The organism is Streptomyces sp. NPDC041814 (assembly GCF_055590565.1).
In genome coordinates this window covers 57,045-165,797 of record NZ_JBVJAM010000006.1, presented here as the reverse complement: position 1 = coordinate 165,797, position 108,753 = coordinate 57,045, and the positions used below count along the sequence as shown (strand labels likewise).

General features: G+C 70.3%; 121 protein-coding genes, 4 tRNA genes and 1 pseudogene (2 of these 126 running past the window's edge). 35 read left to right on the top strand and 91 right to left on the bottom strand.

Annotated elements, in window-relative coordinates:
* Nucleotides 1-186 carry the 5' portion of a 50S ribosomal protein L13 gene (gene rplM / locus ACZ6C6_RS17475; RefSeq protein WP_469203608.1) on the bottom strand. It extends 258 nt beyond the left edge of the window, so the window shows 186 of its 444 coding nt (coding positions 1-186); it begins with the start codon at nt 184-186; the stop codon falls past the left edge of the window.
* Nucleotides 187-409: 223 nt separating this feature from the next.
* Nucleotides 410-2,038: an ABC-F family ATP-binding cassette domain-containing protein gene (locus ACZ6C6_RS17470; RefSeq protein ID WP_469204008.1), complete on the bottom strand. Its 1,629-nt coding sequence runs from the start codon at nt 2,036-2,038 to the stop codon at nt 410-412.
* Nucleotides 2,039-2,096: 58 nt separating this feature from the next.
* On the opposite strand from ACZ6C6_RS17470, the gene ACZ6C6_RS17465 reads away from it, so the two are divergent.
* Entirely contained in the window at nt 2,097-2,957 is an 861-nt protein-coding gene (locus ACZ6C6_RS17465) for a hypothetical protein (protein ID WP_469203606.1), read from the top strand.
* 53 nt (nt 2,958-3,010) lie between these two features.
* Here ACZ6C6_RS17465 and truA read toward each other — a convergent pair whose 3' ends face one another.
* The 31 genes from truA to rpsJ form a co-directional block, all read right to left on the bottom strand.
* Nucleotides 3,011-3,865 carry a tRNA pseudouridine(38-40) synthase TruA gene (gene truA / locus ACZ6C6_RS17460; protein ID WP_469203604.1) on the bottom strand — a complete coding sequence of 285 codons (855 nt, stop codon included), beginning with the start codon at nt 3,863-3,865 and terminating at the stop codon, nt 3,011-3,013.
* Nucleotides 3,866-3,953: 88 nt separating this feature from the next.
* Complete coding sequence (gene rplQ / locus ACZ6C6_RS17455; RefSeq protein WP_365678549.1) at nt 3,954-4,430, bottom strand: 50S ribosomal protein L17; 477 nt, start codon at nt 4,428-4,430, stop codon at nt 3,954-3,956.
* A gap of 201 nt (nt 4,431-4,631) precedes the next feature.
* On the bottom strand, nt 4,632-5,654 hold the full coding sequence (locus ACZ6C6_RS17450; RefSeq protein ID WP_003966937.1) for a DNA-directed RNA polymerase subunit alpha: 1,023 nt from the start codon (nt 5,652-5,654) through the stop codon (nt 4,632-4,634).
* A gap of 137 nt (nt 5,655-5,791) precedes the next feature.
* Nucleotides 5,792-6,196: a 30S ribosomal protein S11 gene (gene rpsK / locus ACZ6C6_RS17445; protein ID WP_003948617.1), complete on the bottom strand. Its 405-nt coding sequence runs from the start codon at nt 6,194-6,196 to the stop codon at nt 5,792-5,794.
* Between the two features lie 105 nt (nt 6,197-6,301).
* A complete protein-coding gene (gene rpsM, locus ACZ6C6_RS17440) occupies nt 6,302-6,682 on the bottom strand; it encodes a 30S ribosomal protein S13 (protein ID WP_018101211.1) in 381 nt (126 codons plus the stop codon).
* A 191-nt stretch (nt 6,683-6,873) separates the two neighbouring features.
* Nucleotides 6,874-6,987 (bottom strand): 50S ribosomal protein L36, encoded by a 114-nt coding sequence (gene rpmJ / locus ACZ6C6_RS17435; protein ID WP_003956441.1) that lies wholly within the window; start codon nt 6,985-6,987, stop codon nt 6,874-6,876.
* A 60-nt stretch (nt 6,988-7,047) separates the two neighbouring features.
* The gene (gene infA, locus ACZ6C6_RS17430; protein WP_003956442.1) at nt 7,048-7,269 is read right to left on the bottom strand and encodes a translation initiation factor IF-1; all 222 of its coding nucleotides are present in this window, start codon (nt 7,267-7,269) and stop codon (nt 7,048-7,050) included.
* 164 nt (nt 7,270-7,433) lie between these two features.
* A complete protein-coding gene (gene map, locus ACZ6C6_RS17425) occupies nt 7,434-8,270 on the bottom strand; it encodes a type I methionyl aminopeptidase (RefSeq protein ID WP_469203601.1) in 837 nt (278 codons plus the stop codon).
* A 130-nt stretch (nt 8,271-8,400) separates the two neighbouring features.
* Nucleotides 8,401-9,060, bottom strand: coding sequence for an adenylate kinase (locus ACZ6C6_RS17420; protein ID WP_365678554.1), 660 nt, complete (start codon nt 9,058-9,060; stop codon nt 8,401-8,403).
* Nucleotides 9,060-10,379, bottom strand: a complete 1,320-nt coding sequence (gene secY, locus ACZ6C6_RS17415; protein WP_469203598.1) for a preprotein translocase subunit SecY — start codon at nt 10,377-10,379, stop codon at nt 9,060-9,062. The genes ACZ6C6_RS17420 and secY overlap by 1 nt, the downstream gene beginning before the upstream one ends.
* A gap of 224 nt (nt 10,380-10,603) precedes the next feature.
* On the bottom strand, nt 10,604-11,059 hold the full coding sequence (rplO, locus tag ACZ6C6_RS17410) for a 50S ribosomal protein L15 (protein WP_018519290.1): 456 nt from the start codon (nt 11,057-11,059) through the stop codon (nt 10,604-10,606).
* Nucleotide 11,060: 1 nt separating this feature from the next.
* Nucleotides 11,061-11,243, bottom strand: a complete 183-nt coding sequence (gene rpmD / locus ACZ6C6_RS17405; protein ID WP_018550611.1) for a 50S ribosomal protein L30 — start codon at nt 11,241-11,243, stop codon at nt 11,061-11,063.
* Complete coding sequence (rpsE, locus tag ACZ6C6_RS17400; RefSeq protein WP_018101216.1) at nt 11,243-11,848, bottom strand: 30S ribosomal protein S5; 606 nt, start codon at nt 11,846-11,848, stop codon at nt 11,243-11,245. Before rpsE ends, rpmD begins: the two co-directional genes overlap by 1 nt.
* Before the next feature lie 46 nt (nt 11,849-11,894).
* Nucleotides 11,895-12,278: a 50S ribosomal protein L18 gene (gene rplR, locus ACZ6C6_RS17395; RefSeq protein ID WP_111337428.1), complete on the bottom strand. Its 384-nt coding sequence runs from the start codon at nt 12,276-12,278 to the stop codon at nt 11,895-11,897.
* Between the two features lie 2 nt (nt 12,279-12,280).
* Complete coding sequence (gene rplF, locus ACZ6C6_RS17390; RefSeq protein WP_143621230.1) at nt 12,281-12,820, bottom strand: 50S ribosomal protein L6; 540 nt, start codon at nt 12,818-12,820, stop codon at nt 12,281-12,283.
* Between the two features lie 21 nt (nt 12,821-12,841).
* A complete protein-coding gene (gene rpsH / locus ACZ6C6_RS17385) occupies nt 12,842-13,240 on the bottom strand; it encodes a 30S ribosomal protein S8 (RefSeq protein WP_018101219.1) in 399 nt (132 codons plus the stop codon).
* 224 nt (nt 13,241-13,464) lie between these two features.
* The gene (locus ACZ6C6_RS17380; RefSeq protein WP_003948630.1) at nt 13,465-13,650 is read right to left on the bottom strand and encodes a type Z 30S ribosomal protein S14; all 186 of its coding nucleotides are present in this window, start codon (nt 13,648-13,650) and stop codon (nt 13,465-13,467) included.
* Between the two features lie 2 nt (nt 13,651-13,652).
* Nucleotides 13,653-14,210: a 50S ribosomal protein L5 gene (gene rplE, locus ACZ6C6_RS17375; protein ID WP_018101220.1), complete on the bottom strand. Its 558-nt coding sequence runs from the start codon at nt 14,208-14,210 to the stop codon at nt 13,653-13,655.
* The gene (rplX, locus tag ACZ6C6_RS17370) at nt 14,210-14,533 is read right to left on the bottom strand and encodes a 50S ribosomal protein L24 (RefSeq protein WP_003966949.1); all 324 of its coding nucleotides are present in this window, start codon (nt 14,531-14,533) and stop codon (nt 14,210-14,212) included. The genes rplE and rplX overlap by 1 nt, the downstream gene beginning before the upstream one ends.
* Before the next feature lie 2 nt (nt 14,534-14,535).
* Nucleotides 14,536-14,904, bottom strand: a complete 369-nt coding sequence (gene rplN, locus ACZ6C6_RS17365; protein WP_003966950.1) for a 50S ribosomal protein L14 — start codon at nt 14,902-14,904, stop codon at nt 14,536-14,538.
* A 101-nt stretch (nt 14,905-15,005) separates the two neighbouring features.
* On the bottom strand, nt 15,006-15,290 hold the full coding sequence (gene rpsQ / locus ACZ6C6_RS17360) for a 30S ribosomal protein S17 (protein WP_136317111.1): 285 nt from the start codon (nt 15,288-15,290) through the stop codon (nt 15,006-15,008).
* Nucleotides 15,290-15,514 (bottom strand): 50S ribosomal protein L29, encoded by a 225-nt coding sequence (rpmC, locus tag ACZ6C6_RS17355; protein ID WP_014047786.1) that lies wholly within the window; start codon nt 15,512-15,514, stop codon nt 15,290-15,292. Before rpmC ends, rpsQ begins: the two co-directional genes overlap by 1 nt.
* Nucleotides 15,514-15,933, bottom strand: a complete 420-nt coding sequence (gene rplP, locus ACZ6C6_RS17350) for a 50S ribosomal protein L16 (protein WP_018101222.1) — start codon at nt 15,931-15,933, stop codon at nt 15,514-15,516. The genes rpmC and rplP overlap by 1 nt, the downstream gene beginning before the upstream one ends.
* 5 nt (nt 15,934-15,938) lie before the next feature.
* Complete coding sequence (rpsC, locus tag ACZ6C6_RS17345; protein ID WP_018101223.1) at nt 15,939-16,775, bottom strand: 30S ribosomal protein S3; 837 nt, start codon at nt 16,773-16,775, stop codon at nt 15,939-15,941.
* Nucleotides 16,775-17,122, bottom strand: a complete 348-nt coding sequence (rplV, locus tag ACZ6C6_RS17340; RefSeq protein ID WP_004571827.1) for a 50S ribosomal protein L22 — start codon at nt 17,120-17,122, stop codon at nt 16,775-16,777. Before rplV ends, rpsC begins: the two co-directional genes overlap by 1 nt.
* A gap of 40 nt (nt 17,123-17,162) precedes the next feature.
* Complete coding sequence (gene rpsS / locus ACZ6C6_RS17335; RefSeq protein WP_018101224.1) at nt 17,163-17,444, bottom strand: 30S ribosomal protein S19; 282 nt, start codon at nt 17,442-17,444, stop codon at nt 17,163-17,165.
* A gap of 12 nt (nt 17,445-17,456) precedes the next feature.
* Entirely contained in the window at nt 17,457-18,293 is an 837-nt protein-coding gene (gene rplB / locus ACZ6C6_RS17330; RefSeq protein WP_073964434.1) for a 50S ribosomal protein L2, read from the bottom strand.
* Between the two features lie 38 nt (nt 18,294-18,331).
* Nucleotides 18,332-18,655, bottom strand: coding sequence for a 50S ribosomal protein L23 (gene rplW / locus ACZ6C6_RS17325; protein WP_003966958.1), 324 nt, complete (start codon nt 18,653-18,655; stop codon nt 18,332-18,334).
* Nucleotides 18,655-19,305, bottom strand: coding sequence for a 50S ribosomal protein L4 (gene rplD / locus ACZ6C6_RS17320; protein WP_111337409.1), 651 nt, complete (start codon nt 19,303-19,305; stop codon nt 18,655-18,657). Before rplD ends, rplW begins: the two co-directional genes overlap by 1 nt.
* A gap of 4 nt (nt 19,306-19,309) precedes the next feature.
* Entirely contained in the window at nt 19,310-19,954 is a 645-nt protein-coding gene (gene rplC / locus ACZ6C6_RS17315; protein ID WP_018101228.1) for a 50S ribosomal protein L3, read from the bottom strand.
* A gap of 13 nt (nt 19,955-19,967) precedes the next feature.
* The gene (gene rpsJ, locus ACZ6C6_RS17310; RefSeq protein WP_003948644.1) at nt 19,968-20,276 is read right to left on the bottom strand and encodes a 30S ribosomal protein S10; all 309 of its coding nucleotides are present in this window, start codon (nt 20,274-20,276) and stop codon (nt 19,968-19,970) included.
* Nucleotides 20,277-20,786: 510 nt separating this feature from the next.
* Between rpsJ and ACZ6C6_RS17305 the strand changes: the two genes are divergently transcribed.
* Together ACZ6C6_RS17305 and ACZ6C6_RS17300 are read left to right on the top strand one after the other, a co-directional pair.
* A complete protein-coding gene (locus ACZ6C6_RS17305; protein WP_469203587.1) occupies nt 20,787-22,451 on the top strand; it encodes an RNA ligase family protein in 1,665 nt (554 codons plus the stop codon).
* Nucleotides 22,451-24,562, top strand: coding sequence for an RNA repair domain-containing protein (locus ACZ6C6_RS17300; protein ID WP_469203585.1), 2,112 nt, complete (start codon nt 22,451-22,453; stop codon nt 24,560-24,562). The genes ACZ6C6_RS17305 and ACZ6C6_RS17300 overlap by 1 nt, the downstream gene beginning before the upstream one ends.
* A gap of 9 nt (nt 24,563-24,571) precedes the next feature.
* Here ACZ6C6_RS17300 and ACZ6C6_RS17295 read toward each other — a convergent pair whose 3' ends face one another.
* Entirely contained in the window at nt 24,572-25,834 is a 1,263-nt protein-coding gene (locus ACZ6C6_RS17295; RefSeq protein WP_469203583.1) for an alpha/beta hydrolase family protein, read from the bottom strand.
* Nucleotides 25,835-25,870: 36 nt separating this feature from the next.
* Here ACZ6C6_RS17295 and ACZ6C6_RS17290 point away from each other — a divergent pair, with 36 nt between their 5' ends.
* Entirely contained in the window at nt 25,871-26,419 is a 549-nt protein-coding gene (locus ACZ6C6_RS17290) for a helix-turn-helix domain-containing protein (protein WP_469203581.1), read from the top strand.
* 15 nt (nt 26,420-26,434) lie between these two features.
* On the opposite strand, the gene ACZ6C6_RS17285 is transcribed toward ACZ6C6_RS17290, so the two are convergent.
* Nucleotides 26,435-26,803 carry a peptidoglycan-binding domain-containing protein gene (locus ACZ6C6_RS17285; protein ID WP_469203579.1) on the bottom strand — a complete coding sequence of 123 codons (369 nt, stop codon included), beginning with the start codon at nt 26,801-26,803 and terminating at the stop codon, nt 26,435-26,437.
* A gap of 285 nt (nt 26,804-27,088) precedes the next feature.
* Between ACZ6C6_RS17285 and ACZ6C6_RS17280 the strand changes: the two genes are divergently transcribed.
* Complete coding sequence (locus tag ACZ6C6_RS17280; protein ID WP_469203577.1) at nt 27,089-27,568, top strand: hypothetical protein; 480 nt, start codon at nt 27,089-27,091, stop codon at nt 27,566-27,568.
* Nucleotides 27,569-27,584: 16 nt separating this feature from the next.
* Here the strand turns inward: ACZ6C6_RS17280 and ACZ6C6_RS17275 are convergent, their stop codons facing one another.
* Genes ACZ6C6_RS17275 through ACZ6C6_RS17265 form a run of 3 tightly spaced genes read right to left on the bottom strand, consistent with a single transcriptional unit; the run spans nt 27,585 to nt 28,882 of the window.
* A complete protein-coding gene (locus tag ACZ6C6_RS17275; protein ID WP_469203575.1) occupies nt 27,585-27,770 on the bottom strand; it encodes a DUF397 domain-containing protein in 186 nt (61 codons plus the stop codon).
* A 24-nt stretch (nt 27,771-27,794) separates the two neighbouring features.
* A complete protein-coding gene (locus ACZ6C6_RS17270) occupies nt 27,795-28,004 on the bottom strand; it encodes a DUF397 domain-containing protein (RefSeq protein WP_469203573.1) in 210 nt (69 codons plus the stop codon).
* A complete protein-coding gene (locus ACZ6C6_RS17265; protein WP_469203571.1) occupies nt 28,001-28,882 on the bottom strand; it encodes a helix-turn-helix domain-containing protein in 882 nt (293 codons plus the stop codon). Before ACZ6C6_RS17265 ends, ACZ6C6_RS17270 begins: the two co-directional genes overlap by 4 nt.
* Nucleotides 28,883-29,044: 162 nt before the next feature.
* Between ACZ6C6_RS17265 and ACZ6C6_RS17260 the strand changes: the two genes are divergently transcribed.
* Both ACZ6C6_RS17260 and ACZ6C6_RS17255 read left to right on the top strand, forming a co-directional pair.
* A complete protein-coding gene (locus tag ACZ6C6_RS17260; protein WP_469203569.1) occupies nt 29,045-29,470 on the top strand; it encodes an ATP-binding protein in 426 nt (141 codons plus the stop codon).
* 283 nt (nt 29,471-29,753) lie between these two features.
* Entirely contained in the window at nt 29,754-30,539 is a 786-nt protein-coding gene (locus ACZ6C6_RS17255) for a helix-turn-helix domain-containing protein (protein WP_469203567.1), read from the top strand.
* A gap of 12 nt (nt 30,540-30,551) precedes the next feature.
* Here ACZ6C6_RS17255 and ACZ6C6_RS17250 read toward each other — a convergent pair whose 3' ends face one another.
* Nucleotides 30,552-31,592, bottom strand: a complete 1,041-nt coding sequence (locus tag ACZ6C6_RS17250; RefSeq protein ID WP_469203564.1) for an SGNH/GDSL hydrolase family protein — start codon at nt 31,590-31,592, stop codon at nt 30,552-30,554.
* Between the two features lie 212 nt (nt 31,593-31,804).
* On the opposite strand from ACZ6C6_RS17250, the gene ACZ6C6_RS17245 reads away from it, so the two are divergent.
* Nucleotides 31,805-32,155 (top strand): hypothetical protein, encoded by a 351-nt coding sequence (locus ACZ6C6_RS17245; protein WP_469203562.1) that lies wholly within the window; start codon nt 31,805-31,807, stop codon nt 32,153-32,155.
* 4 nt (nt 32,156-32,159) lie between these two features.
* On the opposite strand, the gene ACZ6C6_RS17240 is transcribed toward ACZ6C6_RS17245, so the two are convergent.
* Genes ACZ6C6_RS17240 through ACZ6C6_RS17225 form a run of 4 tightly spaced genes read right to left on the bottom strand, consistent with a single transcriptional unit; the run spans nt 32,160 to nt 35,864 of the window.
* The gene (locus tag ACZ6C6_RS17240) at nt 32,160-32,612 is read right to left on the bottom strand and encodes a hemerythrin domain-containing protein (RefSeq protein ID WP_469203560.1); all 453 of its coding nucleotides are present in this window, start codon (nt 32,610-32,612) and stop codon (nt 32,160-32,162) included.
* Between the two features lie 29 nt (nt 32,613-32,641).
* Nucleotides 32,642-33,415 carry an ABC transporter permease gene (locus ACZ6C6_RS17235; protein ID WP_469203558.1) on the bottom strand — a complete coding sequence of 258 codons (774 nt, stop codon included), beginning with the start codon at nt 33,413-33,415 and terminating at the stop codon, nt 32,642-32,644.
* Nucleotides 33,412-34,920: a DUF1349 domain-containing protein gene (locus tag ACZ6C6_RS17230; RefSeq protein WP_469203556.1), complete on the bottom strand. Its 1,509-nt coding sequence runs from the start codon at nt 34,918-34,920 to the stop codon at nt 33,412-33,414. The genes ACZ6C6_RS17235 and ACZ6C6_RS17230 overlap by 4 nt, the downstream gene beginning before the upstream one ends.
* The gene (locus ACZ6C6_RS17225; RefSeq protein ID WP_469203554.1) at nt 34,917-35,864 is read right to left on the bottom strand and encodes an ABC transporter ATP-binding protein; all 948 of its coding nucleotides are present in this window, start codon (nt 35,862-35,864) and stop codon (nt 34,917-34,919) included. Before ACZ6C6_RS17225 ends, ACZ6C6_RS17230 begins: the two co-directional genes overlap by 4 nt.
* 115 nt (nt 35,865-35,979) lie before the next feature.
* Here ACZ6C6_RS17225 and ACZ6C6_RS17220 point away from each other — a divergent pair, with 115 nt between their 5' ends.
* Genes ACZ6C6_RS17220 through ACZ6C6_RS17210 form a run of 3 tightly spaced genes read left to right on the top strand, consistent with a single transcriptional unit; the run spans nt 35,980 to nt 38,300 of the window.
* Nucleotides 35,980-37,167, top strand: a complete 1,188-nt coding sequence (locus ACZ6C6_RS17220; protein ID WP_469203552.1) for a sensor histidine kinase — start codon at nt 35,980-35,982, stop codon at nt 37,165-37,167.
* On the top strand, nt 37,164-37,835 hold the full coding sequence (locus ACZ6C6_RS17215; protein WP_469203550.1) for a response regulator transcription factor: 672 nt from the start codon (nt 37,164-37,166) through the stop codon (nt 37,833-37,835). The genes ACZ6C6_RS17220 and ACZ6C6_RS17215 overlap by 4 nt, the downstream gene beginning before the upstream one ends.
* 12 nt (nt 37,836-37,847) lie before the next feature.
* On the top strand, nt 37,848-38,300 hold the full coding sequence (locus ACZ6C6_RS17210) for a GNAT family N-acetyltransferase (protein ID WP_469203548.1): 453 nt from the start codon (nt 37,848-37,850) through the stop codon (nt 38,298-38,300).
* Nucleotides 38,301-38,401: 101 nt separating this feature from the next.
* On the opposite strand, the gene tuf is transcribed toward ACZ6C6_RS17210, so the two are convergent.
* The 14 genes from tuf to ACZ6C6_RS17140 form a co-directional block, all read right to left on the bottom strand.
* Entirely contained in the window at nt 38,402-39,595 is a 1,194-nt protein-coding gene (gene tuf, locus ACZ6C6_RS17205; protein ID WP_093707149.1) for an elongation factor Tu, read from the bottom strand.
* 160 nt (nt 39,596-39,755) lie between these two features.
* Nucleotides 39,756-41,885: an elongation factor G gene (gene fusA, locus ACZ6C6_RS17200; RefSeq protein ID WP_164398913.1), complete on the bottom strand. Its 2,130-nt coding sequence runs from the start codon at nt 41,883-41,885 to the stop codon at nt 39,756-39,758.
* Nucleotides 41,886-41,923: 38 nt separating this feature from the next.
* Nucleotides 41,924-42,394, bottom strand: a complete 471-nt coding sequence (rpsG, locus tag ACZ6C6_RS17195) for a 30S ribosomal protein S7 (RefSeq protein ID WP_073964452.1) — start codon at nt 42,392-42,394, stop codon at nt 41,924-41,926.
* A 2-nt stretch (nt 42,395-42,396) separates the two neighbouring features.
* The gene (gene rpsL / locus ACZ6C6_RS17190; RefSeq protein WP_003948652.1) at nt 42,397-42,768 is read right to left on the bottom strand and encodes a 30S ribosomal protein S12; all 372 of its coding nucleotides are present in this window, start codon (nt 42,766-42,768) and stop codon (nt 42,397-42,399) included.
* A 444-nt stretch (nt 42,769-43,212) separates the two neighbouring features.
* Nucleotides 43,213-47,112, bottom strand: coding sequence for a DNA-directed RNA polymerase subunit beta' (locus ACZ6C6_RS17185; protein WP_073964459.1), 3,900 nt, complete (start codon nt 47,110-47,112; stop codon nt 43,213-43,215).
* A gap of 129 nt (nt 47,113-47,241) precedes the next feature.
* A complete protein-coding gene (gene rpoB / locus ACZ6C6_RS17180) occupies nt 47,242-50,727 on the bottom strand; it encodes a DNA-directed RNA polymerase subunit beta (RefSeq protein ID WP_425816255.1) in 3,486 nt (1,161 codons plus the stop codon).
* A gap of 561 nt (nt 50,728-51,288) precedes the next feature.
* The gene (rplL, locus tag ACZ6C6_RS17175) at nt 51,289-51,672 is read right to left on the bottom strand and encodes a 50S ribosomal protein L7/L12 (protein ID WP_164640338.1); all 384 of its coding nucleotides are present in this window, start codon (nt 51,670-51,672) and stop codon (nt 51,289-51,291) included.
* 84 nt (nt 51,673-51,756) lie between these two features.
* Nucleotides 51,757-52,314 (bottom strand): 50S ribosomal protein L10, encoded by a 558-nt coding sequence (gene rplJ / locus ACZ6C6_RS17170; RefSeq protein ID WP_018101258.1) that lies wholly within the window; start codon nt 52,312-52,314, stop codon nt 51,757-51,759.
* Nucleotides 52,315-52,608: 294 nt separating this feature from the next.
* Complete coding sequence (locus ACZ6C6_RS17165) at nt 52,609-53,535, bottom strand: SCO4651 family lipoprotein (RefSeq protein ID WP_469203543.1); 927 nt, start codon at nt 53,533-53,535, stop codon at nt 52,609-52,611.
* Between the two features lie 158 nt (nt 53,536-53,693).
* The gene (gene rplA / locus ACZ6C6_RS17160; RefSeq protein ID WP_469203541.1) at nt 53,694-54,416 is read right to left on the bottom strand and encodes a 50S ribosomal protein L1; all 723 of its coding nucleotides are present in this window, start codon (nt 54,414-54,416) and stop codon (nt 53,694-53,696) included.
* 80 nt (nt 54,417-54,496) lie between these two features.
* Nucleotides 54,497-54,931 (bottom strand): 50S ribosomal protein L11, encoded by a 435-nt coding sequence (gene rplK / locus ACZ6C6_RS17155; protein WP_018101261.1) that lies wholly within the window; start codon nt 54,929-54,931, stop codon nt 54,497-54,499.
* A gap of 175 nt (nt 54,932-55,106) precedes the next feature.
* Nucleotides 55,107-55,940: a transcription termination/antitermination protein NusG gene (nusG, locus tag ACZ6C6_RS17150; RefSeq protein WP_469203539.1), complete on the bottom strand. Its 834-nt coding sequence runs from the start codon at nt 55,938-55,940 to the stop codon at nt 55,107-55,109.
* Between the two features lie 71 nt (nt 55,941-56,011).
* Nucleotides 56,012-56,299, bottom strand: a complete 288-nt coding sequence (gene secE, locus ACZ6C6_RS17145) for a preprotein translocase subunit SecE (protein WP_361023506.1) — start codon at nt 56,297-56,299, stop codon at nt 56,012-56,014.
* A 106-nt stretch (nt 56,300-56,405) separates the two neighbouring features.
* Nucleotides 56,406-56,478, bottom strand: a tRNA-Trp gene (locus ACZ6C6_RS17140).
* 225 nt (nt 56,479-56,703) lie between these two features.
* Between ACZ6C6_RS17140 and ACZ6C6_RS17135 the strand changes: the two genes are divergently transcribed.
* Nucleotides 56,704-57,930: a pyridoxal phosphate-dependent aminotransferase gene (locus ACZ6C6_RS17135; RefSeq protein ID WP_469203537.1), complete on the top strand. Its 1,227-nt coding sequence runs from the start codon at nt 56,704-56,706 to the stop codon at nt 57,928-57,930.
* A gap of 124 nt (nt 57,931-58,054) precedes the next feature.
* On the top strand, nt 58,055-59,077 hold the full coding sequence (locus ACZ6C6_RS17130; protein WP_469203535.1) for an adenosine deaminase: 1,023 nt from the start codon (nt 58,055-58,057) through the stop codon (nt 59,075-59,077).
* A 3-nt stretch (nt 59,078-59,080) separates the two neighbouring features.
* Here ACZ6C6_RS17130 and ACZ6C6_RS17125 read toward each other — a convergent pair whose 3' ends face one another.
* Nucleotides 59,081-59,680 (bottom strand): TetR/AcrR family transcriptional regulator, encoded by a 600-nt coding sequence (locus tag ACZ6C6_RS17125; protein ID WP_469203533.1) that lies wholly within the window; start codon nt 59,678-59,680, stop codon nt 59,081-59,083.
* Nucleotides 59,681-59,767: 87 nt separating this feature from the next.
* On the opposite strand from ACZ6C6_RS17125, the gene ACZ6C6_RS17120 reads away from it, so the two are divergent.
* Nucleotides 59,768-60,403, top strand: a complete 636-nt coding sequence (locus ACZ6C6_RS17120; protein WP_469203531.1) for an NAD(P)-dependent oxidoreductase — start codon at nt 59,768-59,770, stop codon at nt 60,401-60,403.
* A 31-nt stretch (nt 60,404-60,434) separates the two neighbouring features.
* Here the strand turns inward: ACZ6C6_RS17120 and ACZ6C6_RS17115 are convergent, their stop codons facing one another.
* From ACZ6C6_RS17115 to ACZ6C6_RS17080, 8 genes are all read right to left on the bottom strand, one after another.
* A complete protein-coding gene (locus ACZ6C6_RS17115; protein WP_469203530.1) occupies nt 60,435-61,490 on the bottom strand; it encodes a UDP-N-acetylmuramate dehydrogenase in 1,056 nt (351 codons plus the stop codon).
* Nucleotides 61,491-61,560: 70 nt separating this feature from the next.
* On the bottom strand, nt 61,561-63,009 hold the full coding sequence (locus ACZ6C6_RS17110) for an MFS transporter (RefSeq protein WP_469203528.1): 1,449 nt from the start codon (nt 63,007-63,009) through the stop codon (nt 61,561-61,563).
* A gap of 76 nt (nt 63,010-63,085) precedes the next feature.
* Nucleotides 63,086-63,634: a TetR/AcrR family transcriptional regulator gene (locus ACZ6C6_RS17105; RefSeq protein ID WP_469204006.1), complete on the bottom strand. Its 549-nt coding sequence runs from the start codon at nt 63,632-63,634 to the stop codon at nt 63,086-63,088.
* A 127-nt stretch (nt 63,635-63,761) separates the two neighbouring features.
* A complete protein-coding gene (locus ACZ6C6_RS17100; RefSeq protein ID WP_469203526.1) occupies nt 63,762-64,190 on the bottom strand; it encodes a MaoC family dehydratase in 429 nt (142 codons plus the stop codon).
* Entirely contained in the window at nt 64,190-64,642 is a 453-nt protein-coding gene (locus ACZ6C6_RS17095) for a MaoC family dehydratase N-terminal domain-containing protein (protein ID WP_018101272.1), read from the bottom strand. The genes ACZ6C6_RS17100 and ACZ6C6_RS17095 overlap by 1 nt, the downstream gene beginning before the upstream one ends.
* Nucleotides 64,643-64,775: 133 nt before the next feature.
* Complete coding sequence (gene rpmG, locus ACZ6C6_RS17090) at nt 64,776-64,940, bottom strand: 50S ribosomal protein L33 (RefSeq protein WP_003956487.1); 165 nt, start codon at nt 64,938-64,940, stop codon at nt 64,776-64,778.
* An 88-nt stretch (nt 64,941-65,028) separates the two neighbouring features.
* Nucleotides 65,029-65,101: transfer RNA gene (locus ACZ6C6_RS17085), tRNA-Met, on the bottom strand.
* A gap of 44 nt (nt 65,102-65,145) precedes the next feature.
* Nucleotides 65,146-65,218: transfer RNA gene (locus ACZ6C6_RS17080), tRNA-Thr, on the bottom strand.
* Nucleotides 65,219-65,432: 214 nt separating this feature from the next.
* Here ACZ6C6_RS17080 and ACZ6C6_RS17075 point away from each other — a divergent pair.
* Together ACZ6C6_RS17075 and ACZ6C6_RS17070 are read left to right on the top strand one after the other, a co-directional pair.
* Nucleotides 65,433-66,692: an amidohydrolase family protein gene (locus ACZ6C6_RS17075; protein WP_469203524.1), complete on the top strand. Its 1,260-nt coding sequence runs from the start codon at nt 65,433-65,435 to the stop codon at nt 66,690-66,692.
* 34 nt (nt 66,693-66,726) lie between these two features.
* Nucleotides 66,727-67,383: an SDR family oxidoreductase gene (locus ACZ6C6_RS17070; protein WP_469203522.1), complete on the top strand. Its 657-nt coding sequence runs from the start codon at nt 66,727-66,729 to the stop codon at nt 67,381-67,383.
* A gap of 49 nt (nt 67,384-67,432) precedes the next feature.
* On the opposite strand, the gene ACZ6C6_RS17065 is transcribed toward ACZ6C6_RS17070, so the two are convergent.
* Nucleotides 67,433-67,514, bottom strand: a tRNA-Tyr gene (locus ACZ6C6_RS17065).
* Between the two features lie 191 nt (nt 67,515-67,705).
* Between ACZ6C6_RS17065 and ACZ6C6_RS17060 the strand changes: the two genes are divergently transcribed.
* The 3 genes from ACZ6C6_RS17060 to ACZ6C6_RS17050 all read left to right on the top strand — a co-directional run bounded on the left by ACZ6C6_RS17060 (nt 67,706) and on the right by ACZ6C6_RS17050 (nt 69,521).
* Nucleotides 67,706-68,194 carry a YajQ family cyclic di-GMP-binding protein gene (locus ACZ6C6_RS17060; RefSeq protein ID WP_018519335.1) on the top strand — a complete coding sequence of 163 codons (489 nt, stop codon included), beginning with the start codon at nt 67,706-67,708 and terminating at the stop codon, nt 68,192-68,194.
* Nucleotides 68,195-68,341: 147 nt separating this feature from the next.
* Entirely contained in the window at nt 68,342-68,848 is a 507-nt protein-coding gene (locus tag ACZ6C6_RS17055; RefSeq protein ID WP_469203520.1) for a methylated-DNA--[protein]-cysteine S-methyltransferase, read from the top strand.
* Between the two features lie 13 nt (nt 68,849-68,861).
* Entirely contained in the window at nt 68,862-69,521 is a 660-nt protein-coding gene (locus tag ACZ6C6_RS17050) for an alpha-ketoglutarate-dependent dioxygenase AlkB family protein (protein WP_469203518.1), read from the top strand.
* Nucleotides 69,522-69,523: 2 nt separating this feature from the next.
* On the opposite strand, the gene ACZ6C6_RS17045 is transcribed toward ACZ6C6_RS17050, so the two are convergent.
* From ACZ6C6_RS17045 to ACZ6C6_RS16980, 14 genes are all read right to left on the bottom strand, one after another.
* Nucleotides 69,524-69,796: a GlsB/YeaQ/YmgE family stress response membrane protein gene (locus tag ACZ6C6_RS17045; protein ID WP_469203517.1), complete on the bottom strand. Its 273-nt coding sequence runs from the start codon at nt 69,794-69,796 to the stop codon at nt 69,524-69,526.
* Between the two features lie 77 nt (nt 69,797-69,873).
* The gene (locus tag ACZ6C6_RS17040) at nt 69,874-70,266 is read right to left on the bottom strand and encodes a YccF domain-containing protein (protein WP_469203515.1); all 393 of its coding nucleotides are present in this window, start codon (nt 70,264-70,266) and stop codon (nt 69,874-69,876) included.
* Nucleotides 70,263-71,126, bottom strand: coding sequence for a zinc metalloprotease HtpX (gene htpX / locus ACZ6C6_RS17035; RefSeq protein ID WP_469203513.1), 864 nt, complete (start codon nt 71,124-71,126; stop codon nt 70,263-70,265). Before htpX ends, ACZ6C6_RS17040 begins: the two co-directional genes overlap by 4 nt.
* Before the next feature lie 198 nt (nt 71,127-71,324).
* Nucleotides 71,325-71,789, bottom strand: coding sequence for a large conductance mechanosensitive channel protein MscL (locus ACZ6C6_RS17030; RefSeq protein ID WP_469203511.1), 465 nt, complete (start codon nt 71,787-71,789; stop codon nt 71,325-71,327).
* 117 nt (nt 71,790-71,906) lie between these two features.
* Nucleotides 71,907-73,424, bottom strand: a complete 1,518-nt coding sequence (locus tag ACZ6C6_RS17025; RefSeq protein WP_469203510.1) for an NADH-quinone oxidoreductase subunit N — start codon at nt 73,422-73,424, stop codon at nt 71,907-71,909.
* Nucleotides 73,421-74,971, bottom strand: coding sequence for a complex I subunit 4 family protein (locus ACZ6C6_RS17020; protein WP_469204004.1), 1,551 nt, complete (start codon nt 74,969-74,971; stop codon nt 73,421-73,423). The genes ACZ6C6_RS17025 and ACZ6C6_RS17020 overlap by 4 nt, the downstream gene beginning before the upstream one ends.
* Nucleotides 74,972-74,998: 27 nt before the next feature.
* Complete coding sequence (locus tag ACZ6C6_RS17015) at nt 74,999-76,999, bottom strand: NADH-quinone oxidoreductase subunit 5 family protein (protein ID WP_469203508.1); 2,001 nt, start codon at nt 76,997-76,999, stop codon at nt 74,999-75,001.
* Nucleotides 76,996-77,415, bottom strand: coding sequence for an NADH-quinone oxidoreductase subunit NuoK (nuoK, locus tag ACZ6C6_RS17010; protein ID WP_469203506.1), 420 nt, complete (start codon nt 77,413-77,415; stop codon nt 76,996-76,998). The genes ACZ6C6_RS17015 and nuoK overlap by 4 nt, the downstream gene beginning before the upstream one ends.
* A complete protein-coding gene (locus tag ACZ6C6_RS17005; protein ID WP_469203504.1) occupies nt 77,415-78,035 on the bottom strand; it encodes an NADH-quinone oxidoreductase subunit J family protein in 621 nt (206 codons plus the stop codon). Before ACZ6C6_RS17005 ends, nuoK begins: the two co-directional genes overlap by 1 nt.
* On the bottom strand, nt 78,032-78,688 hold the full coding sequence (locus ACZ6C6_RS17000; protein WP_469203502.1) for a NuoI/complex I 23 kDa subunit family protein: 657 nt from the start codon (nt 78,686-78,688) through the stop codon (nt 78,032-78,034). Before ACZ6C6_RS17000 ends, ACZ6C6_RS17005 begins: the two co-directional genes overlap by 4 nt.
* Entirely contained in the window at nt 78,688-79,656 is a 969-nt protein-coding gene (locus tag ACZ6C6_RS16995; protein WP_469203500.1) for a complex I subunit 1/NuoH family protein, read from the bottom strand. Before ACZ6C6_RS16995 ends, ACZ6C6_RS17000 begins: the two co-directional genes overlap by 1 nt.
* The gene (locus ACZ6C6_RS16990) at nt 79,653-80,465 is read right to left on the bottom strand and encodes an NADH-quinone oxidoreductase subunit C (protein ID WP_469203498.1); all 813 of its coding nucleotides are present in this window, start codon (nt 80,463-80,465) and stop codon (nt 79,653-79,655) included. The genes ACZ6C6_RS16995 and ACZ6C6_RS16990 overlap by 4 nt, the downstream gene beginning before the upstream one ends.
* Nucleotides 80,462-81,097: an NADH-quinone oxidoreductase subunit B gene (locus ACZ6C6_RS16985; RefSeq protein ID WP_469203496.1), complete on the bottom strand. Its 636-nt coding sequence runs from the start codon at nt 81,095-81,097 to the stop codon at nt 80,462-80,464. The genes ACZ6C6_RS16990 and ACZ6C6_RS16985 overlap by 4 nt, the downstream gene beginning before the upstream one ends.
* Nucleotides 81,088-81,510, bottom strand: a complete 423-nt coding sequence (locus ACZ6C6_RS16980; RefSeq protein WP_376455720.1) for an NADH-quinone oxidoreductase subunit A — start codon at nt 81,508-81,510, stop codon at nt 81,088-81,090. The genes ACZ6C6_RS16985 and ACZ6C6_RS16980 overlap by 10 nt, the downstream gene beginning before the upstream one ends.
* A 210-nt stretch (nt 81,511-81,720) precedes the next feature.
* Between ACZ6C6_RS16980 and ACZ6C6_RS16975 the strand changes: the two genes are divergently transcribed.
* The 8 genes from ACZ6C6_RS16975 (at nt 81,721) to ACZ6C6_RS16940 (ending at nt 91,087) form a co-directional block, all read left to right on the top strand.
* Nucleotides 81,721-82,920 carry a sensor histidine kinase gene (locus ACZ6C6_RS16975; protein ID WP_469203493.1) on the top strand — a complete coding sequence of 400 codons (1,200 nt, stop codon included), beginning with the start codon at nt 81,721-81,723 and terminating at the stop codon, nt 82,918-82,920.
* Nucleotides 82,921-83,046: 126 nt separating this feature from the next.
* The gene (locus tag ACZ6C6_RS16970; protein WP_469203491.1) at nt 83,047-84,402 is read left to right on the top strand and encodes a sensor histidine kinase; all 1,356 of its coding nucleotides are present in this window, start codon (nt 83,047-83,049) and stop codon (nt 84,400-84,402) included.
* A 141-nt stretch (nt 84,403-84,543) separates the two neighbouring features.
* On the top strand, nt 84,544-85,203 hold the full coding sequence (locus ACZ6C6_RS16965; RefSeq protein WP_026171285.1) for a response regulator transcription factor: 660 nt from the start codon (nt 84,544-84,546) through the stop codon (nt 85,201-85,203).
* A 306-nt stretch (nt 85,204-85,509) separates the two neighbouring features.
* Nucleotides 85,510-87,465, top strand: a complete 1,956-nt coding sequence (locus tag ACZ6C6_RS16960; protein ID WP_469203489.1) for a 2-oxoacid:acceptor oxidoreductase subunit alpha — start codon at nt 85,510-85,512, stop codon at nt 87,463-87,465.
* Nucleotides 87,458-88,516 carry a 2-oxoacid:ferredoxin oxidoreductase subunit beta gene (locus ACZ6C6_RS16955; RefSeq protein ID WP_469203487.1) on the top strand — a complete coding sequence of 353 codons (1,059 nt, stop codon included), beginning with the start codon at nt 87,458-87,460 and terminating at the stop codon, nt 88,514-88,516. Before ACZ6C6_RS16960 ends, ACZ6C6_RS16955 begins: the two co-directional genes overlap by 8 nt.
* Before the next feature lie 143 nt (nt 88,517-88,659).
* Nucleotides 88,660-89,520, top strand: a complete 861-nt coding sequence (locus ACZ6C6_RS16950; RefSeq protein ID WP_469203485.1) for an SDR family oxidoreductase — start codon at nt 88,660-88,662, stop codon at nt 89,518-89,520.
* A 116-nt stretch (nt 89,521-89,636) separates the two neighbouring features.
* Nucleotides 89,637-90,641, top strand: a complete 1,005-nt coding sequence (rarD, locus tag ACZ6C6_RS16945) for an EamA family transporter RarD (protein ID WP_469203483.1) — start codon at nt 89,637-89,639, stop codon at nt 90,639-90,641.
* A complete protein-coding gene (locus ACZ6C6_RS16940) occupies nt 90,629-91,087 on the top strand; it encodes a VOC family protein (RefSeq protein WP_469203481.1) in 459 nt (152 codons plus the stop codon). Before rarD ends, ACZ6C6_RS16940 begins: the two co-directional genes overlap by 13 nt.
* Before the next feature lie 40 nt (nt 91,088-91,127).
* On the opposite strand, the gene ACZ6C6_RS16935 is transcribed toward ACZ6C6_RS16940, so the two are convergent.
* The 5 genes and pseudogenes from ACZ6C6_RS16935 to ACZ6C6_RS16915 all read right to left on the bottom strand — a co-directional run.
* A complete protein-coding gene (locus ACZ6C6_RS16935; protein WP_469203479.1) occupies nt 91,128-92,033 on the bottom strand; it encodes a peptidoglycan-binding domain-containing protein in 906 nt (301 codons plus the stop codon).
* 39 nt (nt 92,034-92,072) lie between these two features.
* On the bottom strand, nt 92,073-93,152 hold the full coding sequence (locus ACZ6C6_RS16930) for a peptidoglycan recognition protein family protein (RefSeq protein ID WP_469203477.1): 1,080 nt from the start codon (nt 93,150-93,152) through the stop codon (nt 92,073-92,075).
* 16 nt (nt 93,153-93,168) lie between these two features.
* On the bottom strand, nt 93,169-93,570 hold the full coding sequence (locus ACZ6C6_RS16925) for a peptidoglycan-binding domain-containing protein (protein WP_469203475.1): 402 nt from the start codon (nt 93,568-93,570) through the stop codon (nt 93,169-93,171).
* A gap of 242 nt (nt 93,571-93,812) precedes the next feature.
* Nucleotides 93,813-94,382 (bottom strand): hypothetical protein, encoded by a 570-nt coding sequence (locus ACZ6C6_RS16920; RefSeq protein WP_469203473.1) that lies wholly within the window; start codon nt 94,380-94,382, stop codon nt 93,813-93,815.
* Between the two features lie 140 nt (nt 94,383-94,522).
* Nucleotides 94,523-95,299, bottom strand: a pseudogene (locus tag ACZ6C6_RS16915) (sigma factor-like helix-turn-helix DNA-binding protein); the annotation flags it as partial.
* A 67-nt stretch (nt 95,300-95,366) separates the two neighbouring features.
* Here ACZ6C6_RS16915 and ACZ6C6_RS16910 point away from each other — a divergent pair.
* From ACZ6C6_RS16910 to ACZ6C6_RS16895, 4 genes are all read left to right on the top strand, one after another.
* A complete protein-coding gene (locus tag ACZ6C6_RS16910; RefSeq protein WP_469203471.1) occupies nt 95,367-95,825 on the top strand; it encodes a carboxymuconolactone decarboxylase family protein in 459 nt (152 codons plus the stop codon).
* 145 nt (nt 95,826-95,970) lie between these two features.
* The gene (locus ACZ6C6_RS16905) at nt 95,971-96,153 is read left to right on the top strand and encodes a hypothetical protein (RefSeq protein ID WP_469203469.1); all 183 of its coding nucleotides are present in this window, start codon (nt 95,971-95,973) and stop codon (nt 96,151-96,153) included.
* Between the two features lie 265 nt (nt 96,154-96,418).
* Entirely contained in the window at nt 96,419-96,868 is a 450-nt protein-coding gene (locus ACZ6C6_RS16900; protein ID WP_469203467.1) for a hypothetical protein, read from the top strand.
* Between the two features lie 79 nt (nt 96,869-96,947).
* Nucleotides 96,948-97,754 (top strand): HAD family hydrolase, encoded by an 807-nt coding sequence (locus ACZ6C6_RS16895; protein WP_469203465.1) that lies wholly within the window; start codon nt 96,948-96,950, stop codon nt 97,752-97,754.
* Nucleotides 97,755-97,778: 24 nt separating this feature from the next.
* On the opposite strand, the gene ACZ6C6_RS16890 is transcribed toward ACZ6C6_RS16895, so the two are convergent.
* From ACZ6C6_RS16890 to ACZ6C6_RS16870, 5 genes are all read right to left on the bottom strand, one after another.
* Nucleotides 97,779-98,366 (bottom strand): TetR/AcrR family transcriptional regulator, encoded by a 588-nt coding sequence (locus tag ACZ6C6_RS16890; protein WP_469203463.1) that lies wholly within the window; start codon nt 98,364-98,366, stop codon nt 97,779-97,781.
* A gap of 192 nt (nt 98,367-98,558) precedes the next feature.
* Complete coding sequence (locus ACZ6C6_RS16885; RefSeq protein ID WP_469203461.1) at nt 98,559-99,458, bottom strand: ABC transporter permease; 900 nt, start codon at nt 99,456-99,458, stop codon at nt 98,559-98,561.
* Nucleotides 99,445-100,380, bottom strand: a complete 936-nt coding sequence (locus ACZ6C6_RS16880; protein WP_469203459.1) for an ABC transporter ATP-binding protein — start codon at nt 100,378-100,380, stop codon at nt 99,445-99,447. The genes ACZ6C6_RS16885 and ACZ6C6_RS16880 overlap by 14 nt, the downstream gene beginning before the upstream one ends.
* Nucleotides 100,381-100,459: 79 nt before the next feature.
* A complete protein-coding gene (locus tag ACZ6C6_RS16875) occupies nt 100,460-101,698 on the bottom strand; it encodes a LolA family protein (protein ID WP_469203457.1) in 1,239 nt (412 codons plus the stop codon).
* Nucleotides 101,699-101,926: 228 nt separating this feature from the next.
* Nucleotides 101,927-102,937, bottom strand: a complete 1,011-nt coding sequence (locus ACZ6C6_RS16870; RefSeq protein ID WP_469203456.1) for a polyprenyl synthetase family protein — start codon at nt 102,935-102,937, stop codon at nt 101,927-101,929.
* 156 nt (nt 102,938-103,093) lie between these two features.
* Between ACZ6C6_RS16870 and ACZ6C6_RS16865 the strand changes: the two genes are divergently transcribed.
* The 4 genes from ACZ6C6_RS16865 to ACZ6C6_RS16850 form a co-directional block, all read left to right on the top strand.
* The gene (locus ACZ6C6_RS16865) at nt 103,094-104,593 is read left to right on the top strand and encodes a peptide MFS transporter (RefSeq protein ID WP_469203454.1); all 1,500 of its coding nucleotides are present in this window, start codon (nt 103,094-103,096) and stop codon (nt 104,591-104,593) included.
* A gap of 9 nt (nt 104,594-104,602) precedes the next feature.
* Complete coding sequence (locus ACZ6C6_RS16860; RefSeq protein WP_469203452.1) at nt 104,603-106,597, top strand: CocE/NonD family hydrolase; 1,995 nt, start codon at nt 104,603-104,605, stop codon at nt 106,595-106,597.
* Between the two features lie 161 nt (nt 106,598-106,758).
* Nucleotides 106,759-107,991 (top strand): fumarylacetoacetase, encoded by a 1,233-nt coding sequence (gene fahA / locus ACZ6C6_RS16855; RefSeq protein ID WP_469203450.1) that lies wholly within the window; start codon nt 106,759-106,761, stop codon nt 107,989-107,991.
* A 166-nt stretch (nt 107,992-108,157) separates the two neighbouring features.
* Nucleotides 108,158-108,753, top strand: partial view of a GntR family transcriptional regulator gene (locus ACZ6C6_RS16850; RefSeq protein WP_469203448.1) — the 5' portion only. Its footprint extends 175 nt past the window's final position; the window shows 596 of its 771 coding nt (coding positions 1-596); the start codon lies at nt 108,158-108,160; its stop codon lies off the right edge, out of view.

The window sequence follows — 108,753 nt, the reverse complement described above, 5'->3', positions numbered from 1 at the left end:
AACCTTGTCGGCGTTGATGATGATGACGAAGTCGCCCATGTCCATGTGGGGGGCGTAAATCGCCTTGTGCTTGCCTCGCAGGAGGTTCGCAGCCGTGGTGGCGAGACGGCCCAGGACGACGTCCTGCGCGTCAATGATGTGCCACTGACGGGTCACATCGCCGGGCTTGGGGCTGTACGTACGCACTTCGTAGCCTTCGCTTCTTCAGTGGATGGGGTCCAGACACACGACACCTCTGAAGCGATCATGCAGCTGGGGCACACAATGCCGGGACGACGCCCGTATGCGAGCCACTGGTAACTGCTCCAGAGAACTTACGCAGGGGCTCCGCGCGCCACGAGGACGCAGCCCATGCGTACAACAAAGGTCGAGACTACCGGTCCGGCCCCGGACGGGTCAAAACGCGCCCCTACCGCGCCCGCTCGACCCGCCGCTCGTCCCACACCGGCTCCGAGGTCTCGCGGACGACCCCGTCCGAGCCGAAGACCAGATAGCGGTCGAAGCTCTTGGCGAACCACCGGTCGTGCGTCACCGCGAGCACCGTGCCCTCGTACGCCTCCAGACCGTCCTGCAGCGCCTCCGCCGACTCCAGGTCCAGGTTGTCCGTCGGCTCGTCCAGCAGCAGCGCGGTCGTGCCGGTCAGCTCCAGGAGCAGGATCTGGAACCGGGCCTGCTGACCGCCGGACAGCTTCTCGAACGCCTGGTCCCCCTGCCGCTCCAGCTCGTAGCGGCGCAGCACGGACATCGCGCCGCCCCGGTCCTTCGCGTGCTCCGTCCACAGGATGTCGACCAGCGTGCGGCCCAGCAGCTCCGGGTGGGCGTGGGTCTGCGCGAAGTGCCCGGGGACCACCCGCGCACCGAGCTTCCACTGCCCCGTGTGCGCGACGGGCTCGCCCGCGAGCAGCCGCAGGAAGTGCGACTTGCCGGACCCGTTGGAGCCGAGGACCGCGACCCGTTCCCCGTAGAAGACCTCCAGGTCGAACGGCTTCATCAGGCCGGTCAGCTCCAGCCCCTCGCAGGTCACCGCGCGCACCCCGGTCCGGCCGCCGCGCAGCCGCATCCGGATGTCCTGCTCCCGCGGCGGCTCCGGCGGCGGGCCCGCCTCCTCGAACTTCCGGAAGCGGGTCTGCATCGCGTGGTAGCGGCTCGCCATGTCGGGGCTGATCGCCGCCTGCTGGCGCAGCCGGTGCACGAGCGCCTTCAGCCGCTTGTGCTCCTCCTCCCAGCGCCGCAGCAGTTCCTCGAAGCGGGCGAACCGCTCCTTGCGGGCCTGGTGGTACGTGTCGAAGCCGCCGCCGTGCACCCAGACGTCGCTGCCGGCCGGGCCGGGCTCCACGCTGACGATCTTCTGCGCGGCGCGGGACAGCAGCTCCCGGTCGTGGGAGACGAAGAGCACCGTCTTACGGGTCTCCCTCAGCCGCTCCTCCAGCCACCGCTTGCCGGGGACGTCCAGGTAGTTGTCCGGCTCGTCCAGGAGCAGCACCTCGTCGGGGCCCCGCAGCAGCGCCTCCAGGACCAGCCGCTTCTGCTCGCCGCCGGACAGCGTGCGCACCTCGCGCCACTGCGCCTTCTCGTACGGGACGCCCAGCGCGGCCACGGTGCACATGTCCCAGACCGTCTCGGCCTCGTAGCCGCGCGCCTCCGCCCAGTCGCTCAGCGCCTGCGCGTACGCCATCTGCGCGGCCTCGTCGTCCACGGTGAGGATGCGTTCCTCGGCCCGGTCCACGGCGAGCGCGGCCTCCCGGATACGGGGCTGCGCGACGGAGACCAGCAGGTCGCGGACGGTGCGCTCGTCGCGGACCGAGCCCACGAACTGGCGCATCACGCCGAGCCCGCCGCTCACCGACACCGAACCGCCGTGCGGCTGGAGCTCCCCGGCGAGCAGCCGCAGCAGCGTCGTCTTCCCGGCGCCGTTCGCCCCCACGAGGGCGACGACGGCACCGTCGGCCACCCGGAACGAGGCATCGCCGAGCAGCACCCGCCCGTCCGGAAGGTAGTACTCAAGGTGGCCCGCTTCGAGATGTCCCATGCAGAGCATTGTCACGGGCACCGCGGGGTTGACCCAACCGGATTACGCGGCGTCTAGGATGCGCGGCATGAGCTTTGGGGACGGGGGGCCCTTCCAGGGGCCCGACGACAGGCCCGGGAACAGCGGCACTCCCGACTGGGAAGCCCTGGCCGACGCCTCCGCGGCCCGCGCCAGGCGCAGGAAGTGGCTGCTGATCGGCGGCGGCGCCCTCGCCACGGCGGCCGTCGCCGCGGTCGTGGCGACCGCGGTGATCTCCGCGAACGGCTCCGGCGGCCGGGCCGGGAAGCACGCCGGCGAGCTGCCCACGGCGGACGAGCTGCCGACCGGTCTCCCCGCGCCCGACCCGTCCTTCTCCTCGGTGGCGCCCCCGCCCCCGCCGGACCCCCGGGACTACATAGCCGACGTGAAGAAGGACCGGCTGCCGGTCGACGTCGACGCCTTCTTCCCCGACGACGAGCTGACCGCCGGAGGCCGTACGTACGCCAGGGGCGCGACCCACCGCACCAAGCAGTGCGCGGCGACCACCCAGGGCGCGCTGGGCGCGATCCTCACCGCCAACGGCTGCGACCAGGTCATCCGGGCGACGTACAGCAAGGACGGCGTGGCGGTCACCGTCGGCATCGCGGTCTTCGACACGGAGGCCCAGGCGAAGCGGACCGCGCGGCTGGCGACCGGCGGGCTGGCCTCGCTGAGCGGGTCGGGCGTCCCGGTCTTCTGCCGCGACGGCGTGATCTGCCGCCGCACGGCCAATTCGTACGGCCGGTACGCGTACTTCACGGTCGGCGGCTTCACGGACGGCCGGAACGCCACCAAGGCCGACAAGGACGTGTACACGACCGGCAACGCCCTGACGGACTACACGTTCGGACGGATCCGCCATCGCGGCGAGGTCCAGGCGTCGGCCGCCGCCGACATCACAACCACCTAGGGGGTCGGAGCCGGGTCCACGACGCCTGGCACGGCCTGACCGGCAAGACACCCCTAGCAGCAGCCGGCGCCCGGCAGCGTCCGTACGTTCCGCGCCTCCACCGCACGCGCCGCCAGCAGCTCGTCCGCCGGATACGCGACCTCCTCCAGCGTCAGCCCGTGCGGCCGCACCACGTGCACCCCGGGGTCGCGCACCCCGGCGGCCAGCACCTCGGCCGGCCACGGGTCGGGGCGCCGCCCGTCGCCGACGAAGAGCATCGCCCCGACCAGGGCACGCACCATGTTGTGGCAGAAGGCGTCCGCCTGCACGGTCCCGGTGATGATCCCGGTCGCCCCGTCCCGCACCCAGTGCAGCTTCTGGAGGGTCCGGATGGTCGTCGCGCCCTCGCGCTTCTTGCAGTACGCCGCGAAGTCGTGCTCCCCGGTCATCCGCGCAGCCGCCGCGTTCATCGCGGCCACGTCCAGCGGCCGGTCGTGCCAGAGCACATGGCCCCGGACGAGGGGGTCGACGCCGCCGGGGCGGTCGGCGACGCGGTACGCGTACCGGCGCCACAGCGCGGAGAACCGGGCGTTGAACCCCGGCGGTGCCTCCGCGATCCGCCAGACCCGCACATCGGGGGCCATCCGCCCGGCGAGCCGCCGCAACAGCTTCTCGGCGTGCTCGGCCCACACCTCTTCCGGCAGGTCGACGTGGGCGACCTGGCCCCGGGCGTGCACCCCGGCGTCGGTGCGGCCGGCCACCGTCAGGTCGTACGTGCGTGAGGAGCGGGTCACGGTCCGCAGCGCATCCTCGATCTCGCCCTGGACCGTCCGCCGCGCGGTCTGCTTCGCCCAGCCCGAAAAGTCCTTGCCGTCATAGGCCAGGTCCAGCCGTACCCGTACGGAGCCGGGCTCCACCTCGTCACTCACCAGCGCATCCTCTCAAGATCCCGCACAGCCGAACGGGCCCGCACCGCCCCGGAGGGTGATGCGGACCCGTTCAGTGGTTCCGGAACGCTCAGGCGTCCTGCGCGTCCTCGACGGACTCGACCGGGGTCTCGTCCTTCTTGGCCGCGTCTTCCTTGACCGCACGCTTGGTGGCGGCCTCGGCCTCACCGGTGGCCTGCTGCGCCACGGTCAGCGCCTCGACCAGCTCGATGACGGCCATCGGGGCGTTGTCGCCACGACGGTTGCCGATCTTGGTGATGCGGGTGTAACCACCGGGGCGGTTCTCGTAGCGCGGGGCGATCTCGGTGAAGAGCGTGTGGACGACGCCCTTGTCCGTGATCGACTCCAGCACCAGGCGACGGTTGTGGATGTCGCCCTTCTTCGCCTTGGTGATGAAACGCTCCGCGACCGGACGCAGGCGGCGGGCCTTGGCCTCGGTCGTGGTGATGCGGCCGTGCTCGAACAGCGACTTCGCGAGGTTGTTGAGAAGAAGCTTCTCGTGCGCGGCGCTGCCGCCCAGACGGGCACCCTTGGCGGGCTTCGGCATGGGTTTCTCCTTGTGTGCTGCACCGGCCGTATCAGGTACCGGTGTCAGTTCCCACGCGACGGTCGTCGCGCGGAAGTGTGAAAACGCCGTCCGCACTGGACATCGAGCCTCAGCCCGAAAATCAAGCCCGTCCGGCGATTGAGGACAAAAGCCCTCGCCCGGACCGGGGCACCCACACGGGCACCCCAGCCGGGAGGCGTACTAGTACTGCTCGGTCTCCACGAAACCGGCGTCCGCGTCGTCGTCGGCGCCGAAGGCGTCGGCGGCGGCGGTCGGGTCGAAGCCGGGAGGCGAGTCCTTCAGCGCCAGGCCCATACCGGCCAGCTTCGCCTTGACCTCGTCGATCGACTTCGCACCGAAGTTGCGGATGTCGAGCAGGTCCGCCTCGGAGCGGGCCACCAGCTCGCCCACCGAGTGGATGCCCTCGCGCTTGAGGCAGTTGTACGAGCGGACCGTGAGCTCCAGCTCCTCGATCGGCAGCGCCAGGTCCGCCGCGAGCGCGGCGTCCGTCGGCGAGGGGCCCATGTCGATGCCCTCGGCGTCGATGTTGAGCTCGCGCGCCAGACCGAACAGCTCGACCAGGGTCTTACCGGCCGAAGCCATCGCGTCACGCGGACGCATGGCCTGCTTGGTCTCGACGTCGACGATCAGCTTGTCGAAGTCGGTGCGCTGCTCGACACGGGTCGCCTCGACCTTGTACGTGACCTTGAGCACCGGCGAGTAGATGGAGTCGACCGGGATACGGCCGATCTCCTGGCCCACCTGCTTGTTCTGGACGGCGGAGACGTAGCCGCGACCGCGCTCGACGGTCAGCTCCATCTCCAGCTTGCCCTTGCCGTTGAGCGTGGCGAGGACCAGGTCCGGGTTGTGCACCTCGACACCGGCCGGCGGCGCGATGTCCGCGGCGGTGACCAGGCCGGGGCCCTGCTTGCGCAGGTACATCACGACCGGCTCGTCGTGCTCCGAGGAGACGACCAGCTGCTTGATGTTGAGGATGAGGTCGGTCACGTCCTCCTTGACGCCCGGCACGGTGGTGAACTCGTGCAGGACACCGTCGATGCGGATGCTGGTGACAGCGGCACCCGGAATCGAGGAGAGGAGCGTGCGGCGCAGGGAGTTGCCGAGCGTGTAGCCGAAGCCCGGCTCCAGCGGCTCGATGACGAACCGCGAACGGAATTCGTCGACGACCTCTTCGGTCAGCGACGGACGCTGAGCGATAAGCATGCTGTGATCCTTCAGTCGGGGGCACCCACTATTTGATGCCCGACAGATGTAACAAGGGTACGGGCGGTACGCCTCGGAAGAGGTGTACCGCCCGGACCCGGCGCTACTGGCGCACGGCCATCACTGGCCGTGACGACTCAGACGCGGCGACGCTTCGGCGGACGGCAGCCGTTGTGCGGCGTCGGGGTGACGTCCTGGATCGAACCGACCTCAAGGCCGGTGGCCTGGAGGGAGCGGATCGCGGTCTCGCGGCCGGAGCCCGGACCCTTCACGAAGACGTCGACCTTGCGCATGCCGTGCTCCTGCGCGCGACGGGCGGCCGACTCGGCGGCCATCTGCGCGGCGAAGGGGGTGGACTTGCGCGAGCCCTTGAAGCCGACGTGGCCGGCGGAGGCCCAGGAGATCACGTTGCCCGTGGGGTCCGTGATCGAGACGATCGTGTTGTTGAACGTGCTCTTGATGTGGGCGTGCCCGTGAGCGACGTTCTTCTTTTCCTTGCGACGCACCTTCTTGGCTGCGCCCTGACGACCCTTGGGGGGCATGTCTTGACTCCAGATGGAGAGGGGAGGTGATCGGTCCTACAGCGAAGACCGCTGGTTGCTGCGGAGGCCGGATGTGCCGGTCGCCCGCAGTGCGTCCGCTGAGGACTACTTCTTGCCGGGCTTCTTCTTGCCGGCGATCGCGCGACGCGGACCCTTGCGGGTACGGGCGTTGGTGCTGGTGCGCTGGCCGTGGACCGGCAGACCGCGGCGGTGACGGAGACCCTGGTAGCAGCCGATCTCGACCTTGCGGCGGATGTCGGCCTGGATCTCGCGGCGGAGGTCACCCTCGGTGCGGAGGTTGGCGTCCACGTACTCGCGGATCTTGACCAGGTCCTCTTCGGCCAGGTCACGAACGCGGGTGTTCGGGTTCACGCCGGAGGCGGCGAGGATCTCCTTGGACCGGGTGCGCCCGATACCGAAGACGTAGGTGAGGGCAACCTCCACGCGCTTTTCGCGCGGGATGTCAACACCTGAAACGCGTGCCATTCAATGGCTCCAGTTGTTAAGTCGGGGGTCTTCCGCAGAACCACTCCCGACCGCCGACCCCTCGCTGGGAGAGGTGGTACGTCCGGGTCCCCGGCCCCCGCCGGAGGTGCCGTCAGCCGTGGCTTGGACGGATTCTGCGTATGTACGTGTTACGTGCGTCGCGCGAACTGCGAGATGCAGGGGGTCGTGCGTCAGCCCTGGCGCTGCTTGTGGCGCAGGTTGTCGCAGATGACCATGACCCGGCCGTGACGGCGGATCACCTTGCACTTGTCGCAGATCTTCTTGACGCTCGGCTTGACCTTCATGGGATGTCAGGTTCTCCGGGTCAGTGCCCACGCCCGCACGGATGCGGACGGCGGCAAGATCTACTTGTAGCGGTAGACGATCCGGCCACGCGTCAGGTCGTACGGAGACAGCTCCACGACGACCCGGTCATCCGGGAGGATGCGGATGTAGTGCATACGCATCTTGCCGCTGATGTGCGCGAGGACCTTGTGACCGTTCTGGAGCTCCACCTTGAACATGGCGTTCGGGAGGGACTCGATCACGGTGCCCTCAATTTCGATGGCACCTTGCTTCTTGGCCACGCTTCGCCCTTCGAATCGGCTACCTTGATCGACTTTCGTTCCCCGCATGTGGACACACGGATGCACGAGAGCCGACGAGTCAGTCTACGTCAGCGGACTCCCAAAGGCGAATCCGTCAAGTTTGCCCACCCGGGGAGATCCTTAGACCTCCCCGGAGGTCCCAATCAGCCGATGGGGTCGGGCGCCGCCTCCACGCCGTACTGCGCCAGCTTCTCGCGGCCGCAGTCCGGGGCGGTGAGGACCAGCGGGCCCTGCTCCGTGAGGGCGATGGAGTGCTCCCAGTGCGAGGACCAGGTGCCGTCCGTGGTGACCACGGTCCACTCGTCCTCCAGCACCTCGGTGTGCGGGGTGCCCAGCGAGACCATGGGCTCGATCGCCAGGCAGACGCCCGGGACCAGCTTGATGCCCTTGCCGCGCTTGCGGGAGACGTAGTTCAGCAGGTGCGGGTCCATGTGCATCTCGGTGCCGATGCCGTGCCCGCCGTAGTCCTCGACGATCCCGTACTTGCCGGTGGCGGGACGGGGCTGGCGGCGGATGTAGGACTCGATCGCCTTCGAGATGTCGACCAGCCGGTTGTTGACCTTCATCGCGGCGATGCCGGCCCACATCGACTCCTCGGTCACCCGGGAGAGCTCGACCAGCTCCGGAGCGTGCCCCGTGCCGACGAAGGCGGTGTACGCGGCGTCGCCGTGCCAGCCGTCCACGATCGCGCCGGCGTCGATGGAGATGATGTCGCCGTCCTTGAGGACCGTCTTGTCGTCCGGGATGCCGTGGACGACGACCTCGTTGACCGAGGTGCAGATGGTCGCGGGGAACCCGCCGTACCCGAGGAAGTTCGACTTCGCACCGTGGTCGGCGATCACCTTGCGGGCGACCTGGTCCAGGTCGCGGGTGGTGGCGCCGGGCACCGCCGCCTCACGGGTGGCCGCGTGGATGGCAGCGACCACCAGCCCCGCCTCGCGCATCTTCGCGATCTGCTCGGGGGTCTTGATCTGCACCATGCTGCGGCGCCTTTCCGGTGGGACGGGTGACGGGGGGCGGGTCTTCCACGATACGCGGCGGCAAGCAGTCGGCCGCGGCGTCCGAGGACGCCGCGGCCGGCTTGTACTGCGCGTACTGCGGGATGGGCGCTCAGTCCTCCGCGGACTTCTTCAGCGCCTCCATGGCCCGGTCGGTCACATCGGTGACCTTGCCGAGCGCGGAGATGGTGACCACCAGGTCCTGAGCCCGGTAGTAGTCGATGATCGGCTCGGTCTGCGTGTGGTAGACCTCCAGCCGGGTACGCACCGTCTCCTCGCTGTCGTCGTCCCGCTGGTACAGCTCGCCGCCGCAGGTGTCGCAGACACCCTCGGTCTTCGGCGGGTTGTACGTGGCGTGGAAGACGTGCGCGCTGTCGTTGCGGCAGATGCGGCGACCCGCGATCCGCTTCACGACCTCGTCCTCGGGGACCTCCAGGTCGAGCACGGCGTCCAGCTTCACGCCCTCGTCCTTGAGCATCACGTCCAGGGCTTCGGCCTGACCCACGTTGCGCGGGAAGCCGTCGAGCAGGAAGCCGTTGACCGCGTCCGGCTGGGACATGCGGTCCTTGGCCATCCCGATCGTCACCTCGTCCGGCACCAGCTGCCCCGCGTCCATGAAGGCGCGGGCCTGCTTGCCAAGGTCGGTGCCCTGGCTGATGTTGGCGCGGAAGAGGTCGCCCGTGGAGATGTGCGGAATCGACAGGTTCTTGGCAAGGTACGCGGCCTGCGTTCCCTTGCCGGCACCCGGCGGGCCGACGAGGACGATTCGCATCAGCGGAGGAACCCTTCGTAATTGCGCTGCTGGAGCTGACTCTCGATCTGCTTCACGGTCTCCAGACCCACACCCACGATGATGAGGATGCTCGTCCCGCCGAACGGGAAGTTCTGGTTAGCGCCACCGAAGCCTGCCAACGCCATCGTCGGCACCAGAGCGATCAGACCCAGGTACAGCGAGCCCGGCCAAGTGATCCTGTTGAGCACATAGCTCAGATACTCGGCAGTAGGTCGACCAGCCCGGATACCCGGGATGAAGCCACCATACTTCTTCATGTTGTCGGCGACTTCCTCGGGGTTGAACGAGATCGCCACGTAGAAGAAGGCGAAGAACACGATCAACAGGAAGTACGCCGTCATGTAGTACGGGTGGGTGCCCTTGGTCAGGTTGTCCTGGATCCAGATGGCCCAGCCCGCCTTGGAGTTGGAGAACTGGACGATCAGGGCCGGGATGTAGAGCAGCGAAGAAGCGAAGATGACGGGGATCACACCCGCCTGGTTCACCTTCAGCGGGATGTAGGTGGAGGTGCCACCGTACGAACGGCGTCCGATCATGCGCTTCGCGTACTGCACCGGGATACGGCGCTGGGCCTGCTCGACGAAGACGACGAGGGCCACCATGACGAAGCCGACCAGGATGACGGTGAAGAACTCGATCCAGCCGTCCGCCAGCTTGCCGCTGGTCTTGATGGCCCACATGGCCGACGGGAAGGTCGCGGCGATCGAGATGAACATCAGGATCGACATGCCGTTGCCGATGCCGCGGTCGGTGATGAGCTCACCGAGCCACATGACGGCGGCGGTGCCGGCGGTCATCGTGATGACCATCGTGATCGTCGTGAACAGCGAGTCGTTCGGGACGATCTGGTCGGCGACCGGGCAGCCGCTGAACAGGGCGCCGCTGCGGGCGGTGGCCACCAGGCCGGTGCCCTGGAGGATGGCGAGCGCGACGGTCAGATAACGCGTGTACTGCGTGATCTTCGCCTGGCCGGACGACCCCTCCTTCTTGAGCGCCTCGAGTCGGGGGATGACCACGGTCAGCAGCTGGAGAATGATGCTGGCCGTGATGTACGGCATGATGCCGAGCGCGAAGATCGTGATCTGCAGCAGCGCACCACCGCTGAACATGTTCACCAGGCCGAAGAGGCTGTTGTTGCCCTTGCTGGCCTGATCAACACAGGTCTGGACGTTCTCGTAGCTCACGCCCGGTACCGGGATGTGGGCCCCGAGCCGGTAGAGCACGATGATGCCGAGAGTGAAGAGCAGCTTCTTGCGCAGGTCGGGCGTCTTGAACGCCCGGGCGAAGCCGGTGAGCACGGTGCCTCCTGCGACCCCCGCGCAGAGCGTAGAGGTGACGGTCTTGAGGATCGACGGATACGTAAAAGCCAAGGAGCCCCGGGCGCGTGCGCCCAGGGGATACCACAGCAACGGACGCCACCTTACCGGCGTACATGCCCCCCTAGGAACGACCAACCGGGGATGCCCCATTTGAGAGGGCATCCCCGGTCGGATGTTCAGGCCACCTGAGTGTCCGAGTTGTCTCAGACGAGCTCGGTGACGGTACCGCCTGCGGCGGTGATCTTCTCCTTGGCGGAGCCGGAGACGGCGTCAACCGAAACCTGCAGCGCCACGGAGATCTCGCCCTGTCCGAGGACCTTGACGAGGTGGTTGTTGCGCACGGCACCCTTGGCGACCAGGTCGGCCACCGTGACCTCTCCACCCTCGGGGTAGAGCGTCGCGAGCTTGTCCAGGTTCACGACCTGGTACTCCGTGCGGAACGGGTTCTTGAAGCCCTTGAGCTTCGGGAGACGCATGTGGAGGGGCATCTGCCCACCCTCGAAGCGCTCCGGAACCTGGTAGCGGGCCTTGGTGCCCTTGGTGCCACGACCAGCGGTCTTACCCTTGGACGCCTCACCACGACCCACACGGGTCTTGGCGGTCTTGGCGCCCGGGGCAGGCCGGAGGTCATGGGCCTTGAGCGGCTTGTTCTCCGCCATGTCAGTCGACCTCCTCAACCGTCACGAGGTGGCGGACGGTGTGCACCATGCCGCGGAACTCGGGGCGGTCCTCCTTGACAACCACGTCGTGCAGGCGCTTGAGCCCGAGCGAACGCAGGGTGTCGCGGTGGTTCTGCTTGCTGCCGATGTACGACTTCGTCTGCGTGATCTTGAGGCGAGCCATTACGCACCCGCTCCCGCACGCGCACGAAGCAGAGCCGCGGGGGCGACGTCCTCGAGGGGCAGACCGCGGCGGGCCGCGATCTCCTCGGGACGCTGCAGGCCCTGGAGGGCCGCCACGGTCGCGTGCACGATGTTGATCGGGTTCGAGGACCCGAGCGACTTCGACAGGATGTCGTGGACGCCGGCGCACTCCAGGACGGCGCGCACCGGGCCACCGGCGATCACACCGGTACCGGGGGACGCCGGCTTGAGCAGGACGACGCCCGCAGCCTTCTCACCCTGGATCGGGTGAGGGATGGTGCCCTGGATACGCGGGACCTTGAAGAAGTTCTTCTTGGCCTCTTCCACGCCCTTGGCGATGGCCGCGGGAACTTCCTTGGCCTTGCCGTAACCGACACCGACGGTGCCGTCACCATCGCCCACCACGACCAGCGCGGTGAAGCTGAAGCGACGACCACCCTTCACAACCTTGGCGACTCGGTTGATCGCGACGACGCGCTCGACGTACGCGGTCTTCTCGGCGGCAGCAGCGCCGCCGTCACGGCCCTTCCGGTCCCGCCGCTCGCCGCCACCGGCACCGCTTCCGCGGCGCTGGGGTCCAGCCATTGGATTTACCTCTCTCTGTTACGTCCGCTGTGCGTAGGAACCGGGGCTAGAACTTCAGCCCGGCTTCACGGGCGGCGTCAGCCAGAGCGGCAATCCGCCCGGCGTACTGGTTACCACCGCGGTCAAACACGACGGCCTCGACGCCTGCGGCCTTGGCACGCTCGGCGACCAGGGCGCCGACCTGCTTGGCCTGGCTGCTCTTGTCGCCCTCGCCACCACGGATGGAGACGTCCAGGGTCGACGCCGACGCGAGCGTGTGGCCCGCGATGTCGTCGATGACCTGAGCCACCATGTGGCGGTTGGAACGGGTCACGACCAGGCGCGGACGCTCCGGCGAACCGGAGATGTGCTTGCGGACGCGGATGTGGCGCCGCTTGCGAGCCGCGCGCTTGTACGCGTCGCCCTTGGCGATCTTCACGCCGTATGCCATGGCTACTTACCAGCCTTTCCGACCTTGCGGCGGATGACCTCGCCGGCGTACTTGACGCCCTTGGCCTTGTACGGGTCAGGCTTCCGCAGCTTGCGGATCTTGGCCGCGGTCTCGCCGACCTTCTGCTTGTCGATGCCCTCGACGGTGAACTTCGTGGGGGTCTCCACCTTGAAGGTGATGCCCTCCGGGGCCTCGATCAGGATCGGGTGGCTGTAGCCCAGGGCGAACTCCAGGTTGGAGCCCTTCGCCTGGACGCGGTAACCGACACCACTGATCTCGAGCGCCTTGATGTACCCCTGGGTCACACCGGTGATCATGTTCGCCACCAGCGTGCGGGACAGGCCGTGCAGGGCCTTGTTCTGACGCTCGTCGTTCGGGCGGACGACGTTCAGGACGCCGTCCTCACCCTTGGTGACCTCGATGGGCGCCGCGACGGTGTGCGTGAGGGTGCCCTTGGGGCCCTTCACGTTGACCGTCCGGCCATCGATGGTGACGTCCACACCGGCGGGAACCTGGATGGGGAGCTTGCCGATTCGCGACATGAGCTATTCCTCCGTTCCCGACTACCAGACGTAGGCGAGGACTTCCCCACCTACGCCCTTCTTCTGAGCCTGCTGGCCGGTCAGGAGACCGTGGGACGTGGAGATGATCGCCACGCCCAGGCCGCCGAGGACCTTCGGCAGGTTGGTGGACTTTGCGTAGACACGCAGACCCGGCTTCGAGATGCGCTTGATGCCGGCGATCGAGCGCTCGCGGTTCGGGCCGAACTTCAGCTGGAGGACGAGGTTCTTGCCGACCTCGGCGTCCTCGACCTTCCAGCCGGTGATGAAGCCCTCCTGCTGGAGGATCTCCGCGATGTGCGACTTGATCTTGCTGTGCGGCATCACGACGTCGTCGTGATATGCCGAGTTCGCGTTGCGCAGACGCGTGAGCATGTCTGCGATGGGATCAGTCATGGTCATGAGTTGGCCTTCGGCCTCTCTCGCCGGGGTTTCCTGTATGCGCCATCCCTCTCCCCGCTCAGAGGCGGGACGGGTGCGGTGCGGGGACCTACGGCGTAGTAAGTCGGTCTTGGGCGGCAGGCGCCCAACCCTGCAAGCCTACGGCATGCGGGGCCGGACTCCTGCCGACCAGATGCTTACCGAGAGTCTCCGGTGATTCCCAACGCCCAAAGGGCGAAGGAGAATTACCAGGAGCTCTTGGTCACGCCCGGCAGCTCGCCACGGTGAGCCATCTCACGAAGGCACACGCGGCACAGGCCGAACTTGCGGTAGACGGAGTGGGGCCGGCCGCAGCGCTGGCACCGGGTGTAACCCCGGACGCCGAACTTCGGCTTACGGGCGGCCTTAGCGATCAGAGCCTTCTTCGCCACGGTCAGTTCTCCTTGAACGGGAAGCCGAGGTGACGAAGGAGGGCACGACCCTCGTCGTCATTGGTCGCCGTGGTGACCACGGTGATGTCCATGCCCCGGACCCGGTCGATCTTGTCCTGGTCGATCTCGTGGAACATGACCTGCTCCGTGAGACCGAAGGTGTAGTTGCCACGGCCGTCGAACTGCTTGGGCGACAGGCCGCGGAAGTCACGGATACGCGGCAGCGCGAGCGACAGCGTACGGTCCAGGAACTCCCACATGCGGTCACCGCGGAGGGTGACGTGGCAGCCGATCGGCTGACCCTCGCGCAGCTTGAACTGCGCGATCGACTTGCGGGCCTTGGTGACGGCCGGCTTCTGACCGGTGATCGTGGTGAGGTCCTTGACGGCACCGTCGATCAGCTTGGAGTCGCGGGCGGCGTCGCCCACACCCATGTTGACCACGATCTTGACCAGACCGGGGATCTGCATGACGTTCTCGTAGGAGAACTCCTCACGCAGCTTGCCGGCGATTTCCTCGCGGTAGCGCGTCTTGAGACGCGGCGCGGTGGTGGTAGTCATCAGATGTCCTCACCGGTGCGCTTGGCAACACGGATCTTGTTGCCCTCGTCGTCAAAGCGGTAGCCGACGCGAGTAACGACCTTGTTGCCGTCCTTCTCAACAACCAGCTGCACGTTGCTGACGTGGATCGGGGCCTCGGTCGTCACAATGCCACCGGTCTGCGAACCGCGAGCGGTCTGGCCGGCCTTGGTGTGCTTCTTGACCCGGTTGACACCCTCGACGAGGACGCGGTCCTGAGCGGGGTAGGCCACGATGACCTTGCCCTGCTTGCCCTTGTCCTTGCCGGTGATGACCTGTACCAGGTCGCCCTTCTTGATCTTCATGCTTACAGCACCTCCGGCGCGAGCGAGATGATCTTCATGAACTTCTTCTCGCGCAGCTCACGGCCCACCGGGCCGAAGATACGGGTGCCGCGGGGGTCGCCGTCGTTCTTCAGAATGACGGCGGCGTTCTCGTCGAAGCGGATGTACGAGCCATCCTGGCGACGACGCTCCTTGACGGTGCGAACGATGACCGCCTTGACGACGTCACCCTTCTTCACGTTGCCACCGGGGATCGCGTCCTTGACGGTGGCGACGATGACGTCACCGATGCCCGCGTAGCGGCGACCCGAGCCACCGAGAACACGGATGGTGAGAATTTCCTTCGCACCCGTGTTGTCGGCGACGCGCAGTCGCGACTCCTGCTGGATCACGTCTATCTCCTGATCGTCTGCCGGTTCCCGGCAGGGGCCCCGCTAACGGGTGCCCCTGCCGAGCCTGGCGGAACTGACCTGAGGGGAAGCCCCCTCAGGAATTACTTGGCCTTCTCGAGGATCTCGACGATGCGCCACCGCTTGGTGGCGGACAGCGGCCGGGTCTCCATCAGGAGGACGCGGTCGCCGACACCGGCGGAGTTCTGCTCGTCGTGGGCCTTGAGCTTGTTCGTACGGCGGATGACCTTGCCGTACAGCGCGTGCTTCACGCGGTCCTCGACGGCGACGACGACGGTCTTGTCCATCTTGTCGCTGACGACGAGGCCCTCGCGGGTCTTGCGGAAGCCGCGCTCGGTCTTGGTCTCAGTCACAGTGTTCTCGCTCATCAGACGCTCTCCACCGTTTCGATGCCCAGCTCGCGCTCGCGCATCAGGGTGTAGATCCGGGCGATGTCCTTACGGACGGACTTGAGCCGACCGTGGTTCTCGAGCTGCCCGGTCGCCGCCTGGAAACGGAGGTTGAACAGCTCTTCCTTGGCCTCGCGGAGCTTGTTGAGGAGCTCCTCGTTGCCCAGCTCGCGCAGCTCGGACGCCTTGGTACCGGCCGACATCACGCTTCACCTGCCTCGCGCTTGACGATCCGGCACTTCATCGGCAGCTTGTGGGCCGCACGAGTCAGCGCCTCACGGGCGATCTTCTCGTTGGGGTACGACAGCTCGAACATGACGCGTCCGGGCTTGACGTTGGCGATCCACCACTCCGGGGAACCCTTACCGGAACCCATGCGGGTCTCGGCAGGCTTCTTGGTGAGGGGACGGTCCGGGTAGATGTTGATCCAGACCTTGCCGCCACGCTTGATGTGACGCGTCATGGCGATACGAGCGGACTCGATCTGACGGTTCGTCACATACGCCGGGGTCAGCGCCTGGATGCCGTACTCGCCGAACGCAACCTGCGTGCCACCCTTGGACATGCCGCTGCGCTTCGGGTGGTGCTGCTTGCGGTGCTTGACCCTACGGGGGATCAGCATTTCGGTCAGGCCTCCGTTCCGGTGCTCTCAGCAGCCGGAGCAGCGGCGGTCGCCTCGGCCTTGGGGGCCTCGGCGGCCGGAGCCGACTGCTGCGGCTTGCGGCCGCGGCCGCCACGCTCGCCACCGCGGCCACCGCGGCCGGCCGGGCGGTCAGCGCCGCCGCGGGCCGGGCGGTTGCCCGCACGGGCAGCAGCGTTCTCGGCGCGGACCTCGGCGATGTTCTTGACGTCGCCCTTGTAGATCCAGACCTTCACGCCGATGCGGCCGAAGGTCGTCTTGGCCTCGAAGAAGCCGTAGTCGACGTTCGCGCGGAGCGTGTGCAGGGGCACACGGCCCTCGCGGTAGAACTCCGAGCGGGACATCTCGGCGCCGCCGAGGCGGCCGCCGCACTGGACCTTGATGCCCTTGGCGCCGGCCTTCATCGTGCTCTGCATGCTCTTGCGCATGGCACGGCGGAAGGAGACGCGGGAGGAGAGCTGCTCGGCGACGGCCTGGGCCACCAGCTGAGCGTCCACCTCGGGGTTCTTGACCTCGAGGATGTTCAGCTGGACCTGCTTGCCGGTCAGCTTCTCCAGCTCGCCGCGGATGCGGTCGGCCTCGGCGCCGCGGCGGCCGATGACGATGCCCGGGCGAGCGGTGTGGATGTCGACGCGGACGCGGTCGCGGGTGCGCTCGATCTCAACCTTCGAGATGCCGGCGCGCTCCATGCCCTTCGTCATCATGCGACGAATGGCGACGTCTTCCTTGACGTAGTCCTTGTACAGCTTGTCGGCGTACCAGCGGGACTTGAAGTCCGTGGTGATGCCGAGCCGGAACCCGTGCGGGTTTACCTTCTGGCCCATTACCGGGTTCCTTCCTTGCTGCTGACGACCACGGTGATGTGGCTGGTCCGCTTACGGATCCGGTAGGCACGGCCCTGGGCACGCGGACGGAACCGCTTCAGGGTCGGACCCTCGTCCACGTACGCCTCGCTGATGACCAGCGAAGAGGCGTCGGTGTGGTCGTAGTTGTGTGCGGCGTTGGCAATGGCGCTGTCCAGCACCTTGCCGACCGGCACGCTCGCGGCCTGCGGGGCGAAACGCAGGACCGCCTGAGCCTCCGTGGCATCCATGCCACGGATGAGGTCCACCACGCGGCGGGCCTTCATGGGCGTGACGCGGATGTACCGCGCCTGGGCCCTGGCTTCCATGGTTGTCCCTTCGGTGTAAGTCATAGTCAGTCACCCCGCGTTAGCGGCGCTTCGACTTCCGGTCGTCCTTGACGTGGCCGCGGAAGGTGCGAGTCGGCGAGAACTCGCCGAGCTTGTGGCCGACCATCGACTCGGTGACGAACACCGGGACGTGGATCTTGCCGTTGTGCACCGCGATGGTGTGACCCAGCATGGCCGGGACGATCATCGAGCGACGGGACCAGGTCTTGATGACGTTCTTGGTGCCGGCCTCGTTCTGTACGTCCACCTTCTTGGCGAGGTGGCCGTCGACGAAGGGCCCCTTCTTGAGACTGCGCGGCATCTAAACCCGCTCCTAGCGCTTCTTGTTCGTCTTGCGGCGGCGGACGATGTACTTGTTCGACGCCTTCTTGGGCGAACGAGTACGACCTTCCTTCTTACCCCACGGCGAAACCGGGTGACGGCCACCGGAGGTCTTACCCTCACCACCACCGTGCGGGTGGTCGACCGGGTTCATGACGACACCACGGACGGTCGGGCGAACGCCCTTCCACCGCATACGGCCGGCCTTGCCCCAGTTGATGTTCGACTGCTCGGCGTTGCCGACCTCGCCGATCGTGGCGCGGCAGCGGGCGTCGACCAGGCGGATCTCACCCGACGGCATACGAAGGTGGGCCATGGTGCCCTCCTTCGCCAGCAGCTGCACGGAGGCACCCGCGGAGCGGGCGAACTTCGCGCCGCCGCCGGGCCGCAGCTCGATGGCGTGGATGGTCGTACCGACCGGGATGTTGCGCAGCGCCAGGTTGTTGCCGGGCTTGATGTCGGCGGCCGGGCCGTTCTCGACACGGTCGCCCTGCGTCAGGCCACGCGGCGCGATGATGTAGCGCTTCTCGCCGTCCGCGTAGTGCAGGAGCGCGATGCGCGCGGTGCGGTTGGGGTCGTACTCGATGTGCGCGACCTTGGCCGGCACGCCGTCCTTGTCGTGACGACGGAAGTCGATCACGCGGTAGGCGCGCTTGTGGCCACCGCCCTGGTGGCGAACGGTCACACGACCGGTGTTGTTACGGCCGCCCTTGTTGTGCAGGGGGCGGACCAGCGACTTCTCCGGCGTGGACCGCGTGATCTCGACAAAGTCGGCGACGCTGGAGCCACGACGGCCCGGGGTCGTCGGCTTGTACTTGCGGATACCCATTTCTCAGTCCTCGTCCGATTCCGGACGACTCGGCCTCACTAGGAGGTCGGGCCGCCGAAGATGTCGATACGGTCGCCCTCAGCGAGGGTCACGATGGCGCGCTTGGTGTCGGCGCGCTTGCCGAAACCGGTGCGGGTGCGCTTGCGCTTGCCCTGGCGGTTGATCGTGTTGACCCCGGTGACCTTGACCGAGAAGACCGCCTCGACGGCCTGCTTGATCTGGGTCTTGTTGGAGCCCGGCGCGACGATGAACGTGTACTTGTTCTCGTCGAGCAGCGCGTAGCTCTTCTCCGAGACAACCGGCTTGACGAGAACGTCGCGCGGGTCGGAGTAGGTCTTGCTGGTAACGGTCGCCTCGCTCATCAGGCGTCGCTCCCTTCGGTCTCAGCGGTCTGGGGGCCAGACACGAAGGACTCGAAGGCGGCCTGGGTGAAGACCACGTCGTCAGAGACGATCACGTCGTACGTGTTCAGCTGGCCCGGCTCCAGGATGTGCACCTGGGGCAGGTTGCGTGCGGAGAGCCACGCGGCCTCGTCGTTGCGGTCGACGACCAGGAGCAGGTTCTTGCGCTCCGAGATCTTGCCGAACAGCGTCTTGGCGGCCTTCGTGGAGATCCCACCCTCGACCACGCCGGTGACGACGTGGATGCGGGAGTGACGCGCCCGGTCGGAGAGGGCACCGCGGAGGGCGGCGGCCTTCATCTTCTTCGGGGTGCGCTGCGAGTAGTCACGCGGCTGCGGGCCGTGGACGACGCCACCGCCGACGAACTGCGGCGCACGGGTCGAACCCTGGCGCGCGCGGCCGGTGCCCTTCTGGCGGTACGGCTTGCGCCCACCACCGCGGACCTCGCCACGGGACTTGGTCTTGTGCGTGCCCTGACGGGCAGCTGCCAGCTGTGCGACGACGACCTGGTGGATCAGCGGAACGCTGGTCTTCGCGTCGAAGATCTCCGCGGGGAGCTCGACGGTACCGGCCTTGTCGCCTGCCGGCGAAAGGATGTCAATGGTGCTCATTACCTCAAGCCCCCTTGGCCGCGGTACGGACCAGGACGAGGCCGCCGTTCGGACCGGGGACCGCGCCCTTGATGAGGAGCAGACCCTTCTCCGCGTCAACCGCGTGGATGGTCAGGTTCTGGGTGGTGACGCGCTCGTTACCCATGCGACCGGCCATGCGCATGCCCTTGAAGACACGCCCAGGGGTGGCGCAGCCACCGATCGAACCGGGGGAACGGTGCTTGCGCTGCACGCCGTGACCGGCGCCGAGGCCCCGGAAGTTGTGACGCTTCATGACACCGGCGAAGCCCTTGCCCTTGCTCTTGCCCGTGACGTCAACCTTGACGCCGGACTCGAACACCTCGGCATTGATCTCCTGGCCGAGCGTGTACTCGCTCGCGTCAGGAGTGCGGATCTCCACCAGGTGGCGGCGCGGGGTGACGTCGGCCTTGGCGAAGTGACCCTTGAGGGGCTTGTTCACCTTGCGCGGGTCGATCTCGCCGAAGGCGATCTGCACCGACTCGTAGCCGTCGCTGTCGTTCGTGCGGACCTGCGTCACGACGCACGGACCGGCCTTGACGACGGTCACCGGGACAACCCGGTTGTTCTCGTCCCAGACCTGGGTCATGCCGAGCTTCTCGCCCAGGACGCCCTTGATGTTCTTGCTCATCTCGGCCGTCCCCTCAGAGCTTGATCTCGATGTCGACGCCCGCCGGCAGGTCGAGGCGCATCAGCGAGTCAACCGTCTTCGGCGTGGGGTCGAGGATGTCGATGAGGCGCTTGTGCGTGCGCATCTCGAAGTGCTCGCGAGAGTCCTTGTACTTGTGCGGCGACTTGATGACGCAGTACACGTTCTTCTCAGTGGGCAGCGGCACCGGGCCCGCGACCGACGCACCAGTGCGGGTCACCGTCTCGACGATCTTCTTCGCCGAGGAGTCGATGACCTCGTGGTCGTAGGCCTTGAGCCGGATGCGGATCTTCTGTCCCGCCATGGCTACTAGTAGTCCTGTCTCTCGTTTAACGCTCTGGAACCCGGGGTTCGGTAACTCCACCTCCGACCCACGCGGTCGGGCGTGTCGCATCCCCTCTACGTAGAAGTCCCGAAGGATTTCCCAACCAAGGGGGTGCGGGCCGAAGACCACGCTGCCGGGGGCGAAACCCCACCGGGTGCCTGGCCGGTGCCCCACTTACGCTTCCCGGAAGATTCCCGTACGTCCGGCCCGCATGGGGCCGACGAGTACTGTGGGACTCGCTTCCGGTCCTCCCGGCGGGAGGCGCGCAGCATTGACACTCAACCGAGCAACCTGGCTAGTGTGCCATACGGGCTGTGGGCCTGGCCAATCGGGCCCGGGATCTTACCCCTACCGAGTGGCTGGTCAAACGCGGGCGCGCCCCGGACGGCCCCCGGACCCCGCTCTTCCCCCATTATTCGGTCGTACGCGCGTGCTCACCCCCCCTACAGTTTCGGGCCGGGTACGGCAACGGCACGGGGGCGGAAGATCATGCGGACGCACTATCCACGGACCCCTCATCTGCCCTGGTCGCCCGGGGCCACCTCCGACGACGTGCGGATGACGGATCTCGCGGCGCTGGCCGGGACCGAGGTCGTCGTCACGGAGAAGCTGGACGGCGAGAACACCACGTTGTACGCGGACGGGCTGCACGCCCGTTCGCTGGACTCGGCGCACCATCCGTCCCGGACCTGGGTGAAGGCCCTCCAGGCCCGCGTCGGCCCCCGCATCCCGGCGGGGTGGCGGATCTGCGGGGAGAACATGTTCGCGCGGCACTCCCTCGCGTACGAGGCACTGGAGAGCCACTTCTACGGGTTCTCCGTGTGGGACGGCGACCGCTGCCTGGGCTGGGACCGGACCGTGGAGTTCCTGCGCTCCCTGGGCATCCCGGCGCCGCCGGTGCTGTGGCGCGGGGAGTTCGACGCGAAGGCGCTGCGCGCGCTGAAGCCGGACACGGGGCGGCAGGAGGGGTACGTCGTGCGGCCGGCGGCGGGCTTCCCGGCGGCCCTGTTCGGGCGCGTCGTCGGAAAGTGGGTGCGGCCGGGGCATGTGGTGACCGATACGCACTGGATGCACGCGGAGGTCGTGGAGAACGGGCTGGGCCCGGCGGCGGCGCTGTGGGCGGTGCGATCCGGAGCGCCCGTCGACCCGACAGCGCTGGCGGCGGCGGTGGGTGCCGGTCCGGAGAGCGGCCCGAAGCCCGCCCTGGCCGCCGCCGACGCCCTCGACGCCCTCGGCCGCACCGGTGACGACCGGCTCGCCGGCGTCCTCGCCGCCCTGCTGCACGGCACCCGCCGCACCGCCCTCGCCCCGCTGCTGGCCCCCGCCCTCGGCATGCCGCTCGCCCGCCGCGTCGCGGACCTCGTCGGGCTGGCCCCCGGGCTGCACCGCCCCTACCCCGACGAGGAGCGGCGCGCCTGGCTGGCCCGGATGGCGCTCGCCGCCGACCTGTCCGTCCTGCACGCGGTGTCCGGGGTGCTGGCGGACACCGCCGGGGCGCGGGAGCAGGTCGAGTGGTCGGCGCTGCACGCGGAGGAGGTGCGGGAGCCGGACGGGCTGGCCGGGGCTTTCGCCGACCTGGGGCCGGAGGCCGCCGCGCGCTGTCTGGCGCAGGCCCGCGAGGCGTACGCGGCCGGGCGCCTCGCCACCGCCGACGAGGCGGTCGCCGCGACCTGGCGGTGGCGGTCCGGGGACTTCCCGCGCCTGGTCCAGCTGGCCGGGCCCTCGGGCAGCGGCAAGAGCACCTTCGGCCGGGGCCTGCCGGGGGTCGCCACGTACCTCTCGCTGGACGACCTGCGCCAGGTCCGGGGCTCGCGCGCCGACCAGACCACCAACGGGGACGTGCTGCGCGAGGGCCTGGACCGGCTGGACGCGGCCCTGGTCCCCGGCGCGACGGTGGTCTGGGACGCCACCTCGCTCAACCCGCACCAGCGCTCCCTGGTCCACGCGGTCGCCCGCCGCCGCGACGCCCTGGTCACGCACGCCGTGGCCTGGATCGGCGAGGCGGAGCTGGCCGCGCGCAACGGACGCCGGGAGCACCCCGTACCCCCGCGGGTGCTGGCCTCGCAGCTGCACCGGTTCGTCCCCCCGTATCCCGGCCAGGCGCACCGCACCTGGTACATCGGCACCAGCGGAACCGTGGAGGACCGGGCCTGATGCGTACGAGCGAGGAGATCTACCACCGGGTCCGCTGGGACGCCCGCTTCGATGCGGCGCGCTTCGTGCTGGGCGTGGCGCAGCGCGGCCGGGAGCCGAAGCGGGTGCCGCTGGACCGGTTCACGCCCGGCGGCGACATCCCGTGGCACCGGGTGCTGTTCTTCGAGGCGGACGGCGAGGTGGTCTGGGACCGGGCGACGGGCACGGACCGCGTCGACGCGACGGAGGCGGGGCGGATACGGGAGGCGCGCCGCCTGCCTTCCCCGTACTTCACCGCCCGGACCCCGCACGCGTACTCCCCCGCGACGGGCGGCTGGGAACCGGCGCCGACCGGCGCGAAGGGCCCGGCGGGCCCGCTGACGGTCCTCACCTGGAACACCCTGTGGGACCGCTACGACAGCGACCGCATCGACACCGCGCGCCGCCGCCCCCTGCTGGCCGAGGCGCTGCGCGCGGCGGACGCGGACGTGATCGCGCTCCAGGAGGCGGAGCCCGCGCTGCTGACGCTGCTGCTGGGCTGCGAGTGGGTGAGTGCTCACTACACCCTCGCGACCGACCCGGCCGGGCACGACGTCCCCGACACCGGCCTGCTGCTGCTCAGCCGCCTGCCGGTGAGCGAGGCGGCGGTGCACGTACTGGGCCCGCACAAGGCGGTCGCGGCGGCGGTGGTGGAGACGGCGGAGGGCCCGGTCACGGTGGCGGTCACGCACCTCAGCAGCGACCACTCCCCCGAGGGCGCGGCCCGCCGGGACGCGGAACTCACTGACCTGGCAACGGGGTTGGCGGCGGTGGAGGGCGAGCTCGTCCTGGTCGGCGACTTCAACGACGGCGGCGACCGCCCGCAGACCCGCCTGGCGATGACGGACGCGTGGACGGAGGTGCGCGGCCCCGCCGACGACACCCCGACCTTCGACCCGTCGGCCAATCCGCTGGCCGCGATCTCGTCCCTTTCGGGGCGGGTGTCGCGTCTGGACCGGGTGCTGCTGCGTACGGACCGGCTGCGGGCGTGTACGGCTGTGCTGACGGGGGAAGCGCCGGGGCCGGGCGGGCTGTACGCATCGGATCACTACGGGGTACGGGTGGGGCTCGGCACGGCTTCCCTTCACACCGAAGGGGTGGCGGAACGCGTCGCCGCCGCCCTCCCCGGCGCGCATGTCCACCTCGTCGGCTCCCGGCGCATGGGCTGCGCGCGCCCCGGCGCCGACCTGGACCTGGTGGCGGCGCTCCCGGAGGTCGCGGGCGTACGGGACCGGATCGCTGCCGCCTTCCCGGAGGCGCGGGGCCTGCGCGAGGTGAGCGGGGCCCGTGTCCCCGGGCTGCGGTGGTACGTGGAGGGCCTGCGGGTGGACCTGGTCACCGTGGCGACGGGCACCCTGCCCCCGGCCGAGGCGGTGGCGCGCCGGGCGGAGCTGGGCGAGGCGGCGGCGGTCGCGCTGAGCGCGGTGACCGACGCGGAGGCGTTCCCGCGCCAGGAGCCGTTCACCGCGCTGGCCCGGCAGGTCAAGGAGTGGGCGGCGGCGAGGGGCCTGGACTCCGCCCCGTGCGGCGGCCTCCCGGGCATCGCCTGGACGACCCTCGCGGCCCGTACGGCACGCGAGGGCGGCGGCCTCCGGGACTTCTTCGCGACCTGGGCGGCCTGGGACTGGCGCGACCCGGTGGGCGAGGGCCCGGCAACGGACGCCCCGGTGACGGTGTACACGCCGACGCCCCCGGTCCGCTCGTGCACGACCCAAGTGAGCGTCGCCGGGCGGGACTTGCTGACGGCGGAGTTGTTCCGCGCCTGGGAACTCCTGGACGCGGCCCCGGACCGGCTCTGCGCCCCGCCGACGCTCACCGAACACCCCACGTGGGCCCTGGCCTCCGCGCACCCCGCCGAGGAGGGCCGCCTACGCGGCCGCCTCCTGGCCCTGACCGCCGCCCTGGCCGAGGCGGGCGCCCCGGACTGCCGCGTCTGGCCTCGCCCGGTCACGGTGACCGGCGGCACGGGCTACGCGATCGGCCTGGGCGCGACACCGCCGGACGGGGCCCGGCTGGCGGAGATCGGGGCGGAGGTACTGCGCGGGCTCAGGGGGGCGTCGCTGCGCCCCGGCCGGCGCCCACGCGACGCCTGAGAGCAGGCGCTACGGAGCCTCGTGCCGCGTCAGCCAGCTCGCGACCTCGTCCACCACGGCGGGGTCCACATGGCCGGGCCGCGCGTAGTCGGCCGGGGTGGACGGGCCGCTCCCGGCGAAGAAGAGGTGGTCGAGGCGGTCGTGGACGCGGATCGACACCCCCGGGCGGCCCGCGAGGGCGCGCCGCCAGCCCGCGAGGTCGTCGGCGACGGTCACCTGGTAGTCCCGGCCGCCGTGGAGGATCAGCATCGGGCACTCCAGCCCGGCCGCCGTGGCCGCCGGGTCGTAGGCGCGCAGGTCGAGCCAGTAGGAGGCGGAGAACCCCAGCGGCAGCGACTCCGGGGGCGTGTCGGGCGTGAGTCCCGGGTCCGCGACCGCGGCGGCCTGCCGGACCAGGGTCGCCACCATCTCGTCGGCCGCCGGCCCGGGCGCGAGTTCCGCCAGGTGGCGGGCCACCCGGACTGCCGCCTCGTGCATCGGCTGCGTGTCCGCGGCGAGCAGCACCAGGCCCGCGATCGACGGATCGGCCTCGGCGATCCGGGGCGCCGCCTTGCCGCCCATGCTGTGCCCCAGCAGGTGGATCCGGTCCGGGGCCACCTCCGGCCGCTCCCGCAGCAGCCGGACGGCGGCGAGGGCGTGGGGCACGTACTCGTCGGCCATCGTGAAGTCCGGCCGCAGACGGTCCGGGTGGGCGAAGGTCACCTTGTCGAAGCGCAGCACGGCCACCCGCCGGGAGGCGAGGCCCCACGCGAGGTCCTTGAGCGGCTTGTTCGCCCCGATGCTCTCGTCCCGGTCGAACGCGCCGCCGCCGCTGAGCAGCACCACGGCGGGCCACGGCCCCTCGCCCACGGGCAGGGTGAGCGTGCCGGGAACGGCGAGCGGCCCGGTGCCCACGACGACGGCGCACTCGGTGAACCGGTCCTCGTCCACGTACCCCGGCGGCTCCCACGCGGCGTCGCCCTGCGTGTCGAACCGCAGCCCCCGCAACAGCCCGTCGTCACCGGCCGACATGACGACGGTGAAGCCGCCTTCGGCGCAGACCACGGGTATGCGTACGCGCACCGAGCCCGGCTCGGCCACCGGCTCCCCGACGGCCGCGCGGCCGCCCCGTCCGGTGACCTCGGCCGCCCACGCGAGCCGCAGCTGCTCCCCGGACACGGCCGCGCGCAGCGGAGGCGCGAACAGTTCCACCGATTCCTCGAACCGCTCGGTCCGCAACAGTGCGGCAAATCGACGCGCCGCCTCCGACGCCCCACCCTCGACCATTCTCATAGCTGAGAAAGGTATCAGTCATGAGAAGGTGGTCGGGTGGATTCCTTGGACCTGCTCGCCCATCCCATCCGGCTGCGGATCGTTCTCGCGATGGGCGGCGCCCGCACCCTGACCACCTCTCAGCTCTGCGCCCGCATTCCGGAGGCGTCCAAGGCCACGGTCTACCGGCACATCGACCTGCTGGCGTCCGGCGGGCTTCTTGAGGTGGCCGAGGAGCGCCGGGTGCGCGGTGCGGTGGAACGGCACTACCGGCTCCGCCAGGACCGGGCCACGATCAGCCCGGAGGCGGTGTCCGCGCTCACCCCGGACGACCACCGGCGCGCCTTCGCCACCGCGATGACCGCCTTGCTGGCCGAGTTCACCGCCTACCTCGACCGCGACGGGGCCGATCCCGTGGCCGACCTCGTGGGCTACCGCCAGCACGCGCTCTGGCTCAGCCCGGCGGAACTGGAGGAGCTGATCGGCGGCCTGCGCGCGGCCATCGCCCCGAAGCTCGCCAACGAGCCGGGCCCGGGGCGCGCGCAGTACCTGCTCAGCCCGATCCACTTTCCGATGGAGGCGCCCTCCCCGGAACTCGGTGCGTAGGCGCTCCGCGCCTGATCAGTGGCAGCGCCAGCCCATGAAGTTGCTCGCCGCGGCATTCAGCTGGGACCAGGTGTGCGGACCCACGATGCCGTCCTGCTCGATGCCGACGCACGCCTGGAAGCTCCGGACCGCCCGCTCGGTGGCGGGTCCCCAGACGCCGTCCTTCTCCAGCGGGACGAAGGAGTTCGGGGAGAGGGCGTTGTTCAGCTCGCACTGCAACTGCGTCACCGCGGTGCCGCTGTCGCCGTAGGCCAGCTCGGGCTCCGCGGCGGTGTACGCACACTTGTCCGTGATGATCGCCGCGTTCGCGGCCGGCGCGGCCAGGAGGCCGCCCGCCAGGACGAGCCCTGCGGTGACGAGACCGGTCAACAGACGCTTGCGCATGGGTGTTTCCCCTTCGAGACGAGCCGGCCGAGCGCCGGACCCGGACCGACCGTAGGGGCGGCCCGGCCCGTTTCCGCCGTCCCGCGAGTCCCGGAGACATCCCGGGACGCGTTTCCGGGACGGGCCCTGGGGGGCCCGGGCTGCAGGAGCCCCCCGTCGGCCCGTCTCACACGGGGGCAGCGCCAGGCGTACGGAGCGAAGCCGCTCAGGCGGGGCCGGGCGACGAGACGGTGTCAGCGGTCACGGCTAGGGTTCCCGGTCGTGGGGTTCTCGGGGTCTTTCATCGTGGCGCGCGCCGACCGGCCGTTGACACGGTCGGCGGCGATGCGTGCGGCGGACTGTGTGCCGTTGTGGTGGGCGCGCGACGGCGAGTGGCAGATCCTGCAAGTGAGTCCCCTTGCGGACCCGGACGCTTCGATCGTCGACGAGACGCACGCTGCCGTCCTGGTCTGCCATGTCGTTGACAGCGACTTCGTGACCGTCCAGGCAGCGAGTCCCGACGGCCTGTCATGGCGCTGCGCTTTGTCGCCGGAGATGGCGCGGGGTTACGGCCTCCCGGGTGAGTGGATCGGCGACGCGGTCGACACGGGAAAGCGAGCCTGCGCATGGGCTCGAAGCGCCGGACTTCAGCCGGACCCGGTGGCACTCAGGACCGCCCTGGTGGCTGAGTCCGATCCGCTGGCGGAGGACCTGGTCTTCGCGCTCGTTCGTGCCTTGGGGTTCCGGTTCCGTGACGGAACGCCCCTGGACCCGCCGGAGGCGTGACCAGGGGCGCGCGAGGTCAGCAGTCGGCTGCGTACGAGACGAAGCCCGTCCACGCGGTCTCGCCGAAGGCGAGCTGCGGCACGGACAGGTCCTTGGAGTCGCGGACGTGCACCGCGCCGGGAGCCGCCGCGACCTCGACGCACGAGTCCCCTTCGCTGCTGCTGCTGTAGCTGCTCTTGAACCACTCGGTCTCGCGGGTCATGTGCGCCTCCCAGCGCGTGAAGGGTCAGCAGTCGGCTGCGTACGAGACGAAGCCCGTCCACGCGGTCTCGCCGAAGGCGATCTGCGGCACCGACAGGTCCTTCGAGTCACGGACATGCACCGCGCCAGACGCCGCCGCGACCTCGACACACTCATTGCTGTTGCCGTTGTCGCTGTAGCTGCTCTTGACCCACTCCAGCCGAGAAGCGTCGCCGCCAGAGTTCCTGATGATCATGTCTCTCCCAGTACTTGCTCGATGAAGGCTCGCGACTCCCGAGGCGTGAGAGCCTGAGCCCGCATGATCCCAGTTCGCAGTTCGATGACGCGCACGCGCTTCGGGTCAGCGACCGGACGGCTGCCGAACTCGCCTTCGGAGCGGCCAACGGCCGAACCGTCCCTGAACTTCAGCACCTCCATCACGCCCCCCATTCCCGCGTGGTCCTCGCGATTGGTCGGCATCACCTGGATCTCCACGTTCCGCAACTCCCCCACCTCCAAGAGGTGTTCGAGCTGACGTCGCAGGACCATTCTGCCCCCGAGAGGGCGCCGCAGCGTCGCTTCTTCCTGCACAAAGCTGAGCTCCGGTGCAGGTGAGCGGCTGAAGATGGACTTCCGAGCCATACGAGCAGCAACCAGCCGCTCCACCTCGTCCGAGGAGAAGGCGGGCCGACGCATCCCGAACAGGGCCCGTGCGTACTCCTCCGTCTGCAACAGGCCATGGATGTTGTGGCTTCCGTAGGCCGAAAGCTCGACGGCCTGCGCCTCCATCTTCGCCAGCTCACGCATCCTCTTCGGATACCGCACCTCCGCGAGGTCCTTCTTCATCGCGGCGATCTTGCCGCCCGCCCCGCAGACCTCGTCCGCCATGTCCAGCAGCTCCGGGCGGGGAATCCGGCGACCGCCCTCCACCTTGTAGATCAGGTTCTCCCCGTACCCCAGCCGCGTACCGAACTCCACCGCCGTCAGCCCCGCCGCCTCCCGCCACGCCCGGAGCTGGCGGCCCACGGCGGCGACCACCGCGACGCCCGATTCGTCGTCGGGGTCGACGTCCCAGCCCGGTTCGTCCGCCCCGGCGTCGGGCTGCCACTGCGTACCGATCTCGTCCACACTCATCCGTGCCCCGCTTCCGCGCGCGTGCCGTTCTTCCTCAACCGTGTACGTCCCCCGGGCGTCACCCCGTACAGCGGGGACAACGCTGGACAAGCTCGGGACAATGACCGTACGTAAGCACCGGGTCACTGTTCACGGTAGGGGCGCGCGGCCACCCTGAGTGACGTGAACCGAGAAATCACCCGAACCGAAACTTCCGCTCCCGCCCGGCAGTTCGCCGTTCAGCTCTCCCCCACGCGCCGGGGCGCACGGCTCGCCCGGCTGCTCACCACGGCGCATCTGGGCGACTGGGGGCTCCCCACCGAGGCGGCCGCGCACATCGTGGCCGAGCTGGCCGCGAACGCGGCGACGCACGGGCGGGTCCAGGGCCGCGACTTCCGGCTGAGCCTCACCGTCAGCCCGGAACACCGGCTGCGCATCGAGCTGACCGACACGCGGAGTGACCGCCTGCCCGTGCCGGACCACCCCGGTCCGTACGCCGAGAGCGGGCGCGGTCTGCTCATCGTCGCGGCGCTGGCGGACCGCTGGGGCGTCGAGGAGGGACCGGTGCCGCGCAAAACGGTCTGGGCCGAGCTCGACCTCGTACCGTGACGCCCCCGACCGCGTCCCGGACCACCGGGTCGCGGTCCACCGCGACCCGGTCCTTCGCGACGTAAAAAAGGCTTTTAAAGAACCTGGAAAGAACCGGACCAGAACCCACCCCACCCCGTCTTGACCTGCATCACTCGCGCGAGTGAACTCGGGCAACTGGGCTGGATTCGGGACGGGTTGGCTGGCATATGCTCGCCGCGACAACACCACAGAACGTGACGGCCCCCGGCGAGACGCCAATCTCCACCGAGGGCCTGACCAACACGGAAGAGACCACTTCCTGATGGCTACCCCGCAGGTTATCGCGACCCCTCACGCCCGTTCCGGCGTCCCCGCCGCAGGCGTCCAGCACGTCAACGTCCGCCACACCAACGGCTTCACGGTGATCGGCAACCACCTCGCCCAGCACGCGAAGCTGTCGCTGCTCGCGATCGGGCTCGCCGCGCACATCCAGTCGCTGCCCGCCGGGGCCCGGGTCGGCATCAAGTTCCTCTCCGTGCGCTTCCCGGAGAGCGAGGCCCGAATCGCCGCCGCACTGCGCGAGTTGGAGGCGGCCGGATACCTGCACCGCAGCCGCGTACGCATGGCGGACGGCCGGGTGGTCACCCGTACGACGTCGTACAACCAGCCGCACGCGACCGCTGGGGTCACGCCCGCGCAACCCGCCCCCGCCGCCCCGCGCAGGCAGCCCGCGCCGCCCATCCCGGTCGAGGCACGGCACCGGGCCGCCGCGGACCTCCTCGCCGGACTCCGCCGTCACGCACCCCAACTCACGCTCTCCGCACGGGAGATCAGCGAACTCGCCCCCGCCGTCACCACCTGGCTCGACCGCGACGTACACCCCGCCACCGTGCGGCACGCGCTGACGAGCGACCTCCCGGCCCCCGTCAGGCACCCGGCCGGGCTCATCCGCAACCGCCTGGCCGCGCACCTCCCGCCCCCACTGCCCGACACACCGGAACCGGCCGTCCCCCTCCAGGACTGCGACCGCTGCGACCGCGTCTTCCGCGCCCAGGAACCGGGCCACTGCCGCGACTGCCGCGAGGCGGAGACGTACGAGGCCGCCTAGGAGCGACGCGTCCTACCACCCCGTCGGCAGGCTGCTCAGGAAAGGGGCGAGGCGGTCGGCGATCAGGCGGTCGTCGCGGGCCGAGGTGTGGCCGTCACATCCGAGGAGGTCCAGGCCCGACAGATCGAGGGACCAGTAGTGGACCCCGCTGTCGCCCGCGTCGTTGCGCGCGTCGACCACCTGACGCACGTGCTCGGCGTTCCTGTCGAAGCCGACGGCCACGAGGCTGGTGCCGGGGCCGTAGCGCGTCCGCAGTGTCCGCAGGAACTCGTCGTAGGCGGTGCGGTAGGCGAGTGCGAGGCCGTCGGGCGTCCACGATTCACCGGGGACGAGGTCGGTGAAGTCGTTGGAGCCGAGGTTGACCACCACGATGTGGGGCCGCCACGTCCCCGGGTTCTGCCAGACGTCGCCGTCCACGTTCAGCAGGGCACGGTCGTAGTACGTCCGGTACGTGAGGTCGGGGCAGATGCCCGCGACGTTGCGCACCATGCCGAAGCCGGAGAAGCCGTTGATCTGGTAGTCGGCACCCAGCCGCCGCGCGGTGAGGGCGCCGTGGCTCATGTCGCTGTTGGTGTTCCGCTTCACCTGCTCCGGATCGCAGGCGCCGGAGTGCGGCATATTGCCGTAGCCCACCGTGATGGAGTCCCCGATGAACTCGATCTGCCGGTCCCGGGGCGCCGGCCTGTCCAGCACGGCACCCCCGGGCGCGGCGACGAAGCCTCCGAACGCGCTGGTCGCCCCGGGAGTGTCGTTCCGCTTGACGACCCGGACCGCGTGCTCACCGTCCCGCAGGCCGGAGATCCAGTAGGTGGTGGCACCGGGGGTGACCAGGGTGGCGGCGGTGGCCCCGTCGATCTGGATGTCGTAGTCGGCGGCCGCGCAGTCGAGCACCACCCCGACCCCGGTCCCGCGGAAGCGGCCCTCGAAGTACACCCCCGGCCAGCTGAACCGCAACGTCTCCCCGCAGTCCTCGACCCGCCCTGCGGTGTGCACCTGCTCCGAGACGCGCCGCGCGGCGGCCGACTGCTTCAGGCCCCCTCCCCCGGAAGTCATCCGCTGTCCTCTCCGTCCCTGTCAGGCATCGGTGGATCACCGCCGAACGTCCGTCATCCCAAGGCCGGACGTCAACCGGTTTGAAGGGGAGCACTGCCACGGCACGGCCAGGTCCTGCCCCTGGCGTCGGCGCCACCCGCGCTGTCCGTGCGGTCGCGTACACGCGTGAGCGGGATGGAAACCTCCCGCCCCGGCCGGACGTCTCTGACCATATGGACAGCACACACACGACACCCCGGCGTGAAGCCCTCACCGGCACCGCAGGACTCCTCACGGCGGCACTCGGCGCCCTCGCGGGGCTCGCGGTCTGGCTGCCGTACGGCCGGAGCAGCCTCTCCGGCGCCTTCGAGAGCGAGCGCAACACCGACGTCCTGTTCCTGGGCCTGCCCCTGCTGCTGCTCGGCGGCACCCTGGCGGCCCTGACCGCCTTCGCGGCCGTACGGGGGCGTTGGCGCACCGCGCTCGGGCTCGCGGCAGCCGTCGCGGGACTCGCCGCACTCGGCTACGGCCTCGACGTCCTGGCGGAGCCGCAGGCGGCGAGGGACTGCGGCTCGCCCTGCTGAGGCACTACGCCGGATGCGCCTCCCGCCAGGCCCGCATCGACCGGTCCCACTCGTCCCCCGTCAGCGCCGTGAGCGACGCCGGGAACAGGCCGTCCTCCTCCTTCGCGATGTGGTGGTGCAGCTCGGCCACCGCCTCGCGCAGCCGGGCGACGTCCTCGGCGCGGGTGAGGTCGATCCCCCGGAGGAACGCGCCCAGCTCGCGGTGTTCGCGTACGAGCGCGTCGATGTAGTCCGCGTACTCCGGGTCGGCGCGCATCACGGCGAAGAGCCCTTGCTCCTCGCCCCGCCAGTGCGCCACGAGCTCGCGCTCCATCCGGGCGACCAGCTCAGCGACAACGCCGTGGTCCCCGTCGTCCAGCGCGCGCAGGGCCGCGCCCGCCGCATCCGTGACGGCCTCGTGCTCCGCGATAAACTCCTTGATCAGCGGGATCTCACGGCAGCCGCAGTAGTGGCACATATGCGGCACCTTGCCATATATGGGAGCGGCTACGCGTCGCGCCCGCGCAGCAGCAGGCCGCCCACCAGCAACGCGGTCGCCGCCCATGCCCCGAGCACGCCCAGACCGGCCCAGGGGCCGATGGGCAGCTCGTCAAGATGGACCGTGGCCTGCACCGCGAGGCCCGCGGGCATGGGCGAGAGCTGCTGGAGATGGCGCTGCCACTCCGGGTCGTTGACCACCTGGGCGACGACAGGGAACACGTAGAGCAGCCCGAGCACGATCCCGATGGCGGTCGCCGCCTCCCGTACCGCGGTCGCCACGCCGAGGCCGAGCAGGGCGACGAGGACGAGATAGAGCACCGAGCCCACGGCCGCGCGCAGGGTCGGGCCGTCGGCCAGGGACAACGGGGCGTAGCCGTGCGCCTCGGTGAATCCGCTGCCGGGCAGAACGAGGCGGCCGCCGAGCAGCGAGGCCGCCACGGCAGCCGTCCCAGCGGCCAGGACGACCGCCGTGAGAACCGCCGCCTTGGCCGCGAACACGGTCGTCCGGGCCGGCACCGCCGTGAGCGTCGTGCGGATCATCCCGGTCCCGTACTCCCCGCTGACGGCCAGCACCGCGAGGATGGCGACGACGGCCTGGCCGACGGTGACCCCGGTCAGGGCCAGCCGCACGGCGTCCTGACCGCATCCCGGGTCCGGGCACTTCACGGCCTTCGCGGTGCCGCAGCCCACGGCCGTAGTCAGCGCGACGGCGAGCAGGATCAGCCTGCCCAGGTCACCCGCCGTGCGCAGCTTCGTCCACTCTGCGTGCAGGGCACTCATACGTCCCTCCCCCGCAGCCGCACCGCGGCCAGCCCGTGGGCGAGCGCCGCGTACCCGCACAGCACGGCGAGCCCCGCCCATGGCGCGAGCGGGAAGTACCCGGTCGACGGCTCGTACACACTGAGCACCTGCGCGTACCGCGGCAGCGTCTGCTGCACGGCGAAGCCCGCGGCCGGGGTCACCCGCAACAGCCACTCCGAGACGCCCGGGGGCAGCACGCCGGAACTGGCCAGCAGGAACGGCAGCACGAGCGACGCGACGACCAGCGCGACCGCCGTACCACCGCGCCGCAGCAGCACACCGACGCCCAGAGCGAGCACGGCGGCGGCCGCGCAGAGCAGGCCGGTCCCGACGACGACCCGCACCTCGGTCGCCGACGTGACGGGGAGGACGAGGAAACCCCGGCCGCGCGCACCGCTCGCACCGAGGGGAAGCGCGACCGCTGCGGCCACCACGCCCACCGCGCACGCGACGCCCCCGGCCACCAGCGCCTTGGCGGCGAGCACCCTGCCCCGCAGAGGAGTTGCCGTCATGGTCGTACGCAGCAGACCCCGCCTGTACTCGCCGGTGATGAGGAGCGCGCTCACGGCGATCACCGCGATCAGTCCGGCGAACGTGCCGACGAGGAAGTCCTCGACGGCGAAGCCGACGCCCATCGCGGGTCCACCGACGACCGGCGCGATGTCGCCCGCCCCGGTCACGGTGAACCCACCGCCGGAGGTCCGGGTGAAGCCGCCCTTGAGGGTGTTCGTGTAGCTGCCCGAGGTGCCCGCGTCGCCGCCCACTTGCGTGCCGCGCCACGGGGTCCGAGACCAGTCGCCGGTGAGCTCGGGGCGGCCGAAGGTGCCGGTGGCCACGGCGGGGCTGAAGCCCGCACCGGCCCCGGTGTCCCGCTTGGCCTGCGGTGACGTGGCGAAGAGCCCGGCCCGCACGGTGTGCGCCCGCCCGGGCAGCCTCGCGCGGCCGACCTCGGTCCAGCGGGAGCCGTCGGCGGAGGCGTAACCCGTGAGGCGGTCGCCGGTACGGACCAGGCGCAGCCACCCCTGCGGCGCCCGGGGGCCCGCCGTGTCGTGCGTGTAGTCGTACTGCATGCGGACGCCGTGAGCACCGGTGGCCATGAGCGCCGCGTACGGCGACCCCTGGGACAGGCTCTCCTTCACGATGATCCCGGCCTTCGCCCAGGGCTGGACGCCGCGAGCCGTCTTCCCGGTCCCGGTGTCGGCCGCACCGGTCAGCGACCGCAGGGGGACGGTGAGAGTGCCGTCGCCGGTGAGCGTCCGGTACACGAAGGAGAAGCTGTCGTTGACGGCCTCGCCGCCGGGACCCTTCGGGTACGAGGCGTCGCCGCCGGGGCCGGGGGCGGCCGTGCCGAGCAGACCGACCACGATCGTCGCCAGCAGTGCACCGGCCGTGGTGAGGACCCAGCCCCGCACCGTACGGAACTTCGTCCATTCCGCGTGCAGCGTCGCGAGAAAGCCGGTGCCTCCTGTGCGGATGGCGGTCATCGCGTGCCCTCCCCCGCCGGAACGCCCCGGTACTCCACCGCGTCCCGGGTGAGCTCCATGTACGCCTCCTCCAGCGTCGCCCGGTGCGCGGACACCTGCGAGAACGGCACCCCGGTCCGCGCGAGCAGGGCCACCACCGCCTCGTCGGCCAGGCCCGTGACACCGAGGGCACCGGGGCCGGTGGCGAGCACCGTGGCGCCCGCGCCGCGCAGAACCTCGGCGGCGCGCTCCGGCGCGGAGGTGCGCAGGACGACCCGGTCGCCGGACGCCTCGGCGAGCAGGCCGGAGACGCTGGTGTCCGCGAGGACCCGGCCACGCCCGATCACCACGAGGTGGTCGGCGGAGTCCTCCAGTTCGCCCATCAGGTGGCTGGAGACCAGGACGGCACGCCCCTCCCGGGCCAGCGAAGCCAGGAACCCGCGCATCCACACGATGCCGTCGGGATCGAGGCCGTTGAAGGGCTCGTCCAGCATGACCACCGGCGGATCACCGAGGAGTGCCGCCGCGATGCCCAGGCGCTGGCGCATCCCCAGCGAGAAGCCGCCCGCCCCGCGCCGGGCCGCCGGGCCCAGCCCGGCCTGTTCGACCACCTCGTCCACGCGCCGGGCCGGCAGGCCCTGCGAGTGGGCCAGCCACAGCAGGTGGTTGCGGGCGGTACGGCCCGGCTGCAACGCGGAGGCGTCGAGCAGGGCCCCCAGATGCCGGAGCGGCCGGCGCAGGGTGCGGTACGGCACCCCGCCGACCAGAGCCTCCCCCTCCTCGGCCGCGTCGAGGCCCAGGATGACGCGCATGGTGGTGGACTTGCCCGCGCCGTTCGGCCCGACGAAGCCGGTCACCCGCCCGGGGCGCACCGTGAACGTCATCCCGTCCAGGGCCAGTTTGGGCCCGAATCGTTTGCGCAGACCGATGACCTCGATCGTCGCGCTCGTACTCTCATCACTCATGGCCCCACCCTGGGCGGGACCGCGTCACAGGGGCCGAACGGACGCTGTCATCCCGCTGTTATGCGCCTCGGCCTAACCTGGCCCGTACCGGCCGTGGCGAGAGGGGAGTACGCGGATGACATGGGGTCCTTCCCGACGGCTCGCCCTCCTGCGCCGCACCACCGCCCGCACCCGCTTCACCGCCCTCTACGTGACGCTTTTCCTGGTGTCGGGGACGGCGCTGCTCACCATCGCGGCCGTGGTGGCCTCCGGCGGCTCGCGGGACACCCGGACCGCCCCCGGTGGCGGCACCGGGCAGCCCGCGACGGCGACCCGGGCCCGCGTCGAGGACCTGGAGCGGCAGCTCGCCCAGGCGCACGACACCCAGACCCAGCAGATCCTGATCGGCTGTGCCATCGCCCTCGGCGTCATGATGGTCGTCTCGGCCGGACTCGGCTGGTTCGTCGCCGGCCGGGTGCTGCGTCCGCTGCGCGTGATGACCGCGGCCACCCGCCGGATCACCGCCGACGGCCTGCACGAACGCCTCGCCATGGAGGGGCCCGGCGACGAGGTGAAGGAGCTCGCCGACACGATCGACGATCTCCTCGGCCGCCTGGAGAGCTCCTTCGAGAGCCAGCGCCTCTTCGTCGCGAACGCCTCCCACGAACTGCGCACCCCGCTCACCACGATGCGGGCCTCCCTGGACGTGGCCCTCGCCAAGCCGGGCCCGGTCCCCGGGACCACGGCCACACTGGCCGCCCGGATGCGCGCCGAACTCGACCAGGTGGACCGGCTGCTGGAGAACTTCCTCGTCCTGGCCCGCAGCCGGCAGGGCGAGTTCACCGACACCACACGTCTCGCCCTCGCCCCGCTCGCCCGGGGCGCCCTGGCGGACCGCGCGGACGACATCGCGGCCGGGGGCCTGACCGTGCGCGCGGACCGGGCCGATGCGACCGGGTGGGTGTCCGGCAGCGCAACGCTGCTGCGCCGCGCGGTCGACAACGTGGTCGACAACGCCGTCGTGCACAACGGCCCCGGCGGCTGGATCGGTGTCGCGGTAACGGCCGGGGAGGACGCGGTGTCCCTGGTCGTGGAGTCGGGCGGGCCGGTCCTCGACCAGCGGCGGGTGGCGGACCTCGTCCGGCCCTTCCGGCGGCTGGGCGGCGACCGGACGGGCCCCGGCCGGGGCAGCGGGCTCGGGCTCTCCATCGTCGCGGCCATCGCCCGGGCCCACCACGGCACCCTGGACCTGCGCGCCCGCGACGAAGGCGGACTGCGCGTCACGCTCACCCTGCCCGCCGCGGACACGGAGGCGGCGCCGTGAGGGTCCTGGTCGTCGAGGACGCCCGCGCCCTCGCCGAGGTCGTCGCCGAGGGCCTGCGCGACCAGGGCATGGCCGTGGACGTGGCCCACGACGGGCTCGACGCCGCGGCCAGGCTGGACGTCCACGCGTACGACGTCGTCGTGCTCGACCGGGACCTGCCGGGCATCCACGGCGACACCCTCTGCCGGATGATCACCGAGCGGGACGGCCGTGCGATGGTGCTGATGCTCACGGCCGCCGGCTCCCCCGGGGACCGGGTCAGCGGCCTGACCCTGGGCGCCGACGACTATCTGGGCAAGCCGTTCCACTTCCCCGAGCTCGTCCTGCGCGTCCGGGCACTGGCCCGCCGCCGCCCCGCCGCCCGCTCCCGCACCCTGAGCGCGGCGGGCATCGAGCTCGACCCGACGCACCGGACCGCCGGCCGCGACGGCCGCCGGCTCGACCTCTCCGTCAAGGAGTTCGCGGTCCTCGAAGCGCTCCTGGCCGCCAGCCCGGCCTTCCTCAGTGCGGAGGACCTGCTCGAACAGGTCTGGGACGAGAACGCCGACCCGTTCACCAACACGGTCGCCGTGACCATCAGCCGCCTGCGCCGCAAGCTCGGTGCCCCCGGGGTCATCACCACCACCCCCGGAGTGGGTTACCGGATCGCCGGGCCGCCCACCCTCTGACAGACTCCCGCCATGCGTGTACGTACCACTCAAGCCTGGGACCTGCGTCCCGCCACCGCCTCCGACCTGGACGACATCGTCGAGCTCCGGGCCGTCGTGATGCGCCCCGACCTGGTCCGCCTCGGCCGCTACGACGAACACCGGGTGCGGCAGCGGATGCGTGACTCGTACGTCCCCGAGCACACCTCGGTCGTCGTGGTGGACGGCCGGTTCGCGGGGAGCGTGACGCTGCGGCCGTACGAGGACGGGTGGTGCCTGGAGAGCTTCTTCCTGGACGCGGCGCTTCAGGGGCGCGGCATCGGCTCCGGCGTACTGCGGCGCCTGCTGGAGCGTACGGACGCGGAAGGGGCGCCGGTGCGGCTGAACGTGCTCCGGGGCAGCGCCGCGCGGCGGCTGTACGAGCGGCACGGCTTCGTGACCGAGCGGGAGGACCCGGTGGACGTCTTCATGATCCGGTGGCCGTGAGCACCCGGAACACCGAAGGGCCCCGTCCCACCGCGTGAACGGTGGGACGGGGCCCTTCTTGGTGCTCTGTGCGGAGCTACCAGGTCAGACGCAACAAGTGATTACTTGTTGATCTTGGTGACCTGGCCGGCGCCCACGGTCCGGCCACCCTCACGGATGGCGAACTTCAGGCCCTCCTCCATGGCGACCGGCTGGATCAGCTGGACCGACATGACGGTGTTGTCGCCCGGCATGACCATCTCGGTGCCCTCGGGGAGGGTCACGACGCCGGTCACGTCCGTGGTACGGAAGTAGAACTGCGGGCGGTAGTTGTTGAAGAAGGGGGTGTGACGGCCACCCTCGTCCTTCGACAGGATGTAGGCCTGGGCCTCGAACTCGGTGTGCGGCGTGACCGAACCGGGCTTGATGATGACCTGGCCGCGCTCGACGTCCTCGCGCTTGATGCCACGGAGGAGCAGACCGACGTTCTCACCGGCCTGGCCCTCGTCGAGCAGCTTGCGGAACATCTCGATGCCGGTGACCGTGGTGGTGGTCTTCTCCTGCTTGATGCCCACGATGTCAACGGTCTCGTTGACCTTGAGGACACCACGCTCGATGCGGCCGGTGACGACGGTGCCACGACCGGTGATCGTGAAGACGTCCTCGATCGGCATCAGGAACGGCTTGTCGACGTCGCGCTCGGGCTGCGGGATGTTCTCGTCCACGGCCTTCATCAGGTCGAGAACGGTCTGGCCCCACTCCTTGTCGCCCTCGAGCGCCTTGAGCGCCGAGACCTTGACGACCGGCAGGTCGTCGCCCGGGAACTCGTACTCGGAGAGCAGCTCGCGGACCTCGAGCTCGACGAGCTCCAGGATCTCCTCGTCGTCCACCATGTCGGCCTTGTTCAGGGCGACGACGATGTACGGAACGCCGACCTGGCGGGCCAGGAGCACGTGCTCCTTGGTCTGCGGCATCGGGCCGTCGGTGGCGGCGACCACGAGGATGGCGCCGTCCATCTGCGCGGCACCGGTGATCATGTTCTTGATGTAGTCCGCGTGACCGGGGCAGTCGACGTGCGCGTAGTGACGCGACTCCGTCTGGTACTCGACGTGCGCGATCGAGATGGTGATACCGCGCTGGCGCTCCTCGGGAGCCTTGTCGATCTGGTCGAAGGCCGAGGCCTCGTTCAGGTCCGGGTACGCGTCGTGCAGCACCTTGGTAATGGCGGCCGTGAGGGTCGTCTTACCGTGGTCGATGTGACCGATGGTGCCGATGTTGACGTGCGGCTTAGTCCGCTCGAACTTCGCCTTCGCCACTGGGTCCTCCTGTGGAGTGGTTCTGTACGCCTTGCTTCATCGGCGCCAGGTGATCTTTGCTGGGATGCCGGCCCCCGGGGGCATTCTCCGCGAAGTGTGAACTGCGCGACGAATGCCCCACGGGCTCCGGTGACAAGCCTAAAGCGTGAGCTCGGGAGAGTTACTCGCCCTTGGCCTTCGCGATGATCTCCTCGGCGACGTTCCGCGGAACCTCGGCGTAGGAGTCGAACTGCATCGAGTAGCTTGCGCGACCCGAGGTCTTGCTGCGGAGGTCTCCGACGTAGCCGAACATCTCCGAGAGGGGCACGAGGCCCTTCACGACGCGAGCGCCGCTGCGCTCCTCCATGGCCTGGATCTGGCCACGGCGGGAGTTGAGGTCGCCGATGACATCGCCCATGTAGTCCTCGGGCGTGGTGACCTCGACGGCCATCATCGGCTCAAGGAGCACGGGGGACGCCTTGCGGGCACCCTCCTTGAACGCCTGCGAACCGGCGATCTTGAAGGCGAGCTCCGAGGAGTCGACCTCGTGGTAACCACCGTCGATCAGGGTGACGCGGACGCCCACCATCTCGTAACCGGCCAGGACACCGAACTGCATGGCTTCCTGGGCACCCGCGTCCACCGAGGGGATGTACTCACGGGGGATGCGGCCACCGGTGACCTTGTTGACGAACTCGTACGACGCGTCGCCGCCCTCAAGGGGCTCGATGGCGATCTGCACCTTCGCGAACTGGCCGGTACCACCAGTCTGCTTCTTGTGCGTGTAGTCGATGCGCTCGACGGCCTTGCGGATCGTCTCGCGGTACGCGACCTGGGGCTTGCCGACGTTCGCCTCGACGCGGAACTCGCGCTTCATGCGGTCGACGAGCACCTCGAGGTGAAGCTCGCCCATACCACCGATGATGGTCTGGCCGGTCTCCTCGTCGGAGTGCACCTGGAAGGACGGGTCCTCCTCGGAGAGGCGCTGGATGGCGACACCCAGCTTCTCCTGGTCACCCTTGGACTTGGGCTCGATGGCGACCTGAATGACCGGCGCCGGGAAGTCCATGGACTCCAGGATGACCGGGTTCTTGTCGTCGCACAGCGTCTCACCGGTGGTGGTCTGCTTCAGGCCCATGACGGCGATGATGTCGCCGGCGCCCACCGAGTCGATCTCCTCACGCTTGTTCGCGTGCATGCGGTAGATCTTGCCGATGCGCTCCTTCTTGCCCTTGACGGAGTTCAGCACCGCGGTGCCGGCGTCCAGGCGACCGGAGTAGATCCGGACGAAGGTGAGCTTGCCGAGGTGCGGGTCGCTCGCGATCTTGAACGCCAGAGCCGACAGCGGCTCGTCGTCCGAGGGCTTGCGCTTCACGACGGTCTCGGGGTCCTTGGGGTCGTGGCCCTCGATGGCCTCGACGTCCAGGGGGGAAGGCAGGTAGCGGACGACCGCGTCGAGCAGGGGCTGGACGCCCTTGTTCTTGAACGCGGTGCCACAGAACACCGGGGTGACGGTGACGGAGTCGGCGCCGCCCTTGGAGGCCAGGGTGATGCGACGGATCGCCTCGTGCAGCTGCTCCTGGGTGGGCTCGGTGCCCTCCAGGTACAGCTCCATCATGGCGTCGTCGTTCTCGGCCACGGCCTCAAGCAGCTTGCCGCGCCACTCGTCCGCCTGCTCCTGGAGCTCGGCCGGGATGTCAACGACGTTGTACATCTCGCCCTTGGCGGCCTCTTCGGGGTACACGAAGGCCTTCATCGACACGAGGTCGACGACGCCCGTGAAGTCCGCCTCGGCACCGATCGGCAGCTGCATGACGATCGGGGTCGCGCCGAGGCGGTCCACGATCATGTTGACGCAGCGCAGGAAGTCGGCACCGGTGCGGTCGAGCTTGTTGACGAAGCAGATACGCGGCACGCCGTAGCGGTCCGCCTGACGCCAAACGGTCTCGGACTGCGGCTCGACGCCGGCCACACCGTCGAACACGGTGACGGCGCCGTCGAGGACGCGGAGCGAACGCTCCACCTCGACGGTGAAGTCGACGTGACCCGGGGTGTCGATGATGTTGATGGTGTGGTCAACATCGTTGAGCGGCCAGTGGCAGGTCGTCGCGGCGGACGTGATGGTGATGCCGCGCTCCTGCTCCTGCTCCATCCAGTCCATCGTGGCAGCGCCGTCGTGGACCTCACCGATCTTGTACGAAACGCCGGTGTAGAACAGGATCCGCTCAGTGGTGGTCGTCTTGCCCGCGTCGATGTGGGCCATGATCCCAATGTTGCGGACCTTGGCCAGGTCAAGCGAAGTGGTGGCCATAAGGCTCAGTCTTCTCTCGGTCTCGATGGGGGTAGCGACTACCAGCGGTAGTGCGCGAAGGCCTTGTTGGACTCGGCCATCTTGTGGGTGTCCTCACGCTTCTTGACGGCAGCGCCAAGACCGTTCGAGGCGTCGAGCAGCTCGTTCATGAGCCGCTCGGTCATCGTCTTCTCGCGGCGGGCGCGGGAGTAACCCACGACCCAGCGGAGGGCCAGAGTGGCGGCACGACCGGGCTTGACCTCGATCGGCACCTGGTAGGTGGCGCCACCGACACGGCGGGACTTGACCTCAAGCGAGGGCTTGACGTTCTCCAGCGCGCGCTTCAGCGTGATGACCGGGTCGGCGCCGGTCTTCTCACGAAGACCCTCCATGGCGCCGTACACGATCCGCTCGGCGGTGGAACGCTTGCCGTCGAGCAGGATCTTGTTGATCAGCGACGTGACAAGAGGAGAGTTGTAGACCGGGTCGATGATGACCGGGCGCTTCGGGGCGGGGCCCTTACGAGGCATTCTTACTTCTCCTTCTTGGCGCCGTAGCGGCTGCGGGCCTGCTTGCGGTTCTTGACACCCTGGGTGTCGAGCGAGCCGCGGATGATCTTGTAACGAACACCCGGCAGGTCCTTCACACGGCCACCACGCACGAGCACGATGGAGTGCTCCTGCAGGTTGTGTCCCTCACCCGGGATGTAGGCCGTGACCTCGATGCCCGAGGTCAGACGCACACGCGCGACCTTCCGGAGCGCGGAGTTCGGCTTCTTCGGGGTGGTCGTGAACACACGCGTGCAGACGCCGCGGCGCTGGGGCGAACCCTCGAGTGCGGGCGTCTTGTTCTTCTCGACCTTGTCCTGCCGGCCCTTCCGGACCAGCTGCTGGATCGTAGGCACTACTTCTCCGGTTTCTGTGTGCCGTCGGTGAAACTAACCTGGAACGTCGCCGACCCACGCGGTCGGGTGTGTCGAATCCTGCGAGCCCGTACCGGAACGGCATGAGGAGCACGGATCACGGTGGCCGAAGACAGGCTCGCCATGCGGTTGAGGACACGCACACGAACCCAGGCACACCCCAGGCACAAGGTCTGAGCGTACCTACCTCACGGACCTGGGTCAAAACAAATGCTGTCCAGGCCGGACGGCCGGCCCCCGCGCCCGGCTTGTCCCGACCCGTACGGATGCCCTACGGCCCCCTGAGGGCGCCTCTGAGGCCTCGCCGGCCCCGGACGGGCCCCGGAGGCCGCGACTTCCGCAGCCCACCCTGTGACGTATCACACGCCGGAGGGCGGCCACCCCGCGTACGGGGTGACCGCCCTCCGGTCGTATCAGGCGACTCGCTTACTGGTTGTACGGACCGTAGTCGTAGTCCTCCAGCGGCACGGCCTGGCCGGAGCCCGTGCCGAACGGCGAGTAGTCGATGTCGTCGTAGCCGACGGCCGAGTACATCGCGGCCTTGGCCTCCTCGGTGGGCTCGACCCGGATGTTGCGGTAGCGGGACAGACCCGTACCGGCCGGGATGAGCTTACCGATGATGACGTTCTCCTTGAGGCCGATCAGGGAGTCGGACTTGGCGTTGATCGCCGCGTCCGTCAGGACCCTGGTCGTCTCCTGGAAGGAGGCCGCGGACAGCCACGACTCCGTCGCCAGCGACGCCTTGGTGATACCCATCAGCTGCGGACGGCCGGAGGCGGGGTGACCGCCCTCGGTGACCACGCGACGGTTCTCGGTCTCGAACTTCGAGCGCTCGACGAGCTCGCCCGGCAGCAGCTCAGCGTCACCGGACTCGATGATCGTCACGCGGCGGAGCATCTGCCGGATGATGATCTCGATGTGCTTGTCGTGGATCGACACGCCCTGCGAGTTGTAGACCTTCTGGACCTCGCCGACCAGGTGGACCTGGACCGCGCGCTGGCCGAGGATGCGCAGCACGTCGTGCGGGTTGGTGGCACCCACGGTGAGCTTCTGGCCCACCTCGACGTGGTCGCCCTCGCCCACCAGGAGACGGGCGCGCTTCGAGATCGGGAAGGCGATCTCGTCGCTGCCGTCGTCCGGGGTGACGACGATCTTCTTGGTCTTCTCGGTCTCCTCGATGCGGACACGGCCCGCGGACTCGGAGATCGGGGCGACACCCTTGGGCGTACGCGCCTCGAAGAGCTCGACGACACGCGGCAGACCCTGGGTGATGTCGTCACCGGCCACACCACCGGTGTGGAAGGTACGCATCGTCAGCTGGGTGCCGGGCTCACCGATGGACTGGGCGGCGATGATGCCGACCGCCTCACCGATGTCGACCAGCTTGCCGGTGGCGAGCGAGCGCCCGTAGCAGAAGGCACAGGTGCCGACCGCGGACTCGCAGGTCAGGACCGAGCGGGTCTTGACCTCCTCGACGCCGGCGCCCACCAGGGCGTCGATCAGGACGTCACCGAGGTCGACGTTGGCAGGCGCGATGACCTTGCCGTCCACCACGACGTCCTCGGCGAGCATGCGGGCGTAGACCGAGGTCTCGACGTCGTCCGTCTTGCGGAGGACACCGTCGGCACCCTTGACGGCGATCTTCAGCTTGAGGCCGCGGTCGGTGCCGCAGTCCTCCTCGCGAATGATCACGTCCTGCGAGACGTCCACCAGACGACGGGTCAGGTAACCCGAGTCGGCGGTACGCAGGGCGGTGTCCGCCAGACCCTTACGGGCACCGTGCGTGGAGATGAAGTACTCCAGAACGGTGAGGCCCTCACGGAAGGACGCCTTGATGGGACGCGGGATCGTCTCGTTCTTGGCGTTGGACACCAGACCACGCATACCGGCGATCTGACGCATCTGCATCATGTTTCCTCGGGCACCCGAGTCAACCATCATGAAGATGGGGTTCGTCTTGGGGAAGTTCTCGTTCATGGCCTCGGCAACCTCGTTGGTCGCCTTGGTCCAGATCGCGATGAGCTCCTGCGTGCGCTCGTCCTTGGTGATCAGACCGCGCTCGTACTGCTTCTGGACCTTCTCGTCCTGCTCCTCGTAGCCCTTGACGATGGCCTTCTTGGCCTCGGGCACGACGACGTCGGAGATGGCCACGGTGACGCCCGAACGGGTCGCCCAGTGGAAACCGGCCGCCTTCAGGTTGTCGAGCGTCGCCGCCACGATGACCTTGGGGTAGCGCTCGGCGAGGTCGTTGACGATCTCGGAGAGCTGCTTCTTGCCGACCGAGTAGTCCACGAACGGGTAGTCCTCGGGCAGCAGCTCGTTGAAGAGCGCGCGGCCCAGGCTCGTCCGCAGCCGGAAGGTGTCACCCGGCTGGTACTCGGGCTCGCCCTCCTCGGCGACCGGCGGCACCCAGCCACGCGGCGGGATGGTGCCCACCGGGAAGCGGATGTCGACGGACGACTGGAGCGCCAGCTCGCCGGCGTCGAACGCCATGATCGCCTCGGCCGTGGAGCCGAACGCGCGGCCCTCGCCCTTGGTGTCACGGAGGTCGCCGTCGGTGGTCAGGAAGAACAGACCCAGCACCATGTCCTGGGTCGGCATCGTGACCGGGCGGCCGTCGGCCGGCTTGAGGATGTTGTTCGAGGACAGCATCAGGATGCGGGCCTCGGCCTGCGCCTCCGCGGAGAGCGGCAGGTGCACGGCCATCTGGTCACCGTCGAAGTCCGCGTTGAACGCGGTGCAGACGAGCGGGTGGATCTGGATGGCCTTGCCCTCGACCAGCTGCGGCTCGAAGGCCTGGATGCCGAGGCGGTGCAGCGTGGGCGCACGGTTCAGCAGCACCGGGTGCTCGGCGATGACCTCTTCGAGGACGTCGTACACCACGGTGCGGCCGCGCTCGACCATGCGCTTGGCCGACTTGATGTTCTGCGCGTGGTTCAGGTCGACCAGGCGCTTCATCACGAACGGCTTGAAGAGCTCCAGCGCCATCGCCTTCGGCAGACCGCACTGGTGCAGCTTGAGCTGCGGGCCGACGACGATCACGGAACGCGCGGAGTAGTCCACGCGCTTACCGAGCAGGTTCTGACGGAAACGACCCTGCTTGCCCTTCAGCATGTCGCTGAGGGACTTCAGCGGGCGGTTGCCCGGTCCGGTGACCGGACGGCCGCGACGACCGTTGTCGAAGAGCGCGTCCACGGCCTCCTGGAGCATGCGCTTCTCGTTGTTCACGATGATCTCGGGCGCGCCGAGGTCGAGAAGCCGCTTCAGGCGGTTGTTGCGGTTGATCACGCGGCGGTACAGGTCGTTCAGGTCGGAGGTCGCGAAGCGGCCACCGTCCAGCTGCACCATCGGACGCAGGTCCGGCGGGATGACCGGCACGCAGTCGAGCACCATGCCCTTGGGCTTGTTGCTGGTCTGCAGGAACGCGGAGACGACCTTGAGGCGCTTGAGCGCACGGGTCTTCTTCTGGCCCTTGCCGGTACGGATGATCTCGCGGAGGCGCTCGGCCTCCTCGTCCAGGTCGAAGGACTCCAGGCGCTTCTGCAGCGCGGCGGCGCCCATGCAGCCGTCGAAGTACGTGCCGAAGCGGTCACGCAGCTCGCGGTAGAGCAGCTCGTCGCCCTCCAGGTCCTGGACCTTGAGGTTCTTGAAGCGGCTCCACACCTCGTCGAGGCGGTCGATCTCGCGCTGCGCACGGTCGCGCAGCTGCTTCATCTCGCGCTCGGCACCTTCGCGCACCTTGCGGCGCACGTCGGCCTTGGCGCCCTCGGCCTCCAGCTCGGCCAGGTCGGACTCGAGCTTCTTGGCGCGGTTCTCCAGGTCGGAGTCGCGGCGGTTCTCGATCTGCTGGCGCTCGACGGAGACGTGGGCCTCCAGGGAGGGGAGGTCGCGGGTGCGGCGCTCCTCGTCCACGAACGTGATCATGTACGCGGCGAAGTAGATGACCTTCTCAAGGTCCTTCGGCGCGAGGTCCAGCAGGTAGCCCAGGCGCGACGGGACGCCCTTGAAGTACCAGATGTGGGTGACGGGAGCGGCAAGCTCGATGTGGCCCATGCGCTCACGGCGCACCTTGGCGCGCGTGACCTCGACGCCACAGCGCTCACAGATGATGCCCTTGAAGCGGACACGCTTGTACTTGCCGCAGTAGCACTCCCAGTCCCGGGTCGGACCGAAGATCTTCTCGCAGAAGAGTCCGTCCTTTTCGGGCTTGAGGGTGCGGTAGTTGATGGTCTCCGGCTTCTTGACCTCGCCGTGGGACCAGGTCCGGATGTCGTCCGCGGTGGCAAGGCCGATCCGCAGCTCGTCGAAGAAGTTGACGTCGAGCACTTGTCGTCAATCCCTCTTTCGGGGGTTCGAGCCCCCTCGCTCACGCGAGTAAATCGGGGCACTTCAGCAATGGTCTGAACGGGTCCGGGGAGAGCCGGCCGGATCACGGGGATCCGGCCGGCCAACCCGTCAGACCTCTTCGACGCTGCTCGGCTCGCGCCGGGACAGGTCGATACCGAGCTCCTCCGCCGCGCGGAAGACGTCCTCGTCCGTGTCGCGCATCTCGATGGACATGCCGTCCGAGGACAGCACCTCCACGTTGAGGCAGAGCGACTGCATTTCCTTGATGAGCACCTTGAAGGACTCGGGAATGCCCGGCTCGGGGATGTTCTCGCCCTTGACGATCGCCTCGTAGACCTTCACGCGGCCGGTGACGTCGTCGGACTTGATCGTCAGCAGTTCCTGGAGGGCGTAAGCGGCGCCGTAAGCCTCAAGGGCCCACACCTCCATCTCGCCGAATCGCTGCCCACCGAACTGCGCCTTACCACCCAGCGGCTGCTGCGTGATCATGGAGTACGGGCCGGTCGAGCGGGCGTGGAGCTTGTCGTCGACCAGGTGGTGCAGCTTGAGGATGTACATGTAGCCGACCGAGACCGGGTCCGGGAACGGCTCGCCGGAGCGGCCGTCGAACAGCTTGGCCTTGCCGGAGGGCTGCACCAGACGCATGCCGTCGCGGTTCGGGATCGTGGCCTCGAAGAGACCGGAGATCTCGTCCTCGCGCGCACCGTCGAAGACGGGCGTGGCGACGTTGGTGCCGGGGGCGACCTGGTCGGCGCCGATGGCCTGCAGGCGCTTGGCCCACTCGTCACCGAGGCCGGAGACGTCCCAGCCGCGGCTGGCGAGCCAGCCGAGGTGGATCTCCAGGACCTGTCCCGGGTTCATTCGGGACGGGACACCCAGCGGGTTGAGGATGATGTCGACCGGGGTGCCGTCCTCCAGGAACGGCATGTCCTCGATCGGCAGGATCTTCGAGATGACGCCCTTGTTGCCGTGACGGCCGGCGAGCTTGTCACCGTCGGTGATCTTGCGCTTCTGCGCGACGTAGACGCGGACCAGCTGGTTCACGCCCGGCGGCAGCTCGTCGCCCTCTTCGCGGTCGAAGACGCGGACGCCGATGACCTTGCCGATCTCACCGTGCGGCACCTTCAGCGAGGTGTCGCGGACCTCGCGCGCCTTCTCACCGAAGATCGCGCGGAGCAGGCGCTCCTCGGGGGTCAGCTCGGTCTCACCCTTGGGCGTGACCTTGCCGACGAGGATGTCGCCGGCGACGACCTCGGCACCGATACGGATGATGCCGCGCTCGTCCAGGTCGGCGAGGACCTCCTCGGAGACGTTCGGGATGTCCCGGGTGATCTCCTCGGGGCCGAGCTTGGTGTCACGGGCGTCGACCTCGTGCTCCTCGATGTGGATCGAGGAGAGGACGTCGTCCTGCACGAGGCGCTGCGACAGGATGATCGCGTCCTCGTAGTTGTGACCCTCCCACGGCATGAACGCCACGAGCAGGTTCTTGCCGAGCGCCATCTCACCGAACTCGGTGGCCGGCCCGTCGGCGAGGACCTGGCCCTCGATGACGCGGTCGCCCTCGGAGACGACGACCTTCTGGTTGACCGAGGTGCCCTGGTTGGAGCGCATGAACTTGGCGATGCGGTACGTGGTGTACGTACCGTCGTCGTTCGTGACGGTGATGTAGTCCGCGGAGACCTCCTGGACCACACCGTCCTTCTCGGCCTTCAGCACGTCACCGGCGTCGGTGGCGCAGCGGTACTCCATGCCGGTGCCGACGAGCGGCGCCTCGCTCTTGATGAGCGGAACGGCCTGGCGCATCATGTTCGCGCCCATGAGGGCACGGTTGGCGTCGTCGTGCTCCAGGAAGGGGATCATCGCGGTCGCGACGGACACCATCTGGCGCGGCGAGACGTCCATGTAGTCGACCTCGTCACCGGGGACGTAGTCGACCTCGCCGCCACGGCGGCGGACCAGGACGCGGGGCTCGGTGAAGCGCAGGTCGTCGGAGAGCGTCGCGTTCGCCTGGGCGATGACGAAACGGTCTTCCTCGTCGGCGGTGACGTAGTCGACCTCGTCGGTGACCTGGCCGTCGACCACCTTGCGGTACGGCGTCTCGATGAAGCCGAACGCGTTGACGCGGCCGTACGAGGCGAGCGAACCGATCAGACCGATGTTCGGGCCTTCGGGGGTCTCGATCGGGCACATGCGTCCGTAGTGGGACGGGTGCACGTCTCGGACCTCGAAGCCGGCCCGCTCACGGGAGAGACCACCCGGGCCAAGAGCCGACAGACGGCGCTTGTGGGTGAGACCCGACAGCGGGTTGTTCTGGTCCATGAACTGCGACAGCTGGCTGGTGCCGAAGAACTCCTTGATGGAGGCGACGACCGGCCGGATGTTGATCAGGGTCTGCGGCGTGATCGCCTCGACGTCCTGAGTGGTCATGCGCTCGCGCACGACACGCTCCATACGGGCGAGACCCGTACGGACCTGGTTCTGGATGAGCTCGCCGACGTTGCGCAGGCGGCGGTTGCCGAAGTGGTCGATGTCGTCGGTCTCGACAACGATCGTACGACCGGACTCGCCGACCGTCTCGGTCTCACCGGCGTGCAGCTTGACCAGGTACTTGATGGTCGCGATGACGTCGTCGGTGGTGAGCACGCCGGCGTCCAGCGGCTCGTCGGCGCCGAGCTTCTTGTTCACCTTGTAGCGGCCGACCTTCGCGAGGTCGTAGCGCTTCGGGTTGAAGTAGAGGTTCTCGAGCAGCGTCTGAGCGGCCTCGCGGGTGGGCGGCTCGCCCGGGCGGAGCTTGCGGTAGATGTCGAGCAGCGCGTCGTCCTGGCCCTGGGTGTGGTCCTTCTCCAGGGTGGCGCGCATGGACTCGTACTCGCCGAACTCCTCAAGGATCTGCTCGGTGCTCCAGCCGAGCGCCTTCAGGAGGACGGTGACCGACTGCTTGCGCTTGCGGTCGATGCGGACACCGACCATGTCGCGCTTGTCGATCTCCATCTCCAGCCAGGCACCCCGGGAGGGGATGATCTTGGCGGAGAAGATGTCCTTGTCGGACGTCTTGTCGATCGAGGAGTCGAAGTAGACACCCGGCGAGCGGACCAGCTGCGACACCACGACACGCTCGGTGCCGTTGATGACGAAGGTGCCCTTGTTGGTCATGAGCGGGAAGTCGCCCATGAAGACCGTCTGGGACTTGATCTCGCCGGTCTCGTTGTTGGTGAACTCGGCCGTGACGAAGAGCGGGGCGGCGTACGTGAAGTCGCGCTCCTTGCACTCGTCGATCGAGTTCTTCGGGGGCTCGAAGCGGTGGTCGCGGAACGTGAGCGACATCGACCCGGAGAAGTCCTCGATCGGGGAGATCTCCTCGAAGATCTCCTCCAGGCCGGACTTGGTGGGGACGTCTTGTCCACTGTCCAGAGCAGCCTCGACGCGAGCCTTCCAGGCGGCGTTCCCGAGGAGCCAGTCAAAGCTCTCGGTCTGCAGCGCGAGGAGGTTCGGAACCTCGAGGGGCTCCTTGATCTTTGCAAAAGAGATGCGCAGCGGGGCGGTGCTGGCGCCGTTGTTCGTATTCGCGGTCGAGGCGTTGCGCGAGGCGGCCAAGAGGGGGTCCTTCCGAGGGCTCGGACTCACTACGCGCGTACCGGTCCCAAACTGGACATGAGGGCAGAAAATCCCAGGTCAGGGATGATCGGTCCACGATGCTCAAGATGGGTATGCCCCTGGTGACGGGCAGGAGGCAGCTAACAGGCAGCGCAAAGGGTCAGTGTAGCCAAGTGCCACACTGATGTCCAGTCGGGGTTTTCAGAGACCCACGTTGCTCTCAACAGCTCTTCTCAACACCTATGTCCAGCCCTGCGCGGGGTGCGCCCTTCTTTACTGCCCGCTTCGCCACCGATCCATGCCTCGGATTCGGATCGATTCGGCGACGCGCCTTGAGAATTGCGCGCCGCGTGCGGTTCGTCAAGGGCCCCCTCGGCCCCGGCCGCCCTCGGACCCGCGAGAGGCGCACGGCGAAGATCACCATACTCGTCAACGCGGGAAGGGCAAGGCACCCGCCTCCGGTACGCCGAAAGGCGACCACCCGGACGGGTGATCGCCTTTCGCGATGTGACTCCGCGCCTCGCGGCACGGTGGTCCTGAGGAGTCAGAGGACTCCTCGGGTCACTTGACCTCGACGGAGGCGCCGGCGCCCTTGAGGGACTCGGCAGCCTTGTCCGCGGCGTCCTTCGCGACCTTCTCGAGGACGGGCTTCGGGGCGCCGTCGACGAGGTCCTTGGCCTCCTTCAGGCCGAGGGAGGTCAGCTCGCGCACGACCTTGATGACCTGGATCTTCTTGTCACCGGCGGCGGTGAGAATGACGTCGAACTCGTCCTTCTCGTCCTCGACCGGGGCGGCCGGGCCGGCCTGGCCCGGGCCCGCGACGGCGACGGCCGCGGCGGCGGTGACGTCGAACTTCTCCTCGAAGGCCTTCACGAACTCGGCGAGCTCGATGAGGGTGAGCTCCTCGAACTGAGCGAGCAGGTCTTCCTGGGACAGCTTCGCCATGACAGGCGTCCTTCCACTATTCGGCAGGTGCCGGATGTATGTGTCGGCGGGCGTACACGGTGCCCGCTGGACCGCTGAGCGTGATTACTCGGCGGCCTCGGCGGGAGCCGGCGTACCGGCACCGCCCTGCTCCTCCAGCTTGACGCGAAGCGCTTCCGCGGTGCGGACGAACTTCGACGGCAGCGCCTGGAAGAGCTGCGCAGCCTGAGTCTGCTTGCCCTTCATGGCACCGGCCAGCTTGGCGAGCAGAACCTCGCGGGACTCGAGGTCCGCGAGCTGCTTGATGTCATCGGCGGACAGCGCCTTGCCGTCAAGGACACCGCCCTTGATGATCAGGTTCGGGTTGTCCTTGGCGAAGTCACGAAGACCCTTCGCCGACTCCACCGGGTCACCGGTGACGAAGGCAACCGCCGTCGGACCTGCGAACAGGTCGTCCAGCGTGTCGATCCCGGCCTCGTTGGCCGCAATCTTGGTCAGCGTGTTCTTCACCACGGCGTACTGGGCGTTCTCACCGAGCGAGCGGCGCAGCTGCTTGAGCTGAGCCACGGTGAGACCCCGGTACTCGGTCAGCACGGCGGCGTTCGAGCTGCGGAACTGGTCCGCGAGCTCGGCTACCGCAGCAGCCTTGTCGGGCCTAGCCATAGCGTCGGCCTCCTTCCGGGTGATGAGGACCGCTCGAAAGGGACCGGAAAGACGAAACGCCCCGGCGCAGGCGCCAGGGCGTAGCTCGACCGGAACGAAGTCCGGGAGCTCTCCACAGTCACCTGCGCAGGTCGTCCGCATCAACGGAGCCTTCGGTTGCCCGAACCCCGGAGGGATTCAGAACAACGACCAGCGGTCTTTGGCTTCTAAAGGAGAGTACGCGACTCAGGTCGCGCAATACAAATCCGTCCCGCTTCGGGTGGTCCCGGGAGGTTTTAACTCCCCGGAACCGGGCTAGGAAGCCGCTCCCGCGGTGCCTCCCTGCTGCCGCTTCAGCATCTCGGCGAAGTCGATCGTCTCGGCGGCCGGCGGGCGCTCGACCGACACCTTCGTGCCGTAGTCGCTGTAGAACACCGTGGAGTTCAGCTCGCCGGTCTTCATCTCGCCGCGCTCGGTCTTCTTCACCAGCAGGTCGTTCTTGTCGACCCAGATGTCGATGGTCTCCGTGGTGATCCCGGCGTCCGCCAGCTGCTTCTTGAGGGCCGCCACCTCGTCGGCGTCGAGGTTGCTGCTCTTGGCGGTCAGATCGGCGACGTCGACCGTGCCCGAGTAGTGCGTGGCGCTGACACCGCGCACGTCCTCCTGGCCGACCTTCTTGACGTCACCGGAGGCCAGCAGCGACTTCACCCCCTGCTCGGGGGTGCTGTTCTGCATCTGGTCCTTCATCACCTCGCCCGAGGCTCCGGCCATCTTGGCGAGGTCGTCGTAGCTGTAGCTGATCCAGCGCTTGCCGCCGGTCTGCTGGGCCAGGACCTCGCCCATGTCGGCCGCGTACCCGTCCTTGAAGTAACGGGCCTCCATCGTGCCGCTGCCACCGGCCTGCTTCAGCGTGTCGGCCATGGTGCCGGCCGTGTACGTGATCTTCATGGTGCCGGTGATCCCGTCGGACCAGTCCATGACACCCGTCTGCTTCATGGACATCGCGCTGCCCATGGTGGTGTCGCCCTCGACCCGCGCCGAGTGCGCCTGGCCGGTCTTCTTCTGTACGGCGACCAGCGCGGCTATCGGGTCGACCTTCACCACGGAGCCGCCGCGGCTCTCCGTCTTGCCCGAGCCCTTGCTCGTACCCCCGTCGTCCGATCCCCCACAGGCCGCGACCGAGGTCAGCGCCGCCGCCACAGCGACCGACAGACCCACGCGCCGTACGGTATTGGTCACCATCTGAGATTCCACCCCTCGTCCGACTCTCGGTCACCCACGCTAACGCAGGGGTCCGACAGTCATGTCCACGTACGAATGAGGACGAGCCCCGCACCTCGAAAGGTTGCGGGGCCCGTCCCATGTCACACGTGACGCGGCGGTCGTACGAGCGCGGAGGCTCAGACGGCGGCCGGGTCCTCCTCCACGAGGAGGTTACGGGTGCGGTTGGAGTCCAGCGGGATGCCGGGGCCCATCGTGGTCGCCAGGGCGGCCTTCTTGATGTAGCGGCCCTTCGCCGCGGACGGCTTCAGGCGGAGGACCTCCTCCAGCGCCGCTGCGTAGTTCTCCACCAGCTTGGTGTCGTCGAAGGACACCTTGCCGATGATGAAGTGCAGGTTGGAGTGCTTGTCGACGCGGAACTCGATCTTGCCGCCCTTGATGTCGTTGACAGCCTTCGCGACATCGGGGGTGACCGTACCGGTCTTCGGGTTCGGCATCAGACCACGCGGACCGAGCACGCGGCCGAGGCGGCCGACCTTGCCCATGAGGTCCGGGGTCGCGACGACGGCGTCGAAGTCCAGACGGCCCTTCGCCACCTCGTCAATGAGCTCGTCGGAGCCGACGATGTCGGCGCCGGCGGCTTCCGCGGCCGCAGCACGGTCACCGGTCGCGAAGACCAGGACCCGGGCGGTCTTGCCGGTGCCGTGCGGGAGGTTCACGGTGCCGCGGACCATCTGGTCGGCCTTGCGCGGGTCAACACCCAGGCGGAAGGCGACCTCGACGGTGCCGTCGAACTTCGTGGTGGCGGTCTCCTTGGCGAGACGGACGGCCTCAAGCGGGGCGTACAGGCGCTCCCGGTCGATCTTGGCGTCCGCAGCGCGGAGGTTCTTGCTGCGCTTCACTTCTACTCCTGATGGTTTTCAGAGTGTGGAGTCGTGGTGCGGACCAGCGCCGGTCCTACCACTGAGGGCGTGGGGCTGAATCAGCCTTCGACCGTGATGCCCATGGAACGGGCGGTGCCAGCGATGATCTTCGACGCGGCGTCGAGGTCGTTGGCGTTCAGGTCGGGGAGCTTCGTCGTGGCGATCTCGCGGACCTGGGCAGCCGTCAGCTTGGCGACCTTGGTCTTGTGCGGCTCGCCGGAGCCCTTCTCCACACCCGCGGCCTTGAGGATCAGCTTGGCGGCCGGCGGAGTCTTGGTGATGAAGGTGAAGGAGCGGTCCTCGTAGACCGTGATCTCCACCGGCACGACCATGCCACGCTGCGACTCGGTCGCGGCGTTGTAGGCCTTGCAGAACTCCATGATGTTGACGCCGTGCTGACCCAGTGCGGGGCCGACCGGCGGGGCCGGGTTGGCCGCACCGGCGTTGATCTGGAGCTTGATAAGCCCCGTGACCTTCTTCTTCTTGGGAGGCATGTGCTCTCTCCGGGTCCTAGTGAGAGTTTTCGCCGTCATCCGGTCATCCGGATGCAGGCATACCGCACAACGATAACGGGTATAGCCGTGCGACCAAAAACCAAGCAGGTCAGACCGGCTGCGAGAGCCTGTCTGACCTGCTCGGTAGGCATGTGTCCAGAAGCGGGCGGAAAGCTCAGTTCTTCTGGATCTGGTCGAAGCTCAGCTCGACCGGGGTCTCGCGACCGAAGATCTCGACCAGGCCCTTGACCTTCTTCGAGTCGGCGTTGATCTCGTTGATCGTCGCCTGCAGCGTCGCGAACGGGCCGTCGGTGACGGTGACCGAGTCGCCGACCTCGAAGTCCAGCACCTGGACCTCGACCTTGCGGGCCGGAGCCGGCTTGCCCTCGGCCTCGGCGGCCTCGCGGGCGGCCTTCTCCTCGGCCTCCGGAGCGAGCATCTTGACGATCTCGTCCAGCGTCAGCGGGTACGGGTCGTAGGCGTTGCCCACGAAGCCGGTGACACCGGGGGTGTTGCGGACGACGCCCCAGGACTCGTTCGTCAGGTCCATGCGCACCAGGACGTAACCCGGGAGCTTGTTCTGACGGACGTTCTTGCGCTCGCCGTTCTTGATCTGGACGATTTCCTCCTCAGGCACCTCGGCCTGATAGATGAACTCCTCCACGTTCAGCGAGACGGCGCGCTGCTCCAGGTTGGCCTTCACACGCTTCTCGTAACCGGCGTACGTGTGGATGACGTACCACTCGCCCGGCAGCCCGCGGAGTTCCTCGCGCAGGGCCGTGACGGGGTCGACGGGCTCGGCCGGCTCGGCCTCCTCCTCGTCGGCCGCGTCCGCGGTCTCCTCCGCGGGCTCCTCGGCGGTGTCCTCGGACGCCTCGTCGGCGTCGGCGGCCTCGGCCTGGTCCGACTCCTCGGCGTCCGCCGCCTCGACGATGTCGAGCTCGTCCTCGGCGGACTCGAAGGCGCCCGCCGTCGGCTCGACGGCGTCGTTCAGGTTCGGGTCAGACACGGTGGCTTCTTCCTGGATACATATGGGTGGAACATGCGAAAGGGGCGCCCATCAGGCGCCCTTCGCGTGGATCAGCCGAAGACGTACTTGACGACCCGCGCGAAACCGAAGTCAATCACGGTTACGAGGCCGATCATGACGACGACGAACGCAATCACCACAGTGGTGTACGTCGTCAGCTGGTTGCGCGTCGGCCAGACGACCTTGCGGAGCTCCGCGACGATCTGGCGGTAGAAGAGCGCGAGACGGCCCAGCGGGCCCTTCTTGCCGCGCTTGCCGCCCTTCCGAGTCTTCTTCTTCGACTCGGGGGCCTCGTCCTCGGCATCAGGCTTGTCGATGGAGCCCACGGCGTCCGTCACGCTTCTCACCTGATTCCGGGTCGTGGCCGTGCCGCGCCCGGTGGAGCCGCACGGCGGTGCATTGAAGTACGTACATGCGCACACATCCTGGCGAAGGAGTGTGTAGCAGGGCCGGAGGGACTTGAACCCCCAACCGCTGGTTTTGGAGACCAGTGCTCTACCAATTGAGCTACGACCCTTTGTGGATTCCACCAACCTACCGCATGTCCCCGGCTGAGCCGAGTGCAGGAACGGTGCGGCTGGTGAAGGCCAACGACAGGAGAGTGTACGTGCTCAGCGGCCCGGCGTCGAACGGAAAGCTGCTGATCGCTCCTGGTCGCTTCGTGTCCGCATGCTGTCCGAGTGCTGTCCGGTCCCTGAAACCCCCGTGCCGACGCGGAAAACGGTCTGCGAGCATGGGGGTCATGAGCGCTGCTACTTCTCCGTCCGAGAGCCGGGTATCCGCCCGCATCGGTGCCATCTCCGAGTCCGCCACCCTCGCCGTCGACGCCAAGGCCAAGGCCCTCAAGGCCGCCGGCCGCCCGGTGATCGGCTTCGGTGCCGGTGAGCCCGACTTCCCGACCCCCGGCTACATCGTGGACGCCGCCGTGGAGGCGTGCCGCACCCCGAAGTACCACCGCTACACCCCGGCGGGCGGGCTCCCCGAGCTCAAGGCCGCCATCGCGGAGAAGACGCTGCGCGACTCCGGTTACGAGGTCGACGCGTCCCAGATCCTGGTGACCAACGGCGGCAAGCAGGCGATCTACGAGGCGTTCGCCGCGATCCTCGACCCGGGCGACGAGGTCATCGTCCCGGCGCCGTACTGGACCACCTACCCCGAGTCGATCCGGCTGGCCGGCGGCGTGCCGGTGGAGGTCGTGGCCGACGAGACCACCGGTTACCGGGTCTCCGTGGAGCAGCTGGAGGCGGCCCGTACCGAGCGTACGAAGGTCGTCCTGTTCGTCTCCCCGTCGAACCCGACCGGCGCGGTCTACAGCGAGGCCGACACCGAGGCGATCGGCCGCTGGGCCGTCGAGCACGGCCTGTGGGTGATGACCGACGAGATCTACGAGCACCTGGTCTACGGGGACGCGAAGTTCACCTCGATGCCGGCGGTCGTGCCGGAGCTGCGCGACAAGTGCATCGTGGTCAACGGCGTCGCCAAGACGTACGCGATGACCGGCTGGCGCGTCGGGTGGATCATCGGCCCCAAGGACGTCGTGAAGGCCGCGACCAACCTCCAGTCGCACGCCACGTCCAACGTCGCCAACGTCTCGCAGGCCGCCGCACTGGCCGCCGTCTCCGGGGACCTGGACGCGGTCGCCGAGATGCGCTCCGCCTTCGACCGGCGCCGCCGCACCATCGTGCGGATGCTCAACGACATCGACGGCGTGTTCTGCCCGGAGCCCGAGGGCGCGTTCTACGCGTACCCGTCGGTCAAGGAGCTCCTCGGCAAGGAGATCCGCGGCAAGCGCCCGGAGACCTCGGTGGAGCTGGCCGCGCTGATCCTGGACGAGGCCGAGGTGGCGGTCGTCCCGGGCGAGGCGTTCGGCACGCCGGGCTACCTGCGCCTGTCGTACGCGCTGGGCGACGACGACCTGGTGGAGGGCGTCTCGCGGCTCCAGAAGCTGCTGGGCGAGGCGAAGGCGTAAGCGTCGCCCCTTCCCGTAAAAGCGGCCCCCGATGCCGGAATCGGGGGTCGCTTTCGCGTTCGAGGGGGCACTCGATGGGGAAAGCGGCTACCGCGCCGCCCCCTCCGTGCGGCAGGATCTTGCAATGGAACGTGATGTACGGCTGCTGCCCAAGGCCCACCTGCACCTGCACTTCACCGGGTCGATGCGGCCCACGACGCTGCTGGAGCTCGCCGACAAGTACGGGGTGCGGCTGCCCGAGGCCCTGACCGGCGGCGAGCCGCCCAAGCTGCGCGCCACGGACGAGCGGGGCTGGTTCCGTTTCCAGCGGCTGTACGACATCGCCCGGTCCTGCCTGCGGGCCCCCGAGGACATCCAGCGCCTGGTGCGCGAGGCGGCCCAGGAGGACGTGGCGGACGGCTCCCGCTGGCTGGAGATCCAGGTCGACCCCACCTCGTACGCGCCCCTGCTCGGCGGACTGATTCCGGCGATCGAGATCATCCTGGACGCGGTGGACGCCGCCTCGCGCGAGACCGGGCTGCCGATCCGGGTGGTCATCGCGGCGAACCGGATGAAGCACCCACTGGACGCGCGGACCCTCGCGCGGCTCGCCGTGCGGTACGCGGACCGGGGTGTCGTCGGCTTCGGCCTCTCCAACGACGAACGGCGCGGGATGGCCCGTGACTTCGACCGGGCGTTCGCCATCGCCCGGGAGGGCGGGCTGCTGGCCGCTCCGCACGGCGGCGAGCTGTCGGGCCCGTCCAGCGTCCGGGACTGCCTGGACGACCTCGACGCGGCCCGGGTGGGGCACGGGGTACGCGCCGCCGAGGACCCCCGGCTGCTGCGACGGCTCGCGGAGTCGGGGGTGACCTGCGAGGTGTGCCCCGCGTCCAATGTGGCGCTCGGCGTCTACGAGAAGCCCGCCGATGTCCCCCTGCGCACTCTGTTCGAGGCGGGGGTGCCGATGGCCCTGGGCGCGGACGACCCCCTGCTCTTCGGCTCCCGGCTGGCCGCGCAGTACGACCTGGTGCGCCGCCACCACGCGTTCACCGACGAGGAGCTGGCCGAGCTGGCGCGCCAGTCGGTGCGCGGCTCGACGGCGCCGGAGCCGGTGCGGGCCGAGCTGCTGGCGGGGGTCGACGCGTGGCTGGCGGGGCCGGTGGGCTGAGTGTCAGCCGGCGAGGCCGGTGAGCAGGGTGCGGGCCAGGGACGCCGCGAAGTCGTCCAGCGGCTGGGGCGGCTCGCCGGTGGCCGTCGCGTCGTAGGCGAACGCGCGCTGGGCGCAGGCTCCGAGGAGCAGTGAGGCGGCTGCGTAGGTGTCGGCGTCGGGCCGGACGCGGCCGGCGGTCTGTTCGGCCCGCAGATACGTGTCGACGCCTCGGATGGGCAGGTGGGGGCCGGTGCCGAGCTCGCGCATGGCCGCGTCGTGGCGCTCCTTGAGCCTCGGTTCGGCGTACAGGGAGGCGGCGATCGGGAAGCTCTGCTCGTAGAACAGGGTGGCCTGGCGGGCGATCTCGGTGAGGTTCTCCTCGACCGACCGCTCCCCCGCGCCCGGGTCGGCGATGAGTTCGCGCAGGTCGACCTTGGGCAGCCGTTCCTGGAGGACCACCACGAACAGCTCCTCCTTGCTGAGGAAGTTCTTGTAGAGCGCGGCCTCCGAGCAGCCTGCGGCCTTGGCGATCTCCTTGGTGGTGGTCCGCGCCAGGCCCTTGGTGAGCATGAGCTGGTGGGCGGCGTCGACGAGGCGGACGCGGGCCGGTTTCTGCTCCATGAGCACTCCGATAAGGCTTGACTGGTGAGTGGTTACCCACCCACTCTAGAGGTGAGTGAACACTTACCCACCTCGAAGGGGTGTGCCATGAAGCTCACGGTTTTTGGTGCGACCGGCGGTATCGGACAGGAGATCGTCCGCCAGGCGGTGGCGGCGGGGCACGAGGTGACGGCGGTGGTCCGCGATCCCGCCCGGCTCGCGGTCCCGCTCTCAAAGATCACGGTGCACACGGCTGCCCGGGTGGACGATCCGGAGGCACTGCGGGAGGCGGTGGCGGGCCGGGACGCGGTCCTCTCCGGCCTCGGGTCCAGGGGCCGGAAGGCCGACGGGATCGCCGAGCGGCTGACCCGTGCCGTGCTGACGGCCATGGAGGCGGAGGGCACCCGGCGGCTGCTGGTGGTCAGCGCCGCCCCGGTCGCCCCCACGCCCTCCGGCGAGCCGCTGCTCGACCGGATGATGCTCTCGATGATCGGCGCGATCCTCAAGGAGGTGTACGCGGACCTCACCGCGATGGAGGCGGCACTGGCGGCCTCGGCCACGGACTGGACGTCGGTGCGGCCGCCCAAGCTGACGAACGGGCCCCTGACGGGCACGTACCGCACGGTCGTCGGCGGCAACCCGCGCAGCGGCCGGTCCATCTCCCGGGCCGACGTGGCCCACGCGATGCTGGCGCTGACCGGCGACCCGGCGGCGGTGAAGCAGGGCGTGGGCGTGGCGTACTGAAGCCCCGGGGGCGGGGCCGGGGCCGGGGGCCCTACAGGCTGACGCCCACCGTCACCGGTTCGTTGACCAGGGTGACGCCGAAGGCCGCGTGCACCCCGGCCACGACCTCGCGGGCCAGGGCGAGCAGGTCCTCCGTGGTCGCCTCGCCCCGGTTGGTGAGGGCGAGCGTGTGCTTGGTCGAGATGCGGGCGGGTCCGGTGCCGTAGCCCTTGGTGAACCCGGCCCGGTCGATGAGCCAGGCGGCGGAGGTCTTGGTGCGCCCCTCACCGGCGGGGAAGGCGGGGGGCGTCACCTCGGGGCCGAGCCGGTCGGCGACCCGGGCCAGGAACGCGTCGAACTCGGCCTGTTCCAGGATCGGGTTGGTGAAGAAGGACCCGGCCGACCAGGTGTCGTGGTCCTCGGGGTCGAGGACCATGCCCTTGCCGGCGCGCAGCCGGAGCACCGTTGCGCGGGCCTCGGCGGCGGGAACGCGGTCACCCTCCCGGACGCCCATGGCCCGCGCGGTCTCCGGGTACTTCAGGGGCGCCGAGAGCCCGTCGGCCTCCTCCAGGCCGAAGCGGACGCGCAGCACCACGTACCGGTCGGGTTCGGCCTTGAAGCGGCTGTGCCGGTAGGAGAACGCGCACTCGGAGTTGGGCAGGACGACCGTTTCCCGGGTGCGCCGGTCGTAGGCGACGACCTCCGTGATGGTGGCGGAGACCTCCTGTCCGTACGCCCCGACGTTCTGGATCGGCGTCGCACCCGCCGAGCCGGGGATGCCCGCCAGGCATTCGAGGCCCGCGAGGCCGGCCTCCACGGTGCGGGTGACGGCGTCGGTCCAGACCTCGCCCGCGGCCAGTTCCAGGGAGCCGCCGTCCAGGACGAAGCCCTTGGTGGCGATCCGCAGGGCGGTGCCCTCGAAGCCCTTGTCGCCGATGACCAGGTTGCTGCCGCCGCCGATGATCAGGAGCGGGGTGCCGCTGTCGTCGGCCTCGCGCACGGCGTCGATCACCTCGGTGTCCGCGGTGGCCGTGAGGAGCCGGGTGGCGGGGCCGCCGAGCCGGAAGGTGGTCAGGGGGGCGAGGGGCGCGTCGTGGAGTTCCTGCACGGGACAAGGGTACGGTCCGCGGCCCGCCGACTGGGCGGGGCCACGGACCGTGTGGTGGGTGCGGGGCGCGTCAGGCGGGTACGGAGACCGGCTCCTCGGCGTGGGCCTCGGCCGTCCCGGCGGCGGCCTCCTGCGTACCGGCGGCACGGCGGCCGGGGATCATCAGGGCGACGAGCGCGGCCAGGGCGACGACTCCGGAGCCGATCCAGACGGCGGGCACGGTGCCGTCGGTGAAGGAGCGCGCGGACTCCAGGCCGCCCTGCGAGGCGAAGACGGTGGTCAGCACGGCGACCCCGAGGGCGCCGCCGACCTCGCGGAGGGCGTTGTTGGCGCCCGACGCGATGCCCTGGTCACCGGGGCGGACGGTGGACATCACCAGGCTGGCGGCCGGCGCGAAGTACAGGGCCATCCCGATGCCGCCGATGATCAGGGCGGGAAGCAGCGAGACGTAGGAGGCGTCCGGCGCGAGGACCAGGGCGAAGAGGGCGAGCCCGATGGCCTGGAAGGCGAGCCCGGTCACGACCACCGGACGGCCGCCGAACCGGTCGGAGAGCATCCCGGCGATGGGGGCGACGAGCATCGGCATGCCGGTCCAGGGCAGCATCCGCAGCCCGGCCTCGGTCGGCGAGTAGCTCAGGACGCCCTGGAGGTACTGGCTGAGCAGGAAGATCGCGCCGAACATCCCGAGGTACATCAGCATGCTGGCGATGTTGATCCCGAAGAAGCCGCGGTCCCGGAAGAGGCGCATGGGGAGCATCGGCTTGCGGCCCCGGAAGCCGTGGCGGACGAAGGCGCCCATGAGCACGGTGCCGGCGACGAGGGAGGTCAGGACGGTCGGGCTGGTCCAGCCGTCGGCGTTGGCGTTGACGAGGCCGTAGACGATGCCGAAGAGACCGCCGCTGACGAGGAGGGTGCCGGGGACGTCGAGTCGCGCGCCGGGGGCGTACGACTCCGCGAGGCGGAAGCGGGCGAGCGGCAGCAGGACGAGGCCGATGGGCACGTTGAGCCAGAAGATCCACTGCCAGGAGATGTGCTCGGTGAGGCTGCCGCCGATCAGGGGTCCGCTGGCCACGGCGAGGCCGGTCACGGCGCTGAAGATGCCGAGCGCCATGCCCCGGCGGGCGGGTTCCACGGCGGCCGTGAGCAGGGTGAGCGTGAGCGGCATCATGATCGCGGCACCGACGCCCTGGACGGCGCGGAAGGCGATGAGTTCGTTGATGCCGGGCGAGAGGGCGGCCGCCGCGGAGGCGCCGGTGAAGACGGTGAGGCCGGTCAGGAAGAGCCGGCGGCGGCCGAAGCGGTCACCGAGGGCGGCGCCGAACATCAGCAGGACGGCGAAGGTGAGCGTGTAGGCGTTGACCGTCCATTCCAGCTCCTCCATCTCCCCGCCGAGGCTTTCGCGGATGGACGGCAGGGCGGTGGTGACGACGAGGTTGTCCAGAGCCGCCATGAATCCGGCGACGCTGGTGATGACGAGGGCCCAGGCCGCTCCCGCGCGGCCTGTCGATTGCTGGTTCACTGCTCCCCCTGAGGGTTAGTTATTGATTACTAACTTTTCTGGGCAGAAAACCGGGCCGAACCCGGGTCGCGCACGTTCAGGAGACCGGCTGGGCGGAGTCGAAGAAGCCGGACCAGATCCGGTGTCCGGCCGGGAAGCCGAGCGAGGTCAGCGTGTTGGCGAGCATGCCGTACGCAAGGAACTGGGTGGTCTCGTTGACCTCGGCACCGAGCGCGAGGTTCACGGAGTCGAAGAGCTCCAGCCAGCCGGACCGCATCGATTCGCCGAACTCGTGGTCCCCGGCGGCTTCGGCGGCGGCGACGGCCGCGTACACCTGCATCTGCATCAGCAGCTTCTCCGGGTCGTCGGCGATCAACTGCTGGTAGGCGCGGGCCATGGCGTGCAGCGCCTCCTCACCGTCCAGCCCGTCCGCCGCGTCGGCGAAGACCTGCCGGGTCTCCTCCAGGCAGCGCTCGGCCGCCGCGAGGAACATCGCTTCCTTGTTGGGGAAGAGACGGAAGAGGTACGGCTGCGAGACACCCACCCGCTGGGCGATCACCGCGGTGGAAGTCGCGCTGTACCCGCCGCGCGCGAACTCGGTGATCGCCGCGCGGATGACGCTCTCGCGCCGCTCGTCTGCACTCATCCTTGCCATGCCCGTAAGTTAGTACTCAATCACTAACTTCGTCAACCAGGGTGAGGCCCAGAGTTTCGAGCGGCGTACGCGTAAGGGGCACGGCCCCCTGGACCGTGCCCCTTACATCGCGTCGCCCCTAGGCGAGCTGCACCACGGCTCGGGACATGCCCAGGACCTTCTTGCCGTCGCTCATGACGGTCAGGTCCACGCGCACCCGCCGGTCGTCCAGCAGCGCGCCCACCTTGGCGCCGACCTCGATCTGCGCGCCCTTGTCGTCGTCCGGGACCACCACGGGCTTGGTGAAGCGCACCCCGTACTCGACCACCGCACCCGGGTCGCCGGCCCAGTCCGTGACCACGCGGATCGCCTCGGCCATGGTGAACATGCCGTGCGCGATCACGTCGGGCAGCCCGACTTCGCGCGCGAAGCGCTCGTTCCAGTGGATCGGGTTGAAGTCGCCCGAGGCACCCGCGTACTGCACGAGCGTCGCCCGGGTGACCGGGAAGGACCGCGCCGGCAGCTCCGTACCGACCTCGACGGACTCGTAATTCACCTTCGCCGTCATCACGCCTCCTCGGCGGCGCGGGCCACCAGCTTCGTCCAGGCGGTCACGACCAGCTCACCGGACTCGTCGTGGACGTCACCGCGGACGTCCAGGATGTCGTTGCCCGCCATCGACTTCACGGCCTCGATGGTCGAGACGACCGACAGCCGGTCACCGGCGCGCACGGGGCGGACGTAGACGAACTTCTGGTCGCCGTGCACGACCCGGCTGTAGTCCAGGCCGAGCTGGGGGTCCTCGATGACCTGGCCGGCGGCCTTGAAGGTGATCGAGAACACGAAGGTGGGCGGTGCGATCACATCGGCGTGGCCGAGGGCCTTCGCGGCCTCGGGATCGGTGTACGCGGGGTGGGCGTCACCCACGGCCTCGGCGAACTCGCGGATCTTCTCCCGTCCGACCTCGTACGGCGCGGTGGGCGGATAGGTCCGTCCCACGAAGGACTGGTCGAGCGCCATGAACTCGCAACCTCCTGATGAAAGAACGACTGGGCCGGCCTGTGACGGCGTCCGGCCCCATTCAACGCCAAACCCGCCGCACAACGACACGAGGCCGCCCCCCGAAGGGGACGGCCTCGTGTACGAGCCTGATTCAGCGCGTTTCGCGGTGCGCGGTGTGCGAGTTGCAGCGCGGGCAGTGCTTCTTCATCTCAAGACGGTCCGGGTTGTTACGCCGGTTCTTCTTGGTGATGTAGTTCCGCTCCTTGCACTCCACGCAGGCCAGCGTGATCTTCGGGCGGACGTCGGTGGCAGCCACGTGAGTGCTCCTTGGACGGACGATGGACGGATGAACGCAGAAAAGAGTAGCCGATCGAAGGACCGACCCCACAATCGGCTACTTTTAGTAGCGGTGACCGGACTTGAACCGGTGACACAGCGATTATGAGCCGCTTGCTCTACCGACTGAGCTACACCGCTTTGATGACTGGGCCCCCCGCCGAAGCGGGGTTTCCGATCACCAGAGCCCCAATGCGGAATCGAACCGCAGACCTTCTCCTTACCATGGAGACGCTCTACCGACTGAGCTATTGGGGCGAGCGATGAAGACATTACACGCTCGGTCGCCGATCGCCCAAATCCGTTTCCCGGCACCCGGCCGACCCGGTCCCGTACCCCGCTCCGGGCCCCCTCACACCGCTGATCAGCAAGGCCGCACCGGTACGACTATTGCGCTCCTCCTCCGGGCGGGCCGGGCCCGCCCCTAGGCTCTACTCACTCTGCGTGATCTTGACCCCTTCCCAGGAGCACGATGTCCGACAGCCAGCCGCGGCGGCCCGACGACCACGCGGCCGACCCCGCCGGCGGCCCGGAGACCTCAGCCCTGACACTCTGCGGCGCCCGCCTCACCGACGGCCGCGTCGTGGACGTACGGGTCTGCGGCGGGCGTATCGAGGCCGTCGGGACCGCCGGCAGCCTCACCGCGGCCCCCGGCGGCCGCCTCGACCTGCGCGGCCACCTGCTGCTCCCCGCGCCCGCCGAGCCCCACGCGCACAGCGACACCGCCCTCACCGCGGACGGCTCCGGGCCCGCGTCCGAGCGCCCGGAGGACGTCCGGCGGCGCGCCACTGAGGCCGCCCTGCTCCAGCTGGGCCACGGCGCGACGGCCCTGCGCTCGCACGTGCGCATCGGGGACCTCCAGGGCCTGGCGGCACTCGAAGCCGTCCTCCAGGCCCGGCGCTCGCTGCGCGGCCTGACCGACGTAACCCCGGTCGCCGTCCCCCGGCTGCTCACCGGCGTCGCCGGGGCGGGCAACCTGGCGATGCTCCGCGACGCGGTGAAGATGGGCGCCGGCGCGGTCGGCGGCCGCCCGGACCTCGACCCGGACCCGGCGGGATACGTCGAGGCCGTCCTCGAAGTCGCCGCCGAGCACGGCTGCCCGGTGGACCTGCACCTGGACGGCGACGACCCCGCCCGGCTGGCCCGGTTCGCCGCACTGGCGGGCGGCATGCGCCAGGAGGTCACCATCGGCCCCTGCGCCGGCCTCGCCCGCCTCCCGTCCGACGTCGCCGCGCGGGCGGCCGGGCAGCTGGCGGCCGCCGGGGTGAGCGTCATCTGCCTCCCCCAGGGCGGCTGCTGCGGTACGGAGCACCGGGGCGCCGCCCCCGTACGGCTGCTGCGCGAGGCCGGGGTGCGGGTCGCCGCGGGCAGCGGGGCCCTGCGCGATCCGGCCAACCCGGTGGGGCGCGGCGACCCGCTGGAGGCGGCGTTCCTGCTGGCCGCGCAGGGCGGCCTGAGCCCCGAGCACGCCTACGCGGCGGTGTCCGCCGAGGCCCGGCGCGTCATGGGGCTCGCCGAGGTCCGCGTCGAGGCGGGCTTCCCGGCCGAGCTGCTCGCCGTACGCGGGGAAGGGCTGGCCGGGGCGCTGTCGCTGGCGTACAGCCGGATCGTGGTGCACCGGGGGCGGGTGGTGGCCCGGACCAGCGCGGTGCGCGAGTACTGCGACTCGGAGGCCGGCGGCGGGCCCGGTCTTCCCCGCCAGGGACGGCCGGAATCCACCGGCGGGCCGTGAGCGTCGCGGCGCGCTCCGGCGTACCGTCGGTCGTATGCGCATTGTCATCGCAGGTGGACATGGTCAGATCGCGCTGCGGCTGGAGCGGTTGCTCGCCGCGCGCGGGGACGAGGCGGCCGGCATCATCCGCAACCCCGGTCAGAGCGACGACCTCAGGGCGGTGGGCGCCGAGCCCGTGGTGCTGGATCTGGAATCGGCCACGGTCGAGGAGGTCGCCGAGGTGCTGCGCGGCGCCGACGCGGCGGTCTTCGCGGCCGGCGCGGGCCCCAACAGCGGCACGGCCCGCAAGGACACCGTGGACCGGGGTGCGGCCGTGCTCTTCGCGGACGCGGCGGAGCGGGCGGGGGTGCGGCGTTACGTCGTGGTGTCGTCCATGGGCGCGGACCCGGACCACGCCGGGGACGAGGTGTTCGACGTGTATCTGCGGGCCAAGGGCGAGGCGGACGCGGACGTGCGCTCCCGCGCCGCCCTGGACTGGACGATCCTGCGCCCCGGGATGCTCACCAACGACGCCGGCACCGGCCAGGTCCTCCTGGCCGCGTCCACGGGCCGGGGCCCGGTCCCCCGCGACGACGTGGCGGCGGCCCTGGTCGAGCTCCTGGACACCCCGGCCACGGCGGGCCTGACCCTGGAGCTGATCTCGGGCAACGTGCCGTTGACGGTCGCGGTGAAGGACATCGCGGGCAACTGACGCGCACGCACGAAGAAGGCCCCCGTTCGAAGAACGGGGGCCTTGCTTGTGGCGGCGCCAGGGTTCGAACCTGGGTAGGCTGAGCCGGCAGATTTACAGTCTGCTCCCTTTGGCCACTCGGGCACACCGCCAAGGGATGCCGCCTTCGAGTCCCGGTTTCCCGTGGTGCTCTCTGGCAACGACGTAAACAATACCTGATGACCGAGGGTGCTACGCCACCGGATTGTTCGGAGGCCCGTGCGGTCTCGGGTGGCTAGGCTTTACGCGGCCGCTGCGCCAGGTACGTACTTTCCAGCACCCCCGATCCAAGGAGCCACACGTCATGGCCGACTCCAGTTTCGACATCGTCTCGAAGGTCGAGCGGCAGGAGGTCGACAACGCCCTCAACCAGGCCGCCAAGGAGATCTCCACCCGTTACGACTTCAAGGGCACGGACGCGTCGATCGCGTGGTCCGGCGAGAAGATCCTGATGCAGGCGAACGGCGAGGAGCGGGTCAAGGCCATCCTCGACATCTTCCAGTCCAAGCTGATCAAGCGCGGGATCTCGCTGAAGTCGCTGGACGCCGGTGAGCCGCAGCTGTCCGGCAAGGAGTACAAGCTGTTCGCCTCGATCCAGGAGGGCATCTCCCAGGAGAACGCCAAGAAGGTCGCGAAGATCATCCGCGACGAGGGCCCCAAGGGCGTCAAGGCCCAGGTCCAGGGCGAGGAGCTGCGGGTCACCTCGAAGAGCCGGGACGACCTGCAGGCCGTGCAGGCACTGCTGAAGGCCCAGGACTTCGACTTCGACGTGCAGTTCGCGAACTACCGCTAGAACGTCGTGGTCCGGGCGCGGAACTGCTCGCTCCGCGCCCGGACTGCATGTCCGAATACCGCCGGTCCCGGCGTTTCGGGCGCAGCAGACTGGTCCGTGGCGGCCGGCGTTCCGGCAGGCCCGTACGGACGAGGAGAGGGACCGGTCATGACCATGTACGCGACGGTCGACAGCCCGCTGGGTGAGCTGCTGCTGGTCGGGGAGGAAGCCCCGGGAGCGGCGGGTACCGCGCTCGTCTCGCTCTCCGTGCCCGGCCAGAAGGGCGGCACCGTCGTCCAGGACGGCTGGGTGTACGCGCCGGAGGCGTTCGCGGGGGCCGCCGCGCAGTTGCGGGAGTACTTCGAGGGGCGCAGGACGCGCTTCGACCTGGTGTACGCGCAGGGGCGGGGCACGGAGTTCCAGCGGCGGGTCTGGGCCGCGCTGGACGCCGTTCCGTACGGCGAGACGGTCTCGTACGGGCAGATCGCCGCGCGCGTCGGCGCGAGCGGTGCCGGGGTGCGGGCCGTGGGCACGGCGATCGGGCGCAATCCGCTGCTCGTCGTGCGGCCGTGCCACCGGGTGATCGGTGCGGACGGCGCGCTGCGCGGGTACGCGGGCGGGCTGGAGCGCAAGGAGCGGCTGCTGGGGCTCGAAGGGGCCCTGGCGGTGCGTTGACGGGCCGGGGCTGATGGACGGGCTCTTCCCCAGGTCGCGGGCCGTCGTCGCGCCGGGGGCCGTGCATGTGCCCGACTGGCTGTCGCCCGAGCGGCAGCGGGAGTTGGTGGCGGCGTGCCGGGAGTGGGCGCGGGGGCCCGTGCCGCTGCGGCATACCGCGTTGCCGGGTGGCGGGATCATGTCGGTGCGGACGGTGTGCCTGGGGTGGCACTGGCAGCCGTACCGCTATACGCGTACCGCCGACGATGTGAACGGTGCTCCGGTGGTCCCGTTCCCGGACTGGCTCGCGGAGTTGGGGCGGGCGGCGGTGGCGGAGGCGTACGGGCCGGGAGGCGGCTCGGAGACGTACGCGCCGGATGCCGCGCTGGTCAACTTCTACGACGGTACGGCCCGGATGGGCATGCACCGGGATGCCGAGGAGCGGTCCGGGGCGCCCGTGGTGTCGCTCAGCATCGGGGACACGTGTGTCTTCCGGTTCGGCAACACGGAGGGCCGGGGCCGGCCGTGGACCGATGTGGAGCTGGCGTCCGGCGACCTGTTCGTGTTCGGCGGCCCTGCGCGCCGGGCGTTCCACGGGGTGCCGGTGGTCCGGCCGGGCACCGCCCCTCCCGGTACGGGGATGAGCGGTGGCCGGCTCAATGTGACGTTGCGTGAAACAGGGTTGGCCGGCTGACGTCAGCGCCGTGCGCGGGAGTTGCCGAAGATCAGGCGGTAGGCGATCAGCAGGACCAGTGAGCCGCCGATGGCCGCGACCCAGGTCGCCGGGTCGAAGAAGTCCTTGGTGATCTCGCGGTCCAGGAAGCGCGACGATATCCAGCCACCGAGGAACGCGCCGACGATCCCTATGAGCGTCGTGCCCACCAGGCCGCCGGGGTCGCGTCCGGGCAGCAGGACCTTGGCGATGACGCCCGCGACGAGCCCGAGAATGATCCAGCCGATAATGGTCATGCGTGCGAACCTACCCGTCACTCGTTCCTGGAATCCAAGACGCGGGTGACGGGCGGGCGGTTGCCCGGCCGGGCTTTCTACCAGCCGGCGAACTGCTCGTCGGAGCGCACGATCTCCTTGCCGAAGGGCATGAGGGAGACCGGGATCAGCTTGAAGTTGGCGATGCCCAGGGGGATGCCGATGATCGTGAGGCACAGGGCGATGCCGGTGGTGATGTGACCGAGCGCCAGCCACCAGCCGGCGAGGACCAGCCACAGCACATTGCCCACGCAGGACGCTCCGCCCGCGTCCCGGCGGTCGACCACCCGGTGCCCGAAGGGCCACAGGGCGTAGACGCCGATCCGGAAGGCGGCCAGGCCGAAGGGGATGCCGATGATCGTGATGCAGAGCAGGACTCCCGCGAGCAGATAGCCGAGGAACATCCAGAATCCGCAGAGGACCAGCCAGATGACGTTCAGAATGGTTTTCACGGGCGAGGACCTGCCATCCGTTCGAGTCGGGCGATGCGCTCCGCCATCGGCGGGTGGGTCGAGAACATCTTGGACATCCCCTGCCCCGCGCGGAAGGGGTTGGCGATCATCATGTGGCTCGCGGTCTCGATCCGGGGCTCCGGCGGCAGCGGGAGCTGCTGCGTCCCGGACTCCAGCTTCCGCAGGGCACTGGCGAGGGCCAGCGGGTCGCCGGTGAGCCGGGCGCCCGAGGCGTCCGCCTCGTACTCCCGGGAGCGGCTGACGGCGAGCTGGATGACGGACGCGGCGAGTGGGCCGAGGATCATGATCAGCAGCATGCCGAGGAGGCCCGGGCCCTCGTCGTCGTTGGAGCGGCCGACCGGGATCAGCCAGGCGAAGTTGACCAGGAACATCACGACGGAGGCGAGCGCTCCGGCGACGGACGAGATGAGGATGTCCCGGTTGTAAACGTGGCTCAGCTCGTGGCCGAGGACGCCGCGCAGCTCGCGCTCGTCCAGGAGGCTCAGGATGCCCTCGGTGCAGCAGACCGCCGCGTTGCGCGGGTTGCGGCCGGTCGCGAAGGCGTTGGGGGCCTGGGTCGGGGAGATGTAGAGCCGGGGCATGGGCTGGCGCGCCGATGTGGAGAGCTCGCGGACCATGCGGTAGAGCTGGGGCGCCTCGAATTCGCTGACGGGGCGGGCGCGCATGGCCCGCAGCGCCAGCTTGTCGCTGTTCCAGTACGCGTACGCGTTGGTGCCGATCGCCACCAGGAGGGCGACGATCAGGCCCGTACGGCCGAAGAAGCTGCCGATGACGATGATGAGTGCGGACAGGCCCCCGAGGAGTACGGCGGTTCTCAGCCCGTTGTGCCGGCGGTGCACGGTACGCCCTCCAAATCGTGCAGCAGGGGAGCCCTTGGCGGGTGGGGCCCCACACGCTCAGTGGAGCCTCCCGTACTGGTCAACGCCAGGCGACGGGAGCGAGTTCCCTGGTGCCGGACGGCCCGACGGCCCAGGCCGGCCCCGCTGTACGCGTGGGAGCCGGGCTCTGGGCCGTCCGGGTGGAGGTGTGCGGCGCGCTCAGCGCGGGGCGGGGAGCTTCGCGAGTTCCAGGGCCTCGGGGTCGGGCTCGACCTCGCTGGTGCAGTGGGCGCAGCGGGAGGCGATGGCCGGGATCGGGGTGTAGCAGCGGGGGCAGTCGCGCAGGGCGGCCTTGATGTCGACGGGCTCGTCGCCCTTCTTGGCGGTGAAGCGGTCCTGGACCTTGGCCATCGGCATGACGACACCGAAGTAGAGGACCGCGGCGGTGATGAGGAAGGCGATCGCGGCGCTGATGAACAGGCCGTACGGGAAGTCCACGCCGTCGACCTTGAAGTGCGCCTTGCTGAAGTCGCCCGTGCCCCGCGTGATGATGCCGATCAGCGGCACGATGAAGCCGTTGCTGAATCCGGTGACGACCGCGGTGAACGCGGCTCCGACGGCGAGACCGACCGCCATGGAGATGACGTTCCCGCGCAGGATGAAGTCCTTGAACCCGCTCAGCACTGCTCTGGCTCCTTGTGGTGATGTGAACGTCGTACGCGTCCCGAAGGCACCGACCCTGCCCTGTGCGGGCGCCCGGGGGCAAACCGATCTTGTCACCTCTCGAACAGGCGAACGAAGTCAGAAGAGATTGACGGCGGCGAATCTCAGAACGGTCTGCGGGGCGCCCGACAGGGCGACTCCGGCGGCGGCGGTGAGGACGATCGCGGCGGTCAGGGGCGCCGGGACGCGGTGCCGTACGGCGGGCGCGGCCTCTTCCCCGTCCGCGGGAGCGCGGAACAGGGCTGCCGTCCACTGGAGGTAGTAGTACAGCGCGACGACGACGTTGACGGCCATCACGACGGCCAGCCAGCCCAGGCCCGCGTCGACGGCGGCGGAGAACACCGTGACCTTGGCGAAGAGCCCGATGATCCCCGGCGGCAGCCCGGCCAGGCAGAGCAGGAAGAACGCCAGCGCGAGGGCGGCCAGGGGCCGGGTGGCGTACAGGCCGCGGTAGTCGTCGAGACGGTTGCCGGGGCGGGTACGGGCGACCAGGGCGGCCACCGCGAAGGCGCCGAGGTTCACGACGGCGTACATCAGGGCGTACGCGACGGTGGAGCCGATCCTGCGCTCCCCGGCGTACGCGGCGGCGGCCACGGGGACGAGCAGGTACCCGGCCTGGGCGACGGAGGACCAGGCGAGCAGGCGTACGGCGCTGCGCGCGCGGGAAGCGCTCTGGCGCAGCGCGGCGACGTTGCCGGCGGTCATCGTGAGCGCGGCGAGGACCGCGAGGGCGGGGCCCCACACGTCCGCGTACGCGGGGAAGGCGATCACGGTGACGAGGATGAGGCCGGTGAAGCCGACCGCCTTGCCGACCACCGAGAGGTAGGCGGCGATGGGCAGCGGGGCGCCGACGTAGGTGTCGGGCACCCAGAAGTGGAAGGGCGCGGCGGCCGTCTTGAAGGCGAAGCCGACCAGGGTCAGCGCGACGCCCGCCCCGGCGAGGGTGGAGAGCTGGGGGTCGACGCGGCCGAGGCGGCCGGCCAGGTCCGTGAGGTGGAGTGTGCCGGTGGCGGCGTACACGAAACTGACGCCGAGGAGCATCACGGCGGTGGCGGTCACGGACGACAGGAAGAACTTCAGCGCGGCCTCGGAGGAGCGCCGGTCGCCGCGCTTGATGCCGACGAGGGCGAACGCGGGCAGCGAGGCGACTTCGAGGGCGATGACCAGCGTGGCGAGGTCCCGGGACGCGGGCAGGAGCGCGGCGCCGGCGGCGGACGAGAGCAGCAGGAACCAGAACTCCCCGGCCGGGAGCTTGCGGGTGTCGCCGATCGAGAGCAGCGCCGTGAGCAGCGCGCCGCCGAGCACGAGGGCCTGGATGACCAGCGTGAAGTGGTCGGCGGTGTAGCTGCAGGCGTGGCTGCCGGTGGTGAGGCAGAAGGTGGAGCGGTCGCCGTCGTGGAGCGGGACGATCAGGGCGAGCGAGGCGACGAGACCGGCGACGGCCCCGTAGCCGAGGAGCGGTTTGCGGGCCTCGGTGACGAAGAGGTCGGCGACCAGGACGACGAGGGCGACGGCCGCGGCGGTGAGCGGGGGCGCGATGGCGAGCCAGTCGACGGACTGGACGAGGCTGGTGGTGCTCTCGGCCGCTGTGATCACGACTTGCCTCCCGCGAGGAGCTTCTGCACGGCCGGGTCGGTGAGGCCGAGGAGGACGGCGGGCCACAGGCCGGCGAGGACGGTGAGGGCCGCGAGGGGGGTCCAGGCGGCGAATTCGTAGCTCTGGACGTCGGCGATCGGTCGCGGTTCGTCGCGGTTCGCGCCCATGCAGACGCGGCGGACCACGATCAGCAGGTACGCGGCGGTGAGCAGGGTGCCGAAGGCGGCGACCGACATGAACGTCAGGAACGCGGGCCGGCTCAGCCCCTCGGCCGGGTCGAACGCGCCGAACAGGGCGAGCATCTCGCCCCAGAACCCGGCGAGCCCCGGCAGCCCGAGGGAGGCGACCGCGGCGAACGCGAGGAGGCCGCCGAGGCGGGGTGCGCGGCCGTAGAGCGCGGCGCCGGTGGCTCCGGCGAGGGTGTCCAGGTCGGCGGTGCCGTAACGGTCCTTGACGGCGCCGACCAGGAAGAACAGCAGGCCGGTGATGAGCCCGTGGGCGATGTTGGCGAAGAGCGCGCCGTTGACGCCGGTGGGGGTCATGCTCGCGATGCCGAGGAGGACGAAGCCCATGTGGCCGACGGAGGAGTACGCGATGAGCCGCTTCAGGTCGCCCTTGGCGCCGGGCCGGGCGAGGGCCAGGCAGGCGAGCGATCCGTAGACGATCCCGGCGACGGCGAAGGCAGCGAGATACGGGGCGAAGGTGTGCATCCCGTCCGGGGCGACCGGAAGCAGGATGCGGACGAACCCGTAGGTGCCCATCTTCAGCAGGACGCCCGCGAGGAGCACGGAGCCGACGGTCGGGGCGGCGGTGTGGGCGTCGGGCAGCCAGCTGTGCAGCGGCCACATCGGGGTCTTCACGGCGAGCCCGATCCCGATCGCCAGGACGGCGGTGACCTGCACGGACGAGGTGAGCCCGCGGCCGTTGTCAGTGGCGAGTGCCACCATGTCGAAGGTGCCGCTCTTCAGCCCGATGAGGAGCAGGCCCAGCAGCATGACGACCGAGCCGAGCAGTGTGTAGAGGATGAATTTCCAGGCGGCCGCCTGCCTCCCCGCACCGCCCCATCGGGCGATCAGGAAGTACATCGGGATGAGCACCATCTCGAACGCCAGGAAGAACAGGAGCAGGTCGAGGACGGCGAAGGTGGCGAGGGTGCCGGACTCCAGGAGGAGGACCAGCGCGACGAACGCCTTCGGGGAGGGGCCTTCGGGCAGCTTGAAGTAGCTGTAGAGCGCGCAGAGGAAGGTCAGCAGCGCGGTCAGCACGAGCAGGGGGAGCGAGATGCCGTCGATGCCGAGGTGGATGCGCACGTCCAGCGCCGGGATCCAGCTGATGTCGGTGGTGGCCTGCATCTTCGACGGGTGGTCGTGGTCGAAGCCGGCGGCCAGCACCAGGGTCGCCAGGAGGATGGCCCCGGTGACGGTCACGCCGTGGCGGAGCACGGCCTGGTCGGGGCTGCGGCCCTTCAGCCCGGGCGGGGCCGGGAGCAGGGCGGCGACGGCGCCGATGAGCGGGCCGACGACGACGAACGCCAGAAGGAACTGCATCACGGATGCGCTGATATCGATCACGGCTCAGGACCCCGCGTTGACGTTGGCGTAGACGACGGCGGCGACCGCCAGGATCAGGGAACCGGCCAGCAGTGCGCCGAGGTAGGTCTGCACGTTGCCGGTCTGGGCACGGCGGACGGCCGTGCCGAGCCAGCGTGCGCCGGTGGCGGAGCCGCGTACGTAGGTCTCCACGACCTCGCGGTCCAGGAAGCGGACGAGGCGTGCCGCGGCCTGGACGGGGCGGACGAACAGCGCCGCGTACAGGGCGTCGAGGTGGAAGCCGGTGGCCGCGTGGCGGTGGAGCGGGCCGAGCAGCAGGCGTCCGGGGTCGGCGAGGTCGGGGGCGTCACCGGCCGGTCCGTAGGCGGCGGTGCGGGCCTCGATGGCCTCGATCTCCACGAGGGCCGGTTCCGCGTCCGGGTGGGCGACGACCGAGCCCATGGGGACGCGGGCGGCGAGCGCGGTGGTGTGGCGCCAGGCCCCGTAGGTGACGAGGCCGCCGACGAGGCCGACGCCGGTGGACAGGACGGCGGTGGTCAGCGAGGGGACGAGGCGGTGGCCGTCGAACCAGTCGCCGATGACGCCGACGCTCAGCCCGAGGGCGATGGTCGGGACGGCCAGGACCCACAGGACGGCGGTCATGGCGGCGGGCTGCCTGCCGTGGTCGGGGGCCTCGGCGCCCCGGCCCCGGAAGGCGAGGAGCCAGAGCCGGGTGGCGTAGGCGGCGGTGAGCACGGCGGCCAGCAGCCCGGCGACGAGGATCGTCCAGCCGGCGGCGGCCGGGGCGACGTGCCGGTCGCCGAGCGCGGTGTGCTCGGCGGCGACGAGGACGGCTTCCTTGGAGAAGAAGCCGGCGAACGGAGGGATCGCGGCGAGCGCGAGCAGCGCCACGGTCATCGTCCAGTAGGCGTCCGGGATGCGGCGGGCGAGGCCGCTCATCCGGGACATGGCGGCCAGTGAGTTGGTGCCGGCGGCGTGGATGACGACGCCGGCCGCGAGGAAGAGGACCGCCTTGAAGGCACCGTGCGAGACGAGGTGGAAGACGGCGGCCCCCCGGTCGCCGACGGCCAGGGCGCCCGACATGTAGCCGAGCTGCCCGATGGTCGAGTAGGCGAGGACGCGCTTGATGTCGTCCTGGGCGAGCGCGGCGAGCCCGGACCCGATCATCGTGACGGCCGCCATCACGGCAAGGACGACCAGGGCCGCGCCGGAGGCCGCGAAGACGGGGAGGAGGCGGGCGACGAAGTAGATGCCGGCGGCGACCATCGTCGCCGCGTGGATCAGCGCCGACACGGGGGTGGGGCCCGCCATGGCGTCGGGCAGCCAGGTGTGCAGCGGGAACTGCGCGGACTTGCCCGCGACTCCGGCCAGGAGGAGGAGCGCGATGAGGGTGGGGTGGTCGAGGCCGCCGTGGGCGACGGCGCCCAGGATGCGGGTGATGCGGAAGGAGCCGGTGTCGGCGGCGAGCGCGAACAGGCCGATGAGGAAGGGGACGTCGCCCAGCTTGGTGACCAGGAACGCCTTCAGGGACGCGGCGCGCGCCTCGGGCGTCTCCCAGTAGTGGCCGACCAGGAAGTACGAGCAGATGCCCATGACCTCCCAGCCGACCAGCAGCACCATCAGGTCGCCGGAGTAGACGACGAGCAGCATCGCGGAGGTGAAGAGGGAGACCAGCGCCGCGTACGAGGGGTAGCGGGGGTCGTCGCGGAGATACGCGGTCGAGTAGATCTGCACGCAGCTCGCGACCAGGGCGACCAGCACGGCGACGAGGACGGCGAAGCCGTCGAGGTGGAGCGCGAGGTCGATGGGGACGGAGCCGGTGGGGGTGAGCTGGGTCGCCGCGTCGATGGCCCGGCCGCCGCCCTGGCGCGAGGCGACCACGGCCGCGAGGACGAGCGAGACGAGGGAGGGCAGGACGGCGAGCGGGCGCACGTACGCGGGCGCCGTGCGGCCGATGAGCAGTCCGGCCGCCGCGCCCAGGAACGGGAGGAGGGGGACGAGGACGGCGAGGGTCGTGGTGGTCACGGGGTGGCCTCTGCCTTCTTTGCCTTCCCTGCCGCAGCAGTGGCCTGGTCTTCGGGGTCGGTGACGGCGTCGTCCTCGTCGTCACCGGCCGGGACGGTCTCGGCCTCGTCGGTCTCGGCGGTGTCGCGGAGGCGGTCGACGTCGGAGCTGCCCCTGTTGCGGTAGACGGCGAGGACGATCGCCAGGCCGATGCCGATCTCCGCCGCCGCGATGGCGATGGTGAACAGGGTGAGGGCCTGGCCGGAGTGGAGGCGGTCGCGGAGCCAGACGTCGAACGCGACCAGGTTGAGGTTGACGGCGTTGAGCATCAGCTCGACGGACATCAGGACCAGGATCGCGTTGCGGCGGGCGAGGACTCCGTACAGCCCGGTGCAGAAGAGGAGGGCGGCGAGCACCGCGGGATAGGCGAGGTGCATCAGCGGGCGTCCTTCCGGGGCGGGGTGGCGTCGGCCCGGTCCGGGGCCCGGCCGCCCTTGCGGGAGAGGACGATCGCGCCGACCAGGGCGGCGAGCAGGAGGACGGAGAGCGCTTCGAAGGGGAGCACCCAGTTCCGGAAGAGGAAGGCGCCGGTGACCTCGGTGGAGCCCTGGGCGGGCCCGTCCAGCTCGATCCACGTCGTGCGGAAGGCGTCCACGACGACCCAGACCAGGGCGGCCGCCGAGGCGACGGCGACCGCGAGGGCGGGCAGGCGGTTCTCCGAGTCGGCGTCCGGGGAGCGGCCGATCGGGGCCCTGGTCAGCATCAGCCCGAACAGGAGGAGGACGACGACGGATCCCACGTAGATCAGTACCTGCACCCAGGCGATGAACTCCGCCGTGAGCAGGAGGTATTCGACGGCGAGGCCGCCGAGCGCCACGATCAGCCAGAGGGCGGCGTGCACCAGCTGCCGGGTCGTGACGGTCACCAGGGCCGCGCCGAGCGTCGCGATGCCCACGAGGACGAAGGCGATCTCGACGCCGGACGGGGAGAGGAAGCCGGGGGCCGCCGGGGCGGCCGCGAGGGCGGTGGCGCCGGGGGCGCCGAGGGCGGTGATCACGCCTGACCCCCCTGTGCCGTGTTGTCCTGCGCCGTGCCGTCCTGCGCCGTGCCGTCCTGTGCCGTGTCGTCCTGCGCCGTGTTGTCCTGCGCCGTGTTGTCCTGCGCCTGCCGCGCCGCTTCCGCCTCTTGCTGGGCGCGGAGTTTGTCGGCCGTCTTGCGGGCCGCGGCGAGTTCCTTCGGTTCCTCGGCGCGTGGGTCGAGGGCGGGCGGTTCCGGGACCGTCCACATCCAGTCGCGCAGCTTGTCGCGCTCATGGGTGAGGTCCAGGATGTCCGTCTCCGCGTACTCGAACTCGGGCGACCAGAACAGTGCGTCGAACGGGCACACCTCGATGCAGATGCCGCAGTACATGCAGAGCGAGAAGTCGATCGCGAAGCGGTCGAGCACGTTGCGGCTGCGTTCGCGGCCGCCCGGGGCCGCGGCGGGCACCGTCTCCTTGTGGGAGTCGATGTAGATGCACCAGTCGGGGCACTCGCGGGCGCACAGCATGCAGACCGTGCAGTTCTCCTCGAACAGCGCGATGACGCCGCGCGAGCGGGGCGGCAGTTCGGGCTGCACGTCCGGGTACTGGGCGGTGACGGTCTTCTTCGTCATCGTCCGCAGGGTGACGGCGAGGCCCTTGGCCAGACCTGAGCCGGGGATCGGGGGCACTAGTTGATCGCCACCTTCACGATGCCGGTGAGCGCGATCTGCGCGAGAGCGAGCGGGATGAGGGTCGTCCAGGCGAGCTTCTGCAGCTGGTCCTCGCGCAGGCGCGGGTAGCTCACACGCAGCCAGATCACGACGAAGGCGAGGATGCCGGTCTTCAGCAGGGTCCACACCCAGCCGAGTCCGTCGGCGCCCAGCGGGCCGTGCCAGCCGCCGAGGAACAGCACGGTGGTCAGCCCGCACAGCACGACGATGCCCGCGTACTCGGCGAGCAGGAACAGCGCGAAGCGGAGGCCGGTGTACTCGGTGTACGCGCCGAAGATGATCTCCGAGTCGGCGACCGGCATGTCGAACGGGGGGCGCTGGAGTTCGGCGAGGCCGGCCACGAAGAAGACCAGGGCGCCGGTGATCTGCCAGGGCAGCCACCACCACTCGAACGCGTCCAGGATGCCGGGCAGCGAGACCGTGCCCGCCGCCATCGCCACCGATGCGGCGGCGAGCAGCATCGGCAGCTCGTACGCGAGGAGTTGCGCGGCGGTGCGGAGACCGCCGAGCAGGGAGAACTTGTTGGCCGACGCCCAGCCGGCCATCAGCGAGCCGAGTACGCCCACGCCCATCACCGCGAGCACGAAGAAGATGCCCGCGTCGATGACCTGGCCGACCGCGCCCTCGCCCGGGCCGACCGGAATCGCGACCAGCACGAGCAGGTACGGGAGGAGGGCCACGGCCGGCGCCAGGCGGAAGACCTTGCGGTCGGCGCCTGCGGGGACGATGTCCTCCTTCTGCGCGAACTTCACGCCGTCGGCGACGAGCTGGGCCCAGCCGTGGAAGCCGCCCGCGTACATGGGGCCCAGGCGGCCCTGCATGTGGGCCATGACCTTGTGCTCGGTCTGGCCGACGACGAGGGGGAGGACCATGAAGACGGCGAAGACGATGACGATGCGGAGGGCGACGTCCAGGGCGTCGTTCACTCTTGATCGCCTCCGTTGTCGGGGGTGGGGTTGCCGGGCCGGGCCGGGGGCTGGTTCTCGGGCGCGTCGCGCCACGGGGCGTCCGCCGCAGGACGTGCCGCCGGCGCCTGCTGGCTCGCCGAGCCCTGCGACGCGCTGCGGCTGCGGCGCGGGCGGGGTTCGGCCGGGGCTCCCGGGGTCGCGTCGCCCGCCGTACGGGCACGCCGTGCCGGGCGCGCCGGGGCCGGGGGGAGCTGGCCCTTCAGGGGGCCCCAGTCGTTCGGGTCCGGGACGCCGGGCGGCAGCATCGTGCGGCGCTTCGGACCGCCGTGGTCCGACTCGCCCGGTTCCTTCGCGCCCGGCCATGCCTTCGCCACGCGGGCGGCCAGCACGAAGTCCTTGCGGAGGGGGTGGCCCTCGAAGTTCTCGGGGAGGAGGAGGGGGACCAGGTTCGGGTGGCCCTCGAAGACGACGCCGAACATCTCGTGCGTCTCGCGTTCGTGCCAGGCGGCTCCCGCGTACACCCCGATGGCCGTCGGCAGCGCCGGGGCCTCGTGCGGCACCGTCGTACGGACGAGAAGGCGGCGGACCCCGGAGCCCGGCAGGGCGGCCACATGCGCGCACACCCGGAAGCCCGTGCCCGGTTCGTCCACCGCGCTCAGCCAGTCGAAGTACGTGCAGCCGAGGGCGGAGCGGGCCGTTTCCAGGGCGCTGATCCACCCGGTGGGCGGGACGTCGACCGTCAGCAGGTCGTACGCCCGCTCGGCGGTGGCGTCCTCGCCGAAGACCTCGGTGACGGCGTCCGGAAGGCGGTCGAAGGCGGCGGTCACTTGTCCTCCCCCGCGGCCGGAGGCGGAGTCACCAGGCCGCTGCGCAGCGCCTCCGTCGGCGGGCGGGCACCCGCGGCCTCCGCGTAACGCTCCCCCAGCGACTCGCGCGCGATCTTCTCCTGGAGCTTCAGGATGCCCTGGAGCAGCGCCTCGGGCCGGGGCGGGCAGCCGGGGACGTAGACGTCGACGGGGATGATCTGGTCGACGCCCTTGGTGACGGAGTACGAGTCCCAGTACGGGCCGCCGCAGTTGGAGCAGGCGCCGAAGGAGATGACGTACTTGGGCTCGGGCATCTGCTCGTACAGGCGCTTGACCGCCGGGGCCATCTTGTCCGTCACCGTGCCGGAGACGATCATGAGGTCGGCCTGACGCGGGCCCGGCGCGAAGGGGATGACGCCGAGCCGGATGAAGTCGTGGCGCGCCATGGAGGCGGCGATGAATTCGATGGCGCAGCAGGCGAGTCCGAAGTTGAAGACCCAGAGGCTGTAGCGGCGCCCCCAGTTGAGGACCACCTTCATCGGTTCCGGCGCGAGCCTGGACAGGACGCCCAGGCGCTTCGGTTCCGGGAGGAACGTGGGTACGGCGGCGGGTTCGTCCCCCGCCCCGGCCGACGACGGGCTCGTCACGTCCATTCGAGGACGCCCTTCTTCCATGCGTAGAGCAGTCCCACGGCCAGGAAACCGAGGAAGATGAACATTTCCACCAGCGTGGTCGCGCCGTAGCCCGGCGCCGCGAAGACCGTCGCCCAGGGGAACAGGAAGATCGAGTCGACGGCGAAGATCACGTACAGGAAGGCGTACACGTAGTAGCGGACCTGGGTGTGTGCCCAGCCCTCCCCCACCGGGTCCACGCCGCACTCGTACGTGAGCAGCTTCTCCGGCGTCGGGACCACCGGCCGCAGCAGCCGGCCCGCGCCGAAGGCGACGGCGACGAACAGGACGCCCACCAGGGCGAGGAGTCCGACCACCGAGTAGCTGTGGAAGTAGTCCGACGACGCGAGCACCGTCCGCGCCGGTGTCGATGCCGCACCGGGAAGACCCGTCACGTCCGCCCCTCGCTCCCTAGCGTCGTCCACGATCTGTACGCACGGGAGTCTAGGCCCTGTAAAGGACGGGTAAGCAGTTGCGTCGGGCAACGGACGGGGAACGAGGGCGGCACGGGTGGGGCACGTGTGGGGCGCGGGTGGGGATATCCCTACTTCGCCTCACCCACGAGCCCCATGGCATCCGCCTTCCGCGCCCGGCAGGCTGGTCGTATGACCATGAGCCCCCAGGTGCCCGCCCACGACGGGCCGCCTCCCGTCCGCTTCGCCTTCGGCCGGTGGACGTGGCAGGAGGTCGCGCACCTCCTCGCCAACCTGCCGATGGCGATCATCGGATTTGTTTACACAGTGTTGATGATCTCGATCGGTGTGGGCCTCGCGGTCACCGTCGTCGGTCTGCCGCTGCTGGCCGCCGGGCTCCAGGGGTCCCGGCTGATCGGCCGTGCCGAGCGCGCCCGCGCCCGCAAGCTGCTGGGGGTCGTGGTCGACGAGCCGAGTCCGCCGGCCCGGGGCCGCGAGGACGACGGGTTCTTCGCGTGGCTGTGGACCTGCCTGCGCGACCCGGTCGCCTGGCGGGCGGCGCTGTACTCGTTCGTCCGGCTCCCGTGGGGCATCCTCACCTTCGTCGTGACGCTCGTCTGCCTCGTCGTGTGGCCGGCGCTCCCCTATACGGCGCGGCTGATGGCCAACGCGGACCGGGCCATGGTGCGCGGGCTGCTCTCCCCCTCCGACGACCTGGAGCGCCGCATCGCGGAGCTGGAGTCCGACCGCGGTGTCGTCGTGGACACCGCCGCCGCGGACCTCCGCCGCATCGAGCGCGACCTGCACGACGGCGCCCAGGCCCGCCTCGTCGCCCTCGCCATGGACCTGGGCCTCGCCAAGGAGAAGCTGACGGACGACCCGGAGGCCGCGGCGCGCATGGTCGACGAGGCGCACGGCGAGGTGAAGGTCGCCCTCCAGGAGCTGCGCGACCTCGCCCGCGGCATCCACCCCGCCGTCCTCACCGACCGCGGCCTGGACGCGGCGCTCTCCGCGATCGCCTCGCGCTGCACGGTGCCCGTCTCCGTACGGGTGGATCTCCCGGGGCGCCCGGCGCAGGCCATCGAGGGCATCGCGTACTTCACGGTCTCCGAACTCCTCCAGAACGTCAGCAAGCACAGCGGGGCCCGTACGGCGTCCGTCGACGTGTGGCGCTCCGGCGACCGGCTGTTCATCCAGGTCGGCGACGACGGGCGGGGCGGGGCCTCGATGGACGGCGGTACGGGCATGGCGGGGCTGGCCGAGCGGCTGGACGCCGTGGACGGGGTCTTCGTACTCGAATCGCCGGCCGGGGGGCCGACGACCGTCACGGCGGAGCTGCCGTGGCGGGACCGGGGCGCCGAGAAGAGCGCGACGGGGACGCGCCGCGCGTAAAGGGGTAGGGAAAACCCCCGCTCCGAGACGGATACCGCCCTCATGGTGCGGCAGCGCCCGGACCAGCAGTCTTGAAGTACAGCCAGCACGCACATTCACGGACGCGGAAGAAACGGACGGAACCCCATGGCCACGGCATACGGACCGGACACACGGGACCCTCAGCGGGCGGGAAGCGGCCCCGGGAACCGTCCCTCGCGGCGGCACGTCCTGCCGCCGGTGCTGCGGGCGCCCCTGGAGGGCAGGACCTGGCGCGAGTTCTGCTATCTGCTGCTGAGCCTGCCGATCAGCATCGTGCTCTTCACCTTCGCGATCACCATGGTCTCGCTGGGTGCGGGGCTCCTCGTCACCTTCCTCGGCATTCCGGTGCTGGCGGCGGGCCTGGTGATGTGCCGGGGCTTCGGGGCGCTGGAGCGGACCCGGGCGCGGGCGCTGCTGCGGCTGGACGTGGCCGATCCGGCGCCGGTGCGCGGCCGGAAGAGCGGGCTGATGTCCTGGGTCGGCGCGGTCCTGAAGAGCGGGGTGTCCTGGCGGCACCTGCTGTACGCGCTGCTGCACTTCCCGTGGGCGGTCTTCGCGTTCTGCGTCGCGCTGACGCTCCAGGCGTGGGGCTGGGCGGCGCTCACCTACCCGCTGTGGCACTGGTTCGTGCCCTCGCACACGGGCGTCTCGGGCATCCAGCTGTACGGGGACACCCAGCACGAGGTCTACCTCGACTCGGGCGTCGATCTCGCGTTGACCGCCGGGCTCGGCCTGGGCGTCGTCATCCTCACCCCCTGGGTGATCCGGGGTCTGGCGACCGTCGACCGGCTGATGGTGGCGGGGCTGCTGAGCCCGTCCCGGCTGGCGGAGCGCGTCACGGAGCTGGAGTCCGACCGCGGTGTCGTCGTGGACACCGCCGCCGCGGATCTCCGCCGCATCGAGCGCGACCTGCACGACGGCGCCCAGGCCCGCCTCGTCGCCCTCGCCATGGACCTGGGCCTCGCCAAGGAGAAGCTGACGGACGATCCGGAGGCCGCGGCGCGCATGGTCGACGAGGCGCACGGCGAGGTGAAGGTCGCCCTCCAGGAGCTGCGCGACCTCGCCCGCGGCATCCACCCCGCCGTCCTCACCGACCGCGGCCTGGACGCGGCCCTCTCCGCCGTCGCCTCGCGCTGCACCGTGCCGGTGAGCGTGGAGGTGGACCTCCCGTCCCGGCCCGCGCAGGCCATCGAGGGCATCGCGTACTTCACGGTCTCCGAACTCCTCCAGAACGTCAGCAAGCACTCGGGGGCCACCCGCGCCTCGGTCGACGTGTGGCGCACGGAGGACCGCCTGCTGCTCCAGGTGACCGACGACGGGCGCGGCGGCGCCGACCCGGCGTCGGGCAGCGGGCTCGCCGGGCTGACCGAGCGGCTGGACGCCGTCGACGGGGTCCTGGTGGTCGAATCGCCGGTGGGCGGTCCCACGAAGGTCACCGCCGAGCTGCCCTGGCGCGGCTGACGGCGGATCCACGGCACGGCACCTCGGAGGTCAACCCCGCGCACGCTCGCGACGTCCCTGCCGTTACTGGGATGCTGGACGGCACAAGGGTCGTACCGGCAAGCGAGCAGCGGGGGAAACAGCGTCGTGGTGGAGGACAGGGTGCGCGTGGTCATCGCCGAGGATTCGGTACTGCTCCGGGAAGGACTGACCCGGTTGCTGACCGATCTCGGGCATGACGTCGTCGCGGGCGTCGGGGACGCGGAGGCGCTGATCAAGACGATCGGCGACCTCGCCGGGCAGGACGCGCTGCCGGACGTGGTGGTCGCGGATGTGCGGATGCCCCCGACCCACACCGACGAGGGCGTCCGGGCGGCGGTGCGGCTGCGCCGGGACTATCCGGGGATCGGGGTGCTGGTCCTGTCGCAGTACGTGGAGGAGCAGTACGCCACCGAGCTGCTGGCCGGGTCCAGCCGGGGTGTCGGGTATCTGCTGAAGGACCGGGTCGCCGAGGTCCGGGAGTTCGTGGACGCGGTGGTCCGGGTGGCGCAGGGCGGTACGGCGCTGGACCCGGAGGTGGTGGCGCAGCTGCTGGGCCGCAGCCGGAAGCAGGACGTGCTGGCCGGGCTGACGCCGCGTGAGCGCGAGGTGCTGGGCCTGATGGCGGAGGGGCGTACGAACTCAGCGGTGGCCAAGCAGCTGGTGGTGAGCGACGGGGCGGTCGAGAAGCACGTCAGCAACATCTTCCAGAAGCTGGGCCTGGCCCCGAGCGAGGGCGACCACCGCCGGGTGCTGGCGGTACTGACGTATCTGAACTCCTGACGCATCCGGGCTCCCGACGCTCCCGGGCTCCTGGCGCTTCCGGCGCCCCTGGCGCTTCCGGGTCCCGGGCGCGGCGCGCCCGGCCCGGGCGCGTGCCCGGGGGATCCGGGCGGCTGATGGATCATGACCGGCAACGCCCGGAAACGTCTCGGCATCCCCCCTACGCCAACGTGCCGAAATACGTCTCAAATTGCCGTCCACCATGTGATCTGCCGGAGGAAGGCGCCCCTTACGGACGTAGGGTGGGCGGGGGACCTCCGGCGGGCCGGACGGTTCCGAGCCGCCGTGCCGAGGGAGGTCCAGTAAGTGACCAGCCAGGTCAGTAGCCCAGCCGAGCAGGCCGACGAGGCCAGCGAGGCACTCGTAGGGGGACAGCGTGCCCCCCAGTCCGCAGCCGCGGGAAGCGGCGAGAAGGAAGTCCGCCGTCTGGACCGGGTGATCATCCGCTTCGCGGGTGACTCGGGCGACGGCATGCAGCTCACGGGTGACCGGTTCACCTCGGAGACGGCGTCCTTCGGGAACGACCTCTCCACGCTGCCGAACTTCCCCGCCGAGATCCGCGCTCCCGCCGGCACTCTGCCGGGGGTCTCGTCGTTCCAGCTGCACTTCGCCGACCACGACATCCTGACGCCGGGCGACGCGCCGAACGTGCTGGTCGCGATGAACCCGGCGGCGCTGAAGGCGAACATCGCGGACGTGCCGCGCGGGGCCGAGATCATCGTGAACACCGATGAGTTCACCAAGCGGCCGATGGCGAAGGTGGGGTACGCGACCAACCCGCTGGAGGACGGCTCGCTGGAGGCGTACAACGTCCATCCGGTGCCGCTGACCACGCTCACGATCGAGGCGCTGAAGGAGTTCGGGCTCTCCCGCAAGGAGGCCGAGCGCTCGAAGAACATGTTCGCGCTCGGGCTGCTGTCCTGGATGTACCACCGGCCGACCGAGGGAACCGAGGCGTTCCTGCGGGCGAAGTTCGCCAAGAAGCCGCAGATCGCCGAGGCGAACGTGGCCGCGTTCCGGGCCGGGTGGAACTTCGGCGAGACGACGGAGGACTTCGCCGTCAGCTACGAGGTGGCACCGGCCTCGCAGGCGTTCCCCACCGGCACGTACAGAAACATCTCGGGGAACCTCGCCCTGTCCTACGGTCTGATCGCCGCGGGCCGCCAGGCCGACCTGCCGGTCTACCTCGGCTCGTACCCGATCACCCCGGCCTCGGACATCCTGCACGAGCTCAGCAAGCACAAGAACTTCGGCGTGCGCACCTTCCAGGCCGAGGACGAGATCGCGGGCATCGGTGCCGCGCTGGGCGCCGCGTTCGGCGGTTCGCTCGCCGTGACGACGACCTCCGGGCCCGGCGTGGCGCTGAAGTCGGAGACCATCGGGCTCGCCGTCTCGCTCGAACTGCCGCTGCTCATCGTGGACATCCAGCGCGGCGGCCCGTCGACCGGGCTGCCCACCAAGACCGAGCAGGCGGACCTGCTCCAGGCGATGTACGGGCGCAACGGCGAGGCCCCGGTACCGATCGTGGCCCCGCGCACCCCGGCCGACTGCTTCGACGCGGCGCTGGACGCGGCCCGGATCGCCCTGACCTACCGCACCCCGGTCTTCCTGCTCTCCGACGGCTACCTGGCCAACGGATCCGAGCCCTGGCGCATCCCGGAGCTCGACCAGCTGCCCGACCTGCGCGTCCGGTTCGCGGGCGGCCCGAACCACGAACTGGCCGACGGCACCGAGGTGTTCTGGCCGTACAAGCGCGACCCGCAGACGCTGGCGCGCCCGTGGGCGGTCCCCGGCACCCCCGGTCTCGAACACCGCATCGGCGGCATCGAGAAGCAGGACGGCACCGGCAACATCTCCTACGACCCCGCCAACCACGACTTCATGGTCCGCACCCGCCAGGCCAAGGTGGACGGCATCGAGGTCCCGGACGTGGAGGTGGACGACCCCGCCGAGGCGCGGACCCTCGTGCTCGGCTGGGGCTCGACGTACGGCCCGATCACCGCGGCCGTGCGCCGGCTGCGCGCCTCGGGACACTCCATCGCCCAGGCCCACCTGCGCCACATCAACCCGTTCCCGCGGAATCTGGGCGAGGTCCTGAAGCGTTACGACAAGGTGGTCGTCCCCGAGATGAACCTCGGTCAGCTGGCCACGCTCATCCGCGCCAAGTACCTGGTGGACGCGCACAGTTACAACCAGGTCAACGGCATGCCGTTCAAGGCCGAGCAGCTCGCGGCAGCTCTTGAGGAGGCCATCGATGCCTGAGGTGAACGAACTGCTCCAGCTGGTGCCCAAGGCCGAGGCGAAGCAGTCCATGAAGGACTTCAAGTCGGACCAGGAGGTGCGCTGGTGCCCCGGCTGCGGTGACTACGCGGTCCTCGCCGCCGTGCAGGGCTTCATGCCCGACCTCGGTCTGGCGAAGGAGAACATCGTCTTCATCTCCGGCATCGGCTGCTCCTCGCGCTTCCCGTACTACATGAACACCTACGGGATGCACTCGATCCACGGCCGCGCCCCGTCCATCGCGACCGGTCTGGCCACCTCGCGGCGCGACCTGTCCGTCTGGGTCGTCACCGGGGACGGCGACGCGCTGTCCATCGGCGGCAACCACCTCATCCACGCGCTGCGCCGCAACGTGAACCTGAAGATCCTGCTGTTCAACAACCGGATCTACGGGCTGACCAAGGGGCAGTACTCCCCCACCTCCGAGCTGGGCAAGATCACCAAGTCGACGCCGATGGGCTCGCTGGACGCCCCGTTCAACCCGGTGTCGCTGGCGATCGGCGCGGAGGCGTCGTTCGTCGCCCGGACCGTCGACTCCGACCGCAAGCACCTCACGAGCGTGCTGCGGGCCGCCGCCGACCACCCGGGCACGGCGCTGGTGGAGATCTACCAGAACTGCAACATCTTCAACGACGGCGCGTTCGAGGTCCTGAAGGACAAGGACCAGGCGCAGGAGGCGGTGATCCGCCTGGAGCACGGGCAGCCGATCGTCTTCGGCGCGGAAGGCTCGAAGGGCGTCGTACGGGACCCGCTGACCGGTGACCTCCAGGTCGTCGCCGTCACCGAGGAGAACAAGTCGCGGATCCTCGTCCACGACGCGCACGCGCCGAGCCCGACGACCGCCTTCGCGCTGTCCCGGCTCGCCGACGCGGACACCCTGCACCACACCCCGATCGGAGTGCTGCGCAGCGTGGAGCGCCCGGTGTACGACACGACGATGGCCGAGCAGCTGGACACGGCCGTCGAGCGGCACGGCAAGGGCGACCTGGCCGCCCTGCTCGCCGGGAACGACAACTGGACGGTCGTCGGCTGACCCCTTGGGCCGGAGCGCGCCGGACCTGCCCCTCGCGGGGCGGGACCGGCGCGCTTTTTCATGCCCCGACCAGCACGCTTTCTTTTAGTTAGCGCATTCCGTAGGATGGTGTAAGAAGAGAGAGATCGAACGAGGAGAGACCCATGAGCATCGTCGTCACCGGAGCCACCGGAGCACTCGGCCGGCTCGTCGTGGAGCACCTGCTGACCACCGTCCCCGCCACCGAGGTCGTCGCCGTGGTCCGCGACAAGGAGAAGGCCGCCGGTCTCGCCGCCCGGGGCGTCGAGCTGCGCATAGCCGACTACAGCCGCCCCGAGACCCTGGCGGACGTCTTCCGCCCCGGCGACCGGGCCCTCCTCATCTCCGGCAACGAGATCGGCAGCCGCGTCCCCCAGCACACCGCGGTCATCGACGCGGCCAAGGCGGCGGGCGTCGCCCAGCTCGCGTACACCGGGGTACTCGGCGGGCCCGAGGCCGACTTCACGCTGGCCGACGAGCACCGGGCGACCGAGCAGCTGATCCTGGACTCCGGCCTGCCGTACACCTTCCTGCGCAACGGCTGGTACACGGAGAACCAGACCGAGAACCTGGCCCCGGTCCTCGCGCACGGCGCGGTCGTCGCCAGCGCGGGCGACGGCCGCATCGCCTACGCCTCCCGCGACGACTACGCGGCAGCCGCCGCCGCCGTCCTGACCGGCGAGGGCCACCTGAACCGCGCGTACGAGCTGAGCGGCGACACCGCCCTGTCCTACGCCGACTTCGCGGCCGAGGTCGCGAAGGCCACCGGCAAGGAGATCGCGCACAACGACGTCCCGGCCGCCGTCCACCAGGAGATCCTGACCGGCGCCGGGCTGCCCGAGGGCTTCGCGGCGATCCTGGTCGACGTGGACCAGGCCGTCCGGCGCGGCAAGCTGGCCGGCACCAGCGGCGACCTGGCCCGCCTGATCGGCCGCCCGACCACCCCGGTGTCGGACACCGTCGCCGCCGCGGTCGCCGCGCTCTGAGCCGCACCCCACCCGGTGTCATGACCGTCTGACGATACGGGTATGACACCGGGGACCGGCGGCGCTACCTTCGTGTGGTTGACGGTCGTACGACCACCACCCACAAGGAGGGGCCCGTGGAAGGGACGAATGAGCAGCGGGCCGGACTCCTCTCCGGCTTCGCCGCGTACGGCATGTGGGGCCTCGTCCCGCTGTACTGGCCGCTGCTGAAGCCTGCCGGGGCGGTCGAGATCCTGGCCCACCGCATGGTGTGGTCGCTCGGCGTGGTGGCCGTCCTGCTGCTGGTCCTGCGCCGCTGGTCCTGGATCGGACCGCTGCTGCGGCAGCCGCGCAAGCTGGGGATGCTCGGGATCGCCGCGTCCACGATCACCGTCAACTGGGGCCTGTACATCTGGGCCGTGAACAGCGGCCATGTGGTCGAGGCGTCCCTCGGCTACTTCATCAACCCGCTGGTCACCATCGCCATGGGCGTCCTGCTCCTGGGCGAGCGGCTGCGCCCGGCGCAGTGGGCGGCGGTCGCCACCGGCGTCGTGGCGGTGCTCGTGCTGGCCGTCGGCTACGGGAAGCCGCCGTGGATCTCGCTGATCCTGGCGTTCTCCTTCGCGACGTACGGCCTGGTCAAGAAGAAGGCCGACATGGGCGGCCTGGAATCGCTCACCGTCGAGACCGCCGTGCTCTTCCTGCCCGCCCTCGGCTATCTGATCTGGCTGGGCGCGCAGGGCACCTCGACCCTGACCTCCGAGGGGCCCGGCCACACCGCGCTCCTCGCCTCGACCGGCGTGGTCACGGCGGTGCCGCTGATCCTGTTCGGGGCCGCCGCGATCCGCATCCCGCTCTCGACCATCGGGCTGCTCCAGTACATGACCCCGATCGCCCAGTTCCTGCTGGGCGTCGCCTACTTCCACGAGGAGATGCCGCCGGAGCGGTGGGCCGGGTTCGCCCTGGTGTGGGCGGCGCTGATCGTCCTGACCTGGGACGCGCTGCGGACCGCCCGCCGCAACCGGGCCCAGGCGCAGGCGGCCCGGCTCGCCGCGACGGCGACGGCCGCACGGGCGGGTGCGGAGCGGACCGGGGTATCACCCGGCAAAAGCCCGGACGCCGGGACAGAATGCCGGTCATGACCCTTGAGTGGAAAGTCGTCATCGACGCCGCCGACCCGCACGCGCAGGCCGGCTTCTGGTCCCGGGCCCTCGGCTACGAGATCGAGGACAACAGCCCCCTGATCGAACGGCTCCTGGGGGCCGGGGCCGTACCGGAGGCCCTCACCACCACGGCGCACGGCCGCCGCGCCTGGCTCGACCTGGCCGCTGTGCGGCATCCGGACGACCCGTACGACGAGGTCAGCGGCGCCGGGCACGGCCGCCGGCTGCTCTTCCAGCGCGTCGCCGAGCCGAAGACGGTGAAGAACCGCCTCCACCTCGACCTCCACGCGGGCCCGGAGCGCCGCGAGGCCGAGGTGGCGCGGGTGGTCGCGCTGGGCGCGAAGGTCGAGCGCGAGGTCGAGGAACCGGGGGGCCGGTGGACGGTGCTCACGGACCCCGAGGGCAACGAATTCTGCGTGCAGTAAAGGCGAAAGGGGGTGCCGCGACCCGGCACCCCCTCGGCTTTCAGCCGACGAACGTCACGTCCCAGTGGCTGCCCTCGTCCGCGTAGACGTTGCCGGACGGCGCGGTGTAGAGGGCGGCGCCGTCGCCGCGGGTGCCGGTGTGGGTGAAGTTGGCGGTGATGTGGCTGGTCAGGCAGCTCACCCGCTGGAAGTCCAGCTTGTAGCCGTTGGCGTGGCTGTACGTGCCCGACGCGTGCCCGGTCTCGGTGCCGCCGGTGATGGTGAGCGTGCAGCTGCCCACCGCCTGCTTCAGCGCGACGGCCCCGTTGGCCGTGGTGGCGCGCAGCCCGTCGAACGAGGTGCAGCTGCTGTTGGTGCGGTCCGAGCAGTTGCCGGAGGAGACCCAGCCGATCCCGGCCGCGTTGAACTGGGCGGCGGCCTGGGCGTGCGTCAGGGTGCCGCTGCCGCCGCCGGTGGACCCGGAGCCGGACAGCAGTGCCTCCCAGGTGGCCGGGCCGACGATGCCGTCGACCGGGCTCAGGCCGTTGGACTGCTGGAACGCGCGCACCTTCGCGTCGGTGCCGGAGCCGAAGGCCCCGTCGACCGCGAGCCCGGCACCGTACTTGTTGAGCTGGACCTGAAGGGCCTTGACGGCCGAGCCGTTGCTGCCGTTGCTGACGGTGACGACGAGCTTGGGCCAGGTGGCGGGGCCGACCGCGCCGTCGGCGGACAGGCCGTTGGCGCTCTGGAAGCCGCGGACACTGCTCACCGTGCCGGGGCCGAAGTCGCCGTCGGCGGTGGTGCTGAAGCCGCGCGCGGTCAGCAGGTGCTGCACGGTGGTGACATCGGCGCCCTTGTCCCCGCTGTCGACGACCGGCCAGCCGGCGGCCTGGGCGGCCGGCACCACGAGCAGGGTGGCGAGGAGCGCGGCGAACACCGCGGTGATGACGGACATTGCGCGTCTCATGAACGTTTCTCCTGTGGGATGAGGTGCGGGATGACGGAACTACGCGACGAGCCGGCTCCACGTACGGGCGTCCACGACCCCGTCCGCCGGCAGCGACCGGGTCGACTGGAACCGGACCACGCTCGCCGCGGTCCCGGGCCCGAAGGCGCCGTCGATGTCCGTCGCGATGCCGTGCGCCGCCAGCTGGCACTGCACGGCCTCCACCGCCACGCCGTTGTCGCCCTGCCGGACGGGTGCGGCCAGCTGGTTCCAGGTCTGGAGGCCCGCGACCCCGTCCCAGGTCGCGTTCTCGGCCTTCTGGAAGGCGAGCACCGCGGCCTGGGTCGCGGGTCCGTAGTCGCCGTCCGCCGTGAGCGCGGCGCCGCGCCCGTTCAGCAGGAGCTGGAGCGTGCGGACGCGCTCGCCGGTGCTCCCGGTGGAGAGCACGGGCCAGACGGGCGGGGTCGCGTCGCCGCCGATGCGTGCCGCCACGTCCTGGCGGAGCTGCGGCAGCATCGCGTAGAGGCGGTCGCCGGGGCAGTCGGTGCTGTTGAAGTCGCGGTGGCCGTAGATCTGGTACGCGGGAAGCCCGTACTGACGGCAGATGTGCGTGCACAGCTCCACCAGGCGGGCGTACTGCTCCCCGCGAGGGTCGACCGTCATGTACGTGCCCTCGTTCTCGATGCCGATGGCCACGGTGTTCTGCCCGGTGCAGTGCGCCGACTCCACCTGCCGCGTCCCGCCCTGGAGCGCGGCGAGGCTGCCGTGCCGGCCCTCCGTCACGATCGCGCCCCGGCTGATGGTGAAGTGCTGGCCGGTGTCGATCCACCCCCGCACGTCCATCTGGTCGTTCTGCATGATCCGGGCCAGCGAGAACGCCTGGGCCTGCGAGTAGTCCGTGCTGTTGGGGGTGCCGGTGTGGTGGACGATGATCTTCTGCGGCGGTGTGGCCAGGACCTTCACGGGGCTGCTGGGCTGGCGGGCGCCCCAGGCCGCGCAGTCGGAGATCACGGGGCCGGTCGCGGCGCGCGCCCGCCCCGGCGCGGCGAGCGGCAGCAGGGCGGCGGCGCCCAGCGCGAGTGTTCCGGTGAGTACGGCCCTGCGGCGCGGGTACGGCTGGGGGCGGTCGAGCGCGGTCATACGGGGTCCTTCGGAGTCAGTGGGTGGTGGGCAGGGCAGCGGAGCAGACACTCTTCATGCCGGGTGCGTTGTCGCTGATGTACCGGAGCATCACGTCGCCCGTGTAGGGCCCGACGACTCCGTCCGCGGTGAGGAAGACCGGGTCCCCGTGGGCCGGGTCCACCCCCCAGATGTTGATCAGCTGGAACGTCTTCACGGCGGTCTCCGTGGCAGCCCCCCAGATCCCGTCGACCGTGATGTCGCCCTGCACGTTCGACACGTTGACGGCGGTCTGGACGCACCTGACGGCGGTTCCGGTGTCGCCGTACGCGACGTAACCGGCACTCGTGGACGCCTGAGCCGGTCCGGCGAGGGCGACGGCGGCCAGCGCGGCACCGGTGACGGCGGCGGCGCGGGCGGCCTTGGGCAGCGTGGGCATGGGGTCTCCTGAGGGGTGCGACGACCCGGACGGGGCCGACGCCGACGAACCTAGGAAGACCGGACCCCGTCCCTCCACACTTCCCCGTCCCGCAAGCCCGACGGCCGTCCCGGCAAGGCGGTCCGGGACGGCCGTGGGACGTCGGCACATCCGTGCTGACCTGGGGTTGTGCAGGAGTAAGCGGCTGAGACCCGGGCCCGCCACGTGGGACGCCGGGACGGGGCGGCGCGCCGCCGGAGCGCTCAGGCCGCCCGGCGTCCGGCCGTGCGCAGGCGCATGCTCCGGGCGCCGAGAACGGTCAGCAGGAGCAGCACGACGCCCACGCTCGGGATGAGGACCGGAAACGTGATCGGCGCGTGCCCGCCTGCCACGTTGACCAGGCCCTCGGGGTCGCGCAGGACCTCGAAGCGGTCGCCGGGGCGGGTGGCCGGGCCGCACTCCCCGAGGTTCTGGACCCAGAAGGTGTCGCCCCGCACTTCGAGCCTGCAGTTGTCGTTGTCGGAGCTGGTGTACGTGGCGTGCGGATGGCGCACCTCGATGACCGTGACCGTCGCCCACTCGCCCCGCGACTCCAGGACCGCACTGCGGAACCCGCCCGGGACCCCGACGGCCAGGAGGGCCCCGAGCGCGAGCAACGCCATGAAGCGCGCCATCGAGTGGAGGCCGAGCGCACCCAGGACCACCACGGCGCCGACGCCGACCACCAGGCAGCCGACCTGGCAGTACGCGGGCGCGCTGTGCGCCACCTCGTACGCGACCCCGGCCCCCGCCGCCGCGACCCCCGCGCCGAGCCCGAGCGCCGCCCCCACCACCCGGGGCCACCGAGGCGCCCGAAACACCCCCCGGACCCGCGCGACCACCCCGGCAACCATCCCCGCCCCCGTCACAGACGTCACCCAACTCGCCTACCCGGGAGCGGTGTCCACACACACCGTGACCCCTCGGTGGCTCGTCACACCCGCACCGGCAGGTTCATCCGCGCGAGTTCCGCCGGGTCCACCCGCGCCGTGATCTCCGTGATGCGGTCGTCGGTGACCGTGAAGGTGAGGAGGGACTGCGGGGTGCCCTCCGGGGTCCAGGCGAGAATCGCCGGGAGGCCGTTGGCGGTGGCCGGGTGGCCGTGTGCCGCCGCGGCGGCCACGCGGGCGCGGGTGGCGACCTCCGTGGCGCCGAGGGTGATGAACGTGCCGTCCGGGGTGTGCGCGGTCAGCTTCACGTCGGGGTGCAGGACCTCCAGCAGCCGGTCGAAGTGGCCGTCCCGGGCCGCCGCCAGGAACGCCTGGACCACCTCGCGCTGCCGCCGGTCCACGCTCGTCGGCCGCTCGGCCCCCTGCACCTTCCGCCGCGCCCGGCTCGCCAGCATCTTCGTCGCGTCCGCCGACTTGCCGAGGATCGGGCCCACCTCCGCGAACGGCACCGCGAACACGTCGTGCAGCACGAAGGCGAGGCGTTCGTCCGGCCGCAGCGAGTCCAGCACCGTCAGCAGGGCCAGGCCCACGGAGTCGCCGATCGCCGCCACGTCCTCCGGCGCGGGGGCGTCGTCCAGCGTCACGGTGTACTCCGGCCCGTCGTCGTACGACACCTCCGGCCGCGTCCGGCCCGACCTCAGCACATCGAGGCTGATCCGGCCCACCACCGTCGTCAGCCAGCCGCCCAGGTTGTCGATCGTGCCGGGCTCCTGGCGCGACAGCCGCAGCCAGGCCTCCTGCACCACGTCCTCCGTGGCAGCGGCTCCGTCATAGGGATGACGCACACCAGCGCCGCAAGGTAACCCTACGAAGGAGCTCTCCCCCATCATGGAAAACCGCCTGAAGGACAAGAACGCCGCCAACCCCGACCTGTGGACCGCCGTCCGGCATCTCCACAAGGCCATCGCCGCCGGCGGCGTCGACCCTCAGCTGCTCGCCCTCGTCCATCTGCGCGTCAGCCAGATCAACGGCTGCTCGGCGTGCGTCTACGCCGCCGTGGCCGCCGGGAAGAAGGCCGGCGACACCGACGAGCGACTGCACAACGTCGCGGCCTGGCGCGAGGCACCCTTCTTCACCGACGCCGAGCGCGCGGCCCTCGCCCTCGCCGAGGGCGCCACCCGGCTCCAGGACGACGCCCCCGGCGTCACCGACGAGATCTGGGACGAGGCGAACGCCCACTTCACGGAGGAGGAGATCGGCGCCCTCAACCTGGAGATCGCCATGACCAACTTCTTCAACCGCATCAACCGCACCATCAAGGAGCCCGCCGGCAAGACCTGGGGCTGAAGGCGGGGGCCGGTGCGCTGTGGGCGGCCCCCCGTTCCCGGGGCTGCGCCGCACAGGGCGAACGCACCGGCACTTGACCGAGGCCATACAGGTCGTGATGCTGTGAGCACCCGCGAGAAGCGAGCGGCCTGTGTGAGGGGGACACGTGACCGAGCAACACATGACCACTCTCGATATGTGGGCCCACATAGGCTACTTGGTCGCGATTGTTCTGGCCGTCGTGGCCCTGCTCGCCGGCTGGCCGACCAGCGTGCTGCTCGTGGCGCTGGTCATCCTGATCATCAGCGTCGTGGTGGCAGCGCGCGAAAAGCCCAAGCGGAGGCGCTGAACGCTGTCGGCAGGGCCCGCGCGGAGCGCTCCTCAGCCGATGTCGCGCCGCCCCGGGTGCTCTGCGGCCTGATGCCGCCTGCGCAGCACCCGGGCGCCGCCCACGCGGGCCACCCGCTCGCGGACGCGGCCCTCGCCCACGCGGCGATCGAGGACCGGCTCAACCGGGGCAAGGTCGTCCTCACCGTCCCCCGAAAGCTCCTCCCGCGACGGCAGGTCGAGGAATTCCGTTGCGGTGGAACAGGCGGGTGCGGTGATACTCCGGCATGAGCAGAGACGCCGAGGCCATCGTGCTCGCCCGCGAGGCGGAGGAAGTGATGGACCCACTGACCCGGGACGATCCGGAACGAACCTGGCGAGGCCGCTTCGTCCCGATATCGGGGCAGTGGGGCTACGAGTTCGGATGGGCCCTGGAGTTCGAGAAGATGCGTGCCCGCAAGGGCCTGCTCAGGCACCTGGAGTCGCTGCCGTGGCCGTATCCGCTCACGGTGCAGGTCCTGCTGCGCGACCAGGACGACGACTGCTTCGGGGTGTGGATGTTCCAGGAGGGCCGCCTCGTCGAGGTCACCCTTCCGCGTACCGAGCGCTTCCACCAGCCGGCTCCGCCCACCGAGGACTTCGAACCCGACCCGGGCATGCTGCTGCGCACGGACGGACACGAGGCCCTGCCCCGGCAGACCCCGGAAGCACTCCGCGACACCCGCCCGCCCTGGTAGGGCGGACGCCCCTACCCCACGCCCCCGCCCCGCCACAACTCCGGCGGGGCTCCGGATGACCAGCACCTACGCTTGCCGCATGCCCACCCCACCCGCATATGCCCTCGTCGCCACCGACCTGGACGGCACCCTGCTGCGCGGCGACGACACCGTCAGCCCCCGCACCCGCGCCTCCCTCGCCCTGGCCCGCGCGGCGGGCGCCCGGCACCTCGTCGTCACCGGGCGGCCCGTGCCGGGCGTGCGGGCGCTGCTGGACGGGCTCGGGTACGAGGGGCTGGCCGTCTGCGGGCAGGGGACGCAGGTGTACGACGCCGGGGCCCGGCGCACCGTGCGGGCGGTCACGCTCGACCGGGAGGCGGCAGGGGCCGCACTCGGGAAGATCGAGGCCCAGGTGGGGCAGGTCTTCGCCGCCGTCGACCAGGACGGGGCCGAGGGGCGCACGCTCATCGAGCCCGGCTACCGGCTGCCCCACGCCACGCTGCCCGCGCAGCGCACCCGGCACCGGGACGAGCTGTGGGCCGAGCCCGTGATCAAGGTGCTCATCCGCCACCCCGAGCTGAGCGACGAGGCGCTGACCGCCGAGGCCCGCGCGGTCGTCGGGGACCTCGCCACGGTCACGCACTCCGGGCCGGGGACCGTCGAGCTCCAGCCGTACGGCATCGACAAAGGCGCCGGGATCACGCTCGCCGCCGAGGAACTGGGCGTGGACCCGCGCACCGCCATCGCCTTCGGCGACATGCCCAACGACCTGCCGATGTTCCGCAGCTGCGGCTACGGCGTCGCCATGGGCAACGCCCACCCGGAGCTGCGCGCGGCGGCCGACGAGGTGACCCTGTCCAACGAGGAGGACGGGATAGCGGTCGTCCTGGAGCGCGTCTTCGGCTGAGGCCCAGGAAGGCCCCAAGAGGCCCTACAGGGTCGCCCCCAGCGCCCGCAGCACGTGGTCCACCAGCTTCCCCACGTCCTCCGCGTCCTGCATCGGCTTGCGGAGCACGTGGCGGTAGTACAGCGGGCCGTAGAGCATCTCCACCGCGAGGTCGAGGTCCGCGTCCGGCGGGATCTGGCCCCGGTCCTGGGCGCTGCGCAGGCGGCCGACCGCCTCCTGGAAGCGGGGGTCGATGAGCTGCGTGCGAACTGTTTCGGCCAGTTGGTCGTCGTGGTGGAGCTCCGAGAGGATGCCCGCGTAGGCCGGGCCGAACGGCGGGACGGCGAGGACGTTCACCGCGCCCGTGAGGTGGGTCCGCAGGTCCCTCGCGATGTCGCCGGTGTCCACGAACGGGGTCGCCGACACCAGCATCTCCGTAAAGGCTTCCAGCAGCACCGCGCTCTTCGAAGGCCACCAGCGGTAGATCGTCTTCTTGCTCACGCCCGCCCGCGCCGCGATCGCCTCGACCGTGACCCGCCCGTAGCCCCGCTCCGTACAGAGGTCGAGGGCGGCTTGCAGGGTCGCCCTGCGTGAGCTCTCGCTCCGGCGCAGTGAACTCGGCGATGTGTTCATTCGGTGAGCATAGGACTGTTTGAGCCAAACCTTATTGACAGTGAGTCGCTACAAGTCGAACAATGCTCTCGCGGAAACGGAACGTACCGTGTCGGCTCGTTTCCTCGGTTTCCGCGCCGTTCGTGCCGTTCGTGCCGCGACGAGCCGATCGGGGGACGGCTCGCCGGCCGACGGTACGGGCGCGCATCCCGGTCAGGCCGTGATGTCCTTCGTGGTGAACCGGGCCCAGGCCGCAGAGCCGAACACCGCCGCGTACAGCGCCTGAAGTTCGAGGTTCTTCACCAGCTCGTCCCAGTAGACGGGCTCCCGCAGCAGGTCCGCGAAGGACAGCCAGTAGTGCGGGAAGAGGTAGGGGTGGACCCCGCTCAGCTGGGGGATGGTGTCCACGATCTGGACGGTGATCAGCACTCCGACCGTCGCCGCCATGGCCGCGATGCCGCTGTTCGTGAGTGTCGAGATGAACAGTCCGAGCGCCGCGAAGCCGGTCAGGGACGCCGCCACGAAGACCGCGACGACCCCCGCCCGCACCAGGCCCTCGCCGAAGCCGATCGTCGTCCCCGAGATCGTCGTGACCTCGCCCACCGGGAACAGCAGCGCGCCCACCGCCAGCGCGGACGCGGCCACGACGAGCGTGGCGACCAGGCAGAAGCCGAGCGTCGCGGCGTACTTCGCGAGCAGCAGCCGCGTCCGGCCGGCCGGGGCGACCAGCAGATAGCGCAGGGTGCCCGCGTTGGCCTCGCCCGCGACCGCGTCGCCCGCGATGACGCCGACGGCCATGGGCAGGAAGACGGGGAGCGTCGCGGCGAGGGCGGCGAAGACCAGGAAGAGCCCGTTGTTGGTCACCTGGGACAGGAAAGCGGGGCCGGCCCCTCCGCCGTCGGGCCCCGTCGAGGAGCCGCCGCGCGTCTCGATGCGGACGGCGATCCCGATCAGGACGGGAACGGCGGCCAGCACGCCGAGCAGTGCGAGGGTGCGCCAGCGGCGCAGGGTGGTGGCGAACTCGGAGCGGAGGATGCCGAAGGTCCAGAGGGGATTGCGCCCGGCGGACCCGGTCTCGGCTGCGGCTCCGGGCGCGGCTTCAGCTTGCGACATCGAATCCCTCTCCCGTCAGGGCCACGAACGCGTCCTCCAGCGAAGCCCGTTCCACGCCGAACGCGCGCACCCGGACGCCCGCCCGCACCAGCGCCGCGGTGAGACCGGCCGGATCCACCGTGCCCGGCGGGGCGTCCGCGCGGACCCGGTCGCCGTCCACCGTGATGCCCGTGACGCCCTGCTCCTTCAGCACGCGCGCCGCGTCCGCCGGGTCCGGCGTGGTGACCGCCAGGCGGCTGCCGGTGGCCAGGCCCGCGACCGGTCCCTGGGTCAGCAGACGGCCCCGGGCCATCACCGCCGCGTGCGTGCAGACCTGCTCGATCTCGTCCAGGAGATGGGAGGACAGGAACACCGTGGTGCCGTCCGCCGCCAGTCCCCGGACCAGGGCGCGGATCTCGCGCATGCCCTGCGGGTCCAGGCCGTTGGTCGGCTCGTCCAGGACGAGGAGCCTGCGCGGCCGGAGCAGCGCGGCGGCGAGGCCGAGGCGCTGCTTCATGCCCAGCGAGTACGCCCGCGCCTTCTTGCCGGCCGCCGGGGCGAGCCCGACCCGGTCCAGCGCTTCGCCGACCCGGGCGGCGCGGGTGCGCGGGTCGGCGGTGGGGTCGGCCCGGTCGAACCGCAGGAGGTTGTCCCGGCCGCTCAGGAATCCGTAGAGCGCGGGCCCCTCGATCAGCGCGCCGACCTCGGGGAGAACGGTGCGCGCGGCGTCGGGCATGGGGCGGCCGAGGACGGTCGCGGAGCCGGAGGTCGGGGCGATGAGGCCCATGAGCATCCGGATGGTGGTGGTCTTGCCGGAGCCGTTGGGCCCGAGGAAGCCGAAGACACTGCCGCCGGGGACGGTGAGGTCCAGGCCGTCCACGGCGAGCTGGCCGCCCCGGTAGCGCTTGGTCAGGCCGCGCGTCTCGATGACGGGCACTGCCATGGTGTGCTCCCCACTGGGTCGTACGCTCGCGCCCGCCCCGCCGCGAAGCACACGGCGGGGCGGGCGGGGCACCTGGGCGTCAGCCCGCGTTCGCGGCGGCGACCAGCGCGTCCTTGGTGACCGCGCCCACGTAGACGCGGCCGTCGTCCGTCATCAGCGCGTTGATCAGGCGGGTCTTGAAGACCGTGCCCGAGCCGAACTTTCCGCTGACCTTGTCGCCGAGCGCGTCCAGGAACTGCTGGGCCTCGGCCGGGACGTTCTTCGACGCCTCGGACGGCAGGGCCGCGCCGCCGGGGGTCTTGAACTCGGCGATGCTGTTCCAGCCCTTGCCGATGACCTTCGGCGCGACGGCTCCCTCCGCGTCCTCGAACGTGCCCAGGTCGCCCCGCGACTTCTCGTGGCTCCTGGCCTTGGCGTCGTCGGCCTCGGTGACCTTCGCGCCCTTGGGCGGGGTGAAGGCGAACGAGGAGGCGGCGGGCTTCCCGAAGTCGACGGAGGTGAAACCGGCGTCGACGATCGCCTTGCCGCCGCTGCTGGGCTGAAGCGTGAACTTCAGCGGCACGCCGTTCTCCGCGTCCACGGCGACGGTGACGGACCCGACCGTGGAGCCCTTCTGCTCGGGCTTCAGGACCAGGCGGTACGCGTCGCGCCCGGCGATCCGCGCGGTGCCGTCGACCGTGACGGACGTGGTGCCGTCGGCGGCCTTCAGGGCCTCCTCGGCGAGCGCCTTCGGCGTGGTCGGGACGCCCTCGGGGGCGGCCTGCTCCTTGCCGTGCGGCGCCTTGCCCCGGCCCTTGCCCTCCGCGTGGTAGACCTCGTTGGACTTGCTGTCGTAGGCCCAGACGTCGTCGCCGTTGTGGATGAGGCTGTACTCGGACGCCTTGTCCAGGACGGACAGGCGCTGCTTGTCGGGCCCGTCGGCGGCCACCCGGAGGGTGTGCGTGCCGGAGGCCAGCTCGGTGAGCTTGCTCTGCGGGTCGGCGCTCGACGTGCCCTTGCCGCCTTCGCCGCCCCCGGCCGCGCCGGACAGGAAGGAGCCGGCCAGGCCGCCCATGGACGGGATGCCCAGGTCGGTGCTGATCTTCACCGTGCCGGAGAACTGCTCGGTGTCCGACGCGGCGATCTTCTCGATGAGTTCCTGAGCGGTGATCTTCGGCAGATCGGGGTCGCCCGAGCTGGCGAGCGCCGGGACCAGGCCGATGGTCGCGGCCGCCACCCCCGCCACCGCTACGGGGACGATGTAACGCGCGGCCTTGCGGCGGCCGGCGGGCCCTCGGGCGGCCGTGCCGTTGGTCTCCGCGCTGTCGTTCGGTGCCATGTGTGCCCTACCTCCGTGGTCGGCGGCTTCCGTCGGGATGCACTCGTCCACTCCGTGCCGCCATTCTCACCCGTTTTGGTCAGGAGTGGTTGTTCTCCATCTGACCAAATCGGGCGGCCCGAAGCGTCAGCCCCCGGGAGCAACCTCGCGTACCTCTTCGGTATGACGGCGGAGGGTCATTTCTCCGCCGTCCAGTAGGGGTTGTGCCCCACAGGCATCGCGGGCCCGTCACCCGGCGCGGTGGACCACCGCGTCGCACATCTCTTCCAGGGCGAGCTTCGCGTAGCACTCCGGCAGCGGCTTCAGCACGGCCCGCGCCTCCTGGGCGTACCGCACGGTGTCGCGGCGGGCCTGGGCCAGCGCCGGGTGGGCGCGGAGCAGGCGCAGCGCCTCCGCGAGCCGGTCCGGGTCGCCGAGGTCGCCGTCGAGCAGTTCCACGAGGGCCAGGTCGTCCGGCTTGCCGTCCGCCGCGGCCTGCGCCCTGAGGTGGAGGACGGGGAGGGTCGGGATGCCCTCCAGGAGGTCCGTGCCGGGGGTCTTGCCGGACTCGTGGGAGTCCGACGCGATGTCCAGGACGTCGTCGGCGAGCTGGAAGGCCACGCCGAGCCGTTCACCGTACTGGGTGAGGATGTCCACCGCGGCGTCGTCGGCGCCGGACATCAGCGCGCCGAAGCGGCAGGCGACGGCGATCAGGGAGCCGGTCTTGCCGCGCATCACTTCGAGGTAGTGGTCGACCGGGTCGCGGCCGTCGCGCGGGCCCGCGGTCTCCAGGATCTGACCGGTGACCAGGCGCTCGAACGCCTCCGCCTGGATGCGGACGGCCTCCGGGCCGAGGTCGGCCAGGATGTGCGAGGCGCGGGCGAAGAGGAAGTCGCCGGTCAGTACGGCGACCGAGTTGCCCCAGCGGGAATTGGCGCTGTCGACGCCGCGCCGCACGTCGGCCTCGTCCATGACGTCGTCGTGGTACAGCGTCGCGAGGTGGGTCAGCTCGACCACGACGGCCGCGGGCACCACGCCGGGTGCGTCGGCGTCGCCGAACTGGGCGGCGAGCATCGCGAGCAGCGGCCGGAACCGCTTGCCCCCCGCGCGCACCAGGTGCTGGGCGGCTTCCGTGATGAAGGGCACGTCGCTCTTGGTGGCATCGAGCAGGCCCGACTCGACAGCAGCCAAACCGGCCTGGACACCGGCTTCAAGAGCCTGGTCCCGCACGCTCAGTCCGAACGGCCCGACGACGGTCACGAGGGGATCTCCTGTCTGCTGACGATCACACGGAATGTCGATGTGTCGTTGTCACCACTCAAGTCAGCGTATCCGGTCCCCTTTGGATCACCGTGGGCGCCTTCCCGCCACCGCCGGTATGTTCGGGATCAGCTCATACGATCAGGAGTTGCCGCTTTGTCCCACGCAGCAGCAGACACGGAACCGGCCCAGCCTCCCCCGGCCGACGACCACGCCTTCTTCGGCCAGCCCCGGGGTCTGATGACCCTGTCCGGCCTGGAGGTCTGGGAGCGGTTCTCGTTCCTCGGCATGCAGGCGATCCTCGTCCTCTACTTCGCGGACACGGTCGCCAACGGCGGCATGGGCATGGAGGCCGGAACGGCCGCCTCCGTCTCCGCCGCGTACGGCACGCTCGTCTATCTGGTCTCGGTGGCGGGCGGCTGGCTGGCCGACCGCATCCTGGGCTCGTACCGGGCGGTGCTGTACGGCGGCATCCTGATCGCCTGCGGGCACTACGCCATGGCGGTGCCGACCGACGCGATGACCTGGGTCGGCCTCGGCCTGATCAGCGCCGGTACGGGACTGCTGAAGCCCAATGTGGCGACGATGGTCGGCAAGCTCTACCGCACGGACGACGAGCGCCGGGACGCGGGCTTCGCCCTCTATTACATGGGCATCAACATCGGCGCGTTCCTCGGCCCACTGATCACCGGCTGGCTCGGTGACCACGCCAGCTGGCACTGGGGCTTCTCGGCAGCCGCCTTCGGCATGACGCTCGGTCTCATCCAGTACGTGGCGGGCCGCCGTCACCTGGCCGGGCGAAAGCACGCCGCCGAATACGCGCTGGCCCCCGGACCCATGCGCCGGGCGGTCCTGCTCATCGCCGCCGGGGCGGTCGTGGTCGCGGCGGTCGCGACCGCGCTGGCCCTGGCGGGGTGGCTGACCATGGACCGGTTCGTGGACCTGCTCACCCTGATCTCGGTGATCGCGCCCGTCGTCTACTTCGTGGTCATGTTCCGCAGCCCCCGGGTCACCGCCGAGGAGCGCGGCAGGCTGCGCCCGTACGTGGTGCTGTTCCTGGCGTCCGTGGTGTTCAACTTCATCCTCTTCCAGGCGTACTCGACGATGATGCTGCTCGCGTCGACCAACGCCCGTACGGAGATCTTCGGCTTCCACTTCCCGGCGAGCTGGTACGCCTCCGCGCTGGGCGCCTTCGAGGTGCTGCTCGCCCCGGTGGTCGCCGCCGTCTGGGCGAGGATGGGGCCGCGCCAGCCGCACGCGTCCAACAAGATCGCGATCGGGGTCGTCCTCGGCGGTCTCTCGTTCCTGCTGATGGTCCTGCCCACCTCCGGGCACACCGGCGACACGTACAAGATGGCCGCCTGGTGGATCGTCGGCTCCTATCTGCTGCTCGGGCTCGGCGACATCCTGCTGGAGACCTCAGGCATGTCGGCGACGACCAAGCTCGCCCCGAAGGCGTTCGCCAGCCAGACCATGGCCCTCTGGTTCCTCTCGCTGGCCCTCGCCAACGGCATCCAGGCCCAGATCGTGAAGCTGTACGGCGAGGTGTCCAACCCCGCCTACTTCGGTGTCAACGGCGCCGTGGCGGTGGTGGCCGGTGTGGCCGTCATCGCCGCCGCCCCCTGGCTCAGGCGCACGATGCACCCCGTCCACTGAGGTACGCCCATGCACATCCAGACCGCGTTCCCGTACGAGACGACCCGCGAGGACCTCTACATCCCCCTGGCGGACGGCACCCAGCTCTACGCACGGATCTGGCGGCCGGTCACGGACGAACCCGTGCCCGCGCTGCTGGAGTACCTGCCGTACCGGCTGAGCGACTGGACCGCGCCGCGCGACTGGCAGCGCCACCCCTGGTACGCCGGACACGGCTACGCCTCCGTCCGGGTGGACGTGCGCGGGCACGGCAACAGCGAGGGCATGCCGGGCGACGAGTACGACGCGACGGAGCTCGCCGACGGGGTCGCCGTCGTGCACTGGCTGGCCCAGCAGGAGTGGTGCTCGGGCCGGGTCGGCATGTTCGGCATCTCCTGGGGCGGCTTCAACTCGCTCCAGATCGCCGCGCTGGCCCCGGAGCCGCTGAAGGCGATCGTCACGGTCTGCTCGGCGGACGACCGCTACGACAACGACGTCCACTACATGGGCGGCTCGGTCCTCGCCGTGGACATGCACGCCTGGGCGGCGACCATGCTGGCCTTCGTCTGCCGTCCGCCCGACCCGGCGGACGTCGGCGACGACTGGCGGCAGATGTGGCTGGACCGGCTCGAAGCGGTGGACCCCTTCATCCACACCTGGCTCTCCCACCAGACCCGCGACGCCTACTGGAAGCACGGCAGCGTCTGCGAGGACTACTCCGCCATCAAGGCGAACGTCCTCGCGGTCGGCGGCTGGCACGACCCGTACCGGGACACCGTGCTCCGGCTGGTCGAGCACCTGGACCCGGCGAAGGTGCGCGGGATCATCGGCCCCTGGTCGCACCAGTACCCCGACCGGGGGCTCCCGCCCGGACCGGGCATCGGCTTCCTCCAGGAGACCCTGCGCTGGTGGGACCAGCACCTGAAGGACGAGGACACCGGGGTGATGGAGGAGCCGCTGCTGCGGTCCTGGATCAGCGAGTCGCACCGGCCCGCCACGGTCTACGAGACGCTGCCCGGCCGCTGGGTCGGGGAGACCAGCTGGCCCTCGGAGAACGTCACCCCGGTCGCGTACGCCCTCCAGGGCGGGCCACAGATCGTCCACTCGCCCCAGCAGACCGGGCTGGACGCCGGACGCTTCTTCCCCTTCGGCAACGACGCCGACCTGCCGCCCGACCAGCGCGACGAGGACGCCAAGTCGCTCTGCTTCGAATTCCCGGTGGCCGACGCGCCGATCGAGATCCTGGGCAGACCCCGGGTGAGCCTGCGCGTCAGGATGGACGTGCCGCGCGGGCAGGTCGTCGCCCGGCTCTGCGACGTCGCCCCCGACGGCTCCTCCACCCTCGTCACGCGCGGCGCGCTCAACTTCGCCGCCCGGGGCGGCCGCGACCGCACCGAGGACTGGACCCCCGGCGCCACCGAGGACGTCACCTTCGAGCTGAACGGCATCGGGCACACCTTCCCGCCCGGCCACCGCATCCGGCTCGCCGTCTCGTCCTCGTACTGGCCGTGGATCTGGCCGCAGGCGGGCTCGGCGGGCTTCACCCTGGAGGCGGACGGCAGCCTCGTCGAACTCCCGGTGCGGCGGCACACCGAGGACCCCGCCATCCGCTTCGAGGAGCCCGAGCAGTCCGAGCCGCTGGGCGTGGTGTACCCGGAGACGCTGGACGCGCCGCGCCCCGAACGGCTCGTCGTCCGCGATGTCGCGAAGGGCGAGTGGCGGCTTGAGGTGGACCCGCGCTACGGCGGGACGCGCGTCTACCCGGACGGGCTGGAGTTCACCGAGGACGCGGTGGAAAAGTACACCATCCAGGAGGACGACCCGCTCTCCGCGCGGACCCGGTCCGACTGGACGATCCGGCTGCACCGGCCGGAAATGGCCTGGGACGTGCAGATCGACACCCGCTCCGAGATCACCGCCGACGCGGACGACTTCCACACCGTCAACGAGGTCGTCTGCACCGAGGGCGGCGAGGTCGTCTTCCACCGGACCTGGGAGAAGAGCATCCCGCGCACGTCCGGGTGACGTCGCATGTGAAGCGTACTTTCCGGGGCATCGGGGGAGGGTTGGGGCACTGCCGTCCGGCAGTCGTCCCGACGTAACGACCTCACCCGCGACCCCGCTGACAATCGCGGGTGAGGTCGTAACGTTGACCCCAAGCGACCCGGAAAGCGAGGCAGCGAACGATGCCCGAGCTGAGCAGTCCGCTCGATGTGCCCGAGGACGACCCCTTCGGCCCGCACAACCTGCCCTACGGCGTGTTCTCCGCCCCCGACCGCCCGGGCGAGCGGCGCGTCGGCGTCCGCGTCGGCGACCACGTCCTGGACGCCGGGGCCGCCGCGCTCGCCCTCGGCTCGCCGTACGCCCGGCTGCTGGCCCAGCCCGACCTGACGGCCCTGCTCGCGGCCGGGCGCACCGCCTGGCGCGATGTGCGCCGGGCACTGACCGCGTGGGTCACGGTCCCCGCCCACCGCGCGGACATGGAGCCGCTCCTGCACCCGCTGGACGCGGTCACGCTGCACCTGCCCTACCAGGTCGCGGACTACGTCGACTTCTACGCGAGCGAGCACCACGCCACGAACGTGGGCCGGATCTTCCGGCCGGACGCGGACGCGCCGCTCACCCCCAACTGGAAGCACCTGCCGATCGGTTACCACGGCCGCGCCGGGACCGTCGTGGTCTCCGGCACCGACGTGGTCCGCCCGGCGGGCCAGCGCAAGGGCCCCGCCGATCCTGCGCCCGTCTTCGGCCCGTCCGTGAAGCTCGACATCGAGGCGGAGGTCGGCTTCGTCGTCGGCACCCCGTCCGAGCAGGGCAAGCCCGTCGCCCTCACGGACTTCCGCGAGCACGTCTTCGGGCTCTCGCTGCTCAACGACTGGTCGGCGCGCGACATCCAGGCGTGGGAGTACGTCCCGCTCGGCCCGTTCCTCGGCAAGTCCTTCGCGACCTCCGTCTCCGCCTGGGTCACCCCGCTGGAGGCGCTGGACGCCGCCCGCACCGCACCGCCCGCCCGCGACCTCCCGCTGCTCCCCTATCTGGACGACGCGGACGAGGACGAGCCCGGCGGCTACGACCTGCGGGTCTCCGTCGCGATCAACGGGCACGTCGTCGCGGAGCCGCCGTTCTCCACGATGTACTGGACGGCCGCCCAGCAGCTCGCCCAGATGACGGTCAACGGCGCCTCGCTGCGCACCGGCGACCTCTACGCCTCCGGCACCGTCAGCGGCGCGGAGCCGTCCCAGCGCGGCTGCCTCCTGGAGCTGACCTGGAACGGCCGCGACCCGCTGGAACTGCCCGAGGGCAAGCGGACGTTCCTGGAGGACGGCGACACGGTGACGATCACGGCCTGGGCGCCGGGGCCGCACGGCACCCGGGTGGGTCTGGGCGAGGTCTCGGGGCGGGTCGTGCCGACGCGCTGACCCGGGCGAAGGCGGCCGGACGCGGTCCGCATGGCGGACCCGCAGGTGGCGGATCTTCCCCCGCCCGCCTGCGTCACCGCAGGTCACGGGCGTCCCGCCGAGGTCCGTTGATGGCGCAACACTGCGGCAACACCAACTCCCGTACCCCGTCGGTATGGTCCACCGCATGCCAGCCGAACGCACCCGCGAGCACACCGTGCCCGTCGCCGCCGCCCGCCGGCGCCGGCTGCGTGCGGACGGCGCCCGGCTCCTCGCCGACCTGCTGCGCCACCAGGTGCGCACGGGCGCGTTCCCCGGCGGTGTCCTGCCGTACGAGGACACCATCGGGCGCGACTACCGCGTCTCGCGGAACACCGTGCGCCAGGCCCTCGACCTGCTGCGCGGCGAGGGTGTGGTCGAGCGGCAGCCGGGCGTCGGCACGGTCGTCGTCGCCGAGAAGTACCCGCACGCGCTCGACCGGCTCCAGGGTCTGGCGGAGACCCTGCGCGAGCACGGCCGGGTCACCAACGAGGTCCGTACCGTCGGGCCCGTCCCCGCCCCGGCCCCGGTCGCCCGGCGGCTCGGGCTCGCCGAGCACACCGACGTGCTCTACATCGAGCGCCGCCGCCTGCTGAACGGGCTGCCGCTCTCCCTCGACCTCACGTATGTCCCGATGGACGTCGGCGCCGGGCTGCTCGGCGCCGACCTGGAGAACACCGACGTGTTCCGGCTGCTGGAGTCCCTGACCGGGCAGCGGCTGGGCGACGCCGACATCACCCTGGA

What these genes read in the sequence shown, in the direction of transcription:
- rpsG (WP_073964452.1), bottom strand. Translation starts at nt 42,394, where the DNA reads ATGCCTCGTAAGGGCCCCGCCCCGAAGCGCCCGGTCATCATCGACCCG.
- rpsM (WP_018101211.1), bottom strand. Translation starts at nt 6,682, where the DNA reads ATGGCACGCGTTTCAGGTGTTGACATCCCGCGCGAAAAGCGCGTGGAG.
- rplQ (WP_365678549.1), bottom strand. Translation starts at nt 4,430, where the DNA reads ATGCCGAAGCCCGCCAAGGGTGCCCGTCTGGGCGGCAGCGCCGCGCAC.
- ACZ6C6_RS17225 (WP_469203554.1), bottom strand. Translation starts at nt 35,864, where the DNA reads ATGAGTGATGAGAGTACGAGCGCGACGATCGAGGTCATCGGTCTGCGC.
- ACZ6C6_RS16935 (WP_469203479.1), bottom strand. Translation starts at nt 92,033, where the DNA reads ATGAGACGCGCAATGTCCGTCATCACCGCGGTGTTCGCCGCGCTCCTC.
- ACZ6C6_RS17165 (WP_469203543.1), bottom strand. Translation starts at nt 53,535, where the DNA reads ATGGTGACCAATACCGTACGGCGCGTGGGTCTGTCGGTCGCTGTGGCG.
- ACZ6C6_RS16955 (WP_469203487.1), top strand. Translation starts at nt 87,458, where the DNA reads ATGCCTGAGGTGAACGAACTGCTCCAGCTGGTGCCCAAGGCCGAGGCG.
- rplX (WP_003966949.1), bottom strand. Translation starts at nt 14,533, where the DNA reads ATGAAGATCAAGAAGGGCGACCTGGTACAGGTCATCACCGGCAAGGAC.
- ACZ6C6_RS17220 (WP_469203552.1), top strand. Translation starts at nt 35,980, where the DNA reads ATGACATGGGGTCCTTCCCGACGGCTCGCCCTCCTGCGCCGCACCACC.
- ACZ6C6_RS16930 (WP_469203477.1), bottom strand. Translation starts at nt 93,152, where the DNA reads ATGACCGCGCTCGACCGCCCCCAGCCGTACCCGCGCCGCAGGGCCGTA.
- ACZ6C6_RS17075 (WP_469203524.1), top strand. Translation starts at nt 65,433, where the DNA reads ATGTCCGACAGCCAGCCGCGGCGGCCCGACGACCACGCGGCCGACCCC.
- ACZ6C6_RS17135 (WP_469203537.1), top strand. Translation starts at nt 56,704, where the DNA reads ATGAGCGCTGCTACTTCTCCGTCCGAGAGCCGGGTATCCGCCCGCATC.
- ACZ6C6_RS16925 (WP_469203475.1), bottom strand. Translation starts at nt 93,570, where the DNA reads ATGCCCACGCTGCCCAAGGCCGCCCGCGCCGCCGCCGTCACCGGTGCC.
- ACZ6C6_RS17125 (WP_469203533.1), bottom strand. Translation starts at nt 59,680, where the DNA reads ATGGAGCAGAAACCGGCCCGCGTCCGCCTCGTCGACGCCGCCCACCAG.
- rpsJ (WP_003948644.1), bottom strand. Translation starts at nt 20,276, where the DNA reads ATGGCGGGACAGAAGATCCGCATCCGGCTCAAGGCCTACGACCACGAG.
- rpsK (WP_003948617.1), bottom strand. Translation starts at nt 6,196, where the DNA reads ATGCCCCCCAAGGGTCGTCAGGGCGCAGCCAAGAAGGTGCGTCGCAAG.
- ACZ6C6_RS17060 (WP_018519335.1), top strand. Translation starts at nt 67,706, where the DNA reads ATGGCCGACTCCAGTTTCGACATCGTCTCGAAGGTCGAGCGGCAGGAG.
- ACZ6C6_RS16875 (WP_469203457.1), bottom strand. Translation starts at nt 101,698, where the DNA reads ATGGCACCGAACGACAGCGCGGAGACCAACGGCACGGCCGCCCGAGGG.
- rpsH (WP_018101219.1), bottom strand. Translation starts at nt 13,240, where the DNA reads ATGACCATGACTGATCCCATCGCAGACATGCTCACGCGTCTGCGCAAC.
- rplO (WP_018519290.1), bottom strand. Translation starts at nt 11,059, where the DNA reads ATGGCGGAGAACAAGCCGCTCAAGGCCCATGACCTCCGGCCTGCCCCG.
- rpsC (WP_018101223.1), bottom strand. Translation starts at nt 16,775, where the DNA reads ATGGGCCAGAAGGTAAACCCGCACGGGTTCCGGCTCGGCATCACCACG.
- ACZ6C6_RS17420 (WP_365678554.1), bottom strand. Translation starts at nt 9,060, where the DNA reads ATGCGAATCGTCCTCGTCGGCCCGCCGGGTGCCGGCAAGGGAACGCAG.
- rplW (WP_003966958.1), bottom strand. Translation starts at nt 18,655, where the DNA reads ATGAGCGAGGCGACCGTTACCAGCAAGACCTACTCCGACCCGCGCGAC.
- ACZ6C6_RS16860 (WP_469203452.1), top strand. Translation starts at nt 104,603, where the DNA reads ATGCACATCCAGACCGCGTTCCCGTACGAGACGACCCGCGAGGACCTC.
- ACZ6C6_RS17240 (WP_469203560.1), bottom strand. Translation starts at nt 32,612, where the DNA reads ATGTGCCACTACTGCGGCTGCCGTGAGATCCCGCTGATCAAGGAGTTT.
- ACZ6C6_RS16895 (WP_469203465.1), top strand. Translation starts at nt 96,948, where the DNA reads ATGCCCACCCCACCCGCATATGCCCTCGTCGCCACCGACCTGGACGGC.
- ACZ6C6_RS17465 (WP_469203606.1), top strand. Translation starts at nt 2,097, where the DNA reads ATGAGCTTTGGGGACGGGGGGCCCTTCCAGGGGCCCGACGACAGGCCC.
- fahA (WP_469203450.1), top strand. Translation starts at nt 106,759, where the DNA reads ATGCCCGAGCTGAGCAGTCCGCTCGATGTGCCCGAGGACGACCCCTTC.
- ACZ6C6_RS17295 (WP_469203583.1), bottom strand. Translation starts at nt 25,834, where the DNA reads ATGAGAATGGTCGAGGGTGGGGCGTCGGAGGCGGCGCGTCGATTTGCC.
- rplJ (WP_018101258.1), bottom strand. Translation starts at nt 52,314, where the DNA reads ATGGCTAGGCCCGACAAGGCTGCTGCGGTAGCCGAGCTCGCGGACCAG.
- ACZ6C6_RS17275 (WP_469203575.1), bottom strand. Translation starts at nt 27,770, where the DNA reads ATGACCCGCGAGACCGAGTGGTTCAAGAGCAGCTACAGCAGCAGCAGC.
- rpmC (WP_014047786.1), bottom strand. Translation starts at nt 15,514, where the DNA reads ATGTCGGCCGGTACCAAGGCGTCCGAGCTGCGCGAGCTGGGCAACGAG.
- ACZ6C6_RS16890 (WP_469203463.1), bottom strand. Translation starts at nt 98,366, where the DNA reads ATGAACACATCGCCGAGTTCACTGCGCCGGAGCGAGAGCTCACGCAGG.
- rplR (WP_111337428.1), bottom strand. Translation starts at nt 12,278, where the DNA reads ATGGCATACGGCGTGAAGATCGCCAAGGGCGACGCGTACAAGCGCGCG.
- rplV (WP_004571827.1), bottom strand. Translation starts at nt 17,122, where the DNA reads ATGGAAGCCAGGGCCCAGGCGCGGTACATCCGCGTCACGCCCATGAAG.
- ACZ6C6_RS16885 (WP_469203461.1), bottom strand. Translation starts at nt 99,458, where the DNA reads ATGTCGCAAGCTGAAGCCGCGCCCGGAGCCGCAGCCGAGACCGGGTCC.
- ACZ6C6_RS17050 (WP_469203518.1), top strand. Translation starts at nt 68,862, where the DNA reads ATGGACGGGCTCTTCCCCAGGTCGCGGGCCGTCGTCGCGCCGGGGGCC.
- ACZ6C6_RS16950 (WP_469203485.1), top strand. Translation starts at nt 88,660, where the DNA reads ATGAGCATCGTCGTCACCGGAGCCACCGGAGCACTCGGCCGGCTCGTC.
- rpsQ (WP_136317111.1), bottom strand. Translation starts at nt 15,290, where the DNA reads ATGAGCGAGAACACTGTGACTGAGACCAAGACCGAGCGCGGCTTCCGC.
- rplL (WP_164640338.1), bottom strand. Translation starts at nt 51,672, where the DNA reads ATGGCGAAGCTGTCCCAGGAAGACCTGCTCGCTCAGTTCGAGGAGCTC.
- rpsS (WP_018101224.1), bottom strand. Translation starts at nt 17,444, where the DNA reads ATGCCGCGCAGTCTCAAGAAGGGGCCCTTCGTCGACGGCCACCTCGCC.
- ACZ6C6_RS16985 (WP_469203496.1), bottom strand. Translation starts at nt 81,097, where the DNA reads ATGGACGTGACGAGCCCGTCGTCGGCCGGGGCGGGGGACGAACCCGCC.
- ACZ6C6_RS16900 (WP_469203467.1), top strand. Translation starts at nt 96,419, where the DNA reads ATGAGCAGAGACGCCGAGGCCATCGTGCTCGCCCGCGAGGCGGAGGAA.
- rplB (WP_073964434.1), bottom strand. Translation starts at nt 18,293, where the DNA reads ATGGGTATCCGCAAGTACAAGCCGACGACCCCGGGCCGTCGTGGCTCC.
- rplF (WP_143621230.1), bottom strand. Translation starts at nt 12,820, where the DNA reads ATGTCGCGAATCGGCAAGCTCCCCATCCAGGTTCCCGCCGGTGTGGAC.
- rpmD (WP_018550611.1), bottom strand. Translation starts at nt 11,243, where the DNA reads ATGGCTCGCCTCAAGATCACGCAGACGAAGTCGTACATCGGCAGCAAG.
- ACZ6C6_RS17070 (WP_469203522.1), top strand. Translation starts at nt 66,727, where the DNA reads ATGCGCATTGTCATCGCAGGTGGACATGGTCAGATCGCGCTGCGGCTG.
- ACZ6C6_RS17230 (WP_469203556.1), bottom strand. Translation starts at nt 34,920, where the DNA reads ATGACCGCCATCCGCACAGGAGGCACCGGCTTTCTCGCGACGCTGCAC.
- ACZ6C6_RS17245 (WP_469203562.1), top strand. Translation starts at nt 31,805, where the DNA reads ATGGACAGCACACACACGACACCCCGGCGTGAAGCCCTCACCGGCACC.
- ACZ6C6_RS17095 (WP_018101272.1), bottom strand. Translation starts at nt 64,642, where the DNA reads ATGGCGCTCGACCAGTCCTTCGTGGGACGGACCTATCCGCCCACCGCG.
- ACZ6C6_RS16970 (WP_469203491.1), top strand. Translation starts at nt 83,047, where the DNA reads ATGGCCACGGCATACGGACCGGACACACGGGACCCTCAGCGGGCGGGA.
- ACZ6C6_RS17450 (WP_003966937.1), bottom strand. Translation starts at nt 5,654, where the DNA reads ATGCTTATCGCTCAGCGTCCGTCGCTGACCGAAGAGGTCGTCGACGAA.
- ACZ6C6_RS16975 (WP_469203493.1), top strand. Translation starts at nt 81,721, where the DNA reads ATGACCATGAGCCCCCAGGTGCCCGCCCACGACGGGCCGCCTCCCGTC.
- ACZ6C6_RS17270 (WP_469203573.1), bottom strand. Translation starts at nt 28,004, where the DNA reads ATGATCATCAGGAACTCTGGCGGCGACGCTTCTCGGCTGGAGTGGGTC.
- map (WP_469203601.1), bottom strand. Translation starts at nt 8,270, where the DNA reads ATGGTGCAGATCAAGACCCCCGAGCAGATCGCGAAGATGCGCGAGGCG.
- ACZ6C6_RS17130 (WP_469203535.1), top strand. Translation starts at nt 58,055, where the DNA reads ATGGAACGTGATGTACGGCTGCTGCCCAAGGCCCACCTGCACCTGCAC.
- ACZ6C6_RS17105 (WP_469204006.1), bottom strand. Translation starts at nt 63,634, where the DNA reads ATGAGTGCAGACGAGCGGCGCGAGAGCGTCATCCGCGCGGCGATCACC.
- rpmJ (WP_003956441.1), bottom strand. Translation starts at nt 6,987, where the DNA reads ATGAAGGTCAAGCCGAGCGTCAAGAAGATCTGCGACAAGTGCAAGGTG.
- fusA (WP_164398913.1), bottom strand. Translation starts at nt 41,885, where the DNA reads ATGGCCACCACTTCGCTTGACCTGGCCAAGGTCCGCAACATTGGGATC.
- rplP (WP_018101222.1), bottom strand. Translation starts at nt 15,933, where the DNA reads ATGCTGATCCCCCGTAGGGTCAAGCACCGCAAGCAGCACCACCCGAAG.
- rplK (WP_018101261.1), bottom strand. Translation starts at nt 54,931, where the DNA reads ATGCCTCCCAAGAAGAAGAAGGTCACGGGGCTTATCAAGCTCCAGATC.
- rplD (WP_111337409.1), bottom strand. Translation starts at nt 19,305, where the DNA reads ATGAGCACCATTGACATCCTTTCGCCGGCAGGCGACAAGGCCGGTACC.
- ACZ6C6_RS17265 (WP_469203571.1), bottom strand. Translation starts at nt 28,882, where the DNA reads ATGAGTGTGGACGAGATCGGTACGCAGTGGCAGCCCGACGCCGGGGCG.
- rplC (WP_018101228.1), bottom strand. Translation starts at nt 19,954, where the DNA reads ATGAGCAAGAACATCAAGGGCGTCCTGGGCGAGAAGCTCGGCATGACC.
- ACZ6C6_RS17235 (WP_469203558.1), bottom strand. Translation starts at nt 33,415, where the DNA reads ATGAGTGCCCTGCACGCAGAGTGGACGAAGCTGCGCACGGCGGGTGAC.
- ACZ6C6_RS17300 (WP_469203585.1), top strand. Translation starts at nt 22,451, where the DNA reads ATGCGTACGAGCGAGGAGATCTACCACCGGGTCCGCTGGGACGCCCGC.
- ACZ6C6_RS17250 (WP_469203564.1), bottom strand. Translation starts at nt 31,592, where the DNA reads ATGACTTCCGGGGGAGGGGGCCTGAAGCAGTCGGCCGCCGCGCGGCGC.
- ACZ6C6_RS17470 (WP_469204008.1), bottom strand. Translation starts at nt 2,038, where the DNA reads ATGCTCTGCATGGGACATCTCGAAGCGGGCCACCTTGAGTACTACCTT.
- ACZ6C6_RS17255 (WP_469203567.1), top strand. Translation starts at nt 29,754, where the DNA reads ATGGCTACCCCGCAGGTTATCGCGACCCCTCACGCCCGTTCCGGCGTC.
- ACZ6C6_RS17100 (WP_469203526.1), bottom strand. Translation starts at nt 64,190, where the DNA reads ATGACGGCGAAGGTGAATTACGAGTCCGTCGAGGTCGGTACGGAGCTG.
- ACZ6C6_RS17210 (WP_469203548.1), top strand. Translation starts at nt 37,848, where the DNA reads ATGCGTGTACGTACCACTCAAGCCTGGGACCTGCGTCCCGCCACCGCC.
- ACZ6C6_RS17285 (WP_469203579.1), bottom strand. Translation starts at nt 26,803, where the DNA reads ATGCGCAAGCGTCTGTTGACCGGTCTCGTCACCGCAGGGCTCGTCCTG.
- ACZ6C6_RS17055 (WP_469203520.1), top strand. Translation starts at nt 68,342, where the DNA reads ATGACCATGTACGCGACGGTCGACAGCCCGCTGGGTGAGCTGCTGCTG.
- ACZ6C6_RS16880 (WP_469203459.1), bottom strand. Translation starts at nt 100,380, where the DNA reads ATGGCAGTGCCCGTCATCGAGACGCGCGGCCTGACCAAGCGCTACCGG.
- nuoK (WP_469203506.1), bottom strand. Translation starts at nt 77,415, where the DNA reads ATGCACCTCGCCTATCCCGCGGTGCTCGCCGCCCTCCTCTTCTGCACC.
- rpsE (WP_018101216.1), bottom strand. Translation starts at nt 11,848, where the DNA reads ATGGCTGGACCCCAGCGCCGCGGAAGCGGTGCCGGTGGCGGCGAGCGG.
- ACZ6C6_RS16910 (WP_469203471.1), top strand. Translation starts at nt 95,367, where the DNA reads ATGGAAAACCGCCTGAAGGACAAGAACGCCGCCAACCCCGACCTGTGG.
- ACZ6C6_RS17305 (WP_469203587.1), top strand. Translation starts at nt 20,787, where the DNA reads ATGCGGACGCACTATCCACGGACCCCTCATCTGCCCTGGTCGCCCGGG.
- ACZ6C6_RS17120 (WP_469203531.1), top strand. Translation starts at nt 59,768, where the DNA reads ATGAAGCTCACGGTTTTTGGTGCGACCGGCGGTATCGGACAGGAGATC.
- ACZ6C6_RS16940 (WP_469203481.1), top strand. Translation starts at nt 90,629, where the DNA reads ATGCCGGTCATGACCCTTGAGTGGAAAGTCGTCATCGACGCCGCCGAC.
- rplE (WP_018101220.1), bottom strand. Translation starts at nt 14,210, where the DNA reads ATGACTACCACCACCGCGCCGCGTCTCAAGACGCGCTACCGCGAGGAA.
- ACZ6C6_RS17045 (WP_469203517.1), bottom strand. Translation starts at nt 69,796, where the DNA reads ATGACCATTATCGGCTGGATCATTCTCGGGCTCGTCGCGGGCGTCATC.
- ACZ6C6_RS17020 (WP_469204004.1), bottom strand. Translation starts at nt 74,971, where the DNA reads ATGCAGTTCCTTCTGGCGTTCGTCGTCGTCGGCCCGCTCATCGGCGCC.